The organism is Hydrogenophaga laconesensis, from assembly GCF_031457235.1.
Taxonomy (GTDB): Bacteria; Pseudomonadota; Gammaproteobacteria; order Burkholderiales; family Burkholderiaceae_C; genus Hydrogenophaga; species Hydrogenophaga laconesensis.
In genome coordinates this window covers 112,036-222,824 of sequence record NZ_JAVDWE010000004.1, presented here as the reverse complement: position 1 = coordinate 222,824, position 110,789 = coordinate 112,036, and the positions used below count along the sequence as shown (strand labels likewise).

At 63.8% G+C, this 110,789-nt stretch carries 117 protein-coding genes, 2 tRNA genes and 1 pseudogene (2 of these 120 only partly in view); 46 read left to right on the top strand and 74 right to left on the bottom strand.

Annotated elements, in window-relative coordinates:
- The 6 genes from J2X09_RS09700 to J2X09_RS09675 form a co-directional block, all read right to left on the bottom strand.
- Window positions 1-300, bottom strand: partial view of a DUF4198 domain-containing protein gene (locus tag J2X09_RS09700; RefSeq protein WP_204733092.1) — the 5' end (the start) only. The gene continues 657 nt to the left of window position 1, outside the view; 300 of the gene's 957 nt are visible here — the first part of the coding sequence; the start codon lies at window positions 298-300; its stop codon lies off the left edge, out of view.
- Between the two features lie 25 nt (window positions 301-325).
- On the bottom strand, window positions 326-838 hold the full coding sequence (locus J2X09_RS09695; RefSeq protein ID WP_204733093.1) for a DUF2271 domain-containing protein: 513 nt from the start codon (window positions 836-838) through the stop codon (window positions 326-328).
- Between the two features lie 23 nt (window positions 839-861).
- Window positions 862-1,500: a PepSY-associated TM helix domain-containing protein gene (locus J2X09_RS09690; RefSeq protein WP_204733094.1), complete on the bottom strand. Its 639-nt coding sequence runs from the start codon at window positions 1,498-1,500 to the stop codon at window positions 862-864.
- 156 nt (window positions 1,501-1,656) lie between these two features.
- Complete coding sequence (locus J2X09_RS09685; RefSeq protein ID WP_310308102.1) at window positions 1,657-3,069, bottom strand: efflux transporter outer membrane subunit; 1,413 nt, start codon at window positions 3,067-3,069, stop codon at window positions 1,657-1,659.
- 8 nt (window positions 3,070-3,077) lie between these two features.
- Entirely contained in the window at window positions 3,078-5,081 is a 2,004-nt protein-coding gene (locus J2X09_RS09680; protein ID WP_204733096.1) for a MacB family efflux pump subunit, read from the bottom strand.
- Window positions 5,078-7,006 carry an efflux RND transporter periplasmic adaptor subunit gene (locus J2X09_RS09675; protein WP_204733097.1) on the bottom strand — a complete coding sequence of 643 codons (1,929 nt, stop codon included), beginning with the start codon at window positions 7,004-7,006 and terminating at the stop codon, window positions 5,078-5,080. The genes J2X09_RS09680 and J2X09_RS09675 overlap by 4 nt, the downstream gene beginning before the upstream one ends.
- 148 nt (window positions 7,007-7,154) lie before the next feature.
- Between J2X09_RS09675 and J2X09_RS09670 the strand changes: the two genes are divergently transcribed.
- Both J2X09_RS09670 and J2X09_RS09665 read left to right on the top strand, forming a co-directional pair.
- Window positions 7,155-8,702 (top strand): ATP-binding protein, encoded by a 1,548-nt coding sequence (locus J2X09_RS09670; RefSeq protein ID WP_204733098.1) that lies wholly within the window; start codon window positions 7,155-7,157, stop codon window positions 8,700-8,702.
- Window positions 8,695-9,384: a response regulator gene (locus J2X09_RS09665; protein WP_204733099.1), complete on the top strand. Its 690-nt coding sequence runs from the start codon at window positions 8,695-8,697 to the stop codon at window positions 9,382-9,384. The genes J2X09_RS09670 and J2X09_RS09665 overlap by 8 nt, the downstream gene beginning before the upstream one ends.
- 4 nt (window positions 9,385-9,388) lie before the next feature.
- On the opposite strand, the gene J2X09_RS09660 is transcribed toward J2X09_RS09665, so the two are convergent.
- The 6 genes from J2X09_RS09660 to J2X09_RS09635 are packed head-to-tail and all read right to left on the bottom strand — an operon-like array spanning window position 9,389 to window position 13,905.
- Window positions 9,389-10,309 (bottom strand): metal ABC transporter solute-binding protein, Zn/Mn family, encoded by a 921-nt coding sequence (locus J2X09_RS09660; RefSeq protein WP_204733100.1) that lies wholly within the window; start codon window positions 10,307-10,309, stop codon window positions 9,389-9,391.
- Entirely contained in the window at window positions 10,306-11,208 is a 903-nt protein-coding gene (locus J2X09_RS09655; RefSeq protein ID WP_204733101.1) for a metal ABC transporter permease, read from the bottom strand. The genes J2X09_RS09660 and J2X09_RS09655 overlap by 4 nt, the downstream gene beginning before the upstream one ends.
- Window positions 11,208-11,954 carry a metal ABC transporter ATP-binding protein gene (locus tag J2X09_RS09650; protein WP_204733102.1) on the bottom strand — a complete coding sequence of 249 codons (747 nt, stop codon included), beginning with the start codon at window positions 11,952-11,954 and terminating at the stop codon, window positions 11,208-11,210. The genes J2X09_RS09655 and J2X09_RS09650 overlap by 1 nt, the downstream gene beginning before the upstream one ends.
- Window positions 11,951-12,889: a metal ABC transporter solute-binding protein, Zn/Mn family gene (locus J2X09_RS09645; RefSeq protein WP_204733103.1), complete on the bottom strand. Its 939-nt coding sequence runs from the start codon at window positions 12,887-12,889 to the stop codon at window positions 11,951-11,953. Before J2X09_RS09645 ends, J2X09_RS09650 begins: the two co-directional genes overlap by 4 nt.
- Before the next feature lie 42 nt (window positions 12,890-12,931).
- On the bottom strand, window positions 12,932-13,576 hold the full coding sequence (locus J2X09_RS09640) for a DUF6162 family protein (protein ID WP_204733104.1): 645 nt from the start codon (window positions 13,574-13,576) through the stop codon (window positions 12,932-12,934).
- On the bottom strand, window positions 13,573-13,905 hold the full coding sequence (locus tag J2X09_RS09635) for a hypothetical protein (RefSeq protein WP_204733105.1): 333 nt from the start codon (window positions 13,903-13,905) through the stop codon (window positions 13,573-13,575). The genes J2X09_RS09640 and J2X09_RS09635 overlap by 4 nt, the downstream gene beginning before the upstream one ends.
- Window positions 13,906-14,068: 163 nt before the next feature.
- Between J2X09_RS09635 and J2X09_RS09630 the strand changes: the two genes are divergently transcribed.
- The 5 genes from J2X09_RS09630 to hemP all read left to right on the top strand — a co-directional run bounded on the left by J2X09_RS09630 (window position 14,069) and on the right by hemP (window position 17,598).
- A complete protein-coding gene (locus J2X09_RS09630; protein WP_204733106.1) occupies window positions 14,069-15,202 on the top strand; it encodes an alpha-hydroxy acid oxidase in 1,134 nt (377 codons plus the stop codon).
- A 286-nt stretch (window positions 15,203-15,488) separates the two neighbouring features.
- Entirely contained in the window at window positions 15,489-16,193 is a 705-nt protein-coding gene (locus tag J2X09_RS09625) for an energy transducer TonB (protein WP_310308098.1), read from the top strand.
- A gap of 32 nt (window positions 16,194-16,225) precedes the next feature.
- A complete protein-coding gene (locus J2X09_RS09620) occupies window positions 16,226-16,978 on the top strand; it encodes a MotA/TolQ/ExbB proton channel family protein (RefSeq protein WP_204733108.1) in 753 nt (250 codons plus the stop codon).
- 9 nt (window positions 16,979-16,987) lie between these two features.
- The gene (locus tag J2X09_RS09615; RefSeq protein WP_204733109.1) at window positions 16,988-17,401 is read left to right on the top strand and encodes an ExbD/TolR family protein; all 414 of its coding nucleotides are present in this window, start codon (window positions 16,988-16,990) and stop codon (window positions 17,399-17,401) included.
- Window positions 17,398-17,598: a hemin uptake protein HemP gene (gene hemP / locus J2X09_RS09610; RefSeq protein WP_204733110.1), complete on the top strand. Its 201-nt coding sequence runs from the start codon at window positions 17,398-17,400 to the stop codon at window positions 17,596-17,598. The genes J2X09_RS09615 and hemP overlap by 4 nt, the downstream gene beginning before the upstream one ends.
- 305 nt (window positions 17,599-17,903) lie before the next feature.
- On the opposite strand, the gene J2X09_RS09605 is transcribed toward hemP, so the two are convergent.
- A complete protein-coding gene (locus J2X09_RS09605) occupies window positions 17,904-18,311 on the bottom strand; it encodes a GlcG/HbpS family heme-binding protein (RefSeq protein WP_204733111.1) in 408 nt (135 codons plus the stop codon).
- 248 nt (window positions 18,312-18,559) lie between these two features.
- Between J2X09_RS09605 and J2X09_RS09600 the strand changes: the two genes are divergently transcribed.
- Both J2X09_RS09600 and J2X09_RS09595 read left to right on the top strand, forming a co-directional pair.
- Window positions 18,560-19,255, top strand: coding sequence for a Bax inhibitor-1/YccA family protein (locus tag J2X09_RS09600; RefSeq protein ID WP_204733112.1), 696 nt, complete (start codon window positions 18,560-18,562; stop codon window positions 19,253-19,255).
- 137 nt (window positions 19,256-19,392) lie between these two features.
- Window positions 19,393-19,731, top strand: a complete 339-nt coding sequence (locus tag J2X09_RS09595) for a hypothetical protein (RefSeq protein ID WP_204733113.1) — start codon at window positions 19,393-19,395, stop codon at window positions 19,729-19,731.
- Here J2X09_RS09595 and rlmD read toward each other — a convergent pair whose 3' ends face one another.
- The 5 genes from rlmD to surE form a co-directional block, all read right to left on the bottom strand.
- Window positions 19,732-21,222: a 23S rRNA (uracil(1939)-C(5))-methyltransferase RlmD gene (gene rlmD / locus J2X09_RS09590; protein ID WP_204733114.1), complete on the bottom strand. Its 1,491-nt coding sequence runs from the start codon at window positions 21,220-21,222 to the stop codon at window positions 19,732-19,734.
- Between the two features lie 35 nt (window positions 21,223-21,257).
- Window positions 21,258-22,043, bottom strand: coding sequence for a 3'-5' exonuclease (locus J2X09_RS09585; RefSeq protein WP_204733115.1), 786 nt, complete (start codon window positions 22,041-22,043; stop codon window positions 21,258-21,260).
- Window positions 22,044-22,056: 13 nt separating this feature from the next.
- Window positions 22,057-22,887, bottom strand: coding sequence for a peptidoglycan DD-metalloendopeptidase family protein (locus tag J2X09_RS09580; protein ID WP_204733301.1), 831 nt, complete (start codon window positions 22,885-22,887; stop codon window positions 22,057-22,059).
- Between the two features lie 169 nt (window positions 22,888-23,056).
- Window positions 23,057-23,698, bottom strand: coding sequence for a protein-L-isoaspartate(D-aspartate) O-methyltransferase (locus tag J2X09_RS09575; protein ID WP_204733116.1), 642 nt, complete (start codon window positions 23,696-23,698; stop codon window positions 23,057-23,059).
- Window positions 23,699-23,919: 221 nt separating this feature from the next.
- Complete coding sequence (gene surE / locus J2X09_RS09570; protein ID WP_204733117.1) at window positions 23,920-24,723, bottom strand: 5'/3'-nucleotidase SurE; 804 nt, start codon at window positions 24,721-24,723, stop codon at window positions 23,920-23,922.
- 123 nt (window positions 24,724-24,846) lie between these two features.
- On the opposite strand from surE, the gene J2X09_RS09565 reads away from it, so the two are divergent.
- Entirely contained in the window at window positions 24,847-25,833 is a 987-nt protein-coding gene (locus tag J2X09_RS09565; RefSeq protein ID WP_204733118.1) for an NADPH:quinone oxidoreductase family protein, read from the top strand.
- 195 nt (window positions 25,834-26,028) lie between these two features.
- On the top strand, window positions 26,029-28,593 hold the full coding sequence (locus tag J2X09_RS09560) for an autotransporter family protein (RefSeq protein ID WP_204733119.1): 2,565 nt from the start codon (window positions 26,029-26,031) through the stop codon (window positions 28,591-28,593).
- On the opposite strand, the gene J2X09_RS09555 is transcribed toward J2X09_RS09560, so the two are convergent.
- Genes J2X09_RS09555 through J2X09_RS09540 form a run of 4 tightly spaced genes read right to left on the bottom strand, consistent with a single transcriptional unit; the run spans window position 28,559 to window position 32,205 of the window.
- Window positions 28,559-29,182, bottom strand: a complete 624-nt coding sequence (locus tag J2X09_RS09555) for a PqiC family protein (protein WP_204733120.1) — start codon at window positions 29,180-29,182, stop codon at window positions 28,559-28,561. The genes J2X09_RS09560 and J2X09_RS09555 overlap by 35 nt on opposite strands.
- Window positions 29,179-30,216: an MlaD family protein gene (locus tag J2X09_RS09550; protein ID WP_204733121.1), complete on the bottom strand. Its 1,038-nt coding sequence runs from the start codon at window positions 30,214-30,216 to the stop codon at window positions 29,179-29,181. The genes J2X09_RS09555 and J2X09_RS09550 overlap by 4 nt, the downstream gene beginning before the upstream one ends.
- A complete protein-coding gene (locus J2X09_RS09545) occupies window positions 30,213-31,037 on the bottom strand; it encodes an ABC transporter ATP-binding protein (RefSeq protein WP_204733122.1) in 825 nt (274 codons plus the stop codon). The genes J2X09_RS09550 and J2X09_RS09545 overlap by 4 nt, the downstream gene beginning before the upstream one ends.
- A 4-nt stretch (window positions 31,038-31,041) precedes the next feature.
- A complete protein-coding gene (locus J2X09_RS09540; RefSeq protein ID WP_310308089.1) occupies window positions 31,042-32,205 on the bottom strand; it encodes an MlaE family ABC transporter permease in 1,164 nt (387 codons plus the stop codon).
- 179 nt (window positions 32,206-32,384) lie between these two features.
- Between J2X09_RS09540 and J2X09_RS09535 the strand changes: the two genes are divergently transcribed.
- From J2X09_RS09535 to J2X09_RS09525, 3 genes are read left to right on the top strand one after another with little or no spacing between them, the layout of a single operon-like run.
- Complete coding sequence (locus J2X09_RS09535; RefSeq protein WP_204733123.1) at window positions 32,385-34,451, top strand: AsmA family protein; 2,067 nt, start codon at window positions 32,385-32,387, stop codon at window positions 34,449-34,451.
- A gap of 40 nt (window positions 34,452-34,491) precedes the next feature.
- The gene (locus tag J2X09_RS09530; RefSeq protein WP_204733303.1) at window positions 34,492-35,268 is read left to right on the top strand and encodes a tyrosine-protein phosphatase; all 777 of its coding nucleotides are present in this window, start codon (window positions 34,492-34,494) and stop codon (window positions 35,266-35,268) included.
- 51 nt (window positions 35,269-35,319) lie between these two features.
- Window positions 35,320-36,171: a plasmid replication/partition related protein gene (locus tag J2X09_RS09525; RefSeq protein ID WP_204733124.1), complete on the top strand. Its 852-nt coding sequence runs from the start codon at window positions 35,320-35,322 to the stop codon at window positions 36,169-36,171.
- 12 nt (window positions 36,172-36,183) lie between these two features.
- On the opposite strand, the gene J2X09_RS09520 is transcribed toward J2X09_RS09525, so the two are convergent.
- The 5 genes from J2X09_RS09520 to J2X09_RS09500 are packed head-to-tail and all read right to left on the bottom strand — an operon-like array spanning window position 36,184 to window position 40,354.
- On the bottom strand, window positions 36,184-37,035 hold the full coding sequence (locus J2X09_RS09520; RefSeq protein ID WP_204733125.1) for a shikimate dehydrogenase family protein: 852 nt from the start codon (window positions 37,033-37,035) through the stop codon (window positions 36,184-36,186).
- Window positions 37,036-37,043: 8 nt separating this feature from the next.
- The gene (locus tag J2X09_RS09515) at window positions 37,044-38,345 is read right to left on the bottom strand and encodes a TRAP transporter large permease (protein WP_310308084.1); all 1,302 of its coding nucleotides are present in this window, start codon (window positions 38,343-38,345) and stop codon (window positions 37,044-37,046) included.
- A complete protein-coding gene (locus J2X09_RS09510; protein ID WP_204733126.1) occupies window positions 38,342-38,851 on the bottom strand; it encodes a TRAP transporter small permease in 510 nt (169 codons plus the stop codon). Before J2X09_RS09510 ends, J2X09_RS09515 begins: the two co-directional genes overlap by 4 nt.
- 19 nt (window positions 38,852-38,870) lie before the next feature.
- Complete coding sequence (dctP, locus tag J2X09_RS09505; RefSeq protein ID WP_204733127.1) at window positions 38,871-39,860, bottom strand: TRAP transporter substrate-binding protein DctP; 990 nt, start codon at window positions 39,858-39,860, stop codon at window positions 38,871-38,873.
- 50 nt (window positions 39,861-39,910) lie between these two features.
- Window positions 39,911-40,354, bottom strand: a complete 444-nt coding sequence (locus J2X09_RS09500; RefSeq protein ID WP_204733128.1) for a type II 3-dehydroquinate dehydratase — start codon at window positions 40,352-40,354, stop codon at window positions 39,911-39,913.
- Between the two features lie 79 nt (window positions 40,355-40,433).
- On the opposite strand from J2X09_RS09500, the gene J2X09_RS09495 reads away from it, so the two are divergent.
- The 3 genes from J2X09_RS09495 (at window position 40,434) to J2X09_RS09485 (ending at window position 42,987) form a co-directional block, all read left to right on the top strand.
- Window positions 40,434-41,225: an IclR family transcriptional regulator gene (locus J2X09_RS09495; RefSeq protein WP_204733129.1), complete on the top strand. Its 792-nt coding sequence runs from the start codon at window positions 40,434-40,436 to the stop codon at window positions 41,223-41,225.
- A gap of 63 nt (window positions 41,226-41,288) precedes the next feature.
- A complete protein-coding gene (locus J2X09_RS09490; protein WP_204733130.1) occupies window positions 41,289-42,299 on the top strand; it encodes a dioxygenase family protein in 1,011 nt (336 codons plus the stop codon).
- Window positions 42,300-42,459: 160 nt separating this feature from the next.
- Window positions 42,460-42,987, top strand: coding sequence for an outer membrane beta-barrel protein (locus tag J2X09_RS09485; RefSeq protein WP_204733131.1), 528 nt, complete (start codon window positions 42,460-42,462; stop codon window positions 42,985-42,987).
- Between the two features lie 189 nt (window positions 42,988-43,176).
- On the opposite strand, the gene J2X09_RS09480 is transcribed toward J2X09_RS09485, so the two are convergent.
- The 24 genes from J2X09_RS09480 to J2X09_RS09365 all read right to left on the bottom strand — a co-directional run bounded on the left by J2X09_RS09480 (window position 43,177) and on the right by J2X09_RS09365 (window position 63,110).
- Window positions 43,177-43,428 (bottom strand): hypothetical protein, encoded by a 252-nt coding sequence (locus tag J2X09_RS09480; RefSeq protein WP_204733132.1) that lies wholly within the window; start codon window positions 43,426-43,428, stop codon window positions 43,177-43,179.
- A 94-nt stretch (window positions 43,429-43,522) separates the two neighbouring features.
- Window positions 43,523-43,975: a hypothetical protein gene (locus tag J2X09_RS09475; RefSeq protein WP_204733133.1), complete on the bottom strand. Its 453-nt coding sequence runs from the start codon at window positions 43,973-43,975 to the stop codon at window positions 43,523-43,525.
- Window positions 43,972-44,373: a hypothetical protein gene (locus J2X09_RS09470; RefSeq protein ID WP_310308080.1), complete on the bottom strand. Its 402-nt coding sequence runs from the start codon at window positions 44,371-44,373 to the stop codon at window positions 43,972-43,974. The genes J2X09_RS09475 and J2X09_RS09470 overlap by 4 nt, the downstream gene beginning before the upstream one ends.
- Window positions 44,374-44,640: 267 nt before the next feature.
- The gene (locus J2X09_RS09465; RefSeq protein WP_204733134.1) at window positions 44,641-44,892 is read right to left on the bottom strand and encodes a hypothetical protein; all 252 of its coding nucleotides are present in this window, start codon (window positions 44,890-44,892) and stop codon (window positions 44,641-44,643) included.
- Entirely contained in the window at window positions 44,889-45,797 is a 909-nt protein-coding gene (locus tag J2X09_RS09460; RefSeq protein WP_204733135.1) for a hypothetical protein, read from the bottom strand. Before J2X09_RS09460 ends, J2X09_RS09465 begins: the two co-directional genes overlap by 4 nt.
- Before the next feature lie 208 nt (window positions 45,798-46,005).
- Entirely contained in the window at window positions 46,006-47,517 is a 1,512-nt protein-coding gene (locus J2X09_RS09455; RefSeq protein ID WP_204733136.1) for a hypothetical protein, read from the bottom strand.
- Window positions 47,517-48,776, bottom strand: a complete 1,260-nt coding sequence (locus tag J2X09_RS09450; protein WP_204733137.1) for a hypothetical protein — start codon at window positions 48,774-48,776, stop codon at window positions 47,517-47,519. The genes J2X09_RS09455 and J2X09_RS09450 overlap by 1 nt, the downstream gene beginning before the upstream one ends.
- Window position 48,777: 1 nt before the next feature.
- Window positions 48,778-49,719, bottom strand: a complete 942-nt coding sequence (locus tag J2X09_RS09445) for a hypothetical protein (RefSeq protein WP_204733138.1) — start codon at window positions 49,717-49,719, stop codon at window positions 48,778-48,780.
- 2 nt (window positions 49,720-49,721) lie between these two features.
- Window positions 49,722-50,204, bottom strand: coding sequence for a hypothetical protein (locus J2X09_RS09440; RefSeq protein WP_204733139.1), 483 nt, complete (start codon window positions 50,202-50,204; stop codon window positions 49,722-49,724).
- A gap of 247 nt (window positions 50,205-50,451) precedes the next feature.
- Window positions 50,452-51,849: a packaged DNA stabilization protein gene (locus tag J2X09_RS09435; RefSeq protein ID WP_204733140.1), complete on the bottom strand. Its 1,398-nt coding sequence runs from the start codon at window positions 51,847-51,849 to the stop codon at window positions 50,452-50,454.
- Window positions 51,849-52,547 (bottom strand): hypothetical protein, encoded by a 699-nt coding sequence (locus tag J2X09_RS09430; RefSeq protein ID WP_204733141.1) that lies wholly within the window; start codon window positions 52,545-52,547, stop codon window positions 51,849-51,851. Before J2X09_RS09430 ends, J2X09_RS09435 begins: the two co-directional genes overlap by 1 nt.
- A 57-nt stretch (window positions 52,548-52,604) precedes the next feature.
- A complete protein-coding gene (locus J2X09_RS09425; RefSeq protein ID WP_204733142.1) occupies window positions 52,605-53,003 on the bottom strand; it encodes a hypothetical protein in 399 nt (132 codons plus the stop codon).
- Between the two features lie 21 nt (window positions 53,004-53,024).
- On the bottom strand, window positions 53,025-54,242 hold the full coding sequence (locus J2X09_RS09420) for a P22 phage major capsid protein family protein (RefSeq protein ID WP_204733143.1): 1,218 nt from the start codon (window positions 54,240-54,242) through the stop codon (window positions 53,025-53,027).
- A gap of 81 nt (window positions 54,243-54,323) precedes the next feature.
- The gene (locus tag J2X09_RS09415) at window positions 54,324-55,115 is read right to left on the bottom strand and encodes a hypothetical protein (protein WP_204733144.1); all 792 of its coding nucleotides are present in this window, start codon (window positions 55,113-55,115) and stop codon (window positions 54,324-54,326) included.
- Between the two features lie 71 nt (window positions 55,116-55,186).
- Window positions 55,187-55,435, bottom strand: a complete 249-nt coding sequence (locus J2X09_RS09410) for a hypothetical protein (protein ID WP_204733145.1) — start codon at window positions 55,433-55,435, stop codon at window positions 55,187-55,189.
- Between the two features lie 1,391 nt (window positions 55,436-56,826).
- On the bottom strand, window positions 56,827-57,216 hold the full coding sequence (locus J2X09_RS09405; RefSeq protein WP_204733146.1) for a hypothetical protein: 390 nt from the start codon (window positions 57,214-57,216) through the stop codon (window positions 56,827-56,829).
- 2 nt (window positions 57,217-57,218) lie between these two features.
- Window positions 57,219-57,386: a hypothetical protein gene (locus J2X09_RS09400; RefSeq protein WP_204733147.1), complete on the bottom strand. Its 168-nt coding sequence runs from the start codon at window positions 57,384-57,386 to the stop codon at window positions 57,219-57,221.
- Window positions 57,379-59,724 carry a portal protein gene (locus J2X09_RS09395; protein ID WP_204733148.1) on the bottom strand — a complete coding sequence of 782 codons (2,346 nt, stop codon included), beginning with the start codon at window positions 59,722-59,724 and terminating at the stop codon, window positions 57,379-57,381. The genes J2X09_RS09400 and J2X09_RS09395 overlap by 8 nt, the downstream gene beginning before the upstream one ends.
- On the bottom strand, window positions 59,717-60,082 hold the full coding sequence (locus J2X09_RS09390; RefSeq protein ID WP_204733149.1) for a GNAT family N-acetyltransferase: 366 nt from the start codon (window positions 60,080-60,082) through the stop codon (window positions 59,717-59,719). The genes J2X09_RS09395 and J2X09_RS09390 overlap by 8 nt, the downstream gene beginning before the upstream one ends.
- A complete protein-coding gene (locus J2X09_RS09385; protein ID WP_204733150.1) occupies window positions 60,079-61,440 on the bottom strand; it encodes a DEAD/DEAH box helicase family protein in 1,362 nt (453 codons plus the stop codon). The genes J2X09_RS09390 and J2X09_RS09385 overlap by 4 nt, the downstream gene beginning before the upstream one ends.
- The gene (locus tag J2X09_RS09380; protein WP_204733151.1) at window positions 61,415-61,678 is read right to left on the bottom strand and encodes a hypothetical protein; all 264 of its coding nucleotides are present in this window, start codon (window positions 61,676-61,678) and stop codon (window positions 61,415-61,417) included. Before J2X09_RS09380 ends, J2X09_RS09385 begins: the two co-directional genes overlap by 26 nt.
- A gap of 148 nt (window positions 61,679-61,826) precedes the next feature.
- Window positions 61,827-62,180 (bottom strand): Acb2/Tad1 domain-containing protein, encoded by a 354-nt coding sequence (locus J2X09_RS09375; RefSeq protein WP_204733152.1) that lies wholly within the window; start codon window positions 62,178-62,180, stop codon window positions 61,827-61,829.
- Between the two features lie 292 nt (window positions 62,181-62,472).
- Window positions 62,473-62,970 carry a hypothetical protein gene (locus tag J2X09_RS09370; RefSeq protein ID WP_204733153.1) on the bottom strand — a complete coding sequence of 166 codons (498 nt, stop codon included), beginning with the start codon at window positions 62,968-62,970 and terminating at the stop codon, window positions 62,473-62,475.
- A complete protein-coding gene (locus tag J2X09_RS09365; protein WP_204733154.1) occupies window positions 62,967-63,110 on the bottom strand; it encodes a hypothetical protein in 144 nt (47 codons plus the stop codon). Before J2X09_RS09365 ends, J2X09_RS09370 begins: the two co-directional genes overlap by 4 nt.
- A 328-nt stretch (window positions 63,111-63,438) precedes the next feature.
- On the opposite strand from J2X09_RS09365, the gene J2X09_RS09360 reads away from it, so the two are divergent.
- The 17 genes and pseudogenes from J2X09_RS09360 to J2X09_RS09280 all read left to right on the top strand — a co-directional run bounded on the left by J2X09_RS09360 (window position 63,439) and on the right by J2X09_RS09280 (window position 72,015).
- Window positions 63,439-63,843, top strand: a complete 405-nt coding sequence (locus J2X09_RS09360; protein ID WP_310308068.1) for a hypothetical protein — start codon at window positions 63,439-63,441, stop codon at window positions 63,841-63,843.
- A 20-nt stretch (window positions 63,844-63,863) separates the two neighbouring features.
- Window positions 63,864-64,532 carry a hypothetical protein gene (locus J2X09_RS09355; protein ID WP_204733155.1) on the top strand — a complete coding sequence of 223 codons (669 nt, stop codon included), beginning with the start codon at window positions 63,864-63,866 and terminating at the stop codon, window positions 64,530-64,532.
- Window position 64,533: 1 nt separating this feature from the next.
- The gene (locus J2X09_RS09350) at window positions 64,534-64,758 is read left to right on the top strand and encodes a hypothetical protein (protein ID WP_204733156.1); all 225 of its coding nucleotides are present in this window, start codon (window positions 64,534-64,536) and stop codon (window positions 64,756-64,758) included.
- Window positions 64,759-64,789: 31 nt separating this feature from the next.
- Window positions 64,790-65,530: a methyltransferase gene (locus tag J2X09_RS09345; RefSeq protein ID WP_204733157.1), complete on the top strand. Its 741-nt coding sequence runs from the start codon at window positions 64,790-64,792 to the stop codon at window positions 65,528-65,530.
- Window positions 65,531-66,165: 635 nt separating this feature from the next.
- Entirely contained in the window at window positions 66,166-66,408 is a 243-nt protein-coding gene (locus J2X09_RS09340) for a hypothetical protein (protein WP_204733158.1), read from the top strand.
- A complete protein-coding gene (locus J2X09_RS09335) occupies window positions 66,405-67,535 on the top strand; it encodes a hypothetical protein (RefSeq protein ID WP_204733159.1) in 1,131 nt (376 codons plus the stop codon). Before J2X09_RS09340 ends, J2X09_RS09335 begins: the two co-directional genes overlap by 4 nt.
- Window positions 67,532-67,810: a hypothetical protein gene (locus J2X09_RS09330; RefSeq protein ID WP_204733160.1), complete on the top strand. Its 279-nt coding sequence runs from the start codon at window positions 67,532-67,534 to the stop codon at window positions 67,808-67,810. Before J2X09_RS09335 ends, J2X09_RS09330 begins: the two co-directional genes overlap by 4 nt.
- The gene (locus J2X09_RS09325; protein ID WP_204733161.1) at window positions 67,807-68,100 is read left to right on the top strand and encodes a hypothetical protein; all 294 of its coding nucleotides are present in this window, start codon (window positions 67,807-67,809) and stop codon (window positions 68,098-68,100) included. Before J2X09_RS09330 ends, J2X09_RS09325 begins: the two co-directional genes overlap by 4 nt.
- A complete protein-coding gene (locus tag J2X09_RS09320; protein WP_204733162.1) occupies window positions 68,097-68,789 on the top strand; it encodes a hypothetical protein in 693 nt (230 codons plus the stop codon). The genes J2X09_RS09325 and J2X09_RS09320 overlap by 4 nt, the downstream gene beginning before the upstream one ends.
- Entirely contained in the window at window positions 68,786-68,998 is a 213-nt protein-coding gene (locus tag J2X09_RS09315; RefSeq protein WP_204731311.1) for a hypothetical protein, read from the top strand. The genes J2X09_RS09320 and J2X09_RS09315 overlap by 4 nt, the downstream gene beginning before the upstream one ends.
- Complete coding sequence (locus tag J2X09_RS09310; protein WP_204733163.1) at window positions 68,995-69,189, top strand: hypothetical protein; 195 nt, start codon at window positions 68,995-68,997, stop codon at window positions 69,187-69,189. The genes J2X09_RS09315 and J2X09_RS09310 overlap by 4 nt, the downstream gene beginning before the upstream one ends.
- Complete coding sequence (locus tag J2X09_RS09305) at window positions 69,182-69,478, top strand: hypothetical protein (protein ID WP_204733164.1); 297 nt, start codon at window positions 69,182-69,184, stop codon at window positions 69,476-69,478. The genes J2X09_RS09310 and J2X09_RS09305 overlap by 8 nt, the downstream gene beginning before the upstream one ends.
- A complete protein-coding gene (locus tag J2X09_RS09300; RefSeq protein WP_204733165.1) occupies window positions 69,475-69,852 on the top strand; it encodes a phiTE_015 family protein in 378 nt (125 codons plus the stop codon). Before J2X09_RS09305 ends, J2X09_RS09300 begins: the two co-directional genes overlap by 4 nt.
- A 186-nt stretch (window positions 69,853-70,038) precedes the next feature.
- Entirely contained in the window at window positions 70,039-70,356 is a 318-nt protein-coding gene (locus tag J2X09_RS09295; protein WP_204733166.1) for a hypothetical protein, read from the top strand.
- The gene (locus tag J2X09_RS09290; RefSeq protein WP_310308066.1) at window positions 70,353-70,607 is read left to right on the top strand and encodes a hypothetical protein; all 255 of its coding nucleotides are present in this window, start codon (window positions 70,353-70,355) and stop codon (window positions 70,605-70,607) included. Before J2X09_RS09295 ends, J2X09_RS09290 begins: the two co-directional genes overlap by 4 nt.
- Before the next feature lie 80 nt (window positions 70,608-70,687).
- Window positions 70,688-70,888, top strand: a pseudogene (xisR, locus tag J2X09_RS09285) (excisionase family protein); the annotation flags it as partial.
- Window positions 70,870-72,015, top strand: a complete 1,146-nt coding sequence (locus J2X09_RS09280) for a site-specific integrase (RefSeq protein WP_204733168.1) — start codon at window positions 70,870-70,872, stop codon at window positions 72,013-72,015. The pseudogene xisR and the gene J2X09_RS09280, both read left to right, overlap by 19 nt.
- Window positions 72,016-72,040: 25 nt before the next feature.
- Here J2X09_RS09280 and J2X09_RS09275 read toward each other — a convergent pair.
- The 6 genes from J2X09_RS09275 to J2X09_RS09250 form a co-directional block, all read right to left on the bottom strand.
- Window positions 72,041-72,116: transfer RNA gene (locus tag J2X09_RS09275), tRNA-His, on the bottom strand.
- Window positions 72,117-72,152: 36 nt separating this feature from the next.
- Window positions 72,153-74,072 (bottom strand): SurA N-terminal domain-containing protein, encoded by a 1,920-nt coding sequence (locus J2X09_RS09270; protein ID WP_204733169.1) that lies wholly within the window; start codon window positions 74,070-74,072, stop codon window positions 72,153-72,155.
- Window positions 74,073-74,158: 86 nt separating this feature from the next.
- Window positions 74,159-74,234 (bottom strand) — tRNA-Val (locus tag J2X09_RS09265).
- A gap of 10 nt (window positions 74,235-74,244) precedes the next feature.
- Window positions 74,245-74,517, bottom strand: coding sequence for an HU family DNA-binding protein (locus J2X09_RS09260; RefSeq protein WP_066158910.1), 273 nt, complete (start codon window positions 74,515-74,517; stop codon window positions 74,245-74,247).
- 277 nt (window positions 74,518-74,794) lie between these two features.
- Window positions 74,795-75,886, bottom strand: coding sequence for a tartrate dehydrogenase (locus J2X09_RS09255; RefSeq protein ID WP_204733170.1), 1,092 nt, complete (start codon window positions 75,884-75,886; stop codon window positions 74,795-74,797).
- Window positions 75,883-76,779: an alpha/beta fold hydrolase gene (locus J2X09_RS09250; protein ID WP_204733171.1), complete on the bottom strand. Its 897-nt coding sequence runs from the start codon at window positions 76,777-76,779 to the stop codon at window positions 75,883-75,885. The genes J2X09_RS09255 and J2X09_RS09250 overlap by 4 nt, the downstream gene beginning before the upstream one ends.
- Before the next feature lie 65 nt (window positions 76,780-76,844).
- Between J2X09_RS09250 and J2X09_RS09245 the strand changes: the two genes are divergently transcribed.
- Entirely contained in the window at window positions 76,845-77,813 is a 969-nt protein-coding gene (locus tag J2X09_RS09245) for a LysR family transcriptional regulator (RefSeq protein ID WP_204733172.1), read from the top strand.
- Here the strand turns inward: J2X09_RS09245 and J2X09_RS09240 are convergent.
- Genes J2X09_RS09240 through J2X09_RS09225 form a run of 4 tightly spaced genes read right to left on the bottom strand, consistent with a single transcriptional unit; the run spans window position 77,770 to window position 82,433 of the window.
- Window positions 77,770-78,660 carry a DMT family transporter gene (locus J2X09_RS09240; RefSeq protein ID WP_204733173.1) on the bottom strand — a complete coding sequence of 297 codons (891 nt, stop codon included), beginning with the start codon at window positions 78,658-78,660 and terminating at the stop codon, window positions 77,770-77,772. The two genes, J2X09_RS09245 and J2X09_RS09240, sit on opposite strands and share 44 nt — an antisense overlap.
- Before the next feature lie 28 nt (window positions 78,661-78,688).
- Entirely contained in the window at window positions 78,689-79,258 is a 570-nt protein-coding gene (pgsA, locus tag J2X09_RS09235) for a CDP-diacylglycerol--glycerol-3-phosphate 3-phosphatidyltransferase (protein ID WP_204733174.1), read from the bottom strand.
- Between the two features lie 46 nt (window positions 79,259-79,304).
- Window positions 79,305-81,350 carry an excinuclease ABC subunit UvrC gene (gene uvrC / locus J2X09_RS09230; RefSeq protein ID WP_204733175.1) on the bottom strand — a complete coding sequence of 682 codons (2,046 nt, stop codon included), beginning with the start codon at window positions 81,348-81,350 and terminating at the stop codon, window positions 79,305-79,307.
- Between the two features lie 48 nt (window positions 81,351-81,398).
- Window positions 81,399-82,433, bottom strand: a complete 1,035-nt coding sequence (locus J2X09_RS09225; protein ID WP_204733176.1) for a dienelactone hydrolase family protein — start codon at window positions 82,431-82,433, stop codon at window positions 81,399-81,401.
- Window positions 82,434-82,537: 104 nt separating this feature from the next.
- Here J2X09_RS09225 and earP point away from each other — a divergent pair, with 104 nt between their 5' ends.
- From earP to J2X09_RS09205, 4 genes are all read left to right on the top strand, one after another.
- Entirely contained in the window at window positions 82,538-83,635 is a 1,098-nt protein-coding gene (gene earP, locus J2X09_RS09220; protein ID WP_204733177.1) for an elongation factor P maturation arginine rhamnosyltransferase EarP, read from the top strand.
- A gap of 153 nt (window positions 83,636-83,788) precedes the next feature.
- On the top strand, window positions 83,789-84,343 hold the full coding sequence (gene efp / locus J2X09_RS09215) for an elongation factor P (protein WP_204733178.1): 555 nt from the start codon (window positions 83,789-83,791) through the stop codon (window positions 84,341-84,343).
- 82 nt (window positions 84,344-84,425) lie between these two features.
- On the top strand, window positions 84,426-85,304 hold the full coding sequence (locus tag J2X09_RS09210; RefSeq protein WP_310308053.1) for an AEC family transporter: 879 nt from the start codon (window positions 84,426-84,428) through the stop codon (window positions 85,302-85,304).
- Window positions 85,305-85,349: 45 nt separating this feature from the next.
- A complete protein-coding gene (locus tag J2X09_RS09205; RefSeq protein ID WP_204733179.1) occupies window positions 85,350-86,219 on the top strand; it encodes an LOG family protein in 870 nt (289 codons plus the stop codon).
- 61 nt (window positions 86,220-86,280) lie between these two features.
- Here J2X09_RS09205 and J2X09_RS09200 read toward each other — a convergent pair whose 3' ends face one another.
- The 3 genes from J2X09_RS09200 to J2X09_RS09190 are packed head-to-tail and all read right to left on the bottom strand — an operon-like array spanning window position 86,281 to window position 92,275.
- A complete protein-coding gene (locus J2X09_RS09200; RefSeq protein ID WP_310308051.1) occupies window positions 86,281-87,816 on the bottom strand; it encodes an efflux transporter outer membrane subunit in 1,536 nt (511 codons plus the stop codon).
- A gap of 1 nt (window position 87,817) precedes the next feature.
- Entirely contained in the window at window positions 87,818-90,982 is a 3,165-nt protein-coding gene (locus tag J2X09_RS09195; RefSeq protein ID WP_204733180.1) for an efflux RND transporter permease subunit, read from the bottom strand.
- Between the two features lie 12 nt (window positions 90,983-90,994).
- Window positions 90,995-92,275, bottom strand: coding sequence for an efflux RND transporter periplasmic adaptor subunit (locus J2X09_RS09190; RefSeq protein WP_204733181.1), 1,281 nt, complete (start codon window positions 92,273-92,275; stop codon window positions 90,995-90,997).
- Window positions 92,276-92,427: 152 nt separating this feature from the next.
- Between J2X09_RS09190 and J2X09_RS09185 the strand changes: the two genes are divergently transcribed.
- Complete coding sequence (locus J2X09_RS09185) at window positions 92,428-93,111, top strand: TetR family transcriptional regulator (RefSeq protein ID WP_204733182.1); 684 nt, start codon at window positions 92,428-92,430, stop codon at window positions 93,109-93,111.
- 3 nt (window positions 93,112-93,114) lie between these two features.
- Here the strand turns inward: J2X09_RS09185 and J2X09_RS09180 are convergent, their stop codons facing one another.
- The 8 genes from J2X09_RS09180 to J2X09_RS09145 all read right to left on the bottom strand — a co-directional run bounded on the left by J2X09_RS09180 (window position 93,115) and on the right by J2X09_RS09145 (window position 100,690).
- Window positions 93,115-94,281: an MFS transporter gene (locus J2X09_RS09180; RefSeq protein WP_204733308.1), complete on the bottom strand. Its 1,167-nt coding sequence runs from the start codon at window positions 94,279-94,281 to the stop codon at window positions 93,115-93,117.
- Between the two features lie 8 nt (window positions 94,282-94,289).
- The gene (locus tag J2X09_RS09175; RefSeq protein ID WP_204733309.1) at window positions 94,290-95,678 is read right to left on the bottom strand and encodes a DNA recombination protein RmuC; all 1,389 of its coding nucleotides are present in this window, start codon (window positions 95,676-95,678) and stop codon (window positions 94,290-94,292) included.
- A 10-nt stretch (window positions 95,679-95,688) separates the two neighbouring features.
- Entirely contained in the window at window positions 95,689-96,678 is a 990-nt protein-coding gene (locus J2X09_RS09170) for a 2-hydroxyacid dehydrogenase (RefSeq protein WP_204733183.1), read from the bottom strand.
- Window positions 96,679-96,699: 21 nt separating this feature from the next.
- Window positions 96,700-98,124, bottom strand: coding sequence for a sodium:proton antiporter (locus J2X09_RS09165; RefSeq protein WP_204733184.1), 1,425 nt, complete (start codon window positions 98,122-98,124; stop codon window positions 96,700-96,702).
- Between the two features lie 61 nt (window positions 98,125-98,185).
- Window positions 98,186-98,533, bottom strand: a complete 348-nt coding sequence (locus tag J2X09_RS09160) for an FKBP-type peptidyl-prolyl cis-trans isomerase (protein WP_204733185.1) — start codon at window positions 98,531-98,533, stop codon at window positions 98,186-98,188.
- 35 nt (window positions 98,534-98,568) lie between these two features.
- The gene (locus tag J2X09_RS09155) at window positions 98,569-99,291 is read right to left on the bottom strand and encodes a nitroreductase (protein ID WP_204733186.1); all 723 of its coding nucleotides are present in this window, start codon (window positions 99,289-99,291) and stop codon (window positions 98,569-98,571) included.
- Entirely contained in the window at window positions 99,288-99,728 is a 441-nt protein-coding gene (locus J2X09_RS09150) for an acyl-CoA thioesterase (RefSeq protein WP_204733187.1), read from the bottom strand. The genes J2X09_RS09155 and J2X09_RS09150 overlap by 4 nt, the downstream gene beginning before the upstream one ends.
- Window positions 99,725-100,690, bottom strand: a complete 966-nt coding sequence (locus tag J2X09_RS09145) for a histone deacetylase family protein (protein WP_204733188.1) — start codon at window positions 100,688-100,690, stop codon at window positions 99,725-99,727. Before J2X09_RS09145 ends, J2X09_RS09150 begins: the two co-directional genes overlap by 4 nt.
- 265 nt (window positions 100,691-100,955) lie before the next feature.
- Between J2X09_RS09145 and J2X09_RS09140 the strand changes: the two genes are divergently transcribed.
- Window positions 100,956-101,498 (top strand): phasin family protein, encoded by a 543-nt coding sequence (locus tag J2X09_RS09140; protein WP_204733310.1) that lies wholly within the window; start codon window positions 100,956-100,958, stop codon window positions 101,496-101,498.
- A 201-nt stretch (window positions 101,499-101,699) separates the two neighbouring features.
- Here J2X09_RS09140 and J2X09_RS09135 read toward each other — a convergent pair whose 3' ends face one another.
- Complete coding sequence (locus tag J2X09_RS09135; protein ID WP_310308043.1) at window positions 101,700-102,644, bottom strand: patatin-like phospholipase family protein; 945 nt, start codon at window positions 102,642-102,644, stop codon at window positions 101,700-101,702.
- 92 nt (window positions 102,645-102,736) lie between these two features.
- Here J2X09_RS09135 and J2X09_RS09130 point away from each other — a divergent pair, with 92 nt between their 5' ends.
- Window positions 102,737-103,786 (top strand): extracellular solute-binding protein, encoded by a 1,050-nt coding sequence (locus J2X09_RS09130; RefSeq protein ID WP_204733190.1) that lies wholly within the window; start codon window positions 102,737-102,739, stop codon window positions 103,784-103,786.
- Window positions 103,787-104,048: 262 nt separating this feature from the next.
- On the opposite strand, the gene ppk2 is transcribed toward J2X09_RS09130, so the two are convergent.
- Window positions 104,049-104,969 (bottom strand): polyphosphate kinase 2, encoded by a 921-nt coding sequence (ppk2, locus tag J2X09_RS09125; RefSeq protein WP_204733191.1) that lies wholly within the window; start codon window positions 104,967-104,969, stop codon window positions 104,049-104,051.
- A 134-nt stretch (window positions 104,970-105,103) separates the two neighbouring features.
- Here ppk2 and J2X09_RS09120 point away from each other — a divergent pair, with 134 nt between their 5' ends.
- The 4 genes from J2X09_RS09120 to rpoD form a co-directional block, all read left to right on the top strand.
- Window positions 105,104-105,862, top strand: coding sequence for a 3-hydroxyacyl-CoA dehydrogenase (locus tag J2X09_RS09120; protein ID WP_204733192.1), 759 nt, complete (start codon window positions 105,104-105,106; stop codon window positions 105,860-105,862).
- A gap of 119 nt (window positions 105,863-105,981) precedes the next feature.
- A complete protein-coding gene (locus J2X09_RS09115) occupies window positions 105,982-107,814 on the top strand; it encodes a gamma-glutamyltransferase family protein (RefSeq protein ID WP_204733193.1) in 1,833 nt (610 codons plus the stop codon).
- Between the two features lie 70 nt (window positions 107,815-107,884).
- Window positions 107,885-109,855 (top strand): DNA primase, encoded by a 1,971-nt coding sequence (dnaG, locus tag J2X09_RS09110; protein WP_204733311.1) that lies wholly within the window; start codon window positions 107,885-107,887, stop codon window positions 109,853-109,855.
- Between the two features lie 315 nt (window positions 109,856-110,170).
- Window positions 110,171-110,789 carry the 5' portion of an RNA polymerase sigma factor RpoD gene (rpoD, locus tag J2X09_RS09105; RefSeq protein ID WP_204733194.1) on the top strand. 1,715 nt of this gene lie beyond the right edge of the window, so the window shows 619 of its 2,334 coding nt (coding positions 1-619); its start codon is at window positions 110,171-110,173; its stop codon lies beyond the right edge, outside the window.

Below are 110,789 nucleotides of genomic sequence, written 5' to 3'. Positions count from 1 at the left end.
GTCCAGCTTGACGTCGAACATGCTGCGGTAGCGGCCCTTGGCCTGGTTCTCCGCCTGAACAGGCTGGCCATCCGGGCCGATCACGACGAGGTTGTCGAGACCGGCGGCGTTGTGCTCGTAATAGAAGATGTCGTTGGACACGGCGGCATCGACCGTCACCCAGGGTTGCTGGGCCGAATAGATGGTGCCTGAAGGCAGCAGCCAGGAACGGTGCGCGTGGACAGCGGCCGGGAGGGCCAGCACAGCGGTGGCGGTGACCGCCAGAGCGAAGGTGCGGGCGCGGACGAAGGTGTTTTTCATGGAGGTCTCCAATCGGTTCGGTTGGTCAGGGTTTGACGGTGACGCTGATCGCACCGAGTTCATGCTCGCCACGCGCCTGTGTGGTGGTGGCCGCCTTGGGTGGCCACACGAAAGGCACCCTCACCTGCTCGCGCCCGCCGACTTCTCGCGCGGCCTCGAGCACGAGGCTGTATTCACCCGGCGCCAGCTTGCCGAGCGCGGTCGCATCGGTGAACTGCACGGTGTGTTCACCCGGCGCGCGCGTGGCCCCACTGAGGCCATCGACCGGCATGGTGAGTTCGCGACCGCTCTTGCGCCACCAGGCCCGCATGTCCTTGAGCCACTTGGTGCCCTCGTTGTTGCGCAGCTTGATGTCGTACCAGACGGCAAGGTTGCCGGCGAACGCCTGGTCGGGCTTTTCGATCCAGATCGCCACGTAGGGACGGTGGTACTCCGCGACGGTCAGGCGAGGAATTTCGACCTTGAGCGCCAGATCGGCGGCCATGGCCGGCCAGGCGAGTCCGGCTGCGGAAATGGCGGTGGCGTAACGGATGATCATGAAAGCGCGGCTCCTTAAAGCGGTCAATGAATGAACAGGATCACGAGCAACAGGGGGATCACCAGTCCCATGCCCACCATGGGCCAGGTCGTGGGGCGGCTCGTTGCATGGAACTTGAGAATGAACAGACCGGTGATGCAGAACACCAGGCAGGCCACCGAGAAGACGTCGAGAAGCCATTTCCAGGCCGTGCCGGTGTGGCGGCCCTTGTGCAGGTCGTTCAAGTACGAGATCCAGCCCCGGTCGGTTCGCTCGTACTCCACGCTGCCCGTCTTGCGTTCGATGCGCAGCCAGGCGTCACCACCAGGGCGCGGCAACGACAGGTAGATCTCCTCGGGAGACCACTCCGCGGCGGTGCCGGGCAGCGAGATGTCCAAGGCCTCAGCCAGCCAGCGGTGCACCTCGGAGGGCAGCGCCAGGTTGTCTGCCTCGTCGTCCCTGGATGCGAGCGCGCTTCGCAGCGCCTCGGGCAGCTGCACCACCTTCTGCTGCACCTTCGGGGTGGCCGGAATGTCGGCAGCGTGGTTGAGGGTGATGCCCGTGAAGGCGAAGAGCAGCATGCCGATCAGGCAGAGCGCCGAGCTGATCCAGTGCCACTGGTGCAGCGTCTTGAGCCAGTAGGCACGGTTGGAGGCCGCCTGGGCGGCTGAAGGATTCTTCACGGGAATATGGACAACGCAGAAACGGGTCGGAAGCCGACGGAATGCGGGACATTGCGAAGGCGGTAACCGCCTGCGTCCATTAGCCTGCGAATTATAACTATTCTCATTTAGAAAAATGCCGGAACGCCTTCAAAATTTGCGTTCCGTGCCTGCTTTTCAGGAGAGGGAAGGCGGCAGGCCAGCCCAGTCGCCGCCCAGGGCCTTGTACAGGTCGAGTGCCGCGGTCAGGCGCGACAGCCCTTGTGTCGCCAGCGCATCGAGTGCGGAGAACAGCGTGCGCTGTGCGTCCAGCACCGACAGCAGATCGCCACTGCCTTCCCGGTAGCGGAGCTCGGCGAGCTGCAGCGAACGCCGTGCCTGCGCGACCACCTCACGCTGCAAGGCTTCCTGCCGCTGGCTGCGCTCCACATTGCCCAGGCCGTCGTCCACTTCCTTGAGCGCGGTGCGGATCGCCTTGCCATAGTTCTCGATCAGCACAACGCGCTGCGACTCGGTGCTGCGGATCTGCAGGCGCTGCCGTCCACCGTCGAAGATCGACTGCGCCAGCGAAATGCCGATCGACACGCTGCGCGTCGGATCGGCCAGGCTGATCAGTGCCGACGTGCCCAGGCTGCCCGACGCCGACAACGACAGGCTGGGCAGCAGCGCCTTGCGTGCGGCTTCCACGTTGGCGTCGGAGGCCGCAAGCTGTGCTTCGGCGGATGCCAGATCGGGACGGCGCGTGAGCAGCGACGACGGCAGGCCCGGCGTGATGTCGGGCACGCGCAGTTGCGTGAATTCGCCGGCCTCCGGCGCATAACCTTGCGGCACACGCCCCAGCAGCAACGCCAGCGCGGTGGCAGTCTGCCGCTGCTGCAGTTCAATCGGCAACAGGGCGGTGCGCTGCGACAACACGGTGGTGCGTTGCTGCGAGACCTCCAGCGCCGTGGCCACACCGTTGCGCTGGCGCGCCTCGACGATGGCCAGCACGCGCTCGGCGATCGCCAGGTTTTCGCGCGCGATGCGCAGACGCTCGGCGGTGTTGAGCCAGAGGAAATAGTTGTTGGCCACCGAGGTGAGCAGCGTCAGGCGCGCGGTCTTCCAGTCGTACTGGCTGGCCTGGAAAGAGGCTTCGCCTGCGCGAACACCGGCCGCGATGCGGCCCCAGAGATCGACCTCGTAGCTGACGGACAAACCTGCGCTGCTCGATTCACGCGACGTGGAAGGCGTACCGGGCGCTTCGGTGCGGCCGGCAGAACTGCCCAGGCTGCCGTTCACCGAAGGCAGGCGCGAAATGCCGGCCTGCTGCAACGCGATATCGGCCTGGCGCATGCGCTCGATGGCGATGCGCAGGTCCGGGCTGTTGGCCTGGGCTTCTTCGATCAGGCGCTCCAGCGGTGGCGAGCCAAAGGATTGCCACCAGGCGGCGGTCAGTTGCGGGGACTCGGCCGGCGCCATGGCCGGGCTCCAGGCGGCTGGCATGTCGACAACAGGGCCACGCGCCGGGTCGGTGGTGGTGGCACACGCCTGCAGGGCCAGCACAAGGGCGAGCGCGAGCGGTCGGGCCAGGGGAAGTTCAAACGGTTTCATCACGGTGCTCATTCGGAAGACAGGGCCACGACAGGATCCAGGCGCGCTGCCTTGCGCGCGGGCAGGTAGCCAAAGACCAGACCGGTGGCGAAGGCACAGCCAAAAGCCAGCACCACGGGCGTGACGGAGTACTGCACGGCCGTGCCGGTCGCACCGATCACGAACGCCACGCCCAGCCCGATGACCACCCCGATCAGCCCGCCCAGCGCGGACACCACGAGCGCCTCGATCAGGAACTGCTGGAGGATGTTGCGCATGCGCGCACCGGTGGCCATGCGGATGCCGATCTCGCGCGTGCGCTCGGTCACGCTGACCAGCATGATGTTCATCACCCCGATGCCGCCGACCAGCAGCGAGATCGCGGCGATCGAGCCCAGCAGGATGGTCATGGTGTTCTGCGTTTCGGTGGCTGTGTCGATGATCGACGCCATGTTGCGGATCTGGAAGTCGATCACGCCATGGCGTTCGGCCAGCAGGGACTCCACGGCGGACTGCGTCTCGTCGATGCGGCTCACGTCGGCCACCGCCACCGTGACGTTGCGCAGGAAGCGCTGACCGGACAGCCGCAGCTGGCTGGTGGCGTAAGGGACCATCACCACGTCGTCCTGGTCCTGCCCGTTGGGCGACGCACCGCGCGTGCTCATCACGCCGACCACCTGGAAGATCAGGTTGTTGACCAGCACGTATTTGCCCAGCGGATCCTCACCGCCCGGGAACAGCGCCTTGGCCACGGTCTGCCCCAGTACGGCGACGGTGGCGTATTCCTGCTCGTCCTCGTCGGTGAAGAAGGTACCGCGCGCCACCTTCCACTGGCGCGCCACGGGAAACTTCGATGATGTGCCCAGGACGCTGCTCGAGTAATCCGCCTCGCCATAGCGCAGCGTGGCGGTGCTGCTCTGCTCGGGCACGGCGGCCAGCACGTTGGGCACCTCCCTGTCGATGGCCTGTACGTCGGACAGCACCAGGGTGGCGATGTTCTGGAAGCCGCGCTGGTTGGGCGCACCGGGCCGCACCAGCAACAGGTTGGACCCCATCGCGCTGATGCGGTCGATCACCACCTGTTTGGCGCCATCGCCAATGGCGAGCATGGCAATCACCGAGGCCACACCAATCACGATGCCCAGCAAGGTCAGGATGGCACGGAACACGTTGGCGCGCAGCGCGCGCAAGGCGGTCTTGGCGGCTTCGACCACATCGCTCAGGTGCGAGATGCGGCCGGCACGCGCGGTCCAGTTCATGGCGGCCTGCGCGGCCTGGCCCTCGGGCGGGCGAGGCCCCGGATCGGACAGGATGTTGCCGTCCTTGATCTCGATCACGCGCTGGGCATGCTCGGCCACTTCGGCCGCGTGGGTGATGAGGATCACCGTGTGCCCCTGCGCCGCCAGCTCCTTCAGCAGCACCATCACATCGGCGCCGCTCTTGCTGTCGAGCGCACCGGTCGGCTCGTCGGCCAGAATCACCCGGCCGCCGTTCATGAGCGCGCGCGCGATCGACACGCGCTGCTGCTGACCGCCCGAGAGCTGGTTCGGCCGGTGGTGCATGCGATCGCCAAGGCCCAGCGAACCCAGCAACTCGGCCGCGCGTTCATGGCGCTCGGCCGGCGGAATGCCTGCATACACGGCAGGCACCTCGACGTTGTCCGCGGCGGAGCCCGTGGCAATCAGGTTGTAGCTCTGGAACACGAAGCCAAAGGCGTCGCGGCGCAATTCGGCCAGCTCATCACGCTCCAGCTCCGAAACGTCCCGGCCCATGAAGCGGTAGCGACCGGTGGTGGGCTTGTCGAGGCACCCGAGGATGTTCATCAGGGTGGACTTGCCCGAACCCGATGCCCCCATGATGGCCACCATCTCGCCAGGGTAGATCTGCAGGTCGATGCCATGCAGCACCTCGACCGACAGGTCGCCGTTGTGATACGTCTTGGTGATCCCGCTGAGATCGATCAGTGGAACGCCCGCGCCCAGCGGCGCGGCGCGCAGCGCCTCGGCCTCGTGCGGCTGCGGCAACTGGCTCATCGACGGACCCCGGCACCGGCGCCACCTGGCATGCCGCCCGGCATGCCACCCGGGCCGCCCATGTTCTGCTGGCCCAGCCCCGAGCCCTGCTGTGTGTTCGCGGGGCGGCGCTCGGGTTCGCGCACGCCAGCGATCACGCGGTCGCCCTCCTTCAGGCCCGAGAGCACTTCGGCGTGCACGCGGTTGCTGATGCCGATGGTGATCTCGCGCTCCTCGATGGTGCCGTCCTCGGCCATCACCTTCACCTTGGCCTGGCGCGGACCGCGGGTAGGCCTGGCGCCCTCCACGCGGGGCACACCGACACCCGCGCCGGCGGCCGGTGGCGTACCAGCCTCCCTGTTGGCTGGCGCGGTGCCCGACGCGGCTGGCGCACGCGCCGGGCCGGCGGCATCGCCTCCCGCAGCGGGGCGCTTCTGCGGAGTGCCTGCAGCGTTGCCCGCCGCCGCAGCCGGCGCGGCGTTGCTGCCACCCGCCTGCGCCTGCTCGCGCTCCTTGCGGCGTTGCTCACGGAATCTGGCGCGCTCCTCTTCACTCATGTTCTGGAATGCCTCCGGGCTCATCCGGGGACGGTCGCCGTTCGCACCCGGCCCCGCGGACGCAGCGCCACCAGCGGCTTCGCGCTCCTTGCGGCGCTGCTCGCGGAATCTGGCGCGCTCCTCTTCACTCATGTTCTGGAACGCCTCGCGGTCAAAACGCGGACGCTCGCCGGCATTGCCGCCTGGGCTGGCCTGCGCCAGCAACACGGTGTCCGACACCGTCTTGAAGGCTGTGACGGGCACCGACGACGTTGTCGTGCCTCGAGCGCCCGATGCTGGAGCCGCTGGTGACGTCGTGGCAGGGGCCGGCGGTGTCGGCGAGGTGACGCCCGGCGCGCGGCTGCCACCCGCGCCACCCTGCCCGCCCCGGTTGCCACCCTGCGGGCCGCGCTGGATGGTCAGCGCCGACATCGGCACCACCAGCACGTCCTTGGCCTCTGCCACCACGAAGAACACCTGCGCGGTCATGCTCGTCATCAGGCTGCGGTTGTTGTTGGGGACTTCGAACAGCGCGTTGTAGAGCACCACGTTGTTGGTGACGGTGGGCGTGGGTTCGATCTTCTTGAGCTCGCCATACCAGCGGCGACCCTGACCACCCAGTGTGGTGAAGTACACCGGCATGCCGCCACGCAGCTTGCTCACGTCGGCTTCCGACACCTGCGTCTGCACCGTCATGATCGACAGATCGGCGATGCGCAGGATCGTGGGCGCAGACTGGTTGGTGTTCAGCGTCTGACCCTGGCGAGCGGTGATGCTCACCACCGTGCCCGCCATCGGCGCGTAGATCTTGGTGAACTTGAGATTGGCTTCTTCCACCCGCATGCTGGCCTGCAGCTGCTCCATGGAGGCTTTGAGCGACTGGATCTGTACGCGCGCCGTCTTCACGGCGGTCTCCGCGTTCTGCAGCGTCTCGGCGGTGGTGGCCTCCTCGGCCGCGAGGTTCTTCTGGCGCTGCAGATCGCGCTCGGCCTTGGCCAGCGTCAGTTCGCGCTCGGCCATCTGGGCCTGCTGTGAACGCAGCTGGGCGCGGCTCGCGTCCACGCGGGCTTGCGAGGTCTCGGCGTCGATCTCGGCGAGCAGATCGCCCTCCTTGACTTCGCTGCCCACCTCCACGTGAATCTTGCGCAACTGGCCCGACACCTGGGCACCCACGTCCACGTAGTCGCGCGGCTGCAGCGAACCGGTGGCGCTCACCTGGTCTTCAATGTCACCACGCTGCACGGTCGCGGTGATATAGGCGCTCTCCGTCTTGGCCCCCGGCCCCCAGCGGTAGTACGCGAAACCACCGCCCCCCAGGATGGCCAGACTCACGAGCGCAATCAGCGCCAGTTTCCAGGTCTTTCGGCGGCCGGCGGGGGCCTTGCCCCCTTCACGTTTGACTTCGTTCATGACTGTGCGGTGTGTTCGGATGGATGGCGCCAGCGTGGCGCGCTGGAAATGATGCGGAATATTGCCCGCCAAATATGGAAAGAATGAGCACGCGCAGTGGCATGGCTTGCACAAAGTTTGAAAGATTTGGGTTTAGTCTCGGGTGACCATGCCGACCGACCATCCCGCCCCCTCGCCACGTCCACGTGGCTGGCTCTCCCGCTTCGACACGTTGCGGGTGAAGCTTTTTCTCGCGATCGCCGGCGCGAACGTCGTGCTGGTGATGACCGCCTACCTGATCTACAGCTGGAGCTTTGACAAGGGGCTGGTGGAGTACCTGAACAAGGCCGACGAGAACCGCCTCCAGCCCATGATCGTGCGACTGGCCGAAGGCTATCGCCAGAATGGCAACTGGGCCTGGATCACCGAAGACCGGCAGCGCTGGCAAGACCTTTCTCGCGAGGTGCTCGGCACGGGACGCATGCCACGCCGCCCCGGCGAGCTGGCACCGACGCCGCCGGCACAGACGCCGTCCGACGCGCAGCCTCACAACCCTTCGCCGCAGGCACCACCGGCTGGCGCTCCGCCATCGGGACCACCGGCGCCGAACGTGCCACCCACCTTCACCATCGATCCACGGCTGCTGCTGCTCGACCCACAACGCAACCTGCTGGCGGGCCCGGAAGGCCGCACGGAGCAGGCGGTGCTCAAGGCCATCGTGGTCAATGAGCAGGTCGTGGGCTATCTGGGTTATGTGCCACGCCTGCAGATGGTGGCGTCTCTGGAGCGGGTGTTCCTCGCCCAGCAGACGCGCACCTTCGCTGCCATCGCACTGGGCATGCTCGCGGCCGTGCTGCTCAACGCGGCGCTGATCGCCCGCTGGCTGTCGCGCCGCCTGCGGGTGCTTGGCGACGGCACCGCCGCCGTGGCACAAGGCGACTACAGCGTGCGCCTGCCCACGCGCGGGCACGACGAACTGGCCCAGCTGGCCGAAGCCTTCAACCACATGGCCACCTCCCTGCAGGCGGCCCAGCAAGCCCGACAGCAGTGGATCGCCGACATCGCACACGAACTGCGCACGCCGCTGGCCACGTTGCGCGCGGAGATCGAAGCGCTGCAGGATGGCATCCGCCAGCCCGACACCGCGAATCTCGATTCGCTCGCCCAGGAGGTCAGCCGCCTCACCCGGCTGGTGGAAGACCTGCGGCTGCTCTCCCTGTCGGACCTGGGTGCGCTGGACTACCGTTTCGCACCGCTCGACCTTGGCCGCTTCGTGGGCCATCACCTGAACGATGCGGCGAGCCTGTCGGGCACGCCCTTGCACGTGCGCACCGAACTCGAGCAGGGCGTGGAGGTTCGCGCCGACGGTGACCGCCTCGATCAGGTGTTGAACAACCTCCTGCAGAACACCTTGCGCTACAGCGCCTCCCCCGCCACGCTCCAGGTGGAGGTGCGGCGCCACGACACGGAAGCGCAACTGACCTGGGAAGACACGGCACCCGGCGTCCCCCCCGCAGCCCTGCCCCGCCTGACCGAGCGGCTCTACCGCGTGGACGAATCGCGTGCCAGCGCCAGCGGCGGGTCGGGCCTGGGACTGGCCATTGCGCACGCCATCATTGAAGGCCACGGTGGCCGCATGCAAGCCTCGGCCAGCCCGCTTGGCGGGTTGCGATGGGACATCTGGCTGCCCCTGAACCCGGAGCCCGCGAATGCCTGACCGCATCCTGATCGTCGAAGACGAAAGCAAGATCGCCGGTGTGCTGGTGGACTATCTGACGAAGTCCGGCTACCACGTCCACCACATCACGCGTGGCGACGAAGTCGAGGACTGGCTGGCCCACCACCCGGTGGACCTTGTGCTGCTTGACCTCATGCTGCCTGGCAAGAGCGGCCTCGACATCTGCAAGGCCCTGCGTGCCGGCACGCCAGGCCAGCAGGCCCCGGCCATCATCATGGTCACGGCGCGTGTGGAAGAGATCGACCGCCTGCTGGGCCTCGAACTCGGTGCCGACGACTACATCTGCAAGCCCTTCAGCCCACGCGAGGTGGTCGCGCGCGTGAAAGCCGTGCTGCGCCGTGGCACGCACGCCGTCGCCACCCCGGACGAATTGCCCCATGGGTTGAAGCTCGAAGACGCCGCCTGGCGCGCCACCATCGCTGGACACGACCTCGGCCTGACCGCCGTGGAGTACCAGTTGCTCAAGGTGCTGAGCGCGCGCCCCGGCCGCATCTTCTCGCGCGAACAGCTGATGGACTCGATGTACCAGGACGAGCGCATCGTCTCGGACCGCACGGTCGACAGCCACATCAAGAAACTGCGCCGCAAGATCCAGGAGCAGCTCCCGGATCAGGAGCTGATCCATTCCGTCTACGGCCTCGGCTACAAATACGAGGCTTGACGGTTCAGCGACCAGCGATGGCGGCCAGGCGCTGGCTGTTCTCGCGCAGTTCGGCCAACGGATCTCGCCCTTCCGTTTGCAGCACGATGGCGCGCACGCCGGCTCTCTGAACGGCATCGGCCACCGCAGGCGGCAGATCGCGGTGGTGCAGCACGGCGGCCACCGACGCGCTACGCAGGTGCTGGGTGAGCTCGGTCAGAGCTTCTGGTGTCCACGCCTCGTCCGCCCGGGCATCGGTACCCGTCAGATCAAGGTTGAAGCCGTTGACGAGGTAGTCCAGCCGGTCCGACAGGCTGAACACCGACAGGTTGCCCGCCGCGGCCAGTCGGCCTTCGCTCTGAGCCGTGATGGCGAGCAATTGCTGGCGCAGATGGGCCACATTGGCTTGCAGGCGCGGCCTGGCAGCCGGCACGAGGCGCGCCACGTCGTTGGCGATCACGTCGGCCATGCGGCCCAGATTCACCGGGTCCAGCCACGGGAGGGCGTGGGCGGTGGGAGACTGTTCCTGCAAGGCCAGACCGGGCAAGGATGCGTCGAGCGGGCGGGCTGCGTCGATCTCGATCAGGCGAATGTTCTGGCGGCGCGCCAGTGGAAACAGGGGATCGTCCGGCCAGATGGAGCGCAGCGCCACCACCGCGTCGGCCTGGCGCGCGGCTTCACCGAGGCCGGCCGCGCCACGGCCCGCAAAGAAGGCGAGCTGGCGGCTGGGCGGCAAGGTGTCGGGCACGGGGCGCAGAACCACGATACCGGTGTCGCGCACCAGCTCGGTGGTGAGCGAAGCCACCACCGGATGGGCGACGAGCAGGCGCGCGGGCGCGGCCGCACTGGCCGCCACCGGAGCCGTCTGCGCCAGAACGGGCGCCCCCAACGACAGCACGATCAAGCCGGCCAGGCACCAGGCGGAGGAAGACAGACGCGAAGTCATCCGGCGTGTCCTTTCAATGACGGGGTGAATCCCCGGATGACCGCAGCGAGCGCGAACAGGCCGCCAGCGGTGAGGATGATGGCCGCGCCCGAGGGCACCGGCAACTCGAGTTCGATCGGCACCAGGATGCCGATCTGCGTGCTGACGGTGGCGATGAGAACGCTCAGCCAGAAAAAGCCCCGCAGCGACAGGCTCAGCAGGCGCGCCGCAGCGGCCGGAATGATGAGCAACGCACCGACCAGGATGGCACCGATCACCTTGACGGAGGCCACCGTGACGATGGTCACCAGCACGACGAAGAGGTAGTCAAGCAGCTTCACACGCACGCCACGCACACTGGCGAGCTGCGGGTTGAAGCTGGCCAGCATGAAGCGGTTGTACAACGGCACGGTGAGCGCCACGACGAGCGTGCCCACCACCGCGAGCACCAGCAGGTCACTGGCATCCACGGTGAGCACCGAGCCGAACAGCACGTTCTCCAGGATGTGGATGTTCACGCGACCCGACAGCATCAGCAGCAGGCTCGCTCCCATGGCCAGTGACACCGCGAGAAAGACACCGATCAGCGTGTCGGGCGACAGGCCGGTGCGGTTGCGCAGGTAGTTGAGCAGCATGCCGAACAGCAGGCAGTACGCGAACAGGCTTCCGTATGGCCCCGTGTAGGGCTCGCCCAGCAGGATGCCGATGGCAACACCCGTGAGGGCCGCGTGCCCCACGGCTTCCGAGAAGAAGGCCAGCCGCTTGACAACGACCAAGGTGCCCAGGCCACCGAGCACCGGCCCGATGAAGAGACCCGCAAGCACCGCGTTGACCACGAAACCGTAAGCCAGCGACGCGGGCAGCGTGCCGTGCCCGGCCATGTGCTGGATGTTCTGGCGGAAAGCGTCGAACGTGCCCATCAGGCCACCGCCTTTTCTTTTTCGTCCTCGCGCCGTTGCCGGCTGGAGAACAATGCGAGCACGCGTTGCGGGGTGAGCGTCTCGGCGGCCGGGCCATCGAACAGCACCTGCCGGCTCAGGCCCGTCACGTTGTCGGCCAGGCGCGTGACGGCGTCGAGGTCGTGCTCGATCCACAGCACCGTGACCCGCGTCTCGCGCCAGTGGGCAAGCAAGGACTCGAAGATCGCCTCACCCGCTTCATCAAGCGCGGACATGGGCTCATCGAGCAGGATCAGATCGGGCGAGGGGATGAGCGCCTGCGCCAGCAACACGCGCTGGCGCTCACCACCCGAGAGCGCGCCCATGCGACGACCGGCCTTGTCCCACATGCCCACCTGTTGCAGGGCCTGTTCCACCGGCGCTTTCCAGCGCGGCGACAGGCCAAGGAACACCGGCCGGCGCTGGCACATGGCCCCCATGAAGTCCATCACCGTCATGGGCAGGCCGGCATCGAAAGCCAGTGCCTGCGGCACATAACCAACGGTGCCCGGCAGTGCGCCGGGCCAGGTCAGGCTGATCTGGCCACGGTGCGGCATCTGGCCCAGCAATGCCTTGAACAGCGAACTCTTGCCACCGCCATTCGGCCCGACGAGCGCGTGCACGCTGCCCGCCTGCACACGCAGGTTCACTTGGCGGAGGATGTCGGTGTGGCCGAGGGTGAGGTCGACGGATTCGAAAGCGATACCCGGCCCGGCTGCTGTGCTCACGCAGACTCCTTGATCGCCCGCACCACGGTGGCCAGGTTGCGGGCAATCTCGTTCTCGAACTTGTCGGCCGTGTAGGGACCGTGCGAGATGTGCGTCAGCGCATAGAGGCGCACACCGGTCTCGCGGCGGATGGTGTCGACATAGGCGGAAGGGAAATCCATCTCCGAGAAGATCACCTTCACATCGAGCGACCGGATCTGGTCGATGGTGCCCTTGAGTTGGGCAGGACTGGGTTCGATGCCATGCGCCGGTTCCACCACGGCGGCCACTTCCAGACCGAACTCGCGCAGCAGGTAGTCGTAGGCGCCATGGATGGTGGCAATGCGCAGGCCGCTTGCGGGCGCCTGTGCCAGCTGGGCCAGCGCATCGGCGCGCAGCTTGCGCAGCTTCTGCGCATAGGCTCGTGCGTTGGCGGTGTAAGCCGACGCGTTGGCGGTATCGAGCTTGCCCAGTTCGCGCGCGATGGTGTTGACCTGCGAGATCGATGCCGTGACCGACAGGAAGGTGTGCGGATTCACCACCTTGCCCGACGTACCCCGCCCCGCACCCACGGCGGCCAGTAGCGGGACCTGCGCATTCGCCTCGATCACCTTGAGATCGGGCTTCTCGCTCGCGGCGATCATGCGGCCAGCAAAATCGTCATGGCCCACGCCGTTGAGCACGATCACATCCAGCGAGCCGATGCGCTTGATGTCTTCGGTGCGCGGCTCATAGGCGTGCGGGTTGAACCCGGCGGGGATGACAGGCACCACTTCGGCCAGGTCGCCCACGATGTTGGCGACATAGCTGTAGTAAGGATGCAGCGTCACGCCAATGCGCAGCTTGCGCGTCTGCGCCCCGACCGGCATGGCCGCGGCGGCGAGCGCCAGAGGTGACCAGGCCAGAGCGCACAGCAGGTGCCGGCGACGGGCAGAAGTCTGATGGTGGTCTTGCATGAGGAAATCCGAAAGAAGAAAACAGAAACGTGAGACCGGCGCTCAGCGCGCCGCGTCCTTGCGTGTCACGCCGGCGTCATAGCGCACCACCACCTCGCGCCAGCCCTGGCGCATCAGCGAGGGGGTATCGAGCTGGTCGGGCCACGCCTGAAGGCTTTCGCGGTGCACCCACACCTCGGGCTGGTCGTCGTGTGCATGGCCTCCGGGAGACGCCCCTTTCTCCCTGGGAACCGGCAACCGGAGCAGGAACGAGGCCGCCACATCGGCAACCGAACTGCGGCCAACATATGCCACCGCATGACCCTGGGCCACGGTGCGCCACTCGTGCGCCCCCCGTGCGGCCGCGCCCATGCCAGAAGCGAAAGGCGGCAGGTCCATCTCTCGCAACTGCTCGATACGTGGCATGGCCTTGTCGGTATCCGCTATCGCGGCGATTTCCTCCGCAGCCACCAACAGATCCGCATGCACGCCCTGCTCGGCGGCGTTGAGCTGGGTGCGGGCATCGATCTGATGGGACGACAGCGCTGCCGCCTCTTGGGGCTGAGAACGCACGCCGATCAGGATCGCCGCCACCAGCAGCACGCACCCGGCTGCCAGCAGAACCCACAGCGTCTCATGGCCTGCACCAGCGGGCCGCACCACCTGGACGAGCGCGCCTGCCCCGGCACGGTCCGACGCCGCGCTCATGGTTTCACGTCGGTGTGATCGACTTCCGCCGAGTGCTCGCCGCCATCCTCGATGCGAACGAAGAACTCGCCCGCGGGTCGCTTGAATTGCAACGACGAATCGCCGCCCAGTGTGCCCTTGAACAGCACCCGCTCGTCGTAGCCCTTCACCAGCACCGCCATGCCCACGGCATCGCTCCCGTCGGAGAACTCACCCACACAACGCACCATGTTGTCAGTGGCGGGCTTGCAGGTCAGCAGCAGGCTGTGGGCCGAAGAGAGTCCCGGCAGCGCCGCTGCCCCCATGAACACGGTAGACACAATCAGGGCGCGGTGAAAAAGGATGGGCATAGACCAGAATGCGTTGACTCCACCCTCGGCGCCGCCATCGGGTGGATCATGACGATAAACATGAATGAGAATTGTTAGCATTATAGAAAACAATTCTCCCGAAACTCGCCATCCCCTGCACTTTTCAAGCGCCGCCCCACGACAACGCCCATCGTCCGACCCCATGACACCCCATTCCAGCCCAACGCAGGTCCATACCTCTCTGCCAGAAGGCGTCGCCACCCTTGCCGATCACGAGCACCACGCGCGCGGCGTGCTGGACGCCCCCACGTGGGCCTACCTCTGTGGCGCAGCCGCCGACGAGCTCACGCTGGCGCGCAACGCAGAAGCCTGGCAATCACTGGAACTGCTGCCCCGCGTGCTCAGGCCCATGGCGGGCGGCCATACGCGCGTCGATCTGCTGGGCCGCACGTGGGCGCATCCCCTCCTCGTCGCCCCCATGGCCTACCAGCGCTTGGCCCACCCTCATGGCGAACAGGCCACCGCGCTTGCGGCAGCAGCATTGGGCGCGGGCATGGTGTTCAGCACGCAGGCCTCCATGCCGCTGGAGCAGATCGCCACCACCTTCCTCCCCGAGCCGGGCCGCGGGCCCCTGTGGTTCCAGCTGTATCTGCAACCCGACCGCGACTTCACCCGGGAGCTGGTGCAACGCGCCGAAAGCGCAGGCTTCGAAGCGCTCGTGCTCACGGTCGACGCCCCCGTGCAGGGCGCCCGCGATGCCGAGCGCCGTGCCGGCTTCCGGCTTCCTGCTCATGTGAGCGCCGTCAACCTTGTCGGCATGCGCCCACCACCCGTGCGTGCACTGCACCCTGGGCAGAGCGCACTTTTCGACGACTTGCTCACCCACGCCCCGGGCTGGGAAGACGTGGCCTGGCTGCGTTCCATCACACGCCTGCCCATCCTGCTCAAAGGCGTGCTACACCCCGACGATGCGCGGCAAGCCATCGCCAGCGGTGCGTCGGGCCTGATCGTGTCCAACCACGGCGGACGCACCCTGGACACCGCCGTCACCACCGCAAAAGCCTTGCCTTGCATTGCCGACGCCGTGCAAGGCGACGTGCCGTTGCTGGTGGATGGCGGCATCCGCCGGGGCACGGACGTGCTGAAGGCGATCGGCCTCGGTGCCAGCGCGGTGCTGATCGGGCGGCCGGTGCTGCATGGCCTCGCGAACGCTGGCGCCACGGGTGTGGCCCACGTCCTCAGGCTCCTGCGCGACGAGCTGGAAATCGCCATGGCACTCACCGGCTGCCGCACCCTGGCGGAAGCCCCGGCAACGCTGACGCAGTCACCGCGCTGACCAGTGCTGCGATTTTTTTGGAGAATTCCTGAGAATGCGAAACATTCTCGTTTAGAATGACCAGCAGCTTCCGGTCTCACGCTGCATCAGCGCAACCACGCGAAAGGATTTCCATGACCACCGGTCTCACCGTCCTTGGCGCCAGTCTCATGCTCATGCTGATCGCCGTGTGGTGGATTTTTCGACACAGATAGTTCATAACAAGGCCTGCTCCACGGCCCCACGCTTCCGTTCTGCCGCGCCTTCTGCACTTCGTCCTTATCTCATGCCTACCGCAAGCGCCAGCATGGCGTCCTCCCTGTCCCCCATGCCAGGCGCCGAACCACGCCGCCTGAACCGCCGCATTCTTGTGGTCGGCGCGGTGGTGGGTTTTCATCTGCTGGCCGTCTGGGCGCTGCAGAGCGGCCTGCTGCGGCGCGCGGTGGAAATGGTCATCCCCGTTCAGGTGCTGGCCGAGATCATCGAGCCTGCACAACCGCAGGTGGTTCCTGAACCGCCTCCACCCGCTCCGGTGGTGGCACCCAAACCCCAACCCAAACCGAAGCCGGTGGCGCGCCCCGAGCCGACGCCACAGCCGGTGCTGCAGCAGGAACCCTCTCCTGTTGCTCCGGTGGTGGCTCCGCCCGAGCCCGCCCCCCCCGCCGCCGTTGCCGCCGAACCCGCACCGCCCGCCCCACCGGCGCCCCCGGCCCCCCCCGCTCCGCCGCGCGTTGAGCTGCCGTCGAGCAGCGCCGACTACCTGAACAATCCGCGCCCGCCCTACCCCGCGCTGTCCAAGCGCATGGGCGAACAAGGCCGGGTGCTGCTGCGCGTCTACATCGAGACCAATGGCACGGCCAGCCGCGCCGAGATCAAGCGCTCCAGTGGCTACGAGCGCCTCGACCAGACCGCCCTGCAAACCGTGCAGCGCTGGCGCTATGTGCCAGGCAAACGCAACGGGGTGCCCGAATCCATGTGGTTCGACATCCCGATCAATTTCGTTTTGGAATAAATCTTCGTCATTTCCCCAGGAGTCAGAGAAACATGAATCCGCAATTCGCATCAACAGGCCTCGCCCACGTCTGGACGCAAGGTGACTGGGTCACCCGCTCAGTGGCCATCGTGCTGCTGGTGATGTCCCTGACCACCTGGGTCATCATTCTCTGGAAGGCACTGGACCAGCGCGCACAGCGCGCCCAGGCCAAAGGCGTCGAAGGCTTCTGGCACAGCGCCGACTTCGCCGAAGGCCTCGACAAGCTCGGCCCGGCCGAAGGCAACCCCTTCCGCGCCGTGGCCCTCGAAGGCCGCGAAGCCACCCGGCACATCCTGCACAAGGACGCCCACAACGGTGCACCACCCCAGCGCCAGCTGCACGACAGCCTGGACGTGAGCGACTGGGTGGAGCGTTCGCTGCGCAAGAGCGTGGACGACCACACCGCACGCGCCCAGAGCGGCCTTTCGGTGCTCGCCTCCGTGGCTTCCACCGCACCTTTCGTTGGCCTGTTCGGCACTGTCTGGGGTATCTACCACGCCCTGTTGAGCATCGGCGCTGCCGGCCAGGTCAGCATCGACCGCGTGGCCGGCCCGATCGGTGAGGCGCTGATCATGACCGCGCTCGGCCTGCTGGTCGCCATTCCCGCCGTGCTGGGCTTCAACGCCCTGGTGCGCGGCAACAAGGGCATCAGCCACCAGCTCAACCGCTTTGCACACGACCTGCACGCCTACTTCGTCACCGGCGCCCGCGTGAGCGCCAGCTCCACCGACGGCAAGGTGCTGCCGATGAAGAAGGCCTCATAAGGACACGCCATGGCCATCGGAACCCAATCGGACAACGACGAGATGATGAGCGAGATCAACATGATCCCGTTCATCGACGTCATGCTCGTGTTGCTGATCATCTTCATCATCACGGTGCCAGTCATCAAGCACGCGGTCAACATCGAGCTGCCTCAGGCCAGCATGGAAAAAGTGCTGGACAAGCCGGAGAACATCCGCCTGTCGGTGGACGCGGACGGCGCCTACTTCTGGAACGACCAGCGTGTGGACGATGCCGATTTCGCCAACCGCCTGGCAGCAGCTGCCGCCCAGGAACCCCAGCCCGAGCTGCATATCCGTGGCGACAAGGCGGTGAGGTATGAGCGCGTGGCACAGGCCATGGCCGCCGCACAGCGCAGCGGCGTTCGCAAGATCGGCTTCATCACCGAGCCCGCCACACCATGAACCCGACACCGAACACCTCCCCTGCGCCCAACCACGTGCCCGCGCCGGAAGGATCGCCGGCGCACGATGATCAGTGCATTGCTGTGCTGCCCAGCGCCGAACTTCTCCGTGGCCAGAGGGCCGTCGCCATCGACCACAACGGATCGCTGTACCGCCTGCAGACCACGCGGCAGGGCAAACTGATCCTCACCAAATAGGCGGAACCCGTCTCTTACTTGTTTCAGGAAATCGTGGGGCGACCCGGGGAATCACGTTCCCCGCGCGTCGTTTTTGGCCAGCCAACGGGTGTTTCACCCCATTAGCCAGGCATTTTTTGGCCCGCCACAGCGGCAGGTCGAATCACTTATGTATCGTGGGGCGACCGGGGATCACCTTCCCCGAGTCGTTTTTGGCCAGCCAGGAGGTTTGACCTCGTTAGCCAGGCGCTTTTTTCAAACGCGATACGGATCGTAACAGATCATCGATACCCCCGCCCCGCGCCGGGCAAAACGGGGGATGGTCATCAGAGGCCGATGGCAGCAATGCCCGCGCGCGCGATCTGCGCATCTTCGGTCGACTTCACCCCACTCACGCCCACAGCACCCAGGCACTGACCGTCTTTCATGATCGGCACACCGCCTTCGAGCATGCCCGAGATGGCGGGCGCGCTCAGGAACGAGACGCGCCCCTGGTTGATCACGTCCTCATAGATCTTGCTTTCACGACGGCCCAGTGCAGCCGTGTGCGCCTTGGCCGGGGCAATGTGCGATGAAATGGGCGGGGCGCCGTCCAGCCGCTGCAGCCAGAGCATATGCCCGCCATCGTCCACGATGGCGATGGTCACGGCCCAGTTGTTCTTGACGGCCTCGGCTTCGGCGGCAGCCGCGATGAGTTTGACGTCGGCGATTTCGAGAACTGCCTTGTTTTTCATGAACTTGGTCCTAATTGGGGGATCAGAGAAGAATTGCAGAGCAGGAGCTTAACGCCCTGGCACGGCATGCGAACCATAACGCGTGTATTGGCACACCCCAGGTCACAAGTGACCTTACCAAATGCATGCTGGGCCGCAGGCCGTTTCTTTGGCGCCACCGCCACCTACAATGCAATTTCGCCGGTTGCGCGTCATTCCGACGCGCAGCGACCGGCCACAGGCGTCAGATGATGAAGGAGATCACCACCATGACCGACCACGTACAGACCAGCGGCCGCTTCGGCACCGCCGTTTCCTCCGATGCACTGCGCAACAAAGTGATGCGCAACACCTACTGGCTGCTGGCGCTGTCCATGCTGCCCACTGTGCTGGGTGCCTGGATCGGTGTGCAGACAGGTATCACCGCCGCGCTCACGGGTGGCATGGGCCTGATCGTCTTTCTGGGTGGCGCATTTGCCTTCATGTTCGCCATCGAGAAGACCAAGAACTCCGCAGCCGGCGTGCCGGTGCTGCTGGCCTTCACTTTCTTCATGGGCCTGATGCTCTCCCGCCTCCTGGCTGCAGTGCTTGGCTTCTCCAATGGCTCCAGCCTGATCATGACCGCGTTCGGTGGCACCGCTGGCGTGTTCTTCATCATGGCCAACCTCTCGAGCGTGATCAAACGCGATCTGTCGGGGATGGGCAAATGGCTGTTCGTGGGTGCGCTGGCCATCATGATCGGCGCGATCATCAACGTGTTCGTGGGCAGCCCGGCAGGCATGGCCGTGATCGCGACCCTGGCCATCGTCGTGTTCAGCCTGTACCTGCTGTACGACCTCAAGCGCATTGTGGACGGTGGTGAAACCAACTACATCACCGCCACCCTGGGCCTGTACCTCAGCCTGTTCAACATCTTCCAGAGCCTGTTGATGCTCCTGGGCATGTTCGGTGGTGATCGCGACTGAGCTCATGGCGCTTCCAGAAAAAGGACCTCCGGGTCCTTTTTCTTTGTGGGTCCGCGCCATCACGCGTGAATTTTTGGCATATCGGGCGTCAAGTTCGGTCGGCAAACGCCGAAACAAGGCTCAACGAACCCCACATCATGCGACAGACCGCCCTTATCCTCTGCCTCCTGGCCTCCGTCAGCCTGCTGACCGGGTGCGAAGCACTGGGCATCGAAACCGCGACACAGATTGCGGCCAAAAAGGAAGCCGAAGGCAAAGCCATCGGCAGCGCCTGCCGGCATGCGGTGCGCAGCATCGAGAGCTGTTTCAGCGCCTACCCGCGCGCGGGCAAGGCGGCCGTGTTTGCCGGCTGGCGCGAGATGGACCAGTACATGCGCGAAAACTCGGTCGTTGGCATGCCCAGCGAACCGGGATCCGACGCATCGGCAACGCCTGCGAACGCCAACAAGCCGGGCAGCGAAGCGCAGAAGTCCTGATCAGCCCGGCTCGGCCGGTGCGGTGTCAGCACCTGGCACCCGCGACGGGTCCAGCTCGAACACCGCCATGCTCTCCACGTGCGCTGTGTGGGAGAACATGTTGACCACCCCAGCCGCCACGCAGCGGTATCCCGCCTGATGCACGAGAAGCCCCGCGTCGCGCGCCAGCGTGGCGGGGTTGCAGCTGACATAGACGATGCGCTGCGGTGGCCTCCAGCCGTTGCGCAACGCGGGATTCTGGTGCAGGTCGGCAATGGCCTTGGCCAACGCGAATGCCCCCTCGCGTGGCGGGTCCACCAACCATTTCTGCGCGACTCCGTCGGCGACCAGTTGTTCGGGCGTCATCTCGAACAGGTTGCGCGCCGCGAAGGTGGTCGGCGCCAATGCGCGCTCGCGGCCCGCCTGGTTTCTGGCCAGGTTCTCGTGCGAACGCGCCACCAGGGTGTCGCTGCCTTCGATGCCCAGCACCTCTCCGGCCGTTGTGGCGATCGGCAGGGTGAAATTGCCCAGGCCACAGAACCAGTCGATGACTCGCTCATCCGCCCGGGCGTCGAGCAGGCGCAAAGCGCGCACCACCAGCACGCGGTTGATATAGGGGTTGACCTGGGTGAAATCCGTGGGCTTGAAAGGCATGGTGATGCCAAACTCCGGCAGGGAATACGACAGCATCTCGCCCCCCTCATCGAGCAGGCGGACCGTGTCGGGCCCCTTGGCCTGCAGCCACCACTGAACACCGTGCTTCGCGCCAAAGGCGCGCAAGCGCGCCAGATCGCCATCGCTCAAAGGTTCGAGATGGCGCAACACGAGCGCAGTCACATCGTCCCCGCTGGCCAGTTCGATCTGCGGACAAGTGTCCCGTGCGTCCATGCCGAAGATGAGCTCGCGCAATGGCATGAGCATGCCACTCACGTGCGGTGGCAACACCGGGCAGACCTGCATGTCCGCCACATAGCGGCTCTTGCGCTCGTGGAAGCCGATCAGCACCTCGCCCTTCTTGTGCACGTGGCGCACCGAAAGGCGCGCTCGGTGGCGGTAGCCCCAGGCCGGCCCTTCGATGGGCCGCAGCAGGGTTTCGGGCTTCACCTTTCCCAGGTGCCAGAGGTTGTCTTCCAGCACGCGCTGCTTGACGGCCACCTGCGCCGCTTCGTGCAGATGCTGCATCTTGCAGCCGCCGCAGGCTCCTGCGTGAAGACCGAAATGCGGGCAACCGGGCCGGACGCGCTGTGAGGATTCGCGGTGCACCGCCGTGACGGTGCCGGCCTCCCAGTTGTTCTTCTTGCGATGAACACTGACGCTAACCTGCTCGAAAGGCAAGGCGCCCTCGATGAAGACCACCTTGCCGTCGGGTCGGCGGGCAATGCCCTGAGCGTCGATGTCAAGGGATTCGATCTCCAGCCAGCCCTCAGGCAGGGAAGGGCTCGGCGTCTGGGAAACCGCCTCGTTGCAGGCGGTGGTGAGAAGGCTGTTTTCGTGGAGAGCGGACACTGTCATCCCCCGATTGTCTCAGGAGAGCGTCCACCGCCCTCCTAACCCCAAGCCTTGAGGTATTCGTCCCAGTGGGGTTCTTCGGGCGCCAACCCGCCGAGCGTGTCTTTCACCAGGGCGATTTCCTGAGCGTATTCGGCTTCGGTGAAACCCCCGCGCATTTTCTGGAAGCGGCAATACACCAGGTAAGTGTTCATCACATCGGTTTCGCAGTAGCGGCGGATATCGTCGGTCTGCCCGGCCAGGTACTGCGCGTAGACCTGCGACCCATCCATGCCGAGCTTGCCCGGGAAGCCACAGAGCTTCGCCATGGCGTCCAGGGGCGCATTGTTCTTGGGGGAATACATCGCCAGCAGGTCCATCAGATCCAGATGCCGCAGGTGGTACCGGCTGATGTAGTTGTTCCACTTGAACTCGCGGTCGTCTTCGCCCAGGTCCCAATATTTGCCGGCTTCGACACCATGACACAGGCCGCGGTAGTGCAGCACCGGCAGATCGAAACCGCCGCCGTTCCAGCTCACCAGCTGCGGCGTGTGCTTCTCGATGGCATGGAAGAAGGCCTGCACCACCTTGCCTTCGCTCTGCCCGTCCCGGTCCACGAAGGAGTGGATGCGCAGCCCTTCGGCGTTGCGGAAAACGCAACTGATGACCAGCACGCGCTGCAGATGCAGCGGCATGAAGTCGCTCTGGCCGCGTTCCTGGCGCTCGGCCAGCCAGGCCGCGTGGACCTGCGCGTCGGTGAGCTCTACGGGTGCTCCACGCAGGGCGCGCAGGCCGTCGACGTCGGGAATGGACTCGATGTCGAAGACGAGAACCGGCCAGGCCATGCCGAGCCGGGCCTTAGCGCCTGGGCAGGTGGCCCATGGGGTCGACCGGTTTGCCCAGGCGACGGACTTCGAAATGCAGCTTCACGCGGTCGGTGTCGCTGCTGCCCATCTCGGCGATCTTCTGGCCCTGGCGCACAGTCTGGTCTTCACGCACCAGCAGCGCCTGGTTGTGTGCGTAAGCGGTGAGGTAGGTGTTGTTGTGCTTGAGGATGATCAGGTTGCCGTAGCCACGAAGGCCTGCACCGGCATACACCACGCGGCCATCTGCGGCGGCGACCACGGGGTCACCCACCTTGCCCGCGATCGACACCCCCTTGTTGTTGGCCTCGTCGAACGGCGTGATGACCGTGCCCTGGGCCGGCCAGATGAAAGTGATCTCATCGCCGCCGCTGGCTGCTGGTGCGGGCGCCGGTGCAGGAGCGGGTGCCGGTGCAGGCGTGGCCGCGGGCGGCGGCGCGGTTTCCGTCAACGGGCGGGAAGCGACGCCGGAGCTGGCCACAGGACTGGTGGTGGGCCCGGAGGGAACGGCGGGCGCTGTGGCGGTACCGGCGCCAGGCGGCTGCACGCGCAACACCTGGCCCACTTCCAGCGCATTGGGATTGGTCAGGTTGTTCCAGGCCTGGATATCGCGCCAGTTCTGCCCGCTGTCCAGCGCGATGCGGAACAAGGTGTCACCCGCCTTGACCGTGTAGAAGCCGGGTTTTCCGGCGTTCTCTGCGCCCGGCATCGGCGCCACCTCGACCGGGCGGTTGGTCGATGCGCCGCGGTCCTCCACAGGCGCCGGGCGGTCCAGACGGGTCGTGGAACAACCGGCGACCACCATCAAGCCCGCCAGGGCAGACATGACCGAGACGCCTCGCCATGCAGGCCGCCCCGATTCCTGGGGATCACCCGAGCAATGGAAAACACGCTTGTTCATGAAAACTCCCACGATGGCAGGACTTTCTGGCTACAAATACGCCAGAACATCCGGAAAAAGGACATGTTGCTGGCCCCATGGGAGGCAGGCAACATCATGCAACACCCGATTTTAGAGGCACAAAGAGGACGGCCTCGAGTTCGGTGCGCACGATCCCGGTCGGGGTTTTGTCCACCACCACCAGGTTCTGCCGGCCCGCCGCCGTGACCGCTGGCGCCACCAGCCGGCCACCAACGGCCAGCTGGTCGATCCAGGCCGCCGGGATGTCATTGCCTCCCGCCGCCGCGATGATGGCGGCATACGGCGCCCCCTTCGGGTACCCCAGCATGCCGTCGCCGAACAACAGGTGCAGGTTGGAGAGGCGGAACCAGCGAAGGTTCTCGCGAGATTTCTCATGCAGTCCCTTGAGGCGCTCGATGCTGTAGACCTCGCGGGCGAGATGGCTGAGCAAGGCCGCCTGGTAGCCGCATCCGGTGCCGATCTCGAGCACGCGGCCGAGCTTGTCGGAACGTCCCTGGCACAGCAGTTCCAGCATGCGCGCCACCACGCCCGGCTTGGAGATGGTCTGCCCGAGTCCGATCGGCAGGCTGGTGTCCTCATAGGCCTGGTTGACCAGCGCGGAGTCCACGAAACGGTGGCGTTCCACGCTCTGCAAGGCAGCGAGCACGCCTGGGTGCGTGATGCCCTGCCCCTGGATCTTGCGCACCATCGCAGCCCGCACGGCCTGCGATTCCATGCCCACGCCGGACGGTATGACAGGCGGTGCCGGCACCCGCGGCACCGCCTTGGGCGAAGGCGCTGGGGCGGCTGCGGGGCGCGGGGCCGAGCGAGGCTGCAGCTGGTTCCGTGGCACGGGCGCGGGCGCGGCCACGGGAAGCCGCGCCGGGAAACCGGGCCGGGGCTTCGAGGCAACCGGCGCGATGGAGGAGGAAGGCCCGGAGGTAGGATGGCCGCGTTTCACGAGGAGGTTCCGCCAGTGGCAGCAGGTTCGGTGGCGGAGCCTGACAGGCTGGCGGCCATGGGCGCCCAGTAAGCCAGTCGATCGTGGTCGGTCAGATCCACCTGCAGCGGCGTGATCGTGGCGTAGCCCTGCAGCGAGGCATGGAAGTCCGTGCCTTCCGCGTCGTCCTTGGCCTTTCCCGCGCTGCCGATCCAGTACATGGTGTCGCCCCGCGGGTTGGTCTGGGAAATCACCTGCTCGGCGACGTGGCGGCGCCCCAGGCGTGCGACCTTGAACCCGCGCAACTCGGCCAGCGGACGATTCGGAATGTTCACGTTGAGCAACCAGGGGTCGGCAGGGGGTCCATTTTCCAGGGATGGCAGCAACTGCGACACCAGCCGCGCTGCCATCTGTCCCGCATCCTCGAGGTGGGCCCAACCCTTTTCTGTCTGGGAAAAAGCGATGGCGGGCACACCGAACAGATAGCCCTCCATGGCGGCTCCCACCGTACCCGAATAGATGGTGTCGTCACCCATGTTGGCGCCGTTGTTGATGCCCGAGACCACCAGGTCGGGCCGGTAGCCCAGCAGCCCGGTCAGCGCGATGTGCACGCAGTCGGCAGGCGTGCCGTTCACATAGCGGAAGCCGTTGTGGGCCGTGTGCACATACAGCGGTGAATGCAGCGAGAGCGCGTTGGACTTGGCGCTGTTGTTGTGCTCGGGAGCCACCACCTCCACCTCGGCCAGCCCCTTGAGGGCCTCGTACAGCGCCACGATGCCCGGCGCCTGGTACCCGTCGTCATTGGAGATGAGGATTTTCATTGCCGCGATTTTAGGGCGATCAGAGGTCACGCCCGGGACACACAGCGGGCTTTCCCGCTGCGGAGGATGCCTGCCGCTGCCTATCATGGAACGGCTTCATGATCATTTGAACGAGGACACACCATGCATGCCTGGCTCTGCGAAAACCCTGTCGGCGTCGACGCCCTGACCTGGAAGGAACTGCCCACACCGGCGCCCAAGGCCGGCGAGGTGCTGATCGAGATCCAGGCGGCGAGCCTGAACTTTCCCGACCTGCTGATCGTGCAGAACAAGTACCAGATGAAGCCGCCCCTGCCCTTTGTGCCGGGGTCGGAGTACGCGGGCGTGGTGCGAGCGGTGGGTGACGGCGTGAAGCATCTGCAGATCGGTCAGAGCGTGGCCTGCCTGAGCGGCACGGGGGGCTTCGGCACCCACACGATCGCGCCCGCGGCCCTGTGCATGCCATTGCCACCCGGCTTCCCGGCCGTGGACGCCGCCGCCTTCATCATGATCTACGCCACATCGTGGCACGCGCTCATGGACCGCGGCGCCCTCAAGGCCGGAGAGACCGTGCTGGTGCTCGGGGCGGCCGGCGGCGTGGGCACGGCGGCGATCCAGATCGCCAAGGCAGCGGGCGCCCGGGTGATCGCAGCCTCCTCCAGCGATGAGAAATGCGAGCTGTGCAAGCAGCTGGGCGCCGACGCCACCATCAACTACAGCGTGCACACGCCCAAGGAAGGGCTGCGCGATGCCATCAAGCAACTCACCGATGGCAAGGGCCCGGATGTGATCTACGACCCGGTGGGTGGTGACTTCGCCGAGCCTGCGTTCCGATCGATTGCGTGGCGTGGCCGCTATCTGGTGGTGGGTTTTGCGAGTGGTCCGATTCCCGCTCTGCCATTGAACCTCACCCTGCTCAAGGGGGCGAGCCTGGTGGGCGTGTTCTGGGGTGACTTCGCGCGGCGCGAACCCAAGGCCAACGCCGAGATGATGCAGGCGCTCGCCACCATGTATGCCAAGGGTCAGGTAAAGCCTGTGATCGACCAGACGCTCCCCATGAGCGAGCTGCACAAGGCCTACGCCATCATGGGATCTCGCTCGGTCAAGGGCAAACTGGTGATGGTGAACTGAACGCAGCCTCACTCTTCCCGGTCGTTCCTGCCAAAAAGTACCGTTCCTGACGGAAGAACGTCCGCCAGGAACACATAAGGTTACACACGTAACCGTATCATCCGCCCAGGCACGCGGATGCCATGGGCATCCGCTTCTCCAGCGGCGAAAACCCTTGGCAGACAGGTTTCGTCGCGACATTTATCGGCGAGACCCATGAAACACCCCACACGCGCCGCACGCTCACACTCCCGCATTCCTTCGCACTCGGCACGCGGTCGCCTCACAGCTGTCGCGGCCGCCTGCACCCTGCTGGCACTGGCGCAGCCTGCAAGGGCGGGCCACTACGTCGCCAGCGATGAAGCCGGGCTGGCAGCCGCGATCACCGCAGCCAGCGCCGACGGCGACCCCAGCGCCACCATCGCCCTCACGGCGAACATCACGGTCGTGAACCCCTTCGCGATGCCGGTTGCCACCAAGCCCATCGCCTTCCTGCAGAACGGGTTCACCCTGTCTGCATCCGGCGTCAGCATCTACTATGCCGGCCCCGGCGTCACGCTCAGCTTCGACGGCACCGTGGACGGGCCTGACCGCCAGTACAAGGCGGGCGTGGGCACGGTGGTGCTCACGGGCACCGGCAGCAATTTCGTCAACAGCATCAACGTCACGGAAGGCGAACTGCGCATCGAGAGCGGTGGCCAGATCACGTTCGGCAACGGGGTTGACGGTGGCCTCTACGTGAATGGCGACGACACGCACGTGACCGTGACGGGCGTTGGGTCGTTCATGGACGCACGTGACGGCATCGTGAGCGTGGGATCCTCGGCAGGCAGCAGCCTCACCGTGGCTGCGGGGGGTCAACTCCGGACCACGAGCGCGGCGTTCTTCGCCATGGACCCAGGGAGTCGCGCAACCGTCACCGTGACGGGGCCCGGTTCCGCCCTCACGTCCGGCGGGACCATGACCGTGGGCCGTGACGGCAGCGCATCGCTCACCCTGGCGAATGGTGGTCAGGCCGTGGTCAATGGGGGCGCTGGCACGCTGAACATCGGCACGAACGCAGCGGGCTCCGGCACACTCAACATTGGCGCAGCGGTGGGCTCGGCGGCCACCGGGGCGGGCAGCCTGCAGGCAGGCCTGGTGCAGTTCGGTGCGGGCAGCAACAACGCTGTCAACTTCAACCACACCGATGCCAGCTACAGCTTCGCCACGCCGATGGCCGGCAACGGCACCGTGCAACAAACGGGGCCAGGCACCACGGTGCTGTCGGGCCTCAACACCTACACCGGCGCAACGCGTGTCACCTCCGGTACCCTGCGGGCAGGGGGAGCGTCCACCCTGAGTTCGGCATCGGCCTACACGGTGGGCGCAGGCGGCACACTGGATCTGAACGGCTTCAGCCACAGCCTGGCGGCCATGGACATCGCGGGCACGGTGTCCACCGTGGGTTCGGTACCGGGCACGGTGCTCACCGTCAATGGTGTGTGGCAGGGATCGGGTGGCACGCTGCGCCTCGGAACGCGGCTGGACGCGGACGCCAGCGTGTCCGATCGCCTGGTGCTCAACGGTGTCGGGGCCTCGGCCACGGGCACGACGACGCTGCAGATCGTCAACATCGGGGGCCTCGGTGCGCAGACGGTGGGTGATGGCATCGAAGTGATCACCGCGCAAGGCGGGGCGGTAACCACCGCACAGACCACGCGCGATGCCTTCGTGCTTCAGAGCGGTCAGGTGGTCGCGGGTGCCTACGAATACCGCCTGTTCGCGGCCGATGCCGCCGGCAACGGCGAGAACTGGTACCTGCGCTCCGCCGGTGTGACGCCGGGCACAGTCGCCTACCGCTCCGAAGTGCCGTTGTTCACCGCCCTGCCCGAGGAGTTGCGCCAGTCGGGCCTGGTCATGGTGGGCAACATGCACCAGCGCATGGGCTCTGAGCGACAGGGGGCAAGCGGTCAACCCGAATCGTGGGCCCGCATCATCAGCACGGAGCGCGACGTTGCCCAGGGCGGTGCTTCCGCACCGGTGAGCCACACGCGGTTCAACGGCGTTCAGGTCGGGGTCGACCTCTCGAGCGACACCGCGTGGCGCGCTGGTTTCTACCTGGGTCAGCTCGAAGGCCGGTCGAGCGTCCGCGGTTTTGCCAGCGGCGTCGAGAACCAGGCCGTGGGCGGCAACCGCCTGCGCAGCCGCTACCTGGGGGCCTACACGACGTACCGCCACGCATCGGATCTCTATGCCGACGCGGTGCTGCAACTGGGCACGCACGACTACACACTGCGGCCAGCCACTGGTGCCGCCGCCAGCGCCGATGCGGACAGCTGGCTCGCGTCGCTGGAAGTGGGAAAACCGTTCCATGTCGGCTCGCGCTGGCAGGTGGAGCCGCAGGCGCAAATCGTGTACCAGCGCCTTGAAGTCAGCCATGCACAGGTCACCAATGCCACCGCGCAGCTGGACACGCGGCCCGGCTGGCTTGCGCGGGTCGGCGTGCGCGTGAAGACGTCCATGCCCACCAGCGCAGGCACGCTGCAGCCCTACGGCCGCTTCAACGTCTACCACACGGGTGGCGGATCGGACGTGGCGAGTTTCGGCGCAGCGGGCGGCTCGACCAGCTTCATCACGCGCATGGGCGGCACCAGCACCGAAGCGTCGATCGGTGCCGTGCTGGACATCGCCCCGCGCGCCAGCGTGTATGCCGAAGTGGGCAAGCTCTGGGCATCGGGCGGCGACAGCCGCACCTCGGGCGGCCTCAACGGCTCGGTCGGCCTGCGCTGGCGCTGGTGACCACGATGCTCTGAGCGAGCTGCCAGATCGCCTGGCGGTGCGCAGCAGCCAGGGTGTCGACAGAGCTGTCCGGGAGCGCCACCTGCACGTCGGCCATCCGGGTCTCGGGCGCAGCCGCCGCGCTTGTGCGTTCATCGCTCAACCACCAGCGCGCCTTGAGATGCAGGGAACGGCGCCCGGCATCGGCCACCAGGGTATCGATCTCCACGCGGAGGCGGCGCTGCACAGCCACACCTGTGGGCACCGGCGAACGCCATACCCGACCCGCGCCGCGAAGCCGCGCCAGATCCGCCGCGAGCAACCTCGGGATGCTGTCGCGCAGGGGCTCCGCCCAGCGGTGACCCGCCAGCGGCAACAGCGTGGCCGCACCGCTGGCCACCACCAGCGTGTCCCGGTCCAGTGCGCCCGGCAATCTCACCGTGCCCACCAGCTCCCAGATGCTGCCGTCGCCCGGCTGCAGTGGGACTTCAGGTCCAGGCGGATCGGCGCGCAGTTCGTACCATCGTGTGGGCTCGTTGTTGCTGCTGGCGCAGCCGGCCAGCACCCAGGGTGCCAGGCACAAACCAGCCAGGGTGGCGCGGCGTTTCATTCCGAGACCTTTCTGCCCCGCAGGAGCGAATCGGGTTGTTGTTCCAGCGTTTCGGCCAGGTCGCGCAGGGCGCGCGCCGCGCGCGAGAGATCGGTCAGTGCGCGGTCCGCGTTGACCGCGAGATTCGAGTCGCTTGATGTCGCCTCGCGCAGGGCGGCAGCGCTGCGCGCCACCTCGTCCGCCGCGCGCTGGAGGTTGGTCACCAGCGGCGCATCGGGCGCCAGCAATTCGCCCACGCGTTCGGAGGTGCGGCCAAAGCCCACGGCGGTGTTGTCGACCGATCTGGCCGCCTTGCTCATGTCGTCCATGGCGCGGCGTGTGGCGGCCATGGAGCGTTGCAATTCCTCTGTCATCGGGTCCAGGCGTTTGTCCAGCCGATCGGACACGCGCTTGAAGCTGGCCGTGATCTCGGCGAGATCGCGCAAGGCCTGGTTGAGCTGAGGCCCGGAAATCACCGCACGCGCCGAGGCCGCGATGGCGGCCAGGTCGTCGGTGATCTTGCGCAGGTCAATGCCTTCGAGCTGGTCACGCAGGTTCTGGATGGCGGTGGGTATCGTCGGTATCTCGGTGAAGCCACGCTGCGTGCCTCGCGCGTGCGCCGTGCGTTGTGGACGCAGATCCAGGTCGACATACAGCAGGCCGGTCAGCAGGCTCTGCATGGAGAGCTGCGCACTCATGCCCCGCTCCACCAGTGCCGGCAAGGCCAGTTCCGGCGGGGCTTCCCCCTCGGCCCGCTTGCCGTCGAGCCCCCGCAAAGCGTCGCTGTCGAGCGATGCCACCACGGGAATGGAGAAGGTGTCGGTACCGGCGTCGTAGGACACCTCGATGGATTCGACGCTGCCCACGCGCACGCCACGGAACACGACCGGAGCGCCCACCTGCAGACCGTACACGGAGCCACTGAAGTACATCACCGTGCGTTCCTTGCGGGTGAAGTAGTTGGAGCCGGCCAGCGTGATGATGGCCACAGCGATGAGTGCGATGCCGGCCACCACGAAGGTGCCGATCAGTGTGGGGTTGGCCTTGCGCCTCATGCGGGGTCCTCCTTTCCAACAGGGGTGGCACCACGGCGCAGGAAGCGTTGCACTTCCTCGGGACCGTTGCGCCTCAGTTCTTTGGGCGGTCCCAGCGCCGTCATGGTCTTGGTCTGCGCATCGAGAAACAACAGCCTGTCGGCCAGCGCGAAGATGCTCTCCAGCTCGTGGCTGACCATCACCACGGTGGTGCCCAGGTCGTCGCGCAGGTGCAGGATGAGTTCGTCCAGGTGTGCCGAGGTCAACGGGTCGAGGCCTGCCGAGGGTTCGTCCAGGAACAGCAGCGGTGGGTCGAGCGCGAGCGCCCGCGCGATCGCCGCCCGCTTGCGCATGCCGCCACTGAGCGTGGCAGGCTCGGCGTCGAAGCTGCCCGCCAGCCCCACGAGCGCGAGCTTGAAGCGCGCCTCCTGCTCACGGCGCTCCGCATCCATGCCGCCGAGCACCTGCATCGGCAACATCACGTTCTCACCCACAGTCATGCTGCTCCACAGTGCACCGGCCTGGAACATCACGCCGAAAGACTGCAGCAGCGCGGTCCTTGCCTCTTCGTCGACCGTGTAGAGGTCCTGGCCGCCGTACAGCACCCGGCCCTTCGCCGGCTCCTGCAGGCCAATGAGATGACGCAGCAGCGTGCTCTTGCCACAGCCACTGCCGCCGGCCAGCGCAAGCACTTCGCCGGGCAGGATCTCGAAATCGAGATCGCGCTGGATGACCTTGCTGCCAAAGGCCATGGTCAGGTCCTCCACGCGCACCAGCGCATCGCGGGATGGCGTGTCACGCGCATGGGCCGTTGCGACGGCTGGGGTTCCGGGTTCTTGCATCGATCTAGTAATTCAGACGTTGAAACACCACGGTGAGTGCGGACGCAACCACGACGATCCACACAATGGCCTGCACCACCGAGGCCGTGGTGGCATCACCGACGGCCTGGGCGCTGCGCCCGGCCGACATGCCCTGCAGGCAACCGGCGAGCGCCACCAGCACCGAGTAGGTCGTTCCCTTGATCAGGCCCACCACCACATGCGGAAGCGTCAACGCCTGCATGCTGGCATACACGTACTCCAGCGGCGTGACGCCGTAGATACCGACCGCCACCAGCCAGCCCACTGCCATGCCCACGGCTGCGCCGAACGCGGTGAGCAAGGGGCCGATGATGAGCAAGGCCAGCACGCGGGGCAACACGAGGAAGTCGATCGGGTTCACACCCATGGTGGCCAGCGCATCAACCTCTTCGTTGGCACGCATGCTGCCGATCTGCGCGGCGAAGGCGGCACCCACCCGACCTGCGAGCACGATGCCCACGAGCAAGGCCGCCACTTCGCGCACCACACCCACGGTCACCAGGTCGGCAATGTAGTTCTGCGCACCGAAGCGCTGCAACTGCGCCGCTCCCATGTAGGCCACGATCAGCCCCACCAGAAAGCACACCAGCGCCACGATGGGCAGGCTGCGCGGCCCGGTCTGCTCGATCTGCCACGCCAGGTCGGACAGGCGCATGTCGCTGCGGCCACGCAGCCAGCGCCCCAGCGATAGCAACACCTCGCCGAAGAACGTCAGCGTCTTGCGACGCAAGGCCCACCACGCCGTGACGCGCGCACCGACACGGGCAACACGGGTCGACTGCGGCGCGGGCGCAGTGGAGCCTGGCGGTGGAGATTCGAGTGCGAGCGCCAGGATCTGTTGCAGACCATCGGGCAGCTCCTGCAACACCACGCTGGCATCGCGGCGCTGAAGCGGCTCAAGCTGGTGCCACAGCGACGAGACCAGGGCAGCGTCCCACGATGCCAGACCTGCGGCATTCACGCGCACGTTACGGGGTTCGTCATTAGAGGGCCGGTCGGGCAAGGCGGCACGATGACCACGCCAATCCCCGCTGAGTTCAAGAACCCAGTCGTCACCGTCCTGGAGCCAGCGTGCATCCGGGGCCTGTGTCTTGTCATGCACCTCCATCGTGTCCGACAAGGCATATCCGCTCGGGGCATCGCGCATGGAAGAACCCATTCATCTTCGGAATCTGGATTCTATCGACCGTGCCGTCTGTTGCCCTTCGCTCACCTGTAGGACAACGCCGCGTCGTCACCCCGAAACCGAAACATCAGCGTGGGCATGGGTTCCAATGAAGTGTGGACACTCAGAACTCCCCCACTGCACCCAAGAAAAGGAGGCGCGTGCGCGCCGCGTGGATCGCCGGCGGCACGGTCTGCTTGCTCGCCCTGGGCATTGCGTGGGGCGAATACGCAGGCTGGCCGTTCCTGCGCCAGCCGATCGAGAATGCGGCCACGCGTTCGGTGGCAGTGCCCGTGCAGTTGCAGGGGCAGTTCAGGGCCCACTTCATCTGGCGGCCGCGCGTGGAAGTGCAGGAGCTGCGCATCGCCTCCGACGGACGTTACGGCGCACCGCATCTGCTGGACGCACAAGGCGTTTCGCTGGCCTGGCACTGGGGTGACATCTGGCGCTGGCAGCGCGGTGAACACCTGCTGCTTCAACGGTTGCAGGCCGACGCACTCGATGCACGGCTGATGCGGTTGGCCAACGGCGATGCCAACTGGCAGCTGGGCCAGAAGGACGAGCCCGCACCTGCCGAACAAGAGAAGGACCCACTGGGCGGTCTGCCGCGATTTGGCTCGCTGGTGGTCGGCCAGGGCCACATCGTGTGGCAGGACAAGGTGCAGGACGTCGACCTCGACGTCCAGGTGCGTGGCAGCGAGGGCGAAGCCGTGGTCGGCTCTGCCTCGGGCTATGAAGCCACCCTGAAAGGACGCTATCGCACGATGCCCATGGACCTGCAGGTGCGCGCCGGCAGCACCCTGCCCTTGCTGCAGGACCCGGAAGCCGCCCCGGACGCGCAGTGGGTGCCGATGCGCGTGTCCGGCACGGTGGCGGCAGCGCGCCTGCTGTTCGATGGCCAGGCGGCGGCCTTGCTGGGCACGCCGCGCCTGGATGGGGCACTGGAGTTCCAGGGTCGATCGCTCGCAGAAGTCGGCAAGCCCCTGGGCATCACGCTGCCCCAGACACCGCCGTTCGATCTGCGCGGGCGCCTGTCGCAGGATGCGGGCGTGTGGCGGCTGCAGGCTTCGCGCGCCACCATCGGCAGCAGCCGCCTGGCCGGTGACTTGCGGTTCCACCAGCGCACCAACCCCAGCCGCCTCACCGGTGAACTCACCGGCACCAAGCTGGCGTTCGCCGACCTGGGACCCGCAATCGGTGGCGACGGCGGCACGGCCAAACCACCCGCGCAACAGGAGGCGCAAGGCCGCGTGCTGCCTCAGCGCCGCTTCGACCTGCCTTCACTCAAGGTGATGGACGCCGACGTGAATGTGGCCATCGATCAGGTGGACTTCGGTACCGACGCGATGGCACCACTGCAACAACTCAAGACCCGCATCCACCTCGATGGCGGCGTGCTGCGCCTGGACGATCTGCATGCCGTGGTCTCGGGTGGCCGCTTCCAGGGCATGACGCAGCTCGACGCCAATGCGCAGCCCGCCCAATGGCAGGCGCGGCTGGACATCGCCGGCGTCGACATTGCCGGCTGGATGCGCGGCTTGCGGAAGGACAGTGCGCCGGCCGCACCATCGGTCAACGCCACCGGGGCCCTGAAGAAAGAACGCGAGCAGGCACGCCAGGGCGGTGAGCAGGCGGTGCGCTCCTATGTCACCGGCGTGCTGTCCGCCAAGCTGGATGTGCGCGGCGCGGGCAACTCCACCGCCGACATCCTCGGCTCGCTCAACGGCCCGGTGGATCTGACGCTGCGCGACGGCACCCTCTCCCACCTGGCCACGGAAGCCATCGGTCTTGATGTGGCGCAGGCCCTGGGTGTGCTGATCCGTGGCGACCATCCGCTGCCGCTGAACTGTGCGCGCTTCGACATGGTCGCCCGCAACGGGCTGGTGGAGCCTCGCATGGCGGTGATCGACAACCGCGACACCACGGTGCGTGTCAACGGCCACGTCAACCTGCGCGACGAGTCGATGGCGCTGCGCCTGGTCGCGGAACCCAAGGACTGGTCGCTGGTGTCTCTGCGCACCCCCATCACCGTGAACGGCACGCTGGGCAAGCCTGACATCGGCATCGAAGGACGGCGCCTGGCTGGAAAGGTGATTGGCGCCATCGCACTCGGTGCGGCGGCGGGCCCTGCGGCGGCAGTGATCCCGTTGTTCGAGCGCGGCAGCAATTCAGAGGGCGACCCCTGCACCACCGTGGCATCTGCGGCATCGACCGCCAGGAAACCCTGACGGCCACGCCCGCGTCATGCAACAGGCCGACAATGTCGGCATGTCGACCACACCAACGCCCTCACCCGCCGGCCACGCCGCCGCCGAACCCGTACGCCTGCTGCGCAGCGCCTCGAATTTCAGAGACCTGGGCGGACACGCCGGCATGGACAGCCGCCGTGTGCGCCTGGGCCGCGTCTACCGCTCGGACCACCTCGCGGCCCTCACCCCCGATGACCTGCGCACCCTGCAGGGCATGGGCATCACGCACCGCATCGATTTCCGGGGAACGGCAGAACGCAGCGCCCTGGCCTCCGAGGTGGCGGGCATCACCACACTGGCCCTGACGATCGAACCCACCGTGGTGCATCGGGTGCAAGCCCTGCTCGAGCAAGGCCGCGAGCCCACCGAGGCCGAAACGGTCGAACTGATGTGCCAGACCTACCGGGGTTTCGCGCGCGACAGCGCGCCGGTGTATGCGCGTTTCTTCCGCCACCTTCTCGAACACCCCACCCCCCTGGTGTTCCACTGCACCGCCGGCAAGGACCGCACGGGCTTTGCCGCCGCGCTCCTGCTCGGTGCCCTGGGCGTGGCGCGTGACGACATCGTCGAAGACTACCTGCTCACCAACCGCCTCTACGTGCGCAGCCCGCTGGTCGAAGCGCGTGGCCCCGCGCATGTGATGGACATTCTCTGGAGCGTGCAACCTGCATTTCTGGAGGCGGCCTTCACCGCCATCGAGCAGGACTTCGGCGGCCTCACCTCCTACCTGCAAGGTCCGATGGGCCTGGGGCCGCGCGAACTGACACAGCTGCGCGATTCGCTGCTCGAGACCTGAGCCACAACCTCTACAATTCGCGCCCCCGAACCTATTGCCCTGCCAGACCTCATGCACATCACCGTCAATCCGGAACTGAAAGCCTACATCGACCCATTGACGCAAGACGAACACGACGCCCTGGAGCGCAGCCTGCTGGCCGAGGGCTGCCGCGACGCTCTCGTGCTGTGGGGCGATGTGCTGGTCGATGGCCACAACCGCTATGGCATCTGCCAGAAGCATGGACTGCCCTTCCAGACCGTGCAGAACCCGAACTTCCAGTCGATCGAAGACGTGCACCTGTGGATGATCGACCAGCACCTGGGTCGCCGCAGTGTGTCGGACTTCCAGCGCGGCGTGTTGGCCTTGCGCAAGCGCGAAATCCTCGCGGAACGCCGTTCCCGCTTTCTGGCGGCGGCACCGTTGCCACAAGACCTGCCGCCCGACGAGGACATACCGCCACCGGCTGCAGCGGACGACAGCCAGGCACAGGCCACCGTGCCGCCCGCCAAGCCCTTGCACAGCCGCGAAGATATTGCCCGTGCCGCCCGCCTCAGCAGCGGCCAGGTGGTGATGATCGAGAAGATCCAGAAGCAGGCAGCGCCTGAAGTGGTGGAGGCCCTCAAAGCCGGCACGATCTCGCTCAACGCCGCCGCAGCCGTGGCCAGCCTGCCGGAAGAAGAACAGAAAGCCGCCGCCATGGCCGGCAAGGACGAGCTCAAGCTCGCGGCCAAGCGCGTGCGCGAAGCCCGCCGCAAGACCACAGAGGCGCTGGACGACGTGCCCGCAGAGGCGACGGCATCCTCTGGCGACGATGCCACGGCCTTGCGTGCGAAGGTGGCCGAGCTGCAGGCCGAGAACGCCGCATTGCGCGAGCAGGTATCGGCTCTGCGAACCCAGCTTGAAGAGGCCCTGGCGGCCTGAACCCCGATTGATTCAGCGGGCGTCTGGCAGACAGGCGCTCGCGCGCAGCTCTTCTGGTGTGGCGGCGGGAAAGCCGAAGAACGCCAGATAGGCCGGTATCTGCTCGAACAGCATGTCCGTGCCCGGCTGAATGCGGCAACCCCGTGCCCGGGCGGCCGCCAGCAGCGGGGTGATCTCGGTCTTCATCACCACCTCGCCCACGAAGGTATCAGGCGACAGCAGTGAAACATCCAGCGGCATCGGATCGTCATCGTTCATGCCCAGTGGCGTGGCATTGACCACAAGGTCGCAGCCGACCGGATTCCTGCTGCCGATGGTCACGTCGATGGCGGGATGGTGTTCATGCAGGCGCGCGCGCAAGTTCTCGGCCCGTACGGGGTCCACATCGAAAAGCCGCAATGCCCTCACCCCGGCGCCGGCCAGGGACGCCGCAATGGCGCACCCCACACCCCCGGCCCCCACCACCAGCGCTGTGCGGCCTTGCAACACCAGCCCCTTGCGCTGCACACCACGAACGAAACCCTCACCATCGAACTGCTCTCCCACCAGATGGCCTTGCGGGTTGCGCCGCACGGCATTGCATGCCCCGGCCACGTGCACGGCGGGAGATGCGTCGTCAAGCAAGGCGACGGTGCTCACCTTGTGCGGCATGGTGATGAGGGCACCACGCACGTTTTCCAGCGCGAACACGGCGCGCAGGAACCCTGGGAAGTCTTCGGCCCGGCACGCCATGGGCACCACCACCGCATTGATGCCCTGCAACTGGAAATGCGGGTTGTAGATCAGCGGAGCCTTGAAGACGTGAGTGGGATGGCCGATGTGCGCGATCAGCTCGGTGTTGCCGTCGATGCGCGGAAAACCCATCGGGTGATTCACCCCGAGTAGCCCGCGAGCCGGGGCAGGAACAGCACCATGTCTGGCCAGAGCGTGACAAGGGCCAGCGCGCCCACCATCACGACCAGGAACGGCACCATCTCACGCACCAGCTCCATGAGCGAGATGTTGGCGATCCGGGTCATCATGAAAAGCAACAGGCCATAGGGCGGCGTGCACAGCCCCATCATGATGTTGAGCACCGCCACTACACCGAAGTGCACCGGGTCGACACCCAGCGCCGCCGCCGTGGGCAGCAGCACCGGAATGATCACGAGGATGATGGTCGACCCCTCCAGGAAGCAGCCCAGTGCCAGCAAGATCAGGTTGACCAGCAGCAGGAAACCCAATGGCGACAGGTCAAAAGTCGCCAGCACGCCGCTGAGGCTGGCCGGGATGTTCTCGACCGTGATCACGTAGTTGAAAACCAGCGCCCCAGCGATCAGCATGCCGATGGAGATGCTGACGCGTGCGCTGCTCAGCAGCGCGTCGTACAGGTCGCGCCAGCCAATGCTTCGGTAGAGCAGCACCGAGATGAGCAAGGCATAGCCCGCGGCAAGACCCGCTGCTTCCGTGGGCGTGGTCACCCCGGTGTAGAGGCAACCCAGCAAGACCACCGGCAGCATCAGGGCGGCAAAGGCCTCACGCGTGATGCGCGGCAGCTCGCGCAGCGGCACACGGGGTTCCACCGGAAAACGGCGCTTCTTGGCCAGGTAGTGCACCAGGCCCATCTGCACCCCACCGAGCAGCAGGCCGGGCAGCACACCTGCGAGGAAGAGGTAACCGATGGACGTGCCCGATACCAGTGCATACAGCACCATGGGGATGGAAGGCGGCAGGATGGGTCCGATGACGGACGAAGCAGCGGTAAGTGCCGCCGCAAATCCCGCCGTGTAGCGGTTGTCCCTGGTCATCATGACCTGCATCAGCTTGCCCGAGCCGGCCGCGTCGGCCAGCGCCGACCCGGACATGCTGGCGAACACCAAGCTCTGCAGCACGTTCACCTGCGCGAGCCCTCCCGGGAAGTGGCCTACCAGCGCATTGCAGAAGCGCATCAGGCGGTCCATCACACTGCCCGAACTCATGATGGTCGCGGCCAGGATGAACAGCGGAATCGCCAGCAGCAGGAAGCTGGAGTACGTGCCGTTGAGCAATTGCTCGGCGACGGTGCCCATGTCCATGCCCTTGAGATACAGGTACAGGATGGAGCCACCGATCATGGCCTGGCCGACGGGCACGCCCAACAGGCTGAGCCCGACGATGGTCCACAGGGCCAGTGAGAAAGGACTGGTGAGGTTCACAGTGGAGAGCTGGTCTGGTCGGGCGGGGCAACGCCGGGATCACGGCCACGCAACAGCTGGCCGAGGCTCCAGAGGTGGCGTGCGATCACAGCCACCGAAAACAGGAGGTAGATGGAGAACAGCACGTCGAAGCGCGTATTCAGGTACGAGCTCTTCTCCACCTTCATGAAGCTCACGTAGTCGTACGCGGCAGGCAATTGCATGCCGAAGAGCACAACGATGCCCACCGAGCCCAGAATGGCCATGCCGATGCGCACACGCGACCCCACGTTGGCCGAGAGGAAGTCGATGCGGATTTCATCGTGGTCCCTCAGCACGAAGGACGCACCCCAGAGCACCAGCCACAGCCAGGCCAGCAGCGAGACCTCGGTGGTCCAGCCCACAGGCCAGTTGAAGAGGTAGCGCAGGGCAATCTGCAGGATGAAGGCCACAAAGATGATGGCCAGCAGACCGGCCGCCACGAAATCGGCCAGTTGCTGCCACGCGCGAAAGAGCTTCTTCAGCATCGGATGTCGGATGCTGCGTTCACTTCATGGCGTTGATCTTGTCGAGCATGCCAGCCGGCCAGTGCTTCGCCTCTTCGGAGGCCAGATACACCTTCTGCGCGTGCTCGCGGAACGCCGCGATGTTGGGCGTGTACACGTCCAGTCCCTGCGTCTTGAAGCCGTCGGCCAGCTCCTTCTCGCGCTTGAGGTGTTCCGCCGTGCTCCATGCAATCGCCTTGTCCGCCGCGGCCTGGAAGGCCTTCTGCTTTGCGGGCGACATGCCTTGCCAGACCTTCATGTTGAGCGTGAGCAGGTCGTACCCCACGAGGTGCGACGTCAGCACGATCTGCGACATCACCTCGTAGAACTTCATGTTCTGCACATTGGGCAACGGGTTGTCCTGACCGTCGATCGCGCCGGTCTGCAGGCCCGTGTACGTCTCGGCGTAGGCCATGGGCGTCGGGTTCGCGCCGATGGATCTGCCCAGCAACTGCCAGCTGTCGCCCGGTGGCATGCGCAGTTTCACGCCGGCCAGATCCGCCGGCACATTGATCTTCTTCTTGCTTTTGAGACCCACCTGGCGCGTACCGAAAAAGGTCGGGCCCAGGATCTTCACCTTGAGCTGGTCCTCGACCATCTTCTTCATCTGCGCGCCCATGTCGCTCGCGAAGAAGCTGGTGAGGTGGTTGGCATCACGGAACAGGTAGGCCGACGTCAGCAACGACCAGGCCGGAATCTGTTTGGAGATGTCTTGCGGGCCGATGTTGCCCATCTCGAGGTTGTCGCGCTGCAAGGCCACCAGCTCGGTGCCCTGGCGGAACAGCGTGGAGTTCAGGAACACCTCGACCTTGAAATCGGCCTCGATGTCCTTGGCCAGCATCTTCATCATGTCGGCGCGGATGTCCTTGTCTGAAAACACGGCGGCGAAGCGCAGTGTGGGCTGTGGCTGCGCCCAGGCGGGCACGACCGAAGCGGCAGCGAGCGCGACGCCGGTTCGCAAGGCAATGCGGCGGTTGGGATGTGCATTCATGGCGATGTCTCCTGTCTGGGATGTTGTGTGACGAAAAAGCTGAAAGACCCTCAGCCCGGCGCCAGTCGCTGCGCGACAGCCCGGATGGCCAGTTCGTAGCCGAAGGCGCCGAAACCGCAAATCACGCCGGTGGCCGCCAGCGAAATCAACGAGTTCTGATAAAGCGGGTCGCGGCGGTGGATGTTCGTGATGTGAACCTCCGCCAGCGGCTGGTCCAGCGTCTTGAGTGCGTCCAGCAACGGAATGGACCGAAAGGACAGCCCCGCCGGATTCACCACCACGCCCACCGCCTTTTCCCTGGCCTCCTGTGCCCAGTCCACCAGAACGCCCTCGTGGTTGGACTGCCGGAACTCGCACGCGAAGCCCAGCTCGGCCGTGACGCGCCGGCACAACTGTTCGACCTGCGCCAGGGTGGTATGGCCATACACGTTGGGTTCTCGCACCCCGAGCAGATTGAGGTTCGGGCCATTGAGGATGTAGATGGTGCCGTTCATGTACACGGATTTTTCTTCGATGGTGGGACAATCTTTCCAAACTGGAAAGATATTTCTTATTACAAAATTGGAGACTGCCATGAGCCTGGCCCTGGACCGTGGATTGACCTTGCTCGAACACCTCGCCGAACATCCCGGTGGCTTGCCGCTGGCCCTGATGGCGGCCGAACTCGACATTCCATTGAGCGCCTGCCACCGCCTGCTGGCGGAGTTGCAACGGCGTGGCTATGTGCGGCAGGCCCACAAGCAGGGCGACTACATGCTCACCACCAAGGTGGTCTCCCTGGGCCTGGGCTACCTCAGCAACGCGGGCATTGTCGACATCGCAGAACCCTTGCTGGAACGGCTGGCCCAGAAGTCCGGCGAGCTGGTGCGTCTCTCCATCGTGGACGAGGACCGCCTGACGTGGGTAGCCAAATCGCAAGGCACGCGCAGGGGCCTGCGGTATGACCCCGACATGGGCATGGACGCGCGCCTCTCGTGCACGGCCTCGGGACACGCGTGGCTGCTCACCCTGAGCGACGAGCGCGCGGTGGAGCTGGTGGCGCGCCAGGGCTTCGGCACACCGCAGGCCTACGGCCCGAAGGCGCCCACTACCGTCAAGACGCTGCTCGGGTTTCTTCACGCCGCGCGCGTGCGCGGCTACTCGATGATCGACGAGGTCTTCGCGCCTGGCATGAGCGCCATGGGCGCCCCGGTGATGCGCCGCAAGGAGGCCATCGGCGTGATCAGCATTGCCGGCCCGCGCACACGCCTCACGTCCGCGCGCATGCGCGAACTCGCCCCCGCCTTGCTCGCCGCCGCGGCCGAGCTCGGCCCCATCAGCAACACATCCAGCCTGTTCGGCCGGCCGCCACTGGGCAAGGGTTGAATCACATCTTCTAGCACGGTTGCTGCACATCTCTGCCCCGCTCGGAGCCTACGATCACCGCGCATGAGCAATGCCGATTTCTCCACTTCACCAACAGCCGCATTCGGGTCCGACGCCCCAGCTGAGCCCAGGCACTGTGCGCCCTCCCCGACACTGTCGCGCCGGGATCTGATCGTGCGCTGGGCCGCCGCCACTTGCGTCGCGCCTGCTTCCTGGCTGCTGGGCGGTTGCGCTGGCACGGCAGCGAACCCGACGGCGGCAGCAGGCACCGCTGGCGCTGATGCCGGTGCAGGCTGGCTCACAGGCGGCACCGCTCGCATTGGCGCGGGCGTCCGGGCAAGCAACCCTTTCCTGGGTGCTGCGGCCAGCACCTGCCGCCTCACCTGTGAAGCCACCATCGGGCCATGCCACACGCTGTCGCCCGAGAGGCGGGACATCAGCGATGGTTGGGACGGTCTGCCCATGCACATGCAACTGCGCATCGTCGACGTGCAGTGCCGGCCTGTCGAGAACGCCATTGTCGAGGTCTGGCACACCAACCACACGGGCGGCTACTCGGGCCGCATCGCGCCCATGTGCAACAACGACAAGGCTGACGTGGAGCGCCAGTTCTTCCGTGGCTGGCAGCGGACAGACGCAAATGGCATCGCCCGCTTCGACAGCTGCTACCCAGGCTGGTACGGAGGCCACGCCAACCACGTGCATCTGCGGGTGATGAAGGGCGACTACGACCCGCGCGACTCGGCGACGGCCTGGGTCACGACGCAGTTGCTGTTCTCCGATGAGCTCAATGCGGAGATCTTCGGCAGCGCCGCGCTGTACAAGAAGAAGGGGTTGCCCGACACGACATTGGCCACCGACGGGGTCATGGGGCAGGAACCCGACAAGTCGCCCTATCTCTTCGATGTACAGAAGGTGGATGGTGTGATGCTGGCCTCCAGGACGCTGGCAATCCACACCGATCTGAGCGAAGTGGTATGCACAGCACGAGGCGCCCGCCCTCCGGGTGGGCCCGGTAGGCGCCGTGGTCCTGGTTCTCCGCCAGGTGTGACCGGCCCCGCGCCACGAACCTGAGTGGGGCCTCTGGCGGCCAGGCAGCGCCCGGCGGAATTCAAGGCCTATTTGACAGATGACAAATGAAACAAAGCTGCCAACGCTTTGAAACAGGCAGGAGAACCTCAGCAGAGAGCATGTCCATCCTGCACACCGTCGTGCGTCTCCATGAGCAACCTCCATGAACACACACCTGTCACGCCTCGTTTCGATCTCCGTTCTTGGGCTGGGTATTGGCCTGAGCTGTGCGCACGCCGAAGGCCTCTATCTCGGCGGGAGCCTCGGGTCAACCAACTTTCCTGACAGCGTCAACGGCATCGCAACCAACGGAGCAGAAGCTGGCGGCAAGGTATTTGGTGGTTACCAGTTCACACCGAACTTTGCACTCGAGGGCGGCGCAGCCGAGTTCGGCCGCCACAGCAACAGCACTGGTCGGGTGAGTGCCCACGGCCTCTTCCTGGATGCCGTGGGCATCGCCCCTTTGAACGACAAATGGTCGCTGCTGGGAAGGCTGGGCGTGACCCGCGTGGATTTCAACACCTCGTCGGGCAAGAGCAATGGGAACGGGATCAAAGTGGGCCTGGGCGCGCAGTACGACCTGACCAGCCGCATCGCACTGGGCGCTGAATGGGAGCGTTACCGTCCGAGTGCGTTCGGTCAAAAGCCCGACCTTGATCTGTACTCTGTCGGTCTGCGCGTAGGCTTCTGAGTCACTCGGGAGAACACAGGCGACCTGTGATGGCGGGTCCCGAAATGAAACAAGGCCCCGAGGGGCCTTGTTTCATGAATGTGATGTGGGGTGGCTGATGGGACTCGAACCCAATATTCAGGGGAGCTATGGGGTGTCATGGGGGATTGCTTCATAGTGCAGCGCGCTCATTTCAACCCCTGCGCGCCCCTACTTTATCCCCGGTTTATCCCCGGAATCGTCTTTCACTTTCAGCCATGAGTCCGTGTGCATCTTGCGTTGGTGCTCCGCCTCTTCCTCTGGCGTCTCGCCTTTCAGTCGAATCTCACGGCTGCTCAAAACAGGCTCAGCCAATCCCCGCTTTGCCGCATCTTCCCGGCTCATCTTCCAGCGTGACTGGCGAGGCTTTTTGCTCCACTCATCGGGTGGAAGCATCCAGTAGAAGTATTCAACCTCTTTCATGGGTCCATGGTGCCAAAAACGAGAAAAAGCCGCCCACCCCCGAAGGAGTAGGCGGCAAGATCGCTTTTCAACGATCAAGGAGACAACCACGAAATCAGTTCGTCAGCCTCACGGCTTCGTCATAGGCAGCTTGGCACCGACTGAGGGCAATGCGTAGTCCGTCTGCTCGGGCAGCTTCCCCGAGGAGAAACGCAAGATCTTGTCGGTAAAGCTGGGCTCCGGTGCATCCCAACTGACCGCTTGGACTCTTGGACATTGCGTCACCAGTGGGGCGCTCGGGACGGTTGCGCAACTCGCGGTGAGCAGCGGCAAGCTGATCAGAAAGAGCTTTTTGTTCATCTCGGGCTTTCTTCTCAATGTCGGCCATGGTCTGGGCGTTTGCCCGTTCCTTGGCTCGGAAACCGGCTTCTACGTGACGGGCGTTTTCTGATGCATTGGCACGCTGGTCGGCCATTTCCAGCTTGATGGCCTGCTCCCCGATGTGCTGGCCGTAGAAGAAGGCAGCGACGGCTAGAACCAGACCGCCTAGGAATGCCCATGGGTTCATGCGGCTACAGCCTCGGCGTAGAGATCAGCCCACGTCTTCAGATGTGGCTTTCCCGGTCTCCAAGTGCGCACGTACAGATTCCAAGCGCCCTTTTCGTCGCCCACAGCAGGGAGCTTCTTTGGGTCGGTGAACAGCAACAGTCGGGCAGCGGCAGCAGCGAGTACATCGTCTGTCTCGATGGCGTTCCAGATCGCGGTAGCGTTGAACGGCACATTGCGTTCAGCACAGACCTTTGCCATCCAGTACCGGGACGCAGGATGTTCAACAACACCTTTGCACCCGCCACCACGCTCAAACTGCCAGAAGCCACGGGCCGGACCTTTCGCACCTGGTCGGCCTTGAACGATCTGGAACCGATGGGTGAACCGGCTTTCCTGCAGGCCGATGGCGTAGAGCATCAACCTAGCCTCTGGACTGGTCATCGCTGACGGCAATGAAAAAAGCGCCTTACTCACGGCGCTTCGTACATGGTCAGGAATCATCACCCCCACCTTTCATTCATGCCCGGGTCGACCCTTGTTAGATCGACAACCTTCAGCTCCACCGACTTGCTGGACTCCTGCTTTCTCATCTGCCGCACTGTCTCGATCAGAGCAATGATTTCGTTCTCAGACCATGAGACGCGGCACCTGTGCTGGATGTGCTGCAAGGCCAGGTCGATAGGGTCAGGCTTCATCGCGCTTCGGCGGCTTGAACTCGATTTTTGTCCCGCGAGCGGTCATGAATGCAATGGCCAGACCGATGACGCTCAGGCCGGCAAACATGCTGGGCGTGATGCCAACAAGGCCAAGAAGATCAAGCCTTTGTTGCTCGGTCAGCGTGAGCCAGAAGCCACCGAAGCTCGCCGCCAGATAAGCGATCACAGCAGTGCTGTACTTCCACACGTATTTGATGTCTTCAACGAATGAGACTTTCATTTCAACCTCCGTTTTTGCCGTACCACCAAGCGAGGAAGGGAGCCACTGAATCGAACAAAGATCGTTCGACCGGCAGCAATCGTGAAACCGTTGATGGTGACTGTGCCGGTGATGTTGATGTGGTCGGTATTCGGAGCCGATGTGGTGAGGTTGACCGTGGAGGCCGAGGCAACATCAACACGCACCTGGTTGATGGGCTGCAACGTCTGGACGGTGGTTCCATCAAGCTCCTGAATTGGCCCGGTAGATGCCGTGGTCCGACCGAGAACACGCGCCGTGCTCATCGTCAAACCGGTGGAGGTGATCAGTCCGGAAATCTTCGAGCCGGGCAGGTTCGGGACCGATAGAGGATCAGCCGCCAGAAGCGCATAAGCCACAAGTGACAGGCCGGCGTCCAGCGTCGTGCTGTCGTTGGTCAGGGTTACCGTGGTGATCCCCGCAGCAAACACCGAATTGCTGATCGTGGAGTAGACAAGACCCGATGTGTTCGTGGTCCGAACCCGACGATTGATCTGGAGAATCATCGTCTGATCGCCCGGCACGCTGAATGACGTTGCGCTGATGTATGTCGGGGTAAATCCCGACTCCACCCATTCAGACTGACTCACCGAGGCATCGTTGATCCCGGAAATGTCATCAATAGTGCGCAGCGTGACGCCAAGGGAATTCTTGATGATGAACTTGTACGAAAGTCCACCCGTGAGCCAGATCGAACCAAGAGTGGGGTAGCCAAGCGAATTCAGGATGATCGGGTTTGACTGCGGCGTGGAACCGGTGTCGTCAGTGAATGTCGCTGCCGGGGTGGACGAGCCAGCCAGATAGATTTCGATCTGGCCACCGGTCAGCGGGTCTCCATTGGCGTCGAACGTCTGACCGTTGCAGACAGGGCTTAGGTACAGGGGCATGGGTGCTCCAAAAGAAAAAGCCCCGCTTTTGAGGGCGGGGCCTTAGAATTTCGGGATGACTTGGGCTCTAGCTGTGGCTCTTAAGCCGCTATTCGCACTGCTGTTCCTTGGCGGGTTCTGCCTAGGAATTCGTTGGATGGTTCACAAGTGGATGCCTGAGGGGCGATTGAAAAACGCCCTGCTCAAGCATCGATGGGGGCCTAAAGACTCACTCTGCCGCTAGGGATGCGGCACCTCCCATGCCGATCATTCGGGCAAGCGCGTTGATGGTCTCCGGCTGAGCACCGCCCGCCAGTTGCAGCAATCGATTTGTTCCGTAGGTAGGGGCGGATTGCATAGGTCCAGACAAAGCCAGCGATCTGGCGGGGCCTCGCAATAGAGGCACGCCAGCCGCCAAAAGACCCATTTGACTGCCTGTTGCAGCATGCCCCATCATTCCAGCCACGCCCGCCGTCACAGGCTCAAAGAAGCTCACGCCGGGCGCTTGTGTGCCGGCTGCGGGGCGGGTAACTTGCGGGAACGACTGATTGAATCGGCCGATGACATCGAGTCCGTCTGATAGCGGTTTTCCTTTGTCGACCAACCTCCCCAACACAGGGGCAGACACGTCACCAGTCGCCTTGTTCAAGGCGCGCTCTACCGTATAGGTCTTGGCAATTTGTTTTCTGGCATTGATCAGCTTGGGGATAAGGTCTGTTCGTCCAGCCGTCACAGCCTCGGCCTCAAGGGACTTCTCAAGCATGTCAGAAAGCTCGCGCGCAGCTTTCGCCTTTGCGAGATCATCTGGTCGCGCTGACCGGTTGTATGCCGTAAACCAGCCTTGAGCCTCATTGCGGGCGACCTTCAAGGCCTCCAAGTCTTGCTTGGCAATTGGTGACAAGCTGGCCACCTCGGCATAAACATCGCCCGATGTCTTTCGTATGCCTTCCAGCGCGCCCTGTGAAATCGGCTGATCATCGGCTATGCCAAGGGCTTTCCTTGCCAGTGCGTTCGTGACTTCCTGGTTGCGTATTGATGCCTCCTGTTTGACAGCGGCCTTTCCGCCGAGGCTTTCAACACGATTGCTCAGGAAGGTGGGTTGCACCTGTGATTGAGGAACCACATACCCGGCGTCTCTACCTTCGGAAAGGGCGGCATCACGCAGTGAGTTGCGAGAAGCTGTTGCCTGTGCATCGGCGGTAGATGTCGCCAGTCGATTGCGCACCGCAGAACCAATCTTGTCGGCGGTAAACTGCGATGCCCCGCCAACTGCCCCACCAATCGCTGCATTCGTCAATTTGCCACGAACAATGTTTCCAGCGGTCTGCTCGCCACCGACCGGTTGCAGTGCGCCCAGTCCAGCCCCGACAGCTGTAGCACCAGCAACCGTGTTGACTCCAGGAATCAACATCGTGGGAACAGTGGTCAGGACATTCGACAGAAATGAAGTGCCCGGAGCCTTCTTCTCCGACTCTTTGTTTTGCGCATAGATGCTCTGCTCTTCAGGGCTAAGGCCACCCAGCATTTGCTTCGCACCGAGATACAGATTGATTGGCCCAGACGCCAAGCCATTTCGATAGGTCTCAAATGTGGACTCTTCCTTGGGCTTGGTGGCGGACTCAGGGGACGGTGCAGAACTCCGCATGCGGCGGATTTCACCGGCAAACGCACGCGCAGCCTCGACATCGCCGGCCGCGTCAGCCTTCACCAGAGCGGATTGGAGTTGTTCGAGCGTAGCCATTACTTGTACTTGTCAAGAAGAGCATCGATGTTGGAGCCGCCTGATGGATTGGCGTACTTGCCATGGATCGACTTGATGGTCTTGATGGCAGCCTTCTTCTGCGATGCAGGCACGGTTGGATCGCCGATGCGGCCAGCCATCTGGCGATAAAGCATTACGTCTTTATCAGACTGAGGGCCTTCCATGCGAGGTTGGGCCATCATCAATGCGCCCTCAAGCGCTTGGAGCTGGGCCACTGCGTCGCCAGATTCAAACGACCCGCCGAATGCTCGCGCACCAGCATCGACGGCCACGCCAAGATAGCTGCCCGTAGCCGTGTCAATCAGCTTCTCAGCCTCATCAAGGATGTTGATCGCGTTGTTGGCCTGCGTCTCGCGCTTGCCTGGTACGGTCGTCATGACGGGTGTCACAGGGCCTTTCGTGGAGACTTCTTTCGGAAGACCGACCCACTCACCATTGACACCCTGCTTCCACTCGACCTTGCCAATGGCATCCTTGTCGATCTGGTTTTTCTCTCGTGCGCGTGCATCGGTCATGTTCTGACCGCGCCGGGTCGTCGCGTTGCTCGCGATGCTGTCAGGCGTTTGCATCTTCTGGACAGGAGCGCCGCCCACGTTCTGACCGAAAGTCGGGCTGTTCGGGTTGGTATCCCGGAACATGATCTGTTGACCACTGTCGATCTGCGTTGCTTTCGGAGCAAAAAACTCAAGCATCTTGTCGGGTGCCATTTGAGCGGCCACCCCATCCCGCAGACGCTGCCGAAGCTGGTTCGGATCGTCGGGCATGTTGGCAAGAGATGCCTGATACAGCGCAGCCGGGATGACCCCTGCCGCCACGAGTTCCTGTCCCGTCTGCATGACAAGATCCTTGCTCAGGTCTTGACGCTGCGAAAGTGCACCAATCGTCTTTTTGAAAGTGTCATAGCGCTCGGTCGCCAGCTTTTGGCGTGATGAATCAATCTCAAGATCAGACTTTTGATTGGCTCGACGATCAGTGCCCAGCTTGGTCGCCTCGTCCATGAAGCCTCCTTGCAAGAGCGCAGATTCCCGCGCCTCAGGCGAGTCATACTGACCACTAAGCAAAGAAGCAAGTTTGTTCTTCCGCTCCACGCCAGACCGGTATTCATCCATCTTCAACTGATTCAGTTGATTGGCCTGTTGCGCACCTTGCACCTGAAGCAGGCGGGCAAGGTTGTTGACCGGGCTTTCGATCTTAGGCTGACGAGCGCCGAGAATGATGCTGGGATCGAGTTGTGCCATATCAGCTACCCATTCCTTGATTGCCCGTGTACCAGCTTGAGGCGCCAGAGCTTGCCGGATTGCGGATAAGGTTCATCAACTGGTTCTGCTGATAGATGTCAACGGCCTGACCGATGCCGTTGTTGATGGCGTTGGCCTGACCGATATACCCTGCAGCCTGCGAGTTCCCGAGCGATCCAAGAGCATTCGCGTTGTTTTGTGCGAACTGCCCGGCACTGTTGCTCATCTGGTTGGTCGCGCCCTGCCCAGAGTTCACCAAGCCGGCGAGCTTGTTATAGGTGTTGTTCTGGTCATTGGTGTATCGGCTGTATGCGTTGCCGTACTCCTGCGAGGCGAGGCCTTGGCCGTATTTCTGGATGGCCTTCAAAGCGGCCCCGGAGAGAAGACCACCACGCGCAGCCGCTGAGCCTTCAACACCGCGCATGCCCTCATCCATGCGGAACTGATAACCCGGGTCGGCTTCGAAGTCTTCCATGGAAAACTTCTTCAGCAGCGAACCGAAGTCGCCGGGTTGCTCCTGCGGGTTTGCCGAATATTGGGCCTTCGCTTGTTGGAGAGCCTGATCCTTCAGTCTCTTTTCAGCGGCAGCCACATCACCAGCCGCCCATGCGGGCATGTTGTCGAACGTGTACCCACTCGATTGGGCTTCGCGTGCGCTGGCCTGTGCCCGCAAGTCTCTGTAAATCTGGTCATACACATCGGTGTCGTAACCACGGTCCAGACCAAGCAACTGAAGAAGGCGATTGTTGGCAAGTACGCCCGATTCGTGGAAAGGCGCTTGCAGGTCTTGCTGGCGCTGTGACGTGGCAAGGTTGGTGGCGTTCGTTCGATTGGCCGCGTCCCTCTGAGAATCGGCAGCGTTGTCTGCCGCATCGGCAGAAATGAGCGCGCCGCCGACCGTGCCAATCGCGGCCACCGCGCCCGCTGATAGTCCGAAAGCCATAGTCAGTTCTCCAGTTTCTCGCGCTCACGCTGAGCGATCAATTGAGGGTTGTCTTTGCCGCCGAGCAGTTCGGAGGCTTTGGAATGCGTGAAGACCTCCACCAACCTATCGGTGTCGGTCTCGTTGTCAGGATTCGGGAGGAAGTTCGTCCACACCGACTCTTCCAATGCAAGGGCGGCGTTCTTCGCTCCGGGCTTCACCGTCACGGTGCAAGGCGCCTCAAGCGTCACAGTCCCCTCATCCGTCACCAGTTCCAACCTGCCCTTGGACAGAATGGCGAGGTTCTCCATCTTGTGAATCGCCCCGACCAGCGTCACGCCCTTGGGGATCGTGATTTCACGGGCATACATGCCATTGGCGAAGTAGTGCCGGACAGGACATTCAGCTTGCGGCATCGAGTACATGGACTTTTCCAGCCTCTGCACCTTCTCGCGCATCGTCACCACGGGTTTCATGGTGGCCAGATCGAACTTGTAGGAGATCAAACCGTAACCCCTGCGGCATCACGCCAAATGATGGTCGGTCGGACCTGAGCGACATAGACGGGCTTGTTCAACGTCGTGTCATAGAAGGCCCGACCGATCCAGAGAAGATTTGTCGGCCTCTCAGCGGTAGGGCCTGCCTGTCTCACGGCCTGAATCGTCAAATGGACCCAGTTGAACCACTGAAGCCATGTGCGATACGACTTGCCCTGCGGGTCTAGCAATGGGTCGTTGGAGGGGAAATCGAAACTCACTTGGTCACCCTCGCCCATGCGGCCACGAACACCGACACCACGGGGTCAGTGACCCTGAACCTAAATATCCAGTCTCTTGCTTGACCCAATCGACGCCACACAGCGCGGGTTTTGTACTCGCCCACTTTCCCGATGGACGTCCACAACTCATTCCCGTAGGTGTTCCCGCCATCCCGTGAGACTTTCATCATCACTTGCGGGTCCACACCAAGACCCGTCTGATTCCCGACGCCGGGCTGCATCTCAAGCCACAACTCAGAGACCCGGGTGAAGTCACCAATGGACTGATGACGGGACGTGAACTCGCGAACGATCGGCTGGCTGTCGTCCGTCAACACAGCAGGCTCGATCTTGTAGAGCTTGCCGTTCTCATAGTCGGCCGCGTAGATCGACCCCAGAAGTTGGGCAGACATCGATGCCCGATGCATTCCACCGAACGACTCAAGCACGCTCCACGCTTTGGACTGCGCGTCGTACATCCACGTTTTCCCGACCGTGGGGAAGTTGATCTGATAGAACGCGTGCCCATTGACCATGTAAGCCAGCGCCGTGGCGTTCGACACATCGCCATATGACGTGAATTCGACTTCGATCTGTGGGTTTGAGATGGGCTGAGCAACAGACCCGGCCATCACACAAACCTGAACCTGGCCCAGCCTGTTCTTTCTCAGGAAAGCCATGGAGTCCATGTATTTCACGAGGGACCAGCGAGCAGCCAGACCCCATTCCACCGCTCCACCGCCGATCTTCACAAATGCCTGATCAGCCGCTCCAGAATCGCCCCAGATTTCCGTCGTGTTGGTGCCCGCAAGATACAACTGACCGGCTTCAGCAAACACCCTGACAAGATCGTCCGGAGAGGCTTCAGCCGTCGCATAGTCCAGCGCGTCCCATGCCGATCCATCGAGCAGAGCGGACCAGTAAAACCGGCCTGAATCCGGGTCGTTGACGATGAATCGCTGATTCAGGAACGTGACCGTATCCCCACCGGGGAAATCAGGATCGGTGATCTTTGCAAAGGCACTCGTCGCGAAAGTCAGGATGTACCCATTCGCCCCGTCAACGATGATCAGCTGAATGCCGTTGTCCGACATGTCCACTCGACCGGACGCCGTATCCAGCGTACCTAACTCAGTCGTTGCGCCGTCATTCGCAACGCGATAGAGCTTGTTGCGGTTGACCACGTAGAGAAAGTCGCCCTTCTGCCACACGCCACGGGACGGAAAAGCCCCGAAATCAACCGCCGTCACCAGCCCCGGGCGGGGATACATGGTGATCACCTGTTTCTCCGGGTCGTCGTTCAACTCAACGTAGACGTTCAGCCTCTCTTGTGCAGAGACGACAACAGACCTGGCCTTGTTTCCAATGCCAAAAAGAGGGACCGGGTTGAGCATTACAGCGACCGCCAGTCAAGATAGGTGCTGTTGTCCGGGATGCCGTAGGGCATCACGAGACGTGGAATCTGCGCGTTCGTGCGCTTCAGTAGCTTTCTGGCCTGACTGGCATTCCGCAAAAGAGTAGGAGTCGGCTCTACAAGAAATTCCGGCGCGAGGTCGATCCCAAGCAGAAGACTCAGCGCCCGGTCATACCCAGGTGGCATGTCCAATTGTTGGGTGAGGCTGGTGAACTCGGTGATCTGCTTGAGAGACCACATGTTGAACACCATGGGAGATTGGGACGGCAGCGGCCAGAATGTCACGGTGATGTCCGGAAAATCCATCAAGGCCCAGAAACCCGTTGGAATCCCGCCAATGGTCTTGACGGTGATCTGGTTGTAATCAGACAGGTTCCACGCCACGAGGGGATACGAGACCCCCTGATACGTCAGGAACGACGAGGCCAGAATCTTCACGGGCCGTTGTGTCACGAACGAGCCCGTAGGACCGATGGTGTAGGCCGCTTGGTTCGTCACCAAGGGAATCTGATCTAACGACTGTGCATAGATCATCTGCGAGGCATTCCCGAGCGAGGCCATCAACTGGTTGAGCACGGAAAGACCATCAGCACTTTGCTGGGCGCTGGGTGTTTCACCCTCGGGCAAAACGCCTAGCTGGCGCATGGCGCGTTTGATGATGTCTAGAGCGGTCGTCACATCACATCCCCTGAATGGAAAAGGCCCCCGAAGGGGCCTTCTCTTTGCACATCAAGCTCAAGGAGCGGGAGTGCCAGTGGGAGGCGACTGGATTGCCCAGGTCACCACCGTCGCAGCCGTCGCGGCAGCCGTGCCGTAGATCGTGAACGACCCAGCAGCAGGCACCACGCGTTCGACGCGCAGCAACGTGCCATCAGCAGCGGCTTGAGAAACCACCGCCATCACGACGCTGTTTGCGTTCACCAGAGAATTGGTGATCACAACCGAGGATGCGCCGATTGGGATGGTCGCCATGCCGCCGTAGGTGTTCTGCGTCTGGGCACCAGACGAAGACGTATTGGCAGTGGCAGCCGAGGCCAGACCTTGAGCGATCAGAGCCGCTTCCAGCTCTTGCGACAGTTCAAGGGTTTGGCCGGCAGCGGAACCGCCGTAGGCACGAATGAGAGTCACAGACATGATGTGTGTCCTTTCAGTGGTTTAGCTCAGCACCGTGTAGTACTTGCATGCCAGTTCGGGATAGGTCGCAGCCCATCCGAACAGCACGTCAAGACGCATGATGGAGTTGTCGTTGATGCCGTCGTAGAACTCGGTGACCTTGATGGTGAAACCATCCATGGTCTCCTGAGCCACATCGATCACCCCCTTGCCACCTGGAGGTGCCCACATCGGAACCATCGCCAGCGTGAACGCGTCCTTGTGATAGGCCACGTTCGTGTTGTACGAGGTCGATGCAGAGCCCACGATGACGTAGGGTTGACCAGTGGTCGGCGAGGCCGAGACGTTCTGGAACGCGCCGGTCGGAACGATGGCGGGACTGATTGGGATCGAGGTCGCACCTTGAGCCACATCGGCAGTCACCACGAAGTTCATCAGCGCACCAGTGGAGACGCGGGACTGCGGGTTGACCGCAAACACGCCGGGAAGCGTGATCACAGTGCCCTTGGTCAGCGTACCGGCAGCGACTGCCACAACCGTGATGCTCGATCCGGTCTGACCTGCGCCGCTGATGTTCGTTGCCGTGGCCGCACCGTTGGTGTGGATGTCTACGTTCTGATCCATGCCGGTGATGAAACCGAACGAGTCAGACAGCATGCCCGAGTTGAACTGCTCGGTGATCTTGGACGGGTTGTTGAAGTACCCGCCAAAACCTTGCACCAGCGCAGCGTTCAGAGCCGGGTTTGCGATCATGGCGCGGCGACGGTCGCGGGGAGCGGCCATCTCGTCCAGTCGTTGCCCCAACTGGGTCATCGCAGCGATTGCGTTGGCCGCAGAGGTCGGCAGTGCGCCGGCACCGTTCAGTGTGTTGTACACCGAGTAGTGTGCGGCTTGCAGGCCCTGACGGTCGATCTCGTTGGCCACGGTGGCAACAGCAGCGGTGATCTTGTCTTCGAGCTTCGTGAGCGACAGGGTGCGCTCATTGGCGGTGAAGTTCAGATCAGTACCACCTTGCGACAGCACCAGCGGGACGGTCGTTTCCACAGTTGCCTGCGGAACAGAGACACGACCAGCACGGTAGGTGTAGCGCGGAGGACGCTTGATGTTGATGGTGTTGCCCGGAGCGTAGCCACGGGACATGTTGGAGGTGAACTCCTGCTCCCAATCACGGTTCACGTTCTTGGAGAACGAGAGCATGTTCTTGAGGATCGCCAGCGATTCTTTCGCGACGATGCTGCAAGTGACCAGAGTGTTGGTCATGTCGATTCCTTTCGGCGCTTCTCAGCGTTAGAAAGTTGATGAAGGTGGCCCGACGTCTCTCGACGGTGAGGCCGTACTTGGTTACCGTGCCCAGTGAGGCTTTTGCTTCAGTCGTGCCTGGTAGTACTCTTCGGCACTCATGTTCTGCAGCGACTTCACGGGGCTTTCTCCACCGCCAACCGGATCGATAGGAGCCGGGGTCTTTGGCGGTTTCGCGGTGGTGGAAAGCCGGGTTTCCAGCTTGCCGATCTCAGCAGCCTGTCGGGCCGGGCTCAGGGCGGTGATGCGGTCCACTTCTGCGGGATTTGCGGCCATGTACACCATGAGCTTTGCCGCCACATCCGAATCAGTGATCGCTTGCGCAATCGCTGGTGTCAGTGGCAGAGACTCGAAGTCATCACGATCAAACCCCGGGGCTTTCTCGGCCTCGGCATAGATCTTTTCTGTCTTCTGGTGCATGGAGCGCAATTGCTCCTGCTGCTTTTCCTGCTTGACGGTCTTGTCTCGCTGCTCCAACTTCCAGTCCGTCAGCGATTCGATGTAGTCAGCATCAGACGCGAATTGATCGCGCTGAGGACGTCCATCTCCTTGCGGTTGGGTCGGCTGCTGGTACTGCGCTGCTCGGTTCAACCGCTCGGTCGCTTCTCGCAATGCCCTGCGCTCGGCCTTGGCGGCTGCCTTGGCTGATGCACGTTCGATCCGATCCTGCAACTCTTCTTCAGAGTAGGTTTTCGGCTCGTTCGGAGGCTGTCTTTCAGTGCCATCGGTCTCCGCGCCCGTGGCATCAGTTCCTGCGTTGGTCTGCGCAGGTGCAGTTGGTTGAACTTCGCTACTCGCGGGCGTGTCTTGCCCTGCCAACAGTTCGTCAGGCATGGTTTACCTTCGTTAAAGGAGGGTCTAGGACCCGTACCGAATGCGCTTCGGCGTGCGGCCTTACGGCGTGATCACAGGACGTAGAGCAATGCCTCGGCTATTGCTTCTTCTTCCTCGTCGTCTTCCCTCTCCTGGCGCAGTTGTTGCACCAGTCTTTCGAGGGCCTGTGTGTAGGCCGCTCGATATGGCAAGTTCTCCTGCTCCAGAGACCGGCGAAGTTCATTCCTCGCTTGGGTTTTGGGCTTTTCAATGACTCTCGGTGCTTCAGCCTTGATGACCTCGGCAACAGGCTCAGGAACATTCCTTAGAGCCTCTTCCATGTCTCTCTGACGCCGCAGCATCCAGAGAAACCCAGCGGATAGCGTTTCTGGCTCGTTCGCTACGCCCGTGATGATCGAGCCTTGCCCAACCAATGCCCCAGACGTGTCGTGCGTAACCGCTGGACCAGTTCTCGCCGCAGACCCATTGATCTGCGACCCAGACCCGACCAATACACCCGCCGTTGCATGGCTCACAGGACCGGCGATACGAGCCGCAGAGCCTGCTATTGCAGACCCCTGCCCCGTCAATGCGCCGGACGACGAAAACGCCCGGAATCGCGCTGCTGTACCTGATACCGCTGAACCTTGACCAACCAGCGCGCCAGAGGTCGAATGGTTCGGGATGCGGTTTGCAGAACCACTCAGCGCAGAACCTGAGCCAGTCAGTACACCCGACGTGCTATGGACATTCGCCGCGCCCTGCCGATCAGCCGACCCCGTTACCGACGATCCCTGTCCGACCAGTGAACCAGACGACGGGTGCTCCCGCGTCCGGCTCGCCGTACCTGCAATACTCGACCCCCCACCTACCAGCGCGCCGGATGATGGATGCGCTCTCGTTCTCGCTGCACTTCCCGCAACCGAAGAACCCTGTCCGGTCAACGCTCCAGACGTTGGATGGGCGCGAGTTCTCGCCGCCGATCCAACAATCGATGAACCTTGACCAGAAAGCGCGCCACTAGAAGCATGCGCCCGGGTTCTGGCAGCCGATCCGGTTATTGCCGAGCCTTGACCTGTCAGGACACCAGACGTGGCGTGCGTTGTGCCCCCGGCCGTGGCGATGATCGAAATCTCCGCCATCGCGGAGAACGCGCCACCCGAACCCGTCTGCGCCGTGGCTGTCGTGGTACTCGCACCAGGGCTGTTTGCACTGCGCAAACGACCCGCAATGTTGTTGTACTCGTGCGTTCCTAACGATGTCCAACCGCTCTCATTGGGCGGCGGTCCCGGCGTTCCGCTATCCCCGGTGTACCAGTTGTCCATCGCCAACACCAGATCGGTGGTGGTACTGGCAATGGTCTGAGAAGAACTGCTCGATGCCGCGACTGCGCGCACCCATGTGGCAGTCGATGTGTTGTCAATCCCGTCAACGAATGCGACAAAGAATGCCGCGCCCTCTGCGATGTAAGAACCATACGACGGTGTGATCGTCTGGCTGCCTGTCGCCGAAACCTGCGCCGTCGCCACCACTACAGGTGCAGCACCTCCAGACGGCGTGATGGTGAACGAGCTCGAAAAGCTGCTCGATACGGTGAACGCATCAAACTGCCCACGCAGGAGAACAACTACACCCTGCGCACCGCTCGGAACCGTGATCGCCAGTGCACCCGGTGACGCGCTGGCAATGTTGAGCGTAACTACGCTGAGTACGCTGGGCATTTAGCCCCCTGTTACGCCGATAGCGCGGTATAGGTCAGACTGGAGCAGGACACCGTATCGCCAGCGGCCACCGTCAGCCCGTTGGTCATGTTGATGTCCGAACCGGATGCGGCCACAGCGCAATGAACACACACCGTGCCACCCGACGTTTGAAGGGTCGCAGTCGCCACAGGCGAGGCATTGCCGGTTGCGTTCGTGTCTGACGTGATAGCGTTGGCCGTCGCAGTGCCAGACGAAGCAGCGCCGAACGGGGTCGCGCTCATCACAAGGGTGGCGACGACGGTGCCAGGAGAGCCGACAGTGCCGGTCAGACGAAATGCAAGGCGCGGAGATGCGCCAAGCTGCCCGGTCACATAGTCGGTCGCGCCGTTGCGAATTGCGGTGGTGTGGGTCACTGCCATGATCAGTCCTCTTTCTTCTCGGCTTCATCAGCCATCACTGCGCCGAGAGCTTCGGCCTGTTCTTTCGTTGCAGCGCCGACAACTTCATAGTTCTCGACCGCCCCTGTTGCCTTGCGGATGACCTGCACAGACATGCGCAGTTCTCCGACCTGTCCGGTTAGATCAGCCATTCATAGCTCCTGACTCAATGACGATGGTTCGCCCGTTGCTCAACGTCGCACGCTTGGGCGCGGTCTGAGCGCGGACAATCGCGTCCTGCATCTGAGAGATGGCTTGGACGGTGAGGTTTGTGCTTTCCTGCAGGGCCTGCATAACCTGCTCGTTTTGTCCGGCAAGCTGCTGCACCATCCCAGCAAGCTCCTGAAGTGCGGCCATTTCCTGCGCCTCCGCATCGGCTTCCGCAGCCTCTTGCTCTGGATTGGCTTCAGGTTGCTGTACAGGCTGCTGGAACGCGGCTTGCACCTCACTGATGGCCTGTTGTTTGTCAGAATCAAGCTGCTTCTGAGCGCGCAGGACGTAGTTCTCCGTCTCGGCCTTGATGCGCTTGGATTCCTCCATCTGCGCCTTCAGTTCGGCCTGACGCTGCTTGTCCTGCGTCTGGGAAAGCTCCTGCTCCATGCCCTGGATCGCTTGATCCAGCTGTTGGAGTTGCTGCTCCATCTGCTGCATGGCGGCTTGGGCTTGAGGCGGAATCTGTTCGTTGCCCTTCTCGTCAATGAGCGGCGCAATCGTCGGGAGCTTCTTCATCCGGTCGGCCAATTCCTCGGCCATCGGGAAGTCGTAGGTCCGCATCACAATGTCGCCAGCCACATCCATCAGCGGCGGGTACTTCGAGGCCAGTTCGGTCATCGCCGCAGACGCTTCCTGGCGCTGGGTCGCATAGCTCGGGCCGGTGTCGATCACCACGTCATAACGTCCAACGCCCGGATTGAAAATCTTCTCAACCGATGCATTTGTCTCTGCGTAGGCCTGCGGCATGTCTGGGTTCAACATGGCCGATTCCTGCTTGCCATCCAGACCAAGGATGCGAACAACGCGCTGCTGCTCGTAAACCTTCGGGATCAGGTCAAGAATCACCTTTGCCTCGTACTTCAAAGCACGGGCCAGGTTGTCCGGAAAGTGGAAAGTCGCGATCTCGCCCTGTTGCTTCAGGCGCTGGATACCAACGCCCGAAGCAGCTTCGGACTTGATGCCGAAATTCGCGCTCTGCTGACCCGAAGCCGCTCGCATCTGCTCGGTCGCCAGCTGCAGCATCTGGACCTGAGCGACAGGCATTGATGCCGTTGGCTGGCGCTCAGGCTTCGGGATGGGGTTTCCTTCATCGTCAACGTGGTTCCAAGGGAGATAAGACCTGTTTTCAAGGTTTGCCGCGCCCCAGATGTCCTCAAACCCTTCAATTGCGTCATTCGCCGCAAGGTAAGGAACCTTGTTCTGCAAAGCCAGCGTTTCAACAGCAGCGGAAAAGCTGTAATTCAGCATCCGCGCCGGGTCTTTGAGGTCACGAACAATCCCCTTTCGGATGATGTCGCCATTGACGTTCACCTCTTTGCCCAGCACCGTGATGATCGGGAAATATTGGCCCGGCCAATCCCGCTCATCCACCGGCTCAGTCTCACCGCCGAGCAGCTTGCACCACTTCCACTGTTTGCGCTTCGTGGATCGCTCGTACACCACCCCGACAACAGGAACGCCGTCGTTCAGAATCGCTCCATCCTTGGCCTCAAAACCATCCGGAAACTCGCTCTTCAGAACAGTCGTTCCGTCTTCAAGCAAATAGAGCTTGTCGTCTACGTACTCACACCAGAAATACTCAGCACGACGAACCTTGTCACCCTTCACCCAACCCCTGGGGTCTTCAACCCAGCTCAAAGGATCGACGTCAGGGTGATCTTCGCGGGCTCGCTCCTTGGAGATGTCCTCAAAGACAAACCCCCAATTCGCATCCGAGCGGTCCGGCTCTTTCGCATCCGGGTCCACATAGACCAGAAGCGGGTTCATCAAGGGCCTGATGCGGATGACCTGGTTGAACGAGTTGTAGTCCTCGTACTCGGTCACGATGCGCCAATAACCCTCACCACCGTAGATTGCGTGTTCTGCACCAGTGTCGTGCGCAGTGTCGGCAGACGACTCGGCCTGAATAGCTCGCAGCATGCCGCCCAGAATCTTTGCGGTCTCGACATCCGCATGATCATCGACAGGGAGAATGCGTGCACTCGGGCGGTTCTGCCGGATCTGGTTGATGATCTGGTTGCAGTGCTGAGCCGTGACGTTGACCGTCAGACAAGGTTTCTTGTTGATGTTCGCCCGGTCGCGGTAGATGGCTTGCGGCCACTGCCAGCCGTTGTCCGAATCGCCCATGACAAAGCGCGTATCCTCAATCGACAGCAGACGCTGGCTGTCGTAGTTCTCCTTGGCCCGTTCGTAGCGGGCCTTGGCGATCTCGACAAGGGACTTCGGCTCTTTGCCGTCGTCCTTGACGAGTTCCTGAGAACCTTTGCGCTTAGCCACGCACCACCCCATCGACAGCCTGAACCACAGAGGTCAGGCGCGGTCGGAACGACGGAGCGCGAGCCATCAACACCGGCTGATCCTGCGTCTTCACGAACCCAAAACGGGCATAGAAGCCAAGCAATCGAGCCTTCGCGATGTTCGCGTCAAACGGCTTGGGCTGAAGAATCAACACAACACCTTCGGAATCAGCCTCATCACACACCGCTTTCATCAGTTCAGTTGCATAGCCTTCGTTGCGGAAGGCCGGGTCAGTCCACACACGAACCACCTCACGCACGCGCTCCATGTCAGCTGGGAGTTCAGGGTTTTGCACCACCTGGCAGCTTGCGTGCTCGTTCTCAAAGTTCTGTTTCATGCACCCATCCATGAATTGGTGTCGCCGTATTGGTGGTGGACTGACTTCTTGTCGCGCTTTGCCCGGGGGGCGACAGCCCATGTCATCGCGAGCGCGTCCCCAAGGTCTGGAGATGCAAGCCCTCGACGCTTCATGTCTTCCTTCTTTTCAAGCCAAAGCTGCTGAGTCGGCGTAAACCCGTACTCGGGACCGATCAGGTCAGCCTTTAGAACTTCATCCTTTGGCAGATCAATGCGCTCACGCAGTGCGTTGCGCATAAGTCCCCACACCTCAACACGTTTGTTGCGGTAGGTGTCTTTGTCCTTTGGCGATTCCCCGCCGTTGAACCCGAACACCTCGTATCTCAGCTGGCGCAGACGATCAACCACACCTGAGCCGATGCCGGTTTCGTCGATGACCACCGCATCAGGCGACCATGCGTCTATTTCTTCGGCGATCTTGTCCGCCGTCTTCATCAAATCCATGCCTCGCCATGTGACCAAAGGCAAGACCTTTCGACCTTGGCGCTTGCAAATCACGCTTTGGTCATCACCGAATCGGGCAATGTCAGCGGCCAGAATCTTCGGCATCGAGCCGTAGCCGTCTGCCTCATATGCCATACAAGCATCCACATCACCGCCAGCTATGAACTGGTTGTCAGACTGGCTTGGGAACTCGCCAAGTACGCGGATCTTCACGAAATCGCTCTCAATCCCGTAATCCTCAATCCATGCCCGTATCTGCTCTGGGCTGGCTTGCTTCGCCGTGCGGCTATCAACCTGCTGCGTGGTCCAGCGGTGCCGGAATCGTCCCCAGCACTCTCTGAATCGACCTGTGTTCCTGGTTGGGTTGCCGAAGGCCGCCCACTTCGCGTGAGTCGTGGTCATCGAGCCTTCAACCACATCCCAAATCACATCAGGAATTGCTGAAGCCTCATCGAACACGTTCAACACGTAGTCTTCGTGCGTACCGGCAAAAGCCTCGGAGTTGTTCTCCGTCCATGGAATCGCTGACGCAAACCACGTATCAGGCGCCTCCTTAAGAAAGAAGCGCGTAGCTGTGTGCGTGAACCAGTGACCATTGACGGCGCGCTGATTCCACTTCGCCAGCTCGCGCCAGGTCTTGCTGTCCAGCTGGTTCTTGGTGTTCGCCGTCACAACCACCTGCGGGTGAGGACGTGTCGCCATGTACCAGTGAATCAACCAGCTTGTCAGCGCCGTTTTCCCAACACCGTGCCCAGACGCGACAGCTATTCGCTGGTCTGTAACGATGGAATTGAGTGCTTTCTCCTGCCAAACGTCAGGTTCGGCCTTCAGGATGCAGCGGACGTAATCAGCCGGTCGATCTACAAACTCAAGAACCGCTTGCGCGTCGTTCATGGAATGCGCGGACGACATCAGCTACCGATGCGTCGTCTCCATTACCCTGATCAATCTGGATCGCAGACAGGTCGGGCAGGCTCTTTTTCAGCAGGATTTCAATCGCCTTGAGGCGGCTCATGGAGATTTCCGAGCCATCGTTAAGTGCGTGATCCTGCAAGACATTCAGCAATTGACTCGCTTGAATCTTTCGCCGCACATCTTCCTGGTGCAACTTCCCCATCGGGCGACCGGCCATAGGCCCTCCTGCTTGTCACTCGACCAACTGGCCGGACCCTGAAAGCCTGTCAGGTCAGGTTGTCAGTGTTCACTGACTTTGATGGGTGCGGGCTCGATCCCCAGCGAGGAAAACGCAGTGGTGGATGAGGGAGCGGCCCGCGAAACTGTTACTTCCAGGTAGCAGCCTTGACGGCCCACATTTGGGAGGTTTGTGCCTCGGTGATCGCGATGGCGGCCATGCGCTTCACTTCGGGGTCTTGAGATTGCTCGCGCAGCGCATGGGCTCGGTCGATGACTTGGGCATAACAGGCCTTCAGATCATTGACCGTCGCGTCACCGCTTGGATTGAAAGACAGACCAACAGCCTTTTCGCCGAAAGTCATCTCACGCGTCACATCGCCCATGTCTTGCTCCTTAGTGGTTTTGGCAACAAAAAAGCCCGCGATGTGCGGGCCAGAAAGCGAAAAACCCGCCGAAGCGGGTTCCTGAATGAAGATGGTGGCGACACGCGCGGATTGCACGTCCCCGGTTTTCTGCCGTGCTTGATTACCGTCTCCAGCGTCAAACGCCTAACGGTCGGGTTTTCGCTTGCCCGTCATTGTCGCGAGTGCTGCGTTCTCTTTCACCATCACGGCTGCAACCTGTCAGAACGCGCGTTCTAGCCACAAGGCCACAGGATGCAAGCGTGATGTGCCTCGTTTAGAGACACCGACGCCCAAGATGAGGCGTCCCTTTTGCTGTTAGCCCCGACTCAGGGCTTTTATCGACCCACGAACGATACCATGGGGAACAGCATCGTGCAAGTGATCTTTTTCACAGTGTCATGCGCTCGTTCAGGCGCTTCATCACCTCGCCAGAAGCCAATGCCGTGAGCGATTCGATCTCGCCGACCAACCATGAATGCGCAGCCTCGCGCGGGTAAGGGCGCTTTCCCGTTCCTTGGCAATGCGGGCAGAGGTTGTCCGACAAGCTGGGAGTTCCTTGAATCGCCACGTACTTCCTACCGTCACACTCAGTACAAACACCATGGAGGTGCCAAGCCAGCATTTCCTTGGCGATCTTCCAGGCATCACCTTTGAGCCGGCGACGCTGGGCCATCTGCTCGTTCAGGTGTCGCCCAAGAGCCTCAGCAAGCTCTTTCTTCCGCTCTGATCGGCCTTCATAGGTCACAGACCACAGCATCAGAGCAAGGGAGACGCGCTTGCTGTTCTCTCCGATAGACGCGAGCGCAGCCGCTGCAATGATGGGGCGTCCACCTTCAGCAGTGATGTACTGCTCTTCCACTGTTGGGCGGTCTTTGGTTTCGGTCACTGCTTTCCCCCGTTCATCTTTTCCCGGTACGCCTTCACACTCTCATGGACTGCTTGCCAGTCCTCACCAAACACCAATGTCATGACGCGCTTGTATTCGGCGGTCTGTCTACCTACTTGTTCGGCCTGGTAGAACGGCATGCTATGCGCCATCGCCCTTACCTTGCACTGGTGACACTCGGAGTAGTACAGCCCTGAAATAGGGTTCTGCTCTGCTGATTGGCAGGCTGCGCAGGTCATCGAGCACCCAAACCAGCAAACGGAGAGCTGTATTCACGCCAAGACTTGTTGCTGCAGATGTCTGACACCATGTCCTTGTGAACTCCCGTCTTCTCCGCAATCTGCGCATGTACCAGTCCAGCCGCCGCCAGAAGACGAACCTCTCGCGCCTTCTCCATGGTGTTCTTGACCGTCGACCGCTTTCGCGCACCGATGGTCAAAGCAAGGATTGCAGCAGGGCTGTGTTTCGATGTTCCTGCCTTTTTTCTGGCCCTTGCCCACTCCTTGCGAGTGCCGATACGACAAGTTCACCGACATCGGAAAGAACGCATGGAACATCTTCAACGCCGCTGGTGAGCTTGCCGAGCATCGCCGCGTCTACATCCTGGCGCACACGAACACAGATGAATTCGGCAACGTGCGCATGAAGACGGTCGGAAAGCTGGTTGACCAGCACATCGTGCCTGAGGGATTTTTCACCATCGTTCTCCGCACGGAGCCTATTAACGGCCAATACACCTTTCGCACGCAGACCAACGGGCAGGACTGCTGCAAGTCTCCCATCGGCATGTTTGCCGACCTCGCAATCCCCAACGACCTTGCCGAAGTGGACAAGGCCGTGACGGAGTTCTACGGCCTTACCGCCACCGCTTAACCAACCACACAGGAAAACACATGTACGCACTCGACACCAAGGCCGCTCAGAAGGCAGACCAAACCGGTAACCGCATCACGGAGATCGGCAAGTACGTCGGCACGTTCACTCAGGTTGAAGACATTACTGCAGCCACCGGGACCAAGGGACTTGCATTGCGCTTCGAGGCAAACGGCCAATCCGCGAACCTATCTCTGTACACGAAGAAAGCCGATGGCGAAACCATCATGGGGTTTCAAGTGTTGATGGCAATCATGACTTGCCTGCAATTGCGCAACATCGAACCCAAGGACGGCACCGTCAAGTATTGGGACCGTGACACCAACAGCGAAGAAACCAAGGCTGCCAAGGTGTACCCCGATTTGTGTGGCAAGCCGATTGGTCTTTTGTTGGAGACCGAGGGATACAACAAGACCGACGGCACGGTCGGCACAAAGATGGTGATTGCTGGCGTGTTCCAAGCAAAGACAGAACTCACCGCCACTGAGATCCTTGAGCGCAAGACAGTGCCTGAGATGCTGCCCAAGATGGTTGCTCGCCTGCACCACCGGCCTGTCAAGGCATCGAAGCCCGCTTCGGGTCGTCCAGCCGCGCAATCCGGCCATAGTGGCTCCGGCTTCGAAGACATGGACGATGACATTCCGTTCCGTGACCCGCTGAGCTATCGAGGCGCGCATCTGGTGCTGTGACATGGCCCTACCAGACACCTCCGACGTGATGGAGATGGCCCGTGTAGGTCGTCTCTACACCCTGCGCTTAGCACGTCGCAAAGCTGCTCAGAAGCTGCGCGACAAGCTGGTCCCGGTGCTCAACAACATCGAGCAGGAACGAGGTGCTTGGGACACATCCGGCATCCGTGAATTGCTGGATGAAATCGAACAACTGTCAGGACTGATCGACGGATCGTCGGTCTGACTCTTTTACTGAACTGAAATGGAGAAGAACGATGCGAATTGAACAAGATGTGATGGCCGTCCTAAGCGCGGCAAACGTGAACGGCAATGCCGTGGTTCTGACCGGCCAACTTGATCGGAAGCTGTACGAGCGCACAAACAAGGTGCTCGAAGCTGCTGGCGGGAAGTGGACGCGCAGCGCCAAGGCGCACATCTTCCCTGTCGATGCTCAGGAGCGCATTGACCAGATCATCCTGACTGGCGGCATCGAGATTCCGAAGGACGAATTTGAGTTCTTCCCGACTCCGCCTGCCGTTGTCTCCTTGATTTTGGAGCGCGCACAGATCGAGGCCGGAATGCGCGTGCTTGAGCCCAGCGCCGGTCAGGGTGCGATTGCCTATCCCTGCGCAGAGCTTGGCGCGCACGTGCACTGCTACGAATTGATGAAGGCGAACTACGACCGACTCGCCGCCGAATCAGCTTTCTTGAGCGTCGGCAATGTGGACTTCCTCAACCAGTTCCCGACCGGTGATTTCCACCGCGTGGTGATGAACCCGCCGTTCTCCAGGCAGGCCGACATCAAGCACGTCCTGCATGCGTTGAAGTTCCTGCGCCCTGACGGTCGCCTGGTTTCTGTCATGGCCAACGGCGTCGAGTTCCGCCAAGACCGCAGGGCTGTCGAGTTCCGAGAGTTGGTCGCGGAGCGTGGTGGCGAGATCGAAGCCCTACCTCCTGGCTCGTTCAAGGCTTCTGGCACGGGCGTGAACACGGTGCTTGTGACCATTCCCGCCTAACCACCAGAGAGGAGCATAGCTATGAGCGGACATACACCGAGGCAAATTGCTGCCCTGTACGTAGAGCCAGGGGGGGCCTATTTCGGCCTTCCTGGTGTCGACCCATGGGATGAGTCCAGGGACGCAAGAAAGTACGCTGGCCCGCATCCGGTGGTGGCGCACCCGCCGTGCCAACGCTGGGGAGCAATGGCTTTCGTGAACTATGCCAGATGGGGAGGCGAGCACAACCGACCTGGCAACGACCTGGGCTGTTTTCGGGCAGCGCTGCGAGCGGTACAGACTTATGGTGGCGTGCTTGAGCATCCCGCAAAGAGTCGCGCGTTCGACTTTCATGGACTAACTCGCCCTCGCGCCCAAGGATGGCAGCGCTGCCACTCCGGCGGCTTGGTGTGCGAGGTGTGGCAATCTGCCTACGGGCACAAAGCAAACAAAGCCACTTGGCTCTACTGCTTCGGGATTGAAGGCCCCCCTGAACTGCGATGGGAAAGGCCGCGCGGCACCCACCAGGTCGGCTATCACGACCAACGCGGGAAATCCAGAAACAAACCAACGCTGTCGCGCAAAGAGGCGAGTGCCACACCGCCCGAATTCCGTGAGGTGTTGATCTCCATCGCCCGCGCCCAAGGAATCCAGTCATGAGCAACCAATCTGACGGTGGACCGGCGTTTCCACAGGCATTCGCCATGTCCCCCAAACCAGACCAAGGCATGTCCCTGCGCGATCACTTCGCTGGGTGCGCGCTGCCAGCCGTGTACGCCGAGGCTATGCAAGACGCGCGCGACGGGTCTGGCCTGTTCTCAGACCCGGAGTGGCGCGTCGGCCTTGCTCTTGACGCCTACACGATGGCCGACGCCATGCTGAAAGCGAGGAACCAATGACCACGATCCTGACAGACGAACAGGTTGATGCCGTCTACAAGCAATGGCTTCATGCACCTGGTCACGAGAATGAGCACGATCTGATCCGACGAGCTGCCCGTGCAGCCTTGGCCGCCCAACCAGTAGCGCAAGCGCCCGAACTCTACGACGAGATCAAGCTGGTTCTGGAGAACCACCGTCTGACCCACACCCTTGAAGACGAGGACGGCGGATTACCGCTGGTGGACATGCTCTGCCCTCCGGACTCGAAGGACATCAGCCTCGGCAAAGAGGAGATCGTCCACATCTGCGATGCAATCTACAACGAGGTGCTTTGCAGGTCTCCCGAGGCCAGCAAGCCCGACTACGCCGCGCTGGAGAAGGAGCACTTTGGCGACTTCGACAAACGCACCGGCATTTATGCCGAGGCCAGCAATCCCGTGCAGGCCGAAGCGCCGAAGTGGGTGGCGCTGCCCTACGCAACACCATCCGCTTTGTGGAGAGCCTTCAATGCCGGCACGCAGTTCGTGCTGCACTACCACGGCAAAGCGCACGCGGTCACTCATATGTCTGCGCGTGAGAATTTCGTCTACGTGCAGCCGCCCGGCATGCCGGTGAAGATATACCCCGACGGCCGCAACTGCGAAAGCGCGGGGGATGCAATCTGGCTTGAGCAAGTCGCCGCCCATTCTCCAGCCAGCGGGGTGGTGGAGCGGGAGGGGTGGAAAGAAGCTGCTATTGCGTGGGAAGTCTGCGCTTCACTTCATCGACAGTGGGCGAAAGGAAAAGACGCGTTGTTCACGACACGACAAACCGATTTCGTGAAGCATGCTGCTGACGCTCGCGCCGCCCTCGCCACACAGCCGCTGGAACAGAAGCCGGTGGCGTATCGCATAAGCGATCCCAACGAGCCCGAAATTGGTCACTGGTATGAGGATGCTCCGAACGGAACTCCCTACCTCACATCTGAGCCGCTTTACCTTGGGCCGCAGCCCGAGCAGGCGGCGCAGGACGGCGAGCTTCTGGATTGGCTTCTTCTGAATGTCAGCGGTGCCGAGTTCCGACGCATCGGCGTGAACTATGCCGGCAACGCTCGTCGAGAAGACGTGCGCGCAGCCCGCGCCAGTGGGAAGGGAGGCTCAGAATGAAAGTCATCGCAAAAATCAGCGAAGGCCGGTACATGTGCGAGGTGTCACACGAAGAACTGGAGAAGTGCCTGGACAAGTACTACGGGAACATGGGCAAGTTGTCCGTGGGCGACTCATTGAACCTAGGCCAAGGCTACGACTTCGCTGTTCGCATCGAAAGCGCATGCAAGAAGATGGCCGAAGCCGTGGAAGGATTTGATCACGCGCGCAGCACGATGACGGCTTATGCGCTGGCTGTTGCCGACCGCTCCAGCGGGAAGGGAGGCGAGGAATGAGCAAATTCATCCCAGCAAAAGGCGACTTCTTCTACGTGGAGTTCAAGCCTTGGAATCGCACTGTGGGTGGCTTTCTTTCCGACACGGTAGAGATCGTGAAGGAGCAGGACCGCAGCTACCGGGGGGACGTATTCACCTGCGCCGGTCGAGACGACCACGCGCTGGTCGGCACTCGCAAAGCCTCGTATGCGTCGACGGTGACTTTCGTTCATGACGAAGTGACCTACTACCCGGTTGGGCCTGAAGTGATAGAGGCCCTAGGCCTGAGCAGCGAGGAACCCCAGCCATGACCACCAACACCCATATCGCAGCGCAGGCCCGAAGCCTCGCTGAATCGCACGACAGCATTGCCGAAGTGCTGCTCGCCGGCTCTCACACGTTCGTCTCACGCAATCGGGGCCACCTCGCCAAGAACACAGCAGACCTTCTCCGCCAATGCGCCCAAGCCCTTGAAGCCGCAGAGCTTGGGGAGGGGAAGGCCGATGCTCGTGCGGCGCAACTTGAATGGTTTGCACTGGTTGCGCACTGGTACATCAACGCCAGTGACCAAGAGCTGACTGAGCAAGGGCAGGAGCGTGTGGATGCCTTGAAGCAGGTACATCTCCTATCGGAACAACTCGAAAAGGCTGGCTTTGAGTTCTCTACTCCACCCCAAGCCCCTGCTCTGGATGCGCAGGGGGAGGCGATCCCTGTAGCGAATAGCAGGCCGCTTCGAGAGTACTTGAAAGAGCGCATCGCGACGATGACACCGGGCCAGTTGGCGGAGTTCGTTGAAGCGCGAGAACGAATTCAGTCTTCCATTTCCGCCCCACCCCCTCCGGCAGTGGGAAAGCCGCTCAGCGATTACGAGGAATTGATCTACGCCGTGGGCAACAAGTACCCGGGCGAGACGCGCCACCAGACCGCGCTGCGCTATATCCAGCAGGCCGAGCGATGCAATCCGGAGCCAGGCTCCGTCACCAAGGAGACCGGCACATGAGGCCTGATTACTGTCCGGTCGGCGGCGAACCATGCCAGTCGATGTGCGCCACGCCATGCAGCACCGTGCGCAAGCGCCTCACCAACGACCAGCGCCGAAAACTACTTGAAGCCGCCGACCACCTCGAAGGTGACGGACATTTCATGGATGCGTCCGATGCGGATTGGGCCGCTCGTTGGCTTCGCAAGACCGTGGAGGATCACCCATGACCCGCGTCCGCGATCTACAACCCGGGCAGCAATTTTTGCTCAAGCGATCCGGCGACCGATACGAATTCATCGGCCACAAACGCGACACGCCGGGCGGTACGCAGTACGTGGTGCTTCGTTCAGGTTTCGCCCGACCGACCACTTTGCACCATTCGTGCCACATCATCATCAAGGAGACCGGCAATGGCTGAGATCGAGACCTACAAAGTGTCGGGCCCGAGCGGCTACGCCCTGACCCGGACTTCGAAGCCCGGGAATACCGAGGTTGATGGCTATGTAGAGACGCCACACGGCAACGTGCGCAGCTTTTCAACCGACTACATCAACACCTTCGACGGCAAGCGCTATCGGTGGACGACACTGCGCATGGTCATTGCGGGTCGTGGCTACTTCACGCGAATCGCGAAGTTCTACACCAAGCGAGGTCTGGTGACGGTCGCCCAGCGCTTTGCTGATCAAGCGGTCAAGGAGCACTCATGAATCCATCTAGTGAACGAGAGGCGTTTGAGGCGTGGGACTCTGCGCAATACGAGATCGATGCTCAGGTCTACGCACACAAGCGCAACGATAGATACGTGGACAGGCCCGTTCAGGGTCGCTGGGAGGCTTGGCAAGCCCGTGCCGCCCTATCCACCCAACCCCAGCAGGCAACTGCCGACCTGAGGAACTGGGGCGCATTGGTGTTTCCTGCCATGGATCAGGCCGCGAAGACGCTTGCCACTGTCGAGTGCGCAGACTTGCATGAACAACAGATGATGGATGAGTTGATCGAAAAGCTGAAATCGCTATCGATCCAGTACGCGACCATCGTTCGGCCTCTTCCTCCAGTACCTGGACAAGAAGGGGTCGCGTGATGGCGTGCCCAAAGTGCGGATGCAAGGTCTGCTATCAGTACGACGATGGCGACGACTTCCACCCATTTACCGAGAACTTGGAGCGCTGCGCGGCTTGTGGCGAAATCTTCGACATTGAGGACCACACCCCGGAAGACGACGAACACGAATTGCCCGCCCCCATTCATTCCCTGGAAGGAAATCAGCATGAGTGACCGAGAGCTACTTGAGAAGGCGGCGAAAGCGGCGGGGATCGAGTTGGAGTGGGTAGGCGAAGGTTCGATGGCATCCTGCTTTGACCCAGCTTCTGAGCAGGAGTGGTGGAACCCACTCGGGGACGACGGCGACGCCTTTCGGCTGGCTGTGAAGTTGGGGATTCAAGTCTGCTGGCACGCCTCGCTCGGCTACGCAACAGCGTACTACGACTATGGATCAGCCAAACGAGAAGAGTATGGCGCAGATCCCTACGCCGCCACCCGCAGAGCCATCGTCCGTGCTGCTGCCAGTTTGGGAGAGAAGATGTGAACAGAGATGAAGTGATCAGGATGGCGAAAGAAGCCGACCAAGGCCATGCCAGCATGGAGTGTGAGCTTTTCGGCGGCTCAATCGTCTCAGTGAGCACGCTTGAGCGCTTCGCCCAACTAGTGGCCGCACATGAGCGTGAGGAGTGCGCAAAGGTGTGCGAGTCGTTCAAACAGGGCAACAGCGCCACCTACATTGATGACGATTGGGCAGATATGTGTGCCGCCGCCATCAGAGCAAGGAGCAACCCATGAACCTCTCAAAACGCCGCCGCAAGTATCCGGACAAGAGAGATTGGGAAAAGCGATTCCCGCAGCCAGGTAGGGAGGACTGAATGAACGGAATTACAACAATCACACCCGCCCCCTACGTCGTCATTCCGCTGGCCTCCACCATCACCGGACTGACTGAAAAAGCCATCCGCCGTAAGATTGAAGACGGCCATTGGGTGGAGGGCCGGGAGTTCAAGAAAGGCCCTGACGGGCACATCTACATCAGCATCAAGGGGTATGCAGCATGGGTCGAGGGGGCATCGATGTCCGGGAGAAATCAATCCGGATCACGTTCACGCTCGACGGAAAGCAAGAGCGCAGAACCGTCTATGTAGGCGGCAAACCTCTTCCGCCCAACCCGAGAAACATTCTCTATGCCGAGCGCCTTGCCGCCGAAATTCGGGAAAAGATCGATCTCGGCATCTTCTCGATGGCCGAATACTTCCCGGCTTCTGGAGACTCCGGGCAGGCCGTTACTGTGGAAGCTCAGCTGTCCAACTGGATTGCCGCTCAACGGATAGAGGCGTCCACAAAAGCCGGGTATTCCAGCGCGGCCAAGTTCTGGAGTGCCGCCCTCCCCGACAAACCTGTAAAGGCCCTCAAGCACAGCGACATCCTCAAGGTCATAGCCAATCGCCCTGACCTGTCCGGCAAGACGATCAACAACTATGTGAGCGTGCTCCGCGAGGCCATGTCTCTCGCCTTGATGGACAAGCTGATCAGGGAAAACCCGGTGACTGACATACCCCGGGCCAAGCACCAGAAGGAACCCCCTGACCCGTTCAGCCGCGAGGAAGTCTCCTACATCGTTCAGGCGTTTGAAGCTCGGCACCCGGGGCAAGCGGCCAACATGGTTGCTTTCTGGTTTTGGACTGGGATGCGTACATCGGAGATTTTCGGCCTCCAGTGGTCGAACATCGACCTTGCCAGCGGCACGATGCTGGTGACAAAGGCGATGGTGCGGGGGGAGAAAAAGAACACCAAGACCAATGTCGCCCGCCTCGTCCATCTCAACAGCATGGCGCTGTCGGCGATTCAAAAGCAGCGCCAGCACACGCAAATGGCCGGTGGTGCCGTTTTTCAAGACCCGAGGTACGGAACGGCATGGGACGACGAACGAGCCTTCAGGCGCTCATTCTGGACGCCGATCCTCAAATCCTTGGGGGTGAGATACCGCAGGCCCTACAACATGCGCCACAGCTACGCCACGGCCATGCTGATGGCAGGCATGACGCCGGCCTTCTGTGCGAAGCAGCTGGGCCACTCAGTTGAGATGTTTTTGCGCACCTATTCGAAGTGGCTGGATGGGGATCAAAACGATCTGGAGATGCAGCGCCTTGAGGCTTCGCTATCCCCGAACTATCCCCAGCAAAAAGAAAAGGCCCCGTAGGGCCTTGATTCTTCACGCATTTCGATGGGGTGGCTGATGGGACTCGAACCCACGACAACAGGAATCACAATCCTGGACTCTACCAACTGAGCTACAGCCACCGCAAGCTGCGAATTATAGCCCGAACTGGGGCCCTTTCACTGAGCGAGTGCCGGCGTGGCGGCGGGCTGGGGAACCAGGATGCGAACCTTGAAGCGTTCCCTCAGCGTCTCGACATAGGCTTCGTTCTCCGCTGAGGCCCACCATTGGCTGTACTGCTGGACTTCCTGAGCAAGGGCCTGCGCGTCGCGCACGTCGCGCGGCAGCAGCTTCTCCACCTTCACGATCGTGTAGCCCAGGTCCGCCTGGTTCACACCAACCCACGCCGGCAAGCTCTTCGCCTCGGCACTCATGACGGCTGCCAGAACCGGCTGTGTCAAGCCTTGAGGGTTCTCACGCGAAATCACCACCATGTTCGAGAGGCCCTTGGGGTCCGTCCCCGACTTCGCGGCCTGCAGCTGTTTTTCACCCTCTGCCCTGGCAAGCTCAGCCGCACGCTGGGCCACCAGCCGCGTGCGAACCTCATCGCGCACCTCGGCCAGCACCTGCGTATGAGCCGGTGAGTGCTTGACGACCCGCGCCGATACGAGCTGGCCAGAGCCGGTGTCGATCGCCTCGGTATTGCGCTTCTTGTCGATCGTTTCGGCATCGAAGACCGCGCCGAGAAGACGTTCGTTCGCAAGCACGCCCGTCACGCCGGGCTGCGGTTGGCGTTGCACCGTGGCCTTGCGCACTTGCAATTTGAGACGATCGGCCGCCGGCTGCAGCGAGTCGGGCTGTTCGTACACGAGATTGCTGAACGTGTCGGCCGCTTCGGCGTACTGCTTCTGGGCCAGCTGCTTGCGAAGTTCGGCCTCGATCTCGGCACGCATCGATTCAAAACTGCGCACGGGCGGCGCCTTGATGTCGGTGAGCTGGATGATGTGGAAGCCGAAGTCGGTCTCGACGACATCCGAGATGGCACCCTTGGCCAGCGAGAACACCGCGTCCTCGAAGGGTTTGACCATGGCGCCGCGGCCGAAATAGTCGAGGTCGCCCCCCTGGCTGGCGGATCCGGGATCCTGCGATTGCGCCTTGGCCACATCGGCGAAGCGGGAGGGATTGGCCCGCACTTCAGCGAGCAAGGCTTGCGCTCGGGTGCGAACGGCTTCCTTGTCGGCGGCCGATGCACCCGCAGGCACGGTCAGCAGAATGTGGCGGGCACGGCGCTCTTCGGTGCCCGAGAGGCGCGAGGCGTTCTGGTCGTAATAGGTCCGCACGTCGGCGTCATTGATGGTCACGTTGCCTTGCAGGGCGGCCGCGTCAAGCACCAGGTATTCGATCTCGGCCTGCTCAGGCGCCTGGAACTGCGTCAGGTGGGCGTTATAGAAGGCCTCTATGTCGGCGTCCGTGGGCGAGACCTGCGCGGCGAAGTCGTTGGCGGCAAACCGTGCCATGCGCACTTCACGGCGTTCAAAAAACGCGTTGAGCGTCAGCGAGGCCAGCGCCGTGGGCGCGAAGCCCGAACCCAGGATGCCCTGGGAGACCTGGCGTTGAGAAAGGTCCGAACGCACGCGCGCCTCGAACATCTCGGGCGTCATGCCCTGGCGGGCCACGAGCTGCCGATAGGCTTCCACGTCCAGCGAGCCATCGGGTTTGCGCAGGGCGGCAATCGCTTCGTTCTGCTGCAGGTCACGCGCCAGGCGCGCGTCGCTGGTGTAGAGGTTGAGCTTGGAGGCCGCGGCGGCCAGCAGGCGTTGGCGCACGAGGCGTTCGAGCGTCGCATAACGCGCGCCTTCGCTGTCGAGCAGGCGCGCGTCCAGCGAAGGCATGGCTTCGCGCAAACGTTGCGACTCCTGCTGGTGTGCCTGGTCCCACTCGGCCTTGGTGATGTCCTTGCCATCGACCGTGGCCACGGTCTGGCTGCTTTCGTTGAAACGCGTATAGCCCTCGATACCGAACAGCACGAACGATGGAATGATCAGGATCATCAGGAAGCCCATGAGGTACTTCTTGTGATTGCGGATGGAATCGAACATGCCTTGAATCCTGCTATATCAATGACCGAACGGCGTTGCCGCCGCGAGCAACAAAAAAGGCGAACCCTGGTTCGCCTTTTCGATGGTGGTGGGTGCTGACGGGGTCGAACCGCCGACCTACGCTGTGTAAAAGCGCCGCTCTGCCAACTGAGCTAAGCACCCATTGACGGCATCAGTTCAGCGCGTCCTTGAGAGCCTTGCCCGGGCGGAACTTCGGCACCTTGGCGGCCTTGATTTTAATCTCAGCGCCGGTGCGGGGGTTGCGGCCCTTGCGGGCGGGGCGTTTGGTGACCGCGAAGGAGCCGAAGCCGACGAGCGACACAGTACCACCCTTCTTCAGCGTGGTACGGATGGCGGTGATGGTGGAGTCCAGTGCACGCGTTGCTGCAGCCTTGGAAATGTCGGCGTGCTTGGCAATGTGTTCGACGAGTTCGGTTTTGTTCACAAATAGCCCCTCTTGAAGTGAGATGAATGTTCCGCAAGAACGGGTTTTCCTCCGGGACCGGCACATGCCGCTGGTGGAAAAACCCAGATCGCTCTAGACCGCAGGACGATGCCAGCACAGTGGCAAACGCTGAGTGATTAGACCCACTGGGCGCAACCCCTGTCAATACATGAGATCTTCGGCCCGGTGCCTGTCGGCGCAAGAGGCGAGATTCTAGACGCATTCATCCACAACGGGCCGCGCGCAACAAACTGTCGCATCTGCAGCCCGTCTGATATCAGGCCGCCAGAGCGCCCGCAATGGCGCGTCCCACATCGCTCGTGCCGGCCGTTCCCCCCAGATCCGCGGTGCGCGGCGCACCATTGCCTGGCTGCAGAACAGCCTCGATGGCGCCCATGATCGCGTCGTGTGCACCACGATGGCCCAGGAAGTCCAGCATCATCGCGCCGCACCAGATCTGGCCGATCGGGTTGGCAATGCCCTTGCCAGCGATGTCGGGCGCCGAGCCATGCACCGGCTCGAACAGCGAGGGATGCTGGCGTGTGGGGTTGAGGTTGGCGCTGGGCGCGATGCCGATGGTGCCGGTGCAGGCAGGCCCGAGATCGCTCAGGATGTCGCCGAACAGGTTGCTGCCCACGACCACGTCGAAGAAATCCGGGCGCTGCACGAAGTGCGCGGTGAGGATGTCGATGTGGAACTTGTCGACCTTCACATCCGGGTACTCCTTGGCCATCTCGGCCACGCGCTCATCCCAATACGGCATGGTGATGGCGATGCCATTCGACTTGGTTGCACTGGTGAGGTGCTTCTTGGGGCGCGAGCGCGCCACTTCGAAGGCATGGCGCAGCACACGGTCCACGCCGATGCGGGACATCACGGTTTCCTGCACCACGATCTCGCGCTCGGTACCGGAGTACATGCGTCCGCCGATGCTGGAATATTCACCTTCGGTGTTCTCGCGGACGATGACCATGTCGATCTCGCCAGGTGCGCGCGGACTGCCATCCCGGCGCACCACCGGTGCGATCACGCCCGGCATGAGTCTGGCGGGACGTATGTTGACGTACTGGTCGAACTCGCGGCGGAACATCAGCAGCGAGCCCCACAGCGAGACGTGATCCGGCACCTTGTCGGGCCAGCCGACCGCACCAAAGTAGATCGCGTCGTGTCCGCCGATCTGCTCTTTCCAGTTGTCGGGCAGCATCTTGCCGTGGCGCTCGAAGTAATCGCAGCTGGAGAAGTCGAAATGGTCGAATTGCAGATCGATGCCGAACTTCGTGGCGGCGGCTTCGAGCACTCGGATGCCTTCGGGCATCACTTCGGTGCCAATGCCATCCCCGGCGATGACGGCGATGCGGTGTTTGCTCATGGTTGCTCCTCGAAAAGGGGGGAAAAGAAGGAAAGGGCTTCGGCCGCAAGGCGCTCGGGCGCTTCTTCGGCAATGTAGTGACCGCAGGGCAGGCTGTGGCCGGACACATCCGCTGCGCGTTCGTGCCAGAGTGTCAGCACATCGAAGCAGCGCGCCACCGTGCCATGCTCGCCCCAGAGTACGCGCACGGGTTGGGTCAACGAACGGCCTGCGGTCACGTCAGCGCGGTCGTGTTCAAGATCGACAGTGGCGCTGGCGCGGTAGTCCTCGCAGATCGCCACTGCGGTGTGCGGCAGATTGGCACAACGTTCGTACTCGGCGAGCGCGGCGGGATCGAAAGGCGCCAGGCCGGCGTGGCGGCTGCCCATCACACTGCGCACGTAGCGGCCGGGGTCGGCTGCGATCAGTGCTTCGGGCAACGGCGGCGGCTGGATCAGGAAGAACCAGTGCCAGTAAGCGCGCGCGAAAGCCTCGCCGGTCTGTTCGTACATCGCCAGCGTCGGCGCGATATCGAGCAGCATGAGGCGGCGCACAGCTCTGGGGTGGTCCATGGCCAGACGGTGTGCCACCCTGGCACCCCGGTCGTGCGCCAGCACGCCGAAGCGCTCGAAGCCATGATGCGACATGACGGCCATCGCATCGAGCGCCATCTCGCGTTTGCTGTACGCCACATGCCCGGTGTCCGCGGCAGGACGGGCGGAGTCCCCATAGCCCCGCAGGTCCATCATCACCAGCGTGAACCTTTGAGCCAGCACAGCGGCGACGCGGTGCCACATGGCCATGGTCTGCGGGTGACCATGCAGCAACAGCAGCGGCGGACCTTCGCCACCGATGCGGGTATGCAGCGTGACGCCGTCGCGCTGCACGGTGTGGGATGGGAATCCATTCAACATGGGCGCCAGCATATCGCGCATTTCGGCAATAATTCGGCAATTGATTCGTTCCAAAAAGGAAACAATTGGACCGCCCCGATCTGGAACTGGTGCTCGCTGTGCGGCAGCATGGCAGCCTTGCGATGGCAGCCCGGACGCTGCGTGTTGCCCCCTCCGCGATCACCAAACGCCTGGCGGCGCTGGAGGCGCGACTCGGCCTGCGCCTGTTCCAGCGAACCACGCGGCGCGTGAGCCCGACCGCCGAGGGAGACACCCTGTGCGAACGTGCCGTGCACTTGCTGCGCGCTTTCGACGAGGTGGAGGCAGAACTCAGGGAACGGCAGGCCGAACCGGCGGGCCCGATCCGCCTCGCAGCCACCTTCGGCTTCGGCCGGTTGTGGGTCGGCCCGGCGCTGGCCACGTTCCAGGCGAGACACCCAGGCATCCAGGTGCAGTTGCAGCTCACCGAACGCCTGCCCGACCTGGCGGTGGAAGGGTTCGACGGTGCCATCTGGCTGTGGACCGCGCCCAGCGAGCGCGCCGCCGAATGGGTCTCGCGCCGGCTGGCGGCGAACCAGCGCGTGCTGGTGGCGTCGCCCGACTACATTCAACGGCACGGCGCGCCTCGCACCCTGGCCGACCTCGCGTTACATGCCTGCCTCGTGGTGCGAGAGAACGACGGCGGCCCCGGTCAGCGGTTCGACCACTGGCGCCTGCAGCGTGCAGGTGAAACGCAGGTGAACCATGTGCCCGTGAATGGGCCACTCTCCAGCAACTCGGGCGAACTGGTGCGCGACTGGTGTCTGGCCGGTCACGGCCTGATGTTGCGCAGCCTGTGGGACATTGCGCCGCAACTCGCCAGTGGTGAACTGGTGCGCGTGCTGCCGGCGTATGCCATGCCAGAGGCCGACATTCACTGGCTCGCGCCCTACCGGCCTCAGACGCCCAGGCGCATCCGACTGCTGACGGATTTCCTGGCGGAGAGTTTCCGCAAGGAACCGTGGAAGCGCGTCAGCGCCCCGTCCGCACCACCAGCGCCACGCCGAAAGCGGTGAGCGCGGTGCCGGCCAGGGTGACCGCCGTGATGGGTTCCGCGAAAAGAACCCAGGCGATCAGCGCCGTGCAAGGCGGCACCAGGTACATGAGGCTGGTGACCGACGCAGCCGCACCCCGCTGGATCAACAGATAGAGCAAGGAACTGCCACCGAGTGTGAGGCCCAGCACCGACCAGGCCATGGCACCGATGAGCTCCCCGTTCCAGTCCATCCGCTCGGCTTCGAGCAGCGTGAGCGGCAGCGTCACGAGCAAGGCGGCCAGCAGTTGGACGGCGTTCGCCGTGCGCACATCGCACGCCGCCACGAAACGCTTCTGGTAGAGCGTGCCCACGGTGATGGCCATCAGCGCCATGACCGCGAACGACAGGTTGAGCCAGTTCGCCTGGTCACCCGGACCACCCGCACCGAACTTGCGCGAAACCACGAGCACCAGACCGGCGAACCCCATCAGAAGGCCCAGCCATTGCCGTCCGGACACTTTCGAACCGGTGCCGGACAGCCAGATCGCGGTAAGCACCGGCTGCAGGCCGACGATGAGGGAGGACAGGCCAGAGCCCATGCCGGCCTTCACGGCGGCCCACACCCCGCCAAGATAGCCCGCGTGCATGAGGACACCGGTGACCGCGAGATGGAACCACTGGGCCCGGCTGGTGGGCCATTTCACACCGGCGATCAGGATCCACGGCAGGAAGCAGGCGATGGACAAGGCATATCGCACGGCGAGAAATTTCATCGGTGGCGCATGCGGCATGCCATAGCGCGCCACGATGAAACCCGTGCTCCAGATCAGCACGAATACCCAGGGCATGGCACGCAGCCACGCGTTGTCTTGCGTCGAAGATGGCATGACCGGGAACTCTTCGCGCCAGGCGCGTTCAGCGCGACTTGGCGCGGATTTCGGGGATGGCTTTCTGCAGGTAATACACCATGGACCAGATGGTCAGCACGGCGGAAATCCAGATCAGCCAGGTGCCCCACCGCTGCGTGTCGATCACCCCGAACAGCGTGCCGTGGAACAGCAGGAAAGGGATGGCGATCATCTGCACCATGGTCTTGACCTTGCCGACCATGTGCACAGCCACGCTCTTCGTCGCACCAATGATCGCCATCCATTCGCGCAGCGACGAGATGGCGATCTCGCGGCCAATGATGATGAGCGCGACAAACACGTCGGCACGCTCCAGGTGCACCAGCACCAGCAGGCTCGCGCAGACCAGGAACTTGTCGGCCACCGGATCGAGGAACGCCCCGAAGGCCGAGGTCTGGTTGAGCTTTCGGGCCAGGTAGCCATCGGCCCAGTCGGTCAGGGCGAACACGATGAACATGACCGTGGCGACCAGGTTCTGTTCGGCAACGCTCATGCTCTCCACATAGAACACGCCCACGATCAGCGGGATGGCGACGATGCGTGCCCAGGTGAGCAAGGTGGGAAGGTTGAAGAACATGGCGTGGATTATGCGTTGACCGTCGTGAAACCGCAGCCTCCGGTGTTCAGTGCAAGGCGCGGTAGATGGCATCGGCCAGTTCGGCCGAGATGCCTTCCACGGTGCAGAGATCGTCGACACTGGCCGACGCCACACCGCGCACGCCACCGAAACGCTGCAGCAGCCGTGCGCGTTTCTTGGGGCCGACGCCGGGGATGTCTTCCAGCCGGCTCCCACCGGTGCGCACCTTGGCGCGTTGCGCGCGCATGCCGGTGATGGCAAAGCGGTGGGCCTCGTCGCGTATCTGCGCCACCAGCATGAGTGCGGCGGAATCGTGCCCGAGGTAGACCTTCTCACGTCCGTCGGCGAACACCAGTTCCTCCAGGCCGACCTTGCGGCCCTCGCCCTTTTCCACACCGACGATGAGAGACAGGTCCAACCCGAGCTGTTCGAAGACCTCGCGCGCCATGCTCACCTGGCCTTTGCCACCGTCGACCAGCACGAGATCGGGCATGCGAGGCCCGGCCACCGACTCCACCGTGGGTTCCGTCGCCGCGGACTCCTCGGGTGCATCGCTGGCATCCACCGTTTCGGCAGGCAGGGGATCGGCTGTGCCCTCCTCCGCTCGCAAGGCTTCGGCGATCCGCCCGTACCGGCGCAGCAGCACCTGCCGCATGGCCGCGTAGTCATCGCCCGGTGTGATGCCGTCGATCTTGTAGCGGCGGTACTGGCTGTTCTGCATCTTGTGCCCCTCGAACACCACACACGATGCCTGCGTGGATTCGCCGGCGGTATGCGAAATGTCGAAGCACTCGATGCGCAGGGCATCGAGCTGGTCATCGGGCAGGTTCAGTGCGTCGGCCAGTGCGCGGGTCCGCGCCTGCTGGCTGCCTTCCTCGGCCAAAAGGCGCGCCAGCGCGATGTCGGCGTTCTTCTGCGCCATCTCCAGCCAGATGCGCCGGTGTTCGCGCGGGTTGTGAACGGCATTCACCTTCGCACCCGTCTGCTCGCTCAGCGCATCGAGCAGCGGCTTGCCCACCGGGTGGCTGGTCACCAGCGTGTGCGGCATGGCCACGCCAAGGTAGTGCTGGGCGATGAACGCCTCCAGCACCTGTACGGCCACACGCTCCGCCGGATCACCCGGCACCGGGGTTTCACCGCCTTCGTCAGCCAGCGCGTGATCGATGGCCGTGGCATCGTCCACGTGGGCGGGAAAGTACGGCCGGTCACCCAGATGGCGGCCACCACGGACCATGGCCAGGTTCACGCAGGCGCGGCCCCCATGCACCTTCACCGCGAGCACATCCACGTCTTTGTCCGAGACGGTGTCCATCGCCTGCTGGTGCAACACGCGCGAGAGCGCGCTCATCTGGTTGCGGATCACGGCGGCCTGCTCGAACTCCAGCTTTTCGGCGTGCGCGAGCATGCGCTGCTCCAGCGTGTCGAGCACGGCCTGGGTCTCACCGCGCAGGAAGCGTTCGGCATCGCGCACGTCTTGCGCGTAGACCTCGTGGTCGATCAGGTCGACACAGGGGCCGCTGCAGCGCTTGATCTGGTACAGCAGACAGGGCCGCGTGCGGTTGGCGAACACCGTGTCTTCACACGTGCGCAGGCGAAACACCTTCTGCAGCAGGGTGATGGACTCCTTCACGGCCCAGGCACTGGGGTACGGCCCGTAATAGCTGTGCCTGCGGTCCACCACACCCCGGTAGTAGGCCATGCGGGGAAAGGCAGACGAAGGCGAGAGGGGTTTGGCCGACGGCTTGAACAGCTCGCGCGTACCGGTGATCTTCAGATACGGATAGCTCTTGTCGTCGCGGAACAGGATGTTGAACTTCGGGTTCAACGTCTTGATGAGGTTGTTCTCCAGCAGCAGCGCTTCTGCCTCGGAGCGCACCACGGTGGTCTCCATGCGAACAATCTTGCCGACCATGTGGCCGATGCGCGTGCCGTCGTGGCTTTTCTGGAAATAGCTCGACACGCGCTTCTTGAGGTTGCGCGCCTTGCCCACGTAGAGCAGCTGGCCCTGGGCATCGAAGTAGCGGTACACGCCAGGCAGCCCTGGCAGGGCGGCCACTTCACTGAGCAGTTGTTCGGGATGCGTGTCGGACATGGGCGGGTATTGTCGCCCGGCCCTGCCATCCCCACCGACGTGATGGCCTCAGCGCGAACCGAGCGTCTTGCGGAAGAAGGCGAGGATGGCCTGGGCTGCCTTGTCGCGTGCGGCGGCGTCGCCTTGCACATGGGCACCCTGTGCGCTGCACGACTGCCTGGTGACAGCCTGGATGGCGTCGCCGATCAACCGCTGGCCGGTGCTGCGGTCGAACATCATCAGGCTGTCGATGTCGAATTCCAGCGGGCAGGTTTCCAGGGTCTTCTGCGCGCCACGGAGATTCAATCGGCGCGTGTCGTCCTGGTCAAACTTGTGCTGGGCGCCTTCGAGGGTGACGAACTCCACGGGCGTGCCCGCCTTCGCGATCCGGTCGGCGTACTCGCGGCAGGCGCCGATCGGCGTGTAATCGTCGGCGTCGCCATGCACCCACAACATCGGCGCACGGGTGGAAAACACCCCGGGTTTCACCACCAGCCGGAAAATGCCCACGCAACCGCCGGCGTACACAGGCACATGGGCGGCGAACCGCAGACCATTGGGCAGTTTTTGCGACGCCACGATGCGCTCGACCGCTGTGCGCCAGGCGGTGATGCCGCCGCGCGAGAACCCCATCACCGCGACGCGTGCCGGGTCGACACGCGGATGGCTGGCCACCAGGCGCAGCGCGGCGAAGGCGTCGGCGGTATCGGCGGTAAAAGGCACCTGCGACTGGTCATCCGCCGTGCTTTTCACCCCACGCGGGCCAAAGGAGTCGACCGCCAGCACCGCGATACCCGCCGCATTGAACTGCTTCGGCCAGTAGTCGAGCATCGCGTCGTAGATGCCACCAGAGCCATGGATCAGGATCACCGCCGGCCCACGGTCGTTTCCGGGGGGAAGGAACCAGTGTCCGACCGGTTGCGCCGGATCCCCCTGCCCGGGCCCTTTGAGCAGCTCCGGCAGGCTGCGAGGCGAACTGCTGGCGAACGCGTAGCGGCCCGTGGGCTGCCCCGCACTCATGTCAGTGATGAGTTCCTGGGCATGCAGTTGCGGCAGGGTCAGCGCCAGCGCGGCCAGCCAGGGCACGAAACGTTGCAGGGCCATGGTGCAAGTCTCCCGCGCCCGCAGCGCCCCGAAGGAGCTGGGCTACAGCGCCCGCAAACTGTAGCCCGTCCAACGGATGCCGCCAAGCCCCGACAATGGCTGGCATGCAATGGGACATCTTCTGCAGGGTGATCGACAACTTCGGCGACGCGGGTGTCTGCTGGCGGCTGGCTGCGGACCTGGCACGTCGGGGCGAGCAGGTTCGCTTGTGGATGGACGACCCACAGCCGCTGTCCTGGATGGCTCCCGGCGCGCTGCAAGGAGGCGTCAGCGGCATCGAGGTCTTGCTCTGGACCTCACCTCTACCTGCCGATCTGGCGGCCCCTCTGCCCGAGGCCGACGTGTGGATCGAAGCTTTCGGCTGTGAGCCACCGCCAGCGTGCGTCGCGGCAATGGGCGCGCGGGTGAACAGCGGTGCCCGTGCGCCGGTCTGGATCAACCTCGAGTACCTGAGCGCCGAGTCGTATGTGGAGCGCTCGCACCGCCTGCCGTCGCCCGTCATGAGCGGGCCGGCGCGCGGCCTCACCAAAGCCTTCTTCTACCCCGGGTTCACCGCCCGGACTGGTGGCCTGCTGCGAGAACCGGATGTGCTGGCGCGACAGGCCGCTTTCGATGCCGACCGCTGGCTGGACAGCATGCACATCAGCCGACAGCCCGGTTCGCGACGGGTCAGCCTCTTCTGCTACGAACCCGCCGCCATGGCCACTGTGCTGCAACAGGCCGGACAGGACGCCATCCCGAGCGACTGGCTGATCACGCCGGGAAGGGCCTGGCAGGCGGTGCAAGCCACGATCGACAGCCACGGGCAGCCGGGTCCGACCTGCCGGTTGCATGCCCTGCCCTGGCTTGGGCAACGCGAATTCGACCATCTCCTGTGGGCGTGCGACCTCAACTTCGTGCGTGGCGAGGATTCACTCACCCGCGCCCTCTGGACTGGCCGGCCGTTCGTGTGGCATATCTACCCACAGCACGACGACGCACACCACGCCAAGCTGGAAGCATTCCTCGACTGGCTGCAGGCACCGAGGTCCCTGCGGGATTTCCACCGCGCCTGGAACGGCATCGGTACGGCACAGGCGGTCTGGCCTGACGCGACGACGCTGGAGGACTGGCACGCCTGCGCAGGGGCCGCGCGCACGCGGCTGCTCGCGCAGCCCGATCTCTGCAGCCAGCTGATCGGTTTCGTGCAGGAAAAGCGATAAAATCCGAGGCTTTGCGGAAAAACCGGTCCCGGACCCGATTCCAGCCACCGACTCCGCCGGCCATCTGCCTCGCCGCTCAGATCGCAGCCCTCAGCTCGGCTTCCGGGTGTCCAGCCCGCACCGGAAGCAAGCGGCCCAACTGTTGGAACTCCTATGAAAATCGCTCAAGAACTCCGCGCCGGCAACGTCATCATGCACGGCAAGGACCCGATGATCGTCCTGAAAACCGAATACAGCCGTGGCGGCCGTGGCGCGGCCACCGTTCGCCTCAAGCTCAAGGCCCTGCTGAACAACATGGCGACCGAAGTCGTCTGCAAGGCCGACGACAAGATGGACCAGATCATCCTGGACAAGAAGGAGTGCACCTATTCCTACTTTGCCGACCCGATGTATGTCTGCATGGACGCCGAGTACAACCAGTACGAAGTGGAAGCAGAAAACATGGGCGATGCCCTGAACTACCTGGAAGACGGCATGGCTGTTGAAGTGGTGTTCTACGACGGCAAGGCCATCTCGGTCGAGCTGCCCACCAGCGTCGAGCGCGAGATCACCTGGACCGAGCCGGCCGTCAAGGGCGACACCTCGGGCAAGGTGCTCAAGCCCGCCAAGATCGCCACCGGTTTCGAAGTCGCCGTGCCGCTGTTCGTGGCACAGGGTGATCGCATCGAAATCGATACGCGCACCGGCGAATACCGCAAGCGCGTCTGAGCGACCTCCACGCCAGACTCGCGTTTGAAAAGGCTCCCGAGGGAGCCTTTTCGCTTTCCGAATCCCGCCCGATGCCACCCGCATGGAACTGATTGCCCGCGTTGCCGACGTCATCATCCCGGTGTTCCTCATCGTGGCCATCGGCTTCCTGTACGCGCGCCGGCAGGCACCGGACATGCTCACCTTCAACCGCATCGCGCTGGATGTGCTCGCGCCCATGCTGGTCTATTCCGCCCTGGCCTCGCGCGACTTCGTCATCGCCGACCACCTTGTCCTGCTCGCGGGTGGCACGGCGATCATTCTGGGCGGCGGGCTGCTGGCCTGGCCGCTCGCGCGCGCCATGGGTACACAGCCACGCACGCTGGTGCCGGTGGTGATGTTCAACCACTGCGGCAACATGGGGCTGCCGCTGGCGCTGCTGGCGTTCGGGCCGGCGCATTTCGGTGCCGCCGTGGCGCTGTTCTCTGTGAGCAACCTGCTGCATTTCTCACTCGGTGCACGCATCACCAGCCGCACGGCGCGCACGCGCGACCTCTTCACCAGCCCGCTGATGATCGCCACGGCCCTCGGGTTTGCCAGCGCGCTCACGGATGTGCGCCCGCCCGACGTCGTGCTCTCCGGGTTGAGACTGCTGGGCGATGCACTTCTGCCGATGATGCTGTTCGCGCTGGGCGTGCGGCTCACCTCATTGACGCGCAGCGGGCTGGCGCTGGGCCTGGCCGGTGCGCTGGCCCGGCCCCTCATTGGCCTGGCCATTGCGCTGCCGCTGGCCGGGGTGCTGGGCCTTGAGGGCGCAGCACGTGGACAGTTGCTGCTGTTCGCGGCCCTGCCTCCCGCCGTGATGCAGTTCATGCTGGCCGACCGTTACCACCAGGAGCCCGACAAGGTCGGTGCCATGATCATGCTCGGCAATGCGCTGGCTGTGGTCTTCGTGCCACTGGCACTGGCACTCGCCCTGTGAGCGGCATCATCCCCATCACATGACAACACCGAAGGAATCCACACCATGGAAGCCACCCAAGACCTGAACGAGCGCCGCCTGGCCGACGCCTGGGCCGATCTCCAGACACACGCCAATGAGGGCCTGCCTCTGCAGGCCGATGCCTATCGCCTGGCATTTGCCGACCCCGAATTCCTGCTTCGGCGCGAAACCCGCGGCATCCGCTTCCAGCTCGAGATGCTCAAGCCCGATCTGGCACAGCGCGATGCGGGCATCGAGAACACCATCGTGGTGTTCGGCAGCGCGCGCTTCCGCGAAGCCAGTGAGGCTCAGGAACAGCTGGTGCGCGCCGAGCGCAGTGGCGATGCCCGCGAGATCAAGCGTGCGAAAGCCTTGGTGCGCAATGCGCACTACTACCACCATGCCCGTGAATTCGCCCGCACCGTGGCGCGCTACAGCGCCCAGTGCGCCAAGGCCGAACAACTCTTCATCTGCACCGGCGGCGGCCCCGGCATCATGGAAGCGGCCAACCGGGGCGCCCACGACGAAGGCGCACCGACGGTGGGCCTGAACATCGCCCTGCCCCACGAGCAGGCGGCCAACCCCTACGTCTCACCCGATCTGAGCTTCAAGTTCCATTACTTCGCGCTGCGCAAGATGCACTTCATGATGCGCGCCAAGGCCCTGCTGGCCTTCCCCGGCGGCTTTGGCACGCTCGACGAACTGTTCGAGGTGATCACACTGGTGCAATGCAAGAAGTCCAAGCCGGTGCCCATCCTGCTGTTCGGGTCGGACTACTGGAAGCGCCTGATCAACCTGGAGGTGCTGGTCGAGGAAGGCACGATCTCGCCGGAAGACCTGGACCTGTTCAAGTACGTGGACGACCCGCAGACAGCGTGGGAGCACATCCTGCGCTTCTACGACTTGAAGGGATAACCCCCGCCGCGCTGCGCGCGTCCCCCCCTTCAGGGGGAAGCCGCGTCAGCGGCGCAGGGGGTCAATTCCATCCACCGCCCAGAGCCTTGTAAAGGTTCACCTGGTTCTGCTGCTGCGCCAATCGCGTCTGCGCCAACGCCTGCTGGGTGGCGAAGAGTGAGCGCTGCGCGTCCAGCACGTCAAGGAAGCTGGCCACACCATTGCGGTAACGCAATTCAGCCAGGCGGAAACGTTCGGCTTCGGCGGTGGCCTGCAGCTGTTGCGCACTCAGCTGGTCGCCCAGCGTTGCGCTGCCCGCCAGCGCGTCCGCGACTTCGCGGAACGCGGTCTGGATCGCCTTCTCGTATTGGGCGATGGCGATGTCGCGTCCCGCGTTCGCCGAATCCAGGTTGGCACGGTTGCGCCCCGCGTCGAAGATGGGCAGCAATGCCTGAGGGGCCAGTGTGAAGCCCCAGGAACCGTCCTTGAACAAGCCCGAAAGGCTGCTGCTTGCGGTACCTGCACTCGCAGTGAGCGAGATGCGCGGGAAGAACGCGGCACGCGCGGCGCCGATGTTGGCGTTGGCGGCGATCAGTTGCTGCTCGGCCTGACGGATGTCGGCGCGGCGGATGAGCAGGTCGGACGGAAGACCGGCCGGCACCTCGCGCAGCATCGAAGCCGCAGGCACGGGCGCGTTGGGTACGGCCACACCATTGGCCGCCGTGTTCTGGGCGGGCATGGTCGGTGGCACAGGCAGCAGGTTGGCCGGCGGGGTCTGCCCCACCAGCAACGTCAGCGCATTGATATCCAGCGCACGCAGGCGCCGCTGCTGGGCCAGCGCCGACTGCGCCGCCGCGGTCAGCGATTCGGCCTGGCGAAGATCCAGCGCGGACGTGGCGCCGTTGTCAAAGCGCAGTTTGCTCAGGCGAAGCGAGTCTTCCCGTGTGGCCACAGTGCGCTCGGTCAATGCCAGCAGTTCGTCGTTGGCCTGCAGGCTCAGCCAAGTGCTGGCCACGGCCGCCACCAGGCTGGTCTGCGCGGCATGGCGTGCCTCCTGGCTCGCAAGGTATTGCGCCAGAGCCGCCTCTTTCAGGCTGCCGAGACGGCCGAAGAAGTCGATCTCCCAGCTGCTGAGCGCCAGGCCGACACTGTAGGTGCTCTGGATACCGCCCGTGCCATCGGGCTGGCGGTTGCCGCTCGCAGCCAGGCCGATGGTCGGGAACTGGTCGGCGCGACGGATCTGGTACTGCGCGCGCACCTGCTCGATGTTGAGCGTGGCCACGCGCAGGTCCCGGTTGTTCTTCAGCGCCAGCGCGATCAGCTCGCGCAGACGTCCGTCGCCCACGAACTCACGCCAGGCGATATCGGCACCCGATGGCACACCGGCGGCGGCGGCCGGCGCCAGCGCAGGGTACTGCGCCTCCACCGGTGCAGCAGGACGCTCGTACTTCGGCGTCAGCGAGCAAGCCGACAGCGCTGCCACAGCCAGCGCACTCAGCGCCAGCCGCACCGCGCGGCGAGGTGAGATATCCAGTGCGTTGGCGGAACTGGCTTCGCCAGGCCGCACAACGCGCGCCCTGGGAGGGGTGACGCCAAAGGCGGCGCGGGGGGGGGTCATGTCATACATCGATCTGCACTCCTGGGCCATGGTGGGCGGCGGCCTGCTCGGCATCGCGCCGGCGCTGGCGCTCGCTGCCCTTGAACATCGAACGCACGACCACGAAGAAGATGGGCACGAACACGACCGCGAGCACGGTGCCGGTGAGCATGCCGCCGATCACGCCCGTACCGATGGCGCGCTGGCTTGCCGAGCCAGCGCCCGAAGCGATGGCCAGCGGCAGCACACCCAGCGTGAATGCCATGGAGGTCATGATGATGGGGCGGAAGCGGATGTGGGCCGCTTCCAGTGCCGCCGCGATCACGCTCTTGCCCTGCGCCTGCAGGTCCTTGGCGAACTCGATGATCAGAATCGCGTTCTTCGCTGACAGGCCGATGATGGTGATCAGCCCCACCTGGAAGTACACGTCGTTCGAGTAATTGCGCAACAGCGTGGCCAGCAGCACACCGAGCACGCCCAGCGGCACCACCAGAATCACCGCCATCGGAATGGTCCAGCTTTCGTACAGCGCGGCCAGGCAGAGGAACACCGCCAGGATCGCGAAGGCATACAGGATGATGGCCTGCGAACCCGCGAGCTTTTCCTCACGCGTCTGGCCGGTCCATTCGTAGCCGATACCCTGAGGCAGCTGAGCGGCGAGTTTCTCCATCTCGGCAATGGCTGCGCCGGTACTGAAACCAGGCGCCGCACTGCCGCTGATGCGCATGGACGGATAGCCGTTGTACCGCACGGTCTGCATCGGGCCCGTGATCCAGTGCGTGCTGGCGAACGCCGACAACGGTACCGCCTGGCCCTTGCTGTTGATCACGTTCAGCCGCATCAGGTCCTCGGGCTGCATGCGTGCCGGCGCATCGGCCTGCACCACCACGCGCTGCAGGCGGCCCGCGTTCGGGAAGTCGTTCACATAGCTCGAACCCAAAGCGGTGCCGATCGCAGCGTTGATGGCGTCAAAGCCCACACCCAGCGCATTGGCCTTGTCCCGGTCGATGTCGATCTGCAGTTGCGGTGCATCCTCCAGACCGTCCGGGCGCACCTGAGTGACGACCTTGCTCTGGGAAGCCATGCCCAGCAACTGGTTGCGTGCATTCAGCAGGGCCTCGCGGCCCAGGCCACCACGGTCCTGCAGACGGAAGTTGAAGCCGGAAGACGCACCCAGTTCGGGGATGGGGGGAGGACTCAGCGGATAGATGAAGGCATCGCGGATACCGGAAAGCGCCCCGAACGCGCGGCCTGCCAATGCTTCGGCAGAACTGCCAGGGGCATGGCGTTCGGCCCAATCCTTCAGCGTGACGAAGGCGAGTGCGGCGTTCTGGCCCTGGCCCGAGAAGCTGAAGCCCAGCACGCCCACCATGCTCTGCACCTCGGGCTGCTTGAGGATGAAATCTTCCACCCCCTTCATCACTTCGAGCGTGCGCTCTTGCGTGGCACCCGGCGGCAATTGCACGTTCACCAGCATCGTGCCCTGGTCTTCGTTCGGCAGGAACGAGGTGGGCAGACGCATGTAGACCACGACGGCGGCAGCCACGATGGCGACGTAGATGATCAGCGTTCGACCGGCGCGCGGCAGCAGCGCGGCCACGCCGCTTTCGTAACGCTTGGCGGTGCGCGAGAAGCCCCGGTTGAACCACCCGAAGAATCCCTTCTTCTCGTGGTGGTGACCCGCCTCGACCGGCTTGAGCAGCGTCGCACACAGCGCCGGCGTGAGCGACAGCGCCATGAACGCCGAGAACGCGATGGACACACCCATCACCGCCGAGAACTGTCGATAGATGTTGCCCACGGAACCTGCGAAGAACGCCAGCGGCACGAACACCGAGATCAGCACCACGGTCACACCGACGATGGCACCCGATATCTGTGACATGGCCTTGCGTGTGGCCTCGAGAGGAGGAAGCCCCTCCTCGCTCATGATGCGCTCGACGTTCTCCACCACGACGATGGCATCGTCCACCACGATGCCGATGACCAGCACCATGCCGAACATGGTCAGCACGTTGATGGAGAAGCCCATGGCCAGCAGCACCGCAAACGTACCCAGCAGGGCCACCGGCACCACGATGGTCGGGATGATGGTGTAGCGGAAGTTCTGCAGGAACAGGAACATCACCAGGAACACCAGCAGCATGGCCTCACCCAGGGTCTGTGCGACCTGCTGGATCGAGATCTTCACGAAACGAGAGCTGTCGTAGGGAATCGACCAGCTCATGCCCTTGGGAAAGAAGCGCTCGAGTTCCGCCATCTTCTCGCGCACCACGTTCGCTGTGGCCAGCGCGTTGCCACTGGGCGACAGCTGCACGCCGATACCAACGGCCGGCTGACCGTTCAACCGCGCCGAGGTGGCATAGGCCTGGCCACCCAGTTCGATACGGGCCACGTCCTTCAGGCGCACGGTGGCGCCATCGGCACTGGCGCGCAGCACGATGTTGCCAAACTGCTCGACAGTACCGAGCTGACCATTGACCACCACCGTGGCCGCAATGCTCTGTCCACCCACGTTGGGCAGCGCGCCGATCTCACCAGCCGACACCTGGGCGTTCTGTGCGCGGATGGCGTTGTTGACATCGGCCGCGCTCAGGTTGAAGCCCAGCAGCTTGGCCGGATCGATCCAGACGCGCATGGCGCGCTCCGTGCCGAACAGCTGCGCCTGGCCCACACCGGGCAGGCGCTGCAACTCGGGCACGACGCTGCGCGACGCGTAGTCACCCAGCGCCACCGGATCCCAGGCGGGATCGTCGCTGGACAGCATGGTGAACAGCAGGAAGTTGCTGCGCGACTTGTCCACCCGCACGCCCTGCTGCGTCACCGCCGCAGGCAGGCGTGGCGTGGCGCGCGAGAGCCGGTTCTGCACGTCCACCTGGGCCAGATCGGCGTTGGTGCCGGTCTCGAAGCTCAATGTGATGCTGCCGGAGCCGTCGGCCTGAGCCACCGACTCCATATAGATCAGCCCGGGTGAGCCGTTCATTTCGCGCTCGATCACCGAGAGCACGCTGTCCTCCAGCGTGGCGGCCGAAGCGCCAGGATAGGCGGCATTGATGACGATCGCCGGAGGCGCCACCGGCGGGTACTGCGCGATGGGCAGCTGCGTGATGGCCACACCGCCCATCACCATGATGAAGAGCGCGATCACCCACGCAAAGATGGGCCGGTCAATAAAGAACTTCGCCATGTCGGGCGCCCCTTACTTCGCGGTCTCGGTGGCCGGCGCCGAAGCCGCTGGCGCTGCCGGTGCGGCTGGCGCACTGCCGGGTTTCTGCCAGGGCACCGCCTTCACCGGCGTACCGGGCGGCATCATCTGCAGCTTCTGGAAACCGTCGACCATGATCTGCTCACCGGCCTTCACGCCGTCGAGGATGACCCACTGGCCGTTCTGCTGCCCCCCCACCTTCACCTGACGCGAGGCGATCTTGCCGTCGGCGCCGACGACCGACACCGTGTCGCCCTGTGCCGAGCGCGTGACCGCCTGCTGCGGCAACGTGATCGCATTGCCGGCCATGGCCTGCTCCAGGCGCACACGCACATACACGCCGGGCAGCAGTGTGCCCTTGGGGTTCGGCACTTCAGCGCGCAGCGTCACCTGACCCGTCGCGCTGTCGACCGTGAGGTCGGAGAACAGCAGGCGGCCGGGTTGCTCATAGACACTGCCGTCTTCCAGGATGACCTGCACAGATGCTGCCTGCGCACCGGCACCCTTGAGCTGGCCGTTGTCCATCGCCTTGCGCAACCTGAACACCTCGGCCGCGGACTGCGTGAAGTTCACATACATGGGATTGATCTGCTGGATCACGGCGAGCTGCGTGGCTTCGCCCTGCCCCACCAGCGCACCTTCCGTCACCAGCGCGCGGCCGATGCGGCCTGAGATGGGTGCGGTCACGCGGGCGTAACCCAGGTTGATGTTGGCGGTCTGCACCGCGGCCTTGCCGGCAGCCACATCCGCTTCGGCCTGTTTCTGCGACGCCACGGCGGTGGCGTACTCCTGCTGGCTGATGGCGTTTTCCTTCACCAGCGGTGCGTAGCGATCGGCCAACGCCGTGGCCTGCGTGAGGTTCGCCTGCGAACGGGCCAGGCTGGCCTGGGCGCTCTGGAGCGCGGCGGAATACGGCGCGGGGTCGATGCGGAACAGTGGCTGCCCCGCCTTCACGTCGCTGCCTTCGCGGAACAGGCGCTCCTGCAGGATACCGGCGGCGCGTGCCCGCACCTGCGCGACGCGCGAGGCTTCCAGGCGGCCCGGCAATTCGGTCGTCAGGCCCACGTCGCCCAGGGCCACGGTGACCACACCCACTTCGGGCGCGGGCATGCCGCCCCCCGCAGCGGCCGCTGCGGGTGCTTCAGACTTGCCGCAGGCGGCAAGCACCGCGGCAAAGGCCAGCACAGACAAACCTTGCAACAGACGGGCCGGGGACGGAGAGGCAGACCGGGTGCGCGAAACGGGCGCGGACTTGATAGGGCTCAAGGCAGGCATGGGAGTCCTTGGGTATGAAGAGGGAGAAACGGCAACTGCAGGGAATACCCTAGCAGCTTGTGCTGTCGCAAAGCGGCAAAGTATACATACATACAAGAATGTATGTATAGTCCTCCGAATTCCCAAGGGCTTCCATTCTGGAGACACACACCATGGTTCGACGCACCAAAGCCGATGCGCTGGCAACGCGCAACAGTCTGCTGGATGCTGCCGAGCATTTGTTTCAGGAGCGCGGCGTCTCGCGCACCTCGCTCAACGACATCGCCACCGCCGCTGGCACCACCCGAGGCGCGATCTACTGGCACTTCAAGGACAAGGCCGACCTGTTCAACGCCATGATGGAACGCGTGACCATGCCGCTGGAAGGCACGCTGGCCTGCACCGCGCGCGCAGCCGATGCCGCCGCCGCCCCCCTGCTCTCCCTGCGCGACTCGATGATGAGCGCGCTGCGGCAGACCGCCACCGACGAACAGACACGCCGCGTGTTCGAGGTGGCCACCCACAAGGTCGAATACGTGAGCGAAATGCAGGCCGTGCGCGACCGCCACCTGCAAGTGCGCAACGAGTGCATGACGATGACCGAGGAGATCCTGCAGCAGGCCGTGGCACGCGAGGGTGTTCGACTCAAAGTGTCGATCGCCACCGCCGCTCTGGGCCTGCACGTGATCATGGACGGTCTGATCCAGAACTGGCTGCTCGAGCCAGACGCGTTCGATCTGGTCGAGAGCGGTCGGGACACAATGGACGTGTATCTGGCCGGCCTGGGCTTCAACGTGCCTGCTGGCCAGCACGTGCAATCGGTGGGCACCCCCGACTGCAAGCTCGCAGCGGCCTGAGCGTCAGGACACGCGCTGCGGCGCTTCGGGCGCTGGTGCCGGCAAGCGCCACGCCAGCGGCGACCCCAGACCCACCACGGCGCCGACCAGCCAGAACACGGCACCGACACCAATCAGCGTGCCGGCCGAGCCGAACATCAGAGGCATGACAACACTGGAGCCGTTGATGGCCATGGCACGCAGGCCCAGCGCCTCGCCATGGCGGTGGTGCGGTGTCATCTGGTGCAGCGAACTCATGATCATGGGTTGCACCGAACCCAGCGCGAAACCCAGCAGCACCGACAGAATGCCCATCGCCCAGGCAGCGTGCACGAAGGGATAGGCGGCGAACAGCAAGGCTGTAGCCACCATGGCCGAACCGATCACCACCGACTCGCGCAGGTGCGACGCCAGCAACGGCATGAGCAGGCGGATGGCGGTGGCGGCGAGCGCGAAGGCACCGAGAATGGTGCCGATCACGGTGGCGCTCAGGCCGCGCTCGTGACCCAGCACCGGCACGAGAAAGGTGTGCACGTCCCAGCAGGACGACAACATCCAGTTGATCATCATCAGCTGACGGAAACCCTTGTCCTTCAGCAGGTTCCACGAGGAGCCGCTGGTCTGCCGCAACTCCGGCGCCACAGGCTCATGTTCGACGGTGTGCCGCACCCAGAACCAGGCCAGCGAGGGCAACAGCGCGAGCAGCAGGAAGGCCGCGCGAAAACCGAAGATGTCGATCATCAAGCCCGCAGTGAACGGCCCGAGGAAGTTGGAGATCGACGGGCCGATGGCCATCCAGCTGAACACCTGCTTGAGCTCGGTGGGGCCATGGGCCAGGCGGCCCACGTGACGCTGCAGGGCGATCATGGCCATGCCGGTGGCCGCGCCGCAGGTCAGTGCCGTCAGGCAAAGCACGGGGAACACGGGGAACGCAACAGCCAGGGCTGCACCCGTCATCGCCACGCCGACCGACAGTTTCACAGGCTTTTTGAGGCCGCGCCGGTCGGCGTAGCGTCCGGCCGGCAAGGCCATGAACACCGGAGCCAGCGCAAACAGCGCGAGCAACACGCCAACGGCCACCGGGCTGTAACCCTCGCGCAGCGCCATCAGTGGCGCGGCCATGCGAAAGCCGGTCATGCAGGCATGCAGGCAGATCTGCGCCGCAATGAGGCGTGCCAGGACGAACCGCAGACCGGGGCTCAAGCGTCTCCGTTGTCGTTGGGGTCCAGCGGCAGCAGCGCGCTGGCCTGGTCCTGGGGCAGCGCTTCCACCGCCTTGAGCGCACGGCCCATCGCGCGGCTGCGCGTCTCCGCGCTGTCCAGTGTGTTGAGCACGGTCTGGGTCTGGCTCTTGACGCGCGCGAGCACGTCGCCGAACTTGCCGAACTCGGTCTTGACCGCGCCCAGCACCTGCCACACTTCGCTGGAACGCTTCTCCAGCGCCAGCGTGCGAAAGCCCATCTGCAACGAATTGAGCATGGCCATGAGCGTGGTCGGCCCGGCCAGCGTCACCCGGTGCTCGCGCTGCAGCAGCTCCATGAGACCCGGACGGCGCAGCACCTCGGCGTACAGCCCTTCAGTCGGCAGGAACAGGATGGCGAAATCCGTGGTGTGCGGCGGCTGCAGGTATTTGTCGGCCATGGACTTTGCCTCCAGCCGGACGCGCTGCTCCAGCCCACGCGCGGCCATCTCGGCACCCTCCACGTCGGCGCGCTGCTGCGCGTCGAGCAGGCGCTCATAGTCCTCGTTCGGGAACTTGGCATCGATGGGCAGCCAGCACGGGGAACCGTCCTCGCTGCGGCCGGGCATCTTGATGGCGAAGTCGACCGTGAACCGGCTGCCCGGCTTGGTCATCACCTGCACCGCGTACTGATCGGGTGCGAACACCTGTTCGAGCAGCGCCGCCAGCTGGGCTTCGCCGAACATGCCGCGTGTCTTCACATTGGTCAGCAGGTGTTTGAGGTCGCCCACGCCTTGCGCCAGCGTCTGCATTTCACCCAGGCCCTTGTGGACCTGCTCCAGGCGGTCGGCCACCTGCTTGAAGCTCTCGCCCAGGCGCGCCTGCAATGTGCTCTGGAGCTTCTCGTCGACCGTGGCACGCATCTCATCGAGCTTGGCGGCGTTATTCTGCTGCAGTTGCGCCAGCTGGGCATCGAGCGTGGTGCGGATCTCGGCCAGCCGGCGCGCGTTGCCTTCGCTCATGTCCTGCAGCTGGCGCGTGAGCGTGTCGCCCAGCGTGCCGCGCAATTGCACCAGCTGCAAGGCAAAGGCGTCCAGCTGTGCGTTCTGCGTGCGCGTGGCCTCGGCCTCCTGGCGCGAGAGTGTCTCCTGGAAGGTGGCGAGCGTCTGCTGCATTTCCTGCCGGCCGCCACGCGACTGCTCGCTGATCTCGCGGCGCAGCTCGCTCTCCACGTGTTCCACGCGCTGCCCCACCAGTTGCGCCTGCTGCTGCATCTGGCTGAGCAGGCGTTCCCGGTGGACCAGTTCCTGCGGGTCCACCGTCTGGCGCCGCAAGAGCAGCCACACGGCCAGCACCAGATTGAGCGCCACCCCGATCAGCAGAAGCCAGGAAAGCCCGTCGTTGTTCATCGCCATCCGTTCAGCGCTTGCCCGCCACTTCAGGGTTGAGCGGGGTGACGGTCTTGCCTTCGGTGAGATAGGCAATCACGTTGTCCGCTGCGAGATGCGCCATGGCCTTTCGGGTGGCGATAGTGGCGCTGGCGATGTGCGGGGTGAGCACGATGTTGGGTACGGCGAGCAGGTCGGGATGAACCCTGGGCTCGCCCTCGAACACGTCCAGCCCGGCGGCGGCAATGCGCTTCTCGCGCAGCGCAGCGGCCAGGGCCGCGTCGTCCACGATGCCACCGCGTGCGATGTTGACCAGGGTGGCCGTCGGCTTCATCTGGGCGATCTCGGTCGCTCCGATCGCGTGGTGCGACGAAGCGCTGTAAGGCAGCACGAGGATCAGGTGATCCGACGTCTTCAGCAATTCTTCCTTGCTCACATAGCGCGCCTTGCATTCGGCCTCCGTGGTGGCGTCCAGCTGCGAGCGGTTGTGATAGATCACGTTCATGTTGAAGCCATGTGCGCCACGCCGGGCAATGGCCTGGCCAATGCGGCCCATGCCCAGAATGCCCAGCGTGCTGCCGTTGACCTCGGCGCCAGCGAACATGTCCAGTGCCCAGCGGTTCCACTGGCCGGCGCGCAGGAAATGCTCGCTCTCAGTAAGGCGCCGCGCGGTGGCCAGCAGCAGCGCGAAACCGAAATCCGCCGTCGTTTCGGTGAGCACGTCCGGCGTGTTGCTGGCCAGAATGCCGGCCGCGGTGATGGCCGGCAGATCGAAGTTGTTGTAGCCCACTGCGATGTTGGCCACGATCCTGAGTTGCGGGCAGGCGGTGACCAGCGCGGCATCGACGCGCTCGCTGCCGGTGGTGATCACGCCGACCTTGCCCTGCAGTCTCGCCACCAGTTGCGCGGCATCCAGCGGCGCGTCGTCCTCGTTGGTGTCGACATCGAAGTGCTGCCGCAGCTTGTCCACCACTTCGGGGAAGACTTGGCGGGCAACCAGGATGGAGGGACGGGAGGTCATCGGTAAGTTTCCTTGTGTGGGTCAGACAAACCAGATCCAGGTCATCAGCGCGAACAGCGGCACCAGAATGCCAACCGACCAGAGCATGTAACCGAAAAAGCTGGGCATGCGGATGCCGCGATCCTCGGCAATTGCCTTCACCATGAGGTTGGGCGCATTGCCGATGTATGTGTTGGCGCCCATGAACACGGCACCGGCGGAAATCGCCACCAGCACGGGCGCCAGGGTGGTCATGAGCATCTGCGGGTCACCGCCAGCGGTGTTGAAGAACACCAGGTACGTGGGTGCATTGTCCAGGAAGGAGCTCAGTGCACCCGTGGCCCAGAAATACATCGCGGGATTGGGTGATCCATCGGCATTCGTCACCGCGCGCACCACGGCGCCGAACGGGCCCTCCACGCCAGCCTTGAGCATGGCGATCACCGGGACGATGGTCAGGAAGATGGCGGCGAACAGCTTGGCCACCTCCTGCATCGGCCCCCATGAAAACTGGTTGTTCTCGTGCACGCGGGCCGGCGTCAGCTTCAGCGAGACCAGGGTGACCGCGATCAGCCCCAGGTCGCGCAACAGGCCTGGCAGGCCCACCTCGGTGCCGGCGATGTCGAACTCCACCGTCGACTTCCACAGGCCGCTCATGAGCACCAGCGCGACCACCGCGCCGAGCAGGACGAAATTCACCCCGCCATCGAAGCCCACGCGTGCGGTATCGGGCGTCGGGTCCAGCGGGCGGATCTCTTCGCGCCGGTGGTAGTACCACCAGTCGATGGCATAGAAGAGCACGAGCAGCGTGCCGATGAGGAACAGGGCCTGCCCCCACAGGTGGGACATGGTCCAGAAGAAGTCCACACCCTTGAGGAAGCCCAGGAACAGCGGCGGATCGCCCAGCGGCGTGAGCGCACCACCAGCGTTCGACACGATGAAGATGAAGAACACGACCACATGCACCTGGTGCCTGCGGTTGTCGTTGGCGCGAATCAGCGGGCGAATCAACAGCATCGACGCGCCCGTGGTGCCCATGAAGCTGGCCAGCACCGCGCCCACGGCGAGCAAACCTGTGTTCAACGCCGGGCTGCCATGCAGGTTGCCACGCACGAAAATGCCGCCGGCCACGGTGAACAGCGCCGTGAGCAGAATGATGAAGGGCACGTACTCCGCCAGCAGCGCGTGCACCACACTCGCACCCGCCACGCCGGGTCCCATCACCACCGCGAAAGGCACGAGGAAAGCCAGCGCCCAGGCCGCCGACACTTTCCCGAAATGGTGGTGCCAGAACGCCGGGGCCAGCAAGGGCACCAGCGCGATCGACAGCAGCACACCAGCGAACGGCACACCCCACCACACCGAGAGTTGGCTGCCATCGAGTTCAGCGGCTTGCGCCAGACCCGGCATCAGGCCGAGCGCCAGAATCGCGGCCAGACCCGCCTGGCGCGAAGTGGTTGGTGTCATGTTGTCTCCGTTCGCGCCTTCGCCGGGCGCTGAATGGCGCCCGCGTGAGGCGCCGTGCACTTCAGACCGCCAGGAGGTCGACTTCGAACAGCAGTGTGGCGTTGGGAGGGATCACGCCACCGGCACCACGCGCGCCGTAACCCAGCGCGGCAGGAATCACCAGGCGGCGCGTGCCACCGACGGCCATGCCCTGCACCCCTTCATCCCAGCCTTTGATGACGTGTCCCGCGCCCAGCGGGAACTCGAATGGCTGGCCACGGTCCTTGCTCGAGTCGAATTTGGCCCCCTGGACGCCATCGTTGTAGAGCCAGCCGGTGTAGTGCACCTGCACCGGGCGTCCGGCCTTGGCCACTTCGCCGTTGCCGACCACGGTGTCTTCGTACTGCAGGCCGCTGGGGGTGGTGATCATGATCTTGTCCTTTGAATGAGAAATGGAACCGGCGATTATTCCAGCCAGCGGGTGAAGCTCTCGACGGTTTCGCGCGGCGTGTGAAATCCATTGACCCGGTCGTTCGGGTCGGCGTAGCCCAGCGCCATGCCGCAGACCAGCATTTCATTCTCGCCGGCACCGATGTGCGGCAGGATGATCTTCGCAAATCCGTTCCATGCCGCTTGAGGGCAGGTGTGCAGGCCGTGGCCGCGCGCGGCGACCATGATCGTCTGCAGGAACATGCCGTAATCCACCAGCGAGCCCCGCCCCATGATGCGATCCAACGTGAACATCAGACCCACGGGCGCGTCGAAAAGGCGGAAGTTGCGCTGGTGCTGCGCGTGCATCTTGTCCTTGTCGCCCTTGGTGATGCCCAGCAGGCCGTACAGGCTCCAGCCGTTCTCCCGGCGGCGATCAATGTAGGGACTGACCCATTTTTCCGGGTAGTAGTCGTACTCTTCCTTGTACACGGCGGCCAGCGATGGATCGGCACGCAGCGCATCGTGGGCCGCGCACACCTTCTCCACCAGACCATCGCGGCTCGCGCCCTGCAGCACGTAAACCTTCCAGGGCTGCGTGTTCGTGCCCGAAGGTGAACGGGCGGCCAGTCGCAGCAGGTGTTCGATCGTGGCGCGTGGCACCGGGTCGGGCAGGAACGCACGCACGGACATGCGGCTGTTGATCGCGGCATCAACGCTGGCAGCGTCGATGACGGACGTCGCGGGGTTCTGGCTCATTGCAAGGTCTCCAGGGTTTTCTTCAGGATGTCCGGCAGGGGCACTGGCCGACGGGTCTGGCGGTTCACATACACATGCACGAAGTGACCACAGGCCGCCGCAAGGTCTTCACCCTCGGCGAACAGGCCGACCTCATAACGCACGCTGGAACTGCCCAGGTGCGCCACGCGCAGGCCAGCCCAGACGGTCTGCGGAAAAGCCAGTGGCGCGAAATAGTTGCACTGCGTCTCGATCACCAGGCCGATCACCTCGCCACCGTGGATGTCGAGCGCGCCCTGCTCGATCAGGTGCGCATTGACCGCCGTGTCGAACCAGCTGTAGTAGACGACGTTGTTGACGTGGCCATAGACGTCATTGTCGCTCCAGCGCGTACCGATGGCGCGGAATGCGCGGTAGGCGCTGCGGGGCAAGGCTTGGGGGCGCGTGCTGGTGTTCATGCCGCGGCATTGTGCCAGTGGGTTGACCCGGCAACTGTCCCGCGCGCGGGCGCCATCACGGCCCAGTGGCTGGCGTACTCCAATGCGGTGCGGTAGGTGTTGACTTGCACCTGCACCGTGGCTTCGGGGTCGTGGCCATAACCGCCACCCATGGCGAACGCCAGCGGCAAACGCCGTTGCCAGGCCCAGTCCATCACCCGGCGGTCTCTCGCTTCCAGGCCATCGAAACTGAGCTTCAGGCGCCCAAGCCGGTCACCTTCGTGAGGATCAGCACCCGCCAGGTACAACACCAGGTCTGGTTCGAAGCGCCGCTCCAGCTCGTCGAGCGCGCGTTCCAACGCCTCCAGATACTCAACGTCGGCGCAACCGTCGGGCAGCTCCACGTCGAGATCGCTGGGCTCCTTGCGGAATGGGAAGTTTCTGGCACCGTGCAAGGACAGGGTGAACACCGTGGGGTCATGCGCGAAGATCGCTGCCGTGCCATTGCCCTGGTGCACATCCAGGTCGATGATCGCAACGCGCAAGCCGGGTGCCTCGCTCTGCATCAGGCGTGCCGCCACGGCGAAATCGTTGAACACGCAGAACCCGCTGCCCTTGTCGGCGTACGCGTGGTGCGTTCCTCCCGCCAGATTGGCAGCCAGCCATCCCCCGCTCAAGGCACTGCGGCACGCCTGCAAGGTGGCGCCCACCGAGCGACGGGCCCGTTCGGCCATCGCCGGGCTCCAGGGAAAGCCAATTTCGCGCTGTGCCGCCGCACTCAGGCTGCCCGTGGCCACCGCGTCGATGTAACTCAAGGCGTGCACCAGCGCCAGTTCATCCCGGCTGGCTGGCAACGCTTCCTGCATCTTCACCTCGGGCAATTCGGCGAGCAACCGCTGGCGCAGCCGCGCGTACTTCCCCATGGGAAAACGGTGTCCTTCGGGCAAAGGCAGAACGAAGTGGTCAGCGTAGAAGGCTTGCACGGACAAAGGAGGAAGTGGGCGGTTGCCCGGGCTGGCCCATTGTGGACGCAGGGCGAAACCTCAGTGGCGGCAACGAGTTTTAGAACCCGGTGTCTAGAATGTTGCAGCGCAACAAAAAACGCTTGCATGGCTGCGGGTTATCCCTATAATTCAAACCATGTTGCAGCGCAGCAAAACGAACAAAAAACAACAGCGTCCAGACAGCGCGTGTTCTCCGCAGCCTTCAACTAAGCCCTGTTTTCTACAAAGTTTAGGAGTATTGAATATGTTGACCGCTGAACAAATCGTTGCCGCCCAGAAAGCCAACATCGAAACCCTTTTCGGCCTGACCCAGAAAGCCTTCGAAGGCGTGGAAAAGCTGGTCGATCTGAACGTGCAAGCCACCAAGGCCGCCCTGTCCGAATCCGCCAACAGCGCCCAGGCTTTGCTGAGCGTGAAGGACGCACAGGAACTGCTGTCCCTGCAAGCCAACCTGATGCAGCCCCTGGCTGAAAAGACCGTGGCTTACAGCCGCCACCTGTACGACATCGCCGCCGGTACTGGCGCCGAGTTCGGCAAGGCCGCTGAAGCGCAGGCCAGCGACACCCAGAAGAAGTTTCTGGCTGTCGTGGACAACGCCGCCAAGAATGCGCCCGCCGGTTCCGAAACCGCCGTCGCCGTGATGAAGAGCGCCGTTTCCGCCGCCAACAACGCCATGGAATCGGTTCAGAAGGCTGTGAAGCAAGCCACCGAAATGGCCGAAGCCAACTTCAACACCGTGACCGCCTCGGCCGTGAACGCGACCAAGACGGCCGCCAAGAAGCGCTGAACATCACCGCGATCGTGCCGTTGATCGGCCCACCCGACACACGTCAAAAGGGCCCATCTAGTATCAAGTCACGACGCGCTAGCCCTCTACAAAGGCAGCGCTTGGATCTCAAGTCTGTTTTTCTGGTTGTCTCCTCGGGTCCTTTTCGAAATTCGGTTTCATCGGACCCCTTAAGCCCTCACTGCAAGGTGGGGGCTTTTTTTATGGCCGGTTGGCGGGCAAACGCCGGGCCAACTGGCTGCGCAATTGCGGCAGGGCGGCCTGCATGGCCGCCCGACCCGCTTCAATCGAGCGCAGCCGTGCCGTGAAGTCGGCACTGCCGACCCCGCTCAAGGCCGGGCGCAACACCACATCGGCGCCCGCAAGTTCGTGGCGGTTGATGCTCTGCCCCATGATGGCGAAGGTCTGCAACAGCACCTGCACACTGCCGACCGCCGAATTGCCCTCGGGTGCACTGGAAATGTCCACCGCCAGCACGACCTCGGCCCCCATGTCCCGGGCATGGCGCACCGGCACTGGCGCCACGAGTCCCCCATCAACGTAATCGCGCCCCGCGATGTGCACGGGCGCGAACACGCCAGGCACGGCACTGGAGGCGCGAACCGCCTGGGCTGTGTCGCCCCTGCGGAACAACACGCCCTGCCCTGTGGCCAGATCGGTGGCCAGCACGCCCAGCGGGATCTGCATGCTCTCCATCAACTTGCCTCCCACCGCCTGGCGCATATAGCGGGTGAGCGCCTCCCCCCTCAGCACGCCACGACCCAGGATGGGCAACGACCAGTCGGTCAGGGTCGCCTCCTCCATGCTGAGGGCGGTCGCCTCGAGCTCGGCGGCCGTTTTGCCGCTAGCGTACATGGCCGCGACCATGCTTCCCGCCGAAGTACCGACGACGAAATCTGGCCGGATGCCGTTCTGCTCCAACACCTGGATCACCCCCACATGGGCGAAACCCCGGGCGGCACCACCGCCCAGCGCCAGGCCCAGACGAAGCGCCCGCGTGGCGGGCTCGGGGGTCACCGTGGGCGGCAACGTGTGGGTCGGGGGTTCGGGCACCCGCACCGGGGTGCTGCCGCAAGCGGCCAGCAGAAGTGCCAGGGCAATGGGTGCCATCCGTGGAAACCATGCCACCGATTTCTTAAGTGTCATTAAGAACCATTCTCGTCCGTGTTAGCATCCGCGCAATTATCCCCGGTGGCATCTGCGCGGCGGCTGACCGCCCTTCTCTCAGAAAGAAACTCATGAAACACGCGCTCAAACTCTCACTGGTGCTGGCTGCCATCGCCCTGGGTTCCCAGACCCAGGCTATCGCCCAGGACAAGGTGCTCAACCTGTATTCGGCCCGGCACTACCAGACCGACGAGGCCATGTACGACACCTTCACCCGGACCACCGGCATCAAGATCAACCGAGTGGACGCGGACGACGCCGGCATCATCGCGCGCCTGCGCGCCGAAGGTGCCGCCTCGCCCGCCGACGTGATCATGCTGGTGGATGCAGCCCGTCTGGCCGTGGCCGACGCCCAAGGCCTGTTCCAGCCCATCAAGTCCGCCAAGCTGGACGAAACGATTCCCGCCAACCTGCGCGCCACCGCCACCGCCGACGGCGTGACCTGGACCGGTTTCTCGACCCGCGCCCGCGTGGTGGTGTACGACCCAGCCCGCGTTAAGGCAGAGGATGTGGCGACCTACGAACAGCTGGCCGATCCCAAGCTCAAAGGCATGGTCTGCACGCGTTCTGGTTCGCACCCCTACAACCTGTCGCTGTTCGCCACCGTGGTCGAGCGCCTGGGCGACCAGAAGGGCGAAGCCTGGCTCAAGGGTCTGGTGGACAACATGGCGCGCGCACCCAAGGGTGGTGACACCGATCAGATCAAGGGCGTGGCTTCCGGTGAATGCGGCATCGGCCTGACCAACACCTACTACATCGCCCGTCTGATCAAGTCGGACAAGCCGGAAGACAAGGCCGTGATGAGCAAGGTGCGCGTGATGTTCCCGAACCAGGGCACCAGCGGCACGCACGTCAACATCGCTGGCGCGGCCGTGGCCAAACACGCCAAGAACCGCGAAAACGCCATCGCTTTCATGGAGTTCCTCTCCAGCCCCTACGCGCAGGACTACTTCGCGAACGGCAACAACGAATTCCCGGCCGCCAAGGGCCTCAAGATTGACAACCCGGCCATCAAGGCCATGGGTGGTGACCACTTCAAGGCCGAAACCGTGCCGCTGGGCAGCGTGGCCAAAAACCTGACGAAAGTCCAGCAGATGCTGGATCGGGTCGGCTACAAGTAAAACCACCCCCGCGCCGGTCCGATGCTCGGACCGTCACCCCCTCAAGGGGGCAATGCCTGCGGACCGGCGAAGCCGGATCCGCGGCGTTTCTGGATGGGGGCACTGGCACGCCGCCGTACGCTAAAAAAGAAAGCCCTCGGCATTCACCGAGGGCTTTCTTCTTCAGCTGATCCGCCTCAAGTCCAGAATGCCGCGGATCCGGCTTCGCCGGTCCGCAGGCATTGCCCCCTTGAGGGGGTCGCGCGCAGCGCGGCGGGGGTGTTCAATAAACCTTCGGCACGTAGATCTCGCCGGGCACCTGGTGGCGGCGGTAGCCTTCATGGCGCACGCGTTCGGGCAACGTGATGGCGGGGCGCTCCACTTCGCGGTAGGGCATCTGCTGCAACAGGTGGTGGATGCAGTTCAGGCGAGCCTTCTTCTTGTCGTCGGCCTGCACCACCCACCAGGGTGATTCGGGAATGTGGGTGCGTTCGAGCATCGTTTCCTTGGCCTGCGTGTAGAGCTCCCAGCGGCGGCGGCTCTCCAGATCCATCGGGCTGAGCTTCCACTGCTTGAGCGGGTCGTGGATGCGGCCCAGAAAGCGCAGATGCTGCTCTTCATCCGAGATCGAGAACCAGTACTTGATGAGCTGGATGCCGGAGCGCACCAGCATCTTCTCGAACTCAGGCACCGAGCGAAAGAACTCTTCGTATTGCTCGTCCGTGCAGAAACCCATGACGCGTTCGACGCCGGCGCGGTTGTACCAGCTGCGGTCGAAAAGCACCATTTCGCCCGCGGCCGGAAGGTGCGCGGCGTAGCGCTGGAAGTACCACTGCGTGCGTTCACGATCGTTGGGTGCGGGCAGTGCTGCCACGCGGCACACGCGCGGGTTCAGGCGCTGGGTGATGCGCTTGATCGCGCCTCCCTTGCCCGCCGCATCGCGGCCTTCGAACACGATCACCACCTTGTGGCCGGTGGCAACCACCCAGTCCTGCAGTTTCACGAGCTCCGCCTGCAGGCGGAACAACTCGCGGAAGTAGGTGCGGCGGGCTTCCTTCTCCGCAGCACGGGCGACATCGTTGAGCAGCGTTTCGGTCTGCTCGTCCATGTTCCGGTCTTCGAGCTCCATCTCCAGCTCTTCGTCGTAGCCGTCCATGATGTCGGCGTGGATGCGGCGCATCAGCTCATCGGGGCTGTCAAACATCGGAACTCCAATAGGAAAACAAAGCCATCAGCCTAGGGCGATGGCATGACAAGGCCGTGACAAAGGCATGTCGCATAATCCCTGTCGAATTGACGTTTACGTCAACGTAAGTTCCCTTCAACTCAGGAGCACACATGGACATTCAAGGCAAGGTTTTCATCGTCACGGGCGGCGCATCGGGCCTGGGCGAAGGCACGGCGCGCATGTTGGCGGCCCATGGCGGCAAGGTGGTGATTGCCGACATGCAGACGGAGAAAGGTGAGGCCGTGGCCAGGGAGATCGGTGGCGCGTTCGTGAAGTGCGACGTGAGCAGTGAGGCCGATGGCCAGGCCGTCGTCGCCAAGGCCGTGTCCCTGGGCAAACTGATGGGTCTGGTGAATTGCGCAGGCATTGCGCCCGCCGAGAAGACCGTGGGCAAGAACGGTGCGCACAACCTGGGTGTCTACACCAAGACCATCATGGTCAACCTCGTGGGCAGTTTCAACATGATCCGCCTGGCCGCCGAGGCCATGTGCAAGAACGAGCCGGAGGCCACCGGCGAGCGCGGCGTGATGATCTCCACCGCCAGCGTCGCGGCGTACGACGGCCAGATCGGCCAGGCGGCCTATGCGGCCTCCAAGGGCGGCGTGGTCGGCATGACGCTGCCCATTGCACGCGATCTGGCCCGCAACGGCATCCGCAACATGACCATCGCGCCCGGCATCTTCGGCACGCCCATGTTGTTCGGCATGCCCAAGGACGTGCAGGACGCACTGGCCGCCGGCGTACCGTTTCCGAGCCGCCTGGGCACGCCGGAGGACTACGCGAAACTGGCCAGGCACATCTTCGAGAACGACATGCTCAATGGCGAGGTGATCCGCCTGGACGGCGCCATCCGCCTGGCGCCGAAGTAACCACCGGCGCTTGCCGGTGAAACGGCTTCTTACGCCTCTGTGGGCCGCTTTGCCGGTCCACAGCCGTTTCTGGGTTACGGTGCTCTCATTTCGCCACCGATCCACAAGGAGCCATGCCCATGACACGCCTTGCCTGCCTGATCGTTTCACTCGCCCTGCTGAGCGCCTGTGGCACACCCACCACCTCCACGCCCACCTCGTCTCCGGTGCAGCAACCTGAAGGCGCGTCGGGCCTCACCGTCAAGCCCGGGTGGACTTTCCAGCGCCAGGCTGTCGCCGCAGCCAATCCGCTGGCCACCGAGGCAGGTGCACGCATCCTGCGCGCCGGAGGCAGCGCGGTGGACGCGGCCATCGCGGTGCAGATGGTGCTCACGCTGGTGGAGCCGCAGTCCAGTGGCATCGGCGGCGGCGCCTTCCTGTTACACCACGACGGACGCCGCATCCAGGCATTCGACGGCCGTGAAACCGCGCCGGCCGCCGCCACCGAGCAGCTGTTCCTCGATGCGCAGGGCAAACCCCTGCCTTTCATGGAGGCCGTGACCAGCGGCCGCTCGGTCGGCGTGCCAGGGGTCGTGATGATGCTGGCCCAGGCGCATCGGCAGCATGGCAAGCTCCCCTGGGCGCGCCTCTTCGAGCCCGCCATCTCCCTGGCCGAACAGGGCTTCGCGGTCAGCCCGCGCCTGCACACGCTGCTGCTGGCCGAAACAGCGCTCAAGAGCGACCCGGTCGCGGCGGCCTACTTCTACCGACCCGACGGGCAGCCCCATCCCGTTGGCCACATGCTGCGCAACCCCGAGCTGGCAATGGTGCTGCGCAACATCGCGGTACAGGGCCCGATCGCATTGCACGAAGGTCCGGTGGCCAGTGCCATCGTCGCCAAGGTGCGCCAGCACCCCGTGCGCCCCGGCAGCCTGAGCCTGGAAGACCTCAAGCGCTACCAGCCGCGCGAGCGCGAAGCGCTGTGCCACGACCACACGGCCGCCCAGCGCACCCTGCGCATCTGCGGCTTCCCGCCACCAAGCTCCGGCGCCATCGCCGTCGGCCAGATCCTGGGGCTGCTCGCACGCACGCCGCAGGCGCAGGAGCCGCTGGTGCGCGGCGCGATGTCGGGCGGTCTGCCCTCCGCCGACTGGCTGCACAGCTACACGGAAGCTTCGCGCCTGGCCTTTGCCGACCGCGCGCAATACGTGGCCGACCCGGACTTCGTCACCGCACCCGGCGGTCGCTGGAACAGCCTGCTCGATGCACGTTATCTGGACGAACGTGCGCGCCTGATCACGCCCGCCCGCATGCCACAGGCCCCGGCCGGCCGGCCCGGCGGCGTCCAGGTCAGCTTTGCCCCCATGCCGGAGCAGATCGAGTACGGCACCAGCCACATCAGCATCGTGGACAGTTTCGGCAATGCCCTGGCCATGACGACGACCATCGAAGCGGCCTTCGGCTCGCACATGATGGTCACCACCGATCCGCAACGTGCCGGCGGCTTTCTGCTCAACAACGAGCTCACCGACTTCAGCTTCGCCCCGCGCGACGCGCAAGGCCGGCCGATCGCCAACCGCGTCGAACCCGGCAAGCGCCCACGCTCCTCGATGTCCCCCACCCTGGTGTTCGACAAGGCCAGCGGTGAACTGCTCGTGAGCGCCGGCAGCCCTGGCGGCGCACTGATCATCCACTTCACCGCCAAGACGCTGCACGGCGCGCTGCAATGGGGGCTGTCGCCGCAGGACGCGATCAACCTGCCCAACTTCGGCACCACGGGCGGGCCGCTGCTGCTCGAGAAGGACCGGTTCCCGGGGCGCACGGTACAAGCCCTGCGGGATCGCGGCCACACGGTGGAAGAGTCGGAAATGACCAGCGGCCTTCAGGCGATCCAGCGCGGAACCCAGCGAGGCCAGCGGGTGTGGCTGGGAGGCGCCGACCCGCGCCGCGAGGGCATCGTCGCCGGGGATTGAAGACCGTCAGGGGCTCATGCCCCTGCCCGCCCTGAATGGTGGCCGCGCGGGTAAGCTAACGCCCTTCGCCATGGCCATCCCCCAGACCTTCATCCAGGAACTGCTCAACCGCGTGGACGTGGTCGACGTGGTGGGACGCTATGTGCAGCTCAAGAAGGGCGGCGCGAACCTGATGGGTCTGTGCCCGTTCCACGGCGAGAAATCGCCGTCCTTCAGCGTCAGCCCGAGCAAGCAGTTCTACCACTGCTTCGGTTGCGGGGCGAACGGCAACGCCATCGGCTTCCTCATGGAGCACGCCGGCATGAGCTTCATCGAGGCCGTGAAAGACCTTGCCCAGCAGGCCGGCATGCAGATTCCGGAAGACGAAGCCTCGCCGCAGGACCGCGAGCGCGCCGCACAGCAGCGGCAGAAACAGGCCACGCTGACCGATGTGCTGGAAAAGGCCGCAATGGCCTATGCCAAGCACCTGAAAAACGCGCCGCGCGCGATCGACTATCTGAAAGGCCGAGGCCTGTCCGGCCAGATCGCCAAGACCTTCGGGCTGGGCTTCGCCCCCGAGGGCTGGCGGGCCCTGGCGAGCGTATTCCCCGACTACCAGGCGCCGCTGCTGGTGGAGTCGGGCATGGTGATCGAGCACGAGGACGAGAAAGGCGCCGACGGCCAGGCCAGGCGCTACGACCGCTTCCGCGACCGGATCATGTTCCCGATCCGCAACGTCAAGGGCGAGTGCATCGGCTTCGGCGGCCGCGTGCTCGACAAAGGCGAACCCAAGTACCTCAATTCGCCCGAGACGCCCGTCTTCAGCAAGGGGCGCGAGCTCTACGGCCTGTTCGAGGCGCGCACCGCCATCCGTGTGGCCGGCTACGCGCTGGTGACCGAGGGCTACATGGATGTGGTCGCGCTCGCCCAGCTCGGTTTTGCCAACGCCGTGGCGACGCTAGGCACCGCCTGCACCCCCGATCACGTGCAGAAGCTCTTTCGCTTCACCGACTCGGTGGTATTCAGCTTCGATGGCGACGGCGCCGGGCGGCGCGCGGCGCGCAAGGCGCTCGACGCTGCCCTGCCCCTGGCGACGGACACCCGCAGCGTCAAGTTTCTCTTCCTGCCCGCCGAGCACGACCCCGACAGCTTCATCCGTGCCAACGGCGAAGCGGCCTTCGCCCAGTGCGTAAAGGAGGCCATCCCGCTGTCGCGCTTTCTGTTCGAGGCCGCCAGCGCCGACTGCGACCTCACCACGGCAGAAGGCCGGGCACGCATGGCCAGCCAGGCGCGGCCGCTCTGGAGCGCCCTGCCCGACGGCGCGCTCAAGCGCCAGCTGATCGGCGAACTGGCCAACGGCATCGGCATTGGCAGCCCGGACCTGCTCCAGCTCTGGCAGCAGGCCGGAGGCGGCCAGCGATCACCCCGTGCTCCGGCCCCCATGCCGCAGGACACCGCCTATGACGGGGGCGCCCATGGATCCCACCACCAGCCGGCAGGCGGTGGCTATGAGCCTGGCGGCCACGCCCGCCAAAGTGGCGACAGGGGCAGCCGCCAGGGTGGCGGCAAAAGCTTCGGCAAGTGGCGCAAGGACCCGCCTCCGCCGCCGCGCATGCTCGGCACGCGCCGCGCCGGGGGCAGCCGTGCCGACCGCGCGGCGGGGTTGCTGCTGGCCAACCCCCACGCCTGGGACACGCTTTCGGCCGACGACCATGGCCTGCTGGCGCACCTGCCCGCCCCGCACGGACCGATGTTCAACTGGCTCGAAGTCCAGCTGCACGAACATGGCCATCAACCCTGGGCTGCCCTGCGCGAGGCGCTGCGCGGGCACGAACACGAAGCATTTGCCTGTGCCCAGGTGGAGCTGGCGACCATGGGCGCCGACCCGGCCGCCGAGTTGTCGGAGCTGGCGGACGTGATGAACCGCCTGCGCCGCGACCACCTGGAGGAGATGGCGCGCCATCTTGCCGCGCGGGTGGCTGGCGGCGATCCCAGCGCCCTGGAGGAATACAAGCGCGTCAACGCCCAGTTGCAGGCACTCAACACCAGCACGACAACCTGACGCAAAAACGCCGTCAACGGTATAATCCAAGGTTTTGCACCGCAAGCGCGACAGCAGCACCTCCGGCACCGGCCCGGCCCCCAGACGGGGCTAGATGGAACATCTTCCTGGCCACCTCGGCGCCCACCCAGGCCCGACGGAACCCCGCAAGGACTGCACACCAAATGTTCGCCCCACAGCTTGCAGGCCCGCCCTTTCCGGCGAAAGGCGGGCGTTGTGCCCAACAAAATCACCGGAGTGGTTCGCGTCGTGCGGCCTTCCTGGCGGTTTTTGTGTGTTCTGCCGGTTCCTGTTCGTCATTTTTTTGAGGTCCTCATGCCCGCGAAGAAATCCAGTACGTCCGTCGCGCCCAGCACCAAAACCGCCAAGAAGGCCAGCCCGCGCGCAGCCGCTCCGGCATCGCCGCCGAAGAAAGCACCTGCCGTGACCCAGAAGACCCCCGTCAAAGCCGCCGCCAAGGCCGCTCCCGCCAAGAAAACCGCGACCAAGGCCCAGCCCGAAGCCGAATTGCTCGAAGAGCCCGTGAAGAAGAAGGCCGGCCGCCCTGCCAAAGCCGATTCGGCCGACAAGCCCGTGGCCAAGCGTGGCCGCAAGCCCAAGGCAGACGCCAAGGGCAAGGCAGACGCCGACATGGACGATGCAGACCTGAGCGATATCGAGGACGATCTGGCGGGCGACGAGCCAGAGGCTGAAGCGGTCGATACCAGCACGCAGACGACCGAGAAGGTCAAGCCCCTGCGCATGAAGATCAGCAAGGCGAAGGAACGCGCGCTGATGAAGGAATTCGGCCTGGACGAGACCGTCCTGTCCGAAGAAGAAGCCCGCAACCGCCGTGAACGCCTCAAGACCCTGATCAAACTGGGCAAGACGCGCGGCTACCTCACGCACGGTGAGATCAACGACCACCTGCCCGACAAGCTGGTCGAAGCCGAAA

What these genes read in the sequence shown, in the direction of transcription:
- J2X09_RS09695 (WP_204733093.1), bottom strand. Translation starts at nt 838, where the DNA reads ATGATCATCCGTTACGCCACCGCCATTTCCGCAGCCGGACTCGCCTGG.
- J2X09_RS09685 (WP_310308102.1), bottom strand. Translation starts at nt 3,069, where the DNA reads ATGAAACCGTTTGAACTTCCCCTGGCCCGACCGCTCGCGCTCGCCCTT.
- J2X09_RS09680 (WP_204733096.1), bottom strand. Translation starts at nt 5,081, where the DNA reads ATGAGCCAGTTGCCGCAGCCGCACGAGGCCGAGGCGCTGCGCGCCGCG.
- J2X09_RS09675 (WP_204733097.1), bottom strand. Translation starts at nt 7,006, where the DNA reads ATGAACGAAGTCAAACGTGAAGGGGGCAAGGCCCCCGCCGGCCGCCGA.
- J2X09_RS09670 (WP_204733098.1), top strand. Translation starts at nt 7,155, where the DNA reads ATGCCGACCGACCATCCCGCCCCCTCGCCACGTCCACGTGGCTGGCTC.
- J2X09_RS09665 (WP_204733099.1), top strand. Translation starts at nt 8,695, where the DNA reads ATGCCTGACCGCATCCTGATCGTCGAAGACGAAAGCAAGATCGCCGGT.
- J2X09_RS09660 (WP_204733100.1), bottom strand. Translation starts at nt 10,309, where the DNA reads ATGACTTCGCGTCTGTCTTCCTCCGCCTGGTGCCTGGCCGGCTTGATC.
- J2X09_RS09655 (WP_204733101.1), bottom strand. Translation starts at nt 11,208, where the DNA reads ATGGGCACGTTCGACGCTTTCCGCCAGAACATCCAGCACATGGCCGGG.
- J2X09_RS09645 (WP_204733103.1), bottom strand. Translation starts at nt 12,889, where the DNA reads ATGCAAGACCACCATCAGACTTCTGCCCGTCGCCGGCACCTGCTGTGC.
- J2X09_RS09640 (WP_204733104.1), bottom strand. Translation starts at nt 13,576, where the DNA reads ATGAGCGCGGCGTCGGACCGTGCCGGGGCAGGCGCGCTCGTCCAGGTG.
- J2X09_RS09635 (WP_204733105.1), bottom strand. Translation starts at nt 13,905, where the DNA reads ATGCCCATCCTTTTTCACCGCGCCCTGATTGTGTCTACCGTGTTCATG.
- J2X09_RS09630 (WP_204733106.1), top strand. Translation starts at nt 14,069, where the DNA reads ATGACACCCCATTCCAGCCCAACGCAGGTCCATACCTCTCTGCCAGAA.
- J2X09_RS09625 (WP_310308098.1), top strand. Translation starts at nt 15,489, where the DNA reads ATGGCGTCCTCCCTGTCCCCCATGCCAGGCGCCGAACCACGCCGCCTG.
- J2X09_RS09620 (WP_204733108.1), top strand. Translation starts at nt 16,226, where the DNA reads ATGAATCCGCAATTCGCATCAACAGGCCTCGCCCACGTCTGGACGCAA.
- J2X09_RS09615 (WP_204733109.1), top strand. Translation starts at nt 16,988, where the DNA reads ATGGCCATCGGAACCCAATCGGACAACGACGAGATGATGAGCGAGATC.
- hemP (WP_204733110.1), top strand. Translation starts at nt 17,398, where the DNA reads ATGAACCCGACACCGAACACCTCCCCTGCGCCCAACCACGTGCCCGCG.
- J2X09_RS09605 (WP_204733111.1), bottom strand. Translation starts at nt 18,311, where the DNA reads ATGAAAAACAAGGCAGTTCTCGAAATCGCCGACGTCAAACTCATCGCG.
- J2X09_RS09600 (WP_204733112.1), top strand. Translation starts at nt 18,560, where the DNA reads ATGACCGACCACGTACAGACCAGCGGCCGCTTCGGCACCGCCGTTTCC.
- J2X09_RS09595 (WP_204733113.1), top strand. Translation starts at nt 19,393, where the DNA reads ATGCGACAGACCGCCCTTATCCTCTGCCTCCTGGCCTCCGTCAGCCTG.
- rlmD (WP_204733114.1), bottom strand. Translation starts at nt 21,222, where the DNA reads ATGACAGTGTCCGCTCTCCACGAAAACAGCCTTCTCACCACCGCCTGC.
- J2X09_RS09585 (WP_204733115.1), bottom strand. Translation starts at nt 22,043, where the DNA reads ATGGCCTGGCCGGTTCTCGTCTTCGACATCGAGTCCATTCCCGACGTC.
- J2X09_RS09580 (WP_204733301.1), bottom strand. Translation starts at nt 22,887, where the DNA reads ATGTCTGCCCTGGCGGGCTTGATGGTGGTCGCCGGTTGTTCCACGACC.
- J2X09_RS09575 (WP_204733116.1), bottom strand. Translation starts at nt 23,698, where the DNA reads ATGGAATCGCAGGCCGTGCGGGCTGCGATGGTGCGCAAGATCCAGGGG.
- surE (WP_204733117.1), bottom strand. Translation starts at nt 24,723, where the DNA reads ATGAAAATCCTCATCTCCAATGACGACGGGTACCAGGCGCCGGGCATC.
- J2X09_RS09565 (WP_204733118.1), top strand. Translation starts at nt 24,847, where the DNA reads ATGCATGCCTGGCTCTGCGAAAACCCTGTCGGCGTCGACGCCCTGACC.
- J2X09_RS09560 (WP_204733119.1), top strand. Translation starts at nt 26,029, where the DNA reads ATGAAACACCCCACACGCGCCGCACGCTCACACTCCCGCATTCCTTCG.
- J2X09_RS09555 (WP_204733120.1), bottom strand. Translation starts at nt 29,182, where the DNA reads ATGAAACGCCGCGCCACCCTGGCTGGTTTGTGCCTGGCACCCTGGGTG.
- J2X09_RS09550 (WP_204733121.1), bottom strand. Translation starts at nt 30,216, where the DNA reads ATGAGGCGCAAGGCCAACCCCACACTGATCGGCACCTTCGTGGTGGCC.
- J2X09_RS09545 (WP_204733122.1), bottom strand. Translation starts at nt 31,037, where the DNA reads ATGCAAGAACCCGGAACCCCAGCCGTCGCAACGGCCCATGCGCGTGAC.
- J2X09_RS09540 (WP_310308089.1), bottom strand. Translation starts at nt 32,205, where the DNA reads ATGCGCGATGCCCCGAGCGGATATGCCTTGTCGGACACGATGGAGGTG.
- J2X09_RS09530 (WP_204733303.1), top strand. Translation starts at nt 34,492, where the DNA reads ATGTCGACCACACCAACGCCCTCACCCGCCGGCCACGCCGCCGCCGAA.
- J2X09_RS09525 (WP_204733124.1), top strand. Translation starts at nt 35,320, where the DNA reads ATGCACATCACCGTCAATCCGGAACTGAAAGCCTACATCGACCCATTG.
- J2X09_RS09520 (WP_204733125.1), bottom strand. Translation starts at nt 37,035, where the DNA reads ATGGGTTTTCCGCGCATCGACGGCAACACCGAGCTGATCGCGCACATC.
- J2X09_RS09510 (WP_204733126.1), bottom strand. Translation starts at nt 38,851, where the DNA reads ATGCTGAAGAAGCTCTTTCGCGCGTGGCAGCAACTGGCCGATTTCGTG.
- dctP (WP_204733127.1), bottom strand. Translation starts at nt 39,860, where the DNA reads ATGAATGCACATCCCAACCGCCGCATTGCCTTGCGAACCGGCGTCGCG.
- J2X09_RS09500 (WP_204733128.1), bottom strand. Translation starts at nt 40,354, where the DNA reads ATGAACGGCACCATCTACATCCTCAATGGCCCGAACCTCAATCTGCTC.
- J2X09_RS09495 (WP_204733129.1), top strand. Translation starts at nt 40,434, where the DNA reads ATGAGCCTGGCCCTGGACCGTGGATTGACCTTGCTCGAACACCTCGCC.
- J2X09_RS09490 (WP_204733130.1), top strand. Translation starts at nt 41,289, where the DNA reads ATGAGCAATGCCGATTTCTCCACTTCACCAACAGCCGCATTCGGGTCC.
- J2X09_RS09485 (WP_204733131.1), top strand. Translation starts at nt 42,460, where the DNA reads ATGAACACACACCTGTCACGCCTCGTTTCGATCTCCGTTCTTGGGCTG.
- J2X09_RS09480 (WP_204733132.1), bottom strand. Translation starts at nt 43,428, where the DNA reads ATGAAAGAGGTTGAATACTTCTACTGGATGCTTCCACCCGATGAGTGG.
- J2X09_RS09475 (WP_204733133.1), bottom strand. Translation starts at nt 43,975, where the DNA reads ATGAACCCATGGGCATTCCTAGGCGGTCTGGTTCTAGCCGTCGCTGCC.
- J2X09_RS09470 (WP_310308080.1), bottom strand. Translation starts at nt 44,373, where the DNA reads ATGCTCTACGCCATCGGCCTGCAGGAAAGCCGGTTCACCCATCGGTTC.
- J2X09_RS09465 (WP_204733134.1), bottom strand. Translation starts at nt 44,892, where the DNA reads ATGAAAGTCTCATTCGTTGAAGACATCAAATACGTGTGGAAGTACAGC.
- J2X09_RS09460 (WP_204733135.1), bottom strand. Translation starts at nt 45,797, where the DNA reads ATGCCCCTGTACCTAAGCCCTGTCTGCAACGGTCAGACGTTCGACGCC.
- J2X09_RS09455 (WP_204733136.1), bottom strand. Translation starts at nt 47,517, where the DNA reads ATGGCTACGCTCGAACAACTCCAATCCGCTCTGGTGAAGGCTGACGCG.
- J2X09_RS09450 (WP_204733137.1), bottom strand. Translation starts at nt 48,776, where the DNA reads ATGGCACAACTCGATCCCAGCATCATTCTCGGCGCTCGTCAGCCTAAG.
- J2X09_RS09445 (WP_204733138.1), bottom strand. Translation starts at nt 49,719, where the DNA reads ATGGCTTTCGGACTATCAGCGGGCGCGGTGGCCGCGATTGGCACGGTC.
- J2X09_RS09435 (WP_204733140.1), bottom strand. Translation starts at nt 51,849, where the DNA reads ATGCTCAACCCGGTCCCTCTTTTTGGCATTGGAAACAAGGCCAGGTCT.
- J2X09_RS09425 (WP_204733142.1), bottom strand. Translation starts at nt 53,003, where the DNA reads ATGTCTGTGACTCTCATTCGTGCCTACGGCGGTTCCGCTGCCGGCCAA.
- J2X09_RS09420 (WP_204733143.1), bottom strand. Translation starts at nt 54,242, where the DNA reads ATGACCAACACTCTGGTCACTTGCAGCATCGTCGCGAAAGAATCGCTG.
- J2X09_RS09415 (WP_204733144.1), bottom strand. Translation starts at nt 55,115, where the DNA reads ATGCCTGACGAACTGTTGGCAGGGCAAGACACGCCCGCGAGTAGCGAA.
- J2X09_RS09410 (WP_204733145.1), bottom strand. Translation starts at nt 55,435, where the DNA reads ATGGAAGAGGCTCTAAGGAATGTTCCTGAGCCTGTTGCCGAGGTCATC.
- J2X09_RS09405 (WP_204733146.1), bottom strand. Translation starts at nt 57,216, where the DNA reads ATGGCAGTGACCCACACCACCGCAATTCGCAACGGCGCGACCGACTAT.
- J2X09_RS09400 (WP_204733147.1), bottom strand. Translation starts at nt 57,386, where the DNA reads ATGGCTGATCTAACCGGACAGGTCGGAGAACTGCGCATGTCTGTGCAG.
- J2X09_RS09390 (WP_204733149.1), bottom strand. Translation starts at nt 60,082, where the DNA reads ATGAAACAGAACTTTGAGAACGAGCACGCAAGCTGCCAGGTGGTGCAA.
- J2X09_RS09385 (WP_204733150.1), bottom strand. Translation starts at nt 61,440, where the DNA reads ATGAACGACGCGCAAGCGGTTCTTGAGTTTGTAGATCGACCGGCTGAT.
- J2X09_RS09380 (WP_204733151.1), bottom strand. Translation starts at nt 61,678, where the DNA reads ATGGCCGGTCGCCCGATGGGGAAGTTGCACCAGGAAGATGTGCGGCGA.
- J2X09_RS09365 (WP_204733154.1), bottom strand. Translation starts at nt 63,110, where the DNA reads ATGCCGTTCTACCAGGCCGAACAAGTAGGTAGACAGACCGCCGAATAC.
- J2X09_RS09360 (WP_310308068.1), top strand. Translation starts at nt 63,439, where the DNA reads ATGTTCCTGCCTTTTTTCTGGCCCTTGCCCACTCCTTGCGAGTGCCGA.
- J2X09_RS09355 (WP_204733155.1), top strand. Translation starts at nt 63,864, where the DNA reads ATGTACGCACTCGACACCAAGGCCGCTCAGAAGGCAGACCAAACCGGT.
- J2X09_RS09350 (WP_204733156.1), top strand. Translation starts at nt 64,534, where the DNA reads ATGGCCCTACCAGACACCTCCGACGTGATGGAGATGGCCCGTGTAGGT.
- J2X09_RS09345 (WP_204733157.1), top strand. Translation starts at nt 64,790, where the DNA reads ATGCGAATTGAACAAGATGTGATGGCCGTCCTAAGCGCGGCAAACGTG.
- J2X09_RS09340 (WP_204733158.1), top strand. Translation starts at nt 66,166, where the DNA reads ATGAGCAACCAATCTGACGGTGGACCGGCGTTTCCACAGGCATTCGCC.
- J2X09_RS09335 (WP_204733159.1), top strand. Translation starts at nt 66,405, where the DNA reads ATGACCACGATCCTGACAGACGAACAGGTTGATGCCGTCTACAAGCAA.
- J2X09_RS09330 (WP_204733160.1), top strand. Translation starts at nt 67,532, where the DNA reads ATGAAAGTCATCGCAAAAATCAGCGAAGGCCGGTACATGTGCGAGGTG.
- J2X09_RS09325 (WP_204733161.1), top strand. Translation starts at nt 67,807, where the DNA reads ATGAGCAAATTCATCCCAGCAAAAGGCGACTTCTTCTACGTGGAGTTC.
- J2X09_RS09320 (WP_204733162.1), top strand. Translation starts at nt 68,097, where the DNA reads ATGACCACCAACACCCATATCGCAGCGCAGGCCCGAAGCCTCGCTGAA.
- J2X09_RS09315 (WP_204731311.1), top strand. Translation starts at nt 68,786, where the DNA reads ATGAGGCCTGATTACTGTCCGGTCGGCGGCGAACCATGCCAGTCGATG.
- J2X09_RS09310 (WP_204733163.1), top strand. Translation starts at nt 68,995, where the DNA reads ATGACCCGCGTCCGCGATCTACAACCCGGGCAGCAATTTTTGCTCAAG.
- J2X09_RS09305 (WP_204733164.1), top strand. Translation starts at nt 69,182, where the DNA reads ATGGCTGAGATCGAGACCTACAAAGTGTCGGGCCCGAGCGGCTACGCC.
- J2X09_RS09300 (WP_204733165.1), top strand. Translation starts at nt 69,475, where the DNA reads ATGAATCCATCTAGTGAACGAGAGGCGTTTGAGGCGTGGGACTCTGCG.
- J2X09_RS09295 (WP_204733166.1), top strand. Translation starts at nt 70,039, where the DNA reads ATGAGTGACCGAGAGCTACTTGAGAAGGCGGCGAAAGCGGCGGGGATC.
- J2X09_RS09280 (WP_204733168.1), top strand. Translation starts at nt 70,870, where the DNA reads ATGGGTCGAGGGGGCATCGATGTCCGGGAGAAATCAATCCGGATCACG.
- J2X09_RS09270 (WP_204733169.1), bottom strand. Translation starts at nt 74,072, where the DNA reads ATGTTCGATTCCATCCGCAATCACAAGAAGTACCTCATGGGCTTCCTG.
- J2X09_RS09255 (WP_204733170.1), bottom strand. Translation starts at nt 75,886, where the DNA reads ATGAGCAAACACCGCATCGCCGTCATCGCCGGGGATGGCATTGGCACC.
- J2X09_RS09250 (WP_204733171.1), bottom strand. Translation starts at nt 76,779, where the DNA reads ATGTTGAATGGATTCCCATCCCACACCGTGCAGCGCGACGGCGTCACG.
- J2X09_RS09240 (WP_204733173.1), bottom strand. Translation starts at nt 78,660, where the DNA reads ATGCCATCTTCGACGCAAGACAACGCGTGGCTGCGTGCCATGCCCTGG.
- pgsA (WP_204733174.1), bottom strand. Translation starts at nt 79,258, where the DNA reads ATGTTCTTCAACCTTCCCACCTTGCTCACCTGGGCACGCATCGTCGCC.
- uvrC (WP_204733175.1), bottom strand. Translation starts at nt 81,350, where the DNA reads ATGTCCGACACGCATCCCGAACAACTGCTCAGTGAAGTGGCCGCCCTG.
- J2X09_RS09225 (WP_204733176.1), bottom strand. Translation starts at nt 82,433, where the DNA reads ATGGCCCTGCAACGTTTCGTGCCCTGGCTGGCCGCGCTGGCGCTGACC.
- earP (WP_204733177.1), top strand. Translation starts at nt 82,538, where the DNA reads ATGCAATGGGACATCTTCTGCAGGGTGATCGACAACTTCGGCGACGCG.
- efp (WP_204733178.1), top strand. Translation starts at nt 83,789, where the DNA reads ATGAAAATCGCTCAAGAACTCCGCGCCGGCAACGTCATCATGCACGGC.
- J2X09_RS09210 (WP_310308053.1), top strand. Translation starts at nt 84,426, where the DNA reads ATGGAACTGATTGCCCGCGTTGCCGACGTCATCATCCCGGTGTTCCTC.
- J2X09_RS09205 (WP_204733179.1), top strand. Translation starts at nt 85,350, where the DNA reads ATGGAAGCCACCCAAGACCTGAACGAGCGCCGCCTGGCCGACGCCTGG.
- J2X09_RS09200 (WP_310308051.1), bottom strand. Translation starts at nt 87,816, where the DNA reads ATGACCCCCCCCCGCGCCGCCTTTGGCGTCACCCCTCCCAGGGCGCGC.
- J2X09_RS09195 (WP_204733180.1), bottom strand. Translation starts at nt 90,982, where the DNA reads ATGGCGAAGTTCTTTATTGACCGGCCCATCTTTGCGTGGGTGATCGCG.
- J2X09_RS09190 (WP_204733181.1), bottom strand. Translation starts at nt 92,275, where the DNA reads ATGCCTGCCTTGAGCCCTATCAAGTCCGCGCCCGTTTCGCGCACCCGG.
- J2X09_RS09185 (WP_204733182.1), top strand. Translation starts at nt 92,428, where the DNA reads ATGGTTCGACGCACCAAAGCCGATGCGCTGGCAACGCGCAACAGTCTG.
- J2X09_RS09175 (WP_204733309.1), bottom strand. Translation starts at nt 95,678, where the DNA reads ATGAACAACGACGGGCTTTCCTGGCTTCTGCTGATCGGGGTGGCGCTC.
- J2X09_RS09170 (WP_204733183.1), bottom strand. Translation starts at nt 96,678, where the DNA reads ATGACCTCCCGTCCCTCCATCCTGGTTGCCCGCCAAGTCTTCCCCGAA.
- J2X09_RS09165 (WP_204733184.1), bottom strand. Translation starts at nt 98,124, where the DNA reads ATGACACCAACCACTTCGCGCCAGGCGGGTCTGGCCGCGATTCTGGCG.
- J2X09_RS09160 (WP_204733185.1), bottom strand. Translation starts at nt 98,533, where the DNA reads ATGATCACCACCCCCAGCGGCCTGCAGTACGAAGACACCGTGGTCGGC.
- J2X09_RS09155 (WP_204733186.1), bottom strand. Translation starts at nt 99,291, where the DNA reads ATGAGCCAGAACCCCGCGACGTCCGTCATCGACGCTGCCAGCGTTGAT.
- J2X09_RS09150 (WP_204733187.1), bottom strand. Translation starts at nt 99,728, where the DNA reads ATGAACACCAGCACGCGCCCCCAAGCCTTGCCCCGCAGCGCCTACCGC.
- J2X09_RS09140 (WP_204733310.1), top strand. Translation starts at nt 100,956, where the DNA reads ATGTTGACCGCTGAACAAATCGTTGCCGCCCAGAAAGCCAACATCGAA.
- J2X09_RS09135 (WP_310308043.1), bottom strand. Translation starts at nt 102,644, where the DNA reads ATGACACTTAAGAAATCGGTGGCATGGTTTCCACGGATGGCACCCATT.
- J2X09_RS09130 (WP_204733190.1), top strand. Translation starts at nt 102,737, where the DNA reads ATGAAACACGCGCTCAAACTCTCACTGGTGCTGGCTGCCATCGCCCTG.
- ppk2 (WP_204733191.1), bottom strand. Translation starts at nt 104,969, where the DNA reads ATGTTTGACAGCCCCGATGAGCTGATGCGCCGCATCCACGCCGACATC.
- J2X09_RS09120 (WP_204733192.1), top strand. Translation starts at nt 105,104, where the DNA reads ATGGACATTCAAGGCAAGGTTTTCATCGTCACGGGCGGCGCATCGGGC.
- J2X09_RS09115 (WP_204733193.1), top strand. Translation starts at nt 105,982, where the DNA reads ATGACACGCCTTGCCTGCCTGATCGTTTCACTCGCCCTGCTGAGCGCC.
- dnaG (WP_204733311.1), top strand. Translation starts at nt 107,885, where the DNA reads ATGGCCATCCCCCAGACCTTCATCCAGGAACTGCTCAACCGCGTGGAC.